Genomic DNA, 115,343 nt, shown 5'->3' on the forward strand with positions numbered 1-115,343 from the left:
CGTTACTACGATTAAGGGGCCGGTGCTTATAATAGCGGGAGCCGGTTCGGGGAAAACACGCGTTATCACTTTTAGAATTGCACACATGCTCGACAAGGGGATTCCCCAGTCTCAGATTTTGGCTCTTACCTTTACCAATAAGGCTGCCAAGGAAATGGAGGAAAGGATAAAAGAGCTTACCGGCAAAAAACTTCAAAACCTGACTGTCAGTACATTTCACGCCTTTGGAGTTAAGGTTCTGCGTTCCCATATCGACAAAATAGGCTGGAGAAGTAATTTCAGTATTTATGATGAAACCGACCGCAATCAGTTGATTAAAGAATGCGGAAGAGAACTTAAATTCTCGGCAGATGCCTTGGATGTTTATAAGGTAGGTATTCTTTTTTCCAATATCAAAATGGGAAGAAAGGATTGGACAAACGAGCATGATTCGTACAAGGCGCTTTATAAAGAATATCAGGATGGGCTTAAACTTTATAATGCAGTAGACTTTGACGACCTTATAATGCTTCCAATAAAAATTTTTAAAGAACACCCCGAAGTCTTGGCGGAGTACCGCGAAAGATACCGATATATAATGGTTGATGAATTTCAGGATACCAGCACACAGCAATATAATTTTATGAAGCTCATTGCCGACAAAAATATCTGCGTAGTAGGCGATGACGATCAATCTATTTATTCTTGGCGAGGTGCCAGTTTTGAAAATATCCGCAACTTTGAAAAAGACTTTCCCGAAATGATTGAAATAAAACTTGAACAAAACTATCGTTCAACAGGGACAATTTTGGCTGCCGCAAACGGCGTAATTTCTCATAATGTAAACCGCAAGGTAAAAGCTCTTTGGTCAGAAAAAGATTCAGGCCGCCCTATCGAAATTTTTATTCCCGAAAACGAGGCGGCGGAAGCCGATTTTATTTCGGACATGATTTTAAGCTTAAAGCAAAGAGAAGGTTTTAAGTATTCCGACTTCGGAGTTTTAATTCGTGCCAATAGTTTAAGCCGCCCCTTGGAAGAATCCTTTTTGGAAGTAAACATTCCATATAGAATGTCGGGGGGTACAAGTTTTTTTCAGCGCAAAGAAATAAAAGATCTTATAAGCTATCTGCGTGTTGTTGCAAACCCCGACGATGATGTAAACCTCTTGCGCATTATTAACACACCGAGGCGGGGCATAGGCAAAAAAACTCTTGAAACCCTTTCCGTTCTTGCAACGGAAAATTCTTGTTCAATGCGGACTTCAATCCGCCTTCTTCTTGAAAACCCGCCTGAAGATATGAGGGGAAAAAGCATCGAAGATTTAAAAGAATTTGCCGAGCTTATAAGCACACACCGCACCCAGCTTCTTTCGGGGAAGGGTCTTGCTCAAAAGGTTAGAAAACTTTTGGACGACATCGCCTATAACGAATACCTTATTACCGAATACCAAAAAAGCGAAAAGGCAGCTCAATTTAAAATGATGAATATCGAAAGTTTTTTGCACTCGATGGACGATTGGGAAAACAATCCCGACAACTTGGACGGAAGTCTCTACGATTATCTTAACCGCATTACTCTTTTAACCCGCGATGATACTGAAGAAGAAAAAGGCGAAGTAAATATTATGACCATTCATTCTTCAAAGGGCTTGGAGTTTCCTGTGGTCTTTATTGCGGGAGCGGAAGACGGCCTTATTCCCCATGCAAGGAGTGTCGAAGAAAATGACGGAGATGTCGAAGAAGAACGCCGCCTTTTCTATGTGGCCATTACCAGAGCCCAACAAAAACTTTTTATTACAAGCTGCAGGCAAAGACGGAAACAGGGCGGCATAACCGAATGTGCCCCATCTCCTTTTTTGGATGAGATTCCTGCGGACCTCGTCGAATACCACGAGCCCGATGCCCAAGCCGAAGAAGAACGCATCGCCGATATCTTCAGCCAGATGAAAAAAAAGTTTTCGATGTAGGGGAGAACAATCTACGCGGTTCTGGTCTGCGATATAATCACAACATATTTTTTTGGCAAGGTGGGAACATTTTTATAAGCAGAAACTTTTGTATAAGAAACGATGAAAATTCAAGCCAAAAGCCGTCAATCTTAGCCAATCTTTTAGCTGTTTTTAAGACAAAAATCTATCGCTGTTGTAAAATCTTCACACAAATAAGGGAAAGTTTTACTATATGCAAAAGATTAAAACCGCTGTTGATGTTAGAACGCTTCTTTTTTTAGACATAGTGATTATGGTTTTTATGCTGATTTCCGGAAAGGCGGAGGTAACGCTCTGCTCTTTTATCATTGCGGCGGCAGTGCCGGTCATAACGGAATTAAACCTGTTCGGAAACTTCAGTTTCAGAACAGGCTGCCTTAAAATGCGATGTTCTAAATCGTGCTATTTGCACGATTTAGAACTCGTCGACCTGTTCGATAATGCAAGTTATCGAACAGGTCTATTATACGGTGTCTTGTTGTGCTACACTGTTTTGTTTGCGGGACTTTTTTCCTATTATCAACTGATTTTGCATTTGAATGTTCCGATGTTTCAATCTGCGGTTTTTTCCGTCATCGGAATAGTCGCTTTTATCGTGCAGAGGATTATTCCCTTTATGCTGCTGGGAACGGTAATTCAAAAGCAAAAAAATATTTCGGAAATTACAATGGCGCTCGACCGTATGCGGCTGCCGCGAGGCGTTATCCTCAGCATAGCGGTAATGTTCCGTTATTTTCCTGCAATAAAAGATGATTTTCTGGTTATTATCGATGCGATGAAACTGAAAGGTCTATACACTTCAAAATGTGCGGCTATGCTCCATCCGATACGGACGATGGAATTTATAATCGTGCCGATGTTGTTTAAAAGCCTAAAGACTGCGGAAGAGCTTTCCTGTGCAGCCTTGGTTAAGGGAATTGAAAACACCGATAAAAAAACATCGTACTTTGATGTCAAACTTCGTCCGATAGATGCCGTGTTTTCGCTTGCTGCAATCATAGTGTTGACGGCAAGTATGTACGCAAAATTATTTTGAATGAGAGCCTCGCGTATGATCAATCTGAACGATGTAAGCTATAAGTATAACGGTGCGGCGGTGCAGGTAATTCAGAACTTATCCTTGTCTATCAAAAAAGGAGAACTGGTTGTTATTACCGGAAAAAGCGGCTGCGGAAAAACAACTGTCTTCCGCTGTATGAACGGACTGTGTCCCCGTTTTTATGAAGGAGAAATAAACGGAAGTCTTACATTAAACGGCAAAGTTCTTTCGTCGATGCGTATATGCGATATATCAAACATTGCAGCGTCCGTTTTTCAAAATCCTGAAAGCCAGTTTTTTACCACCGATGTGCTTTCCGACCTTGTATATCCGTGCGAAAATTACGGTATAGAAAAAGAAGAAATACAAGAGCGGCTGAACCGTGTTACAAAACTGTTATCGCTGGAACCGCTTTTAAACAGAAAGCTTTCGGAACTCTCCGGAGGTGAAAAACAAAAAATTGCAATCGCTTCGGTTTTAATGTTGGACACGCGTGTTGTGCTGATGGACGAGCCGTCTTCCAATCTCGATTATCAATCCGTCGAATTGCTTACACAAATACTTGCACAGCTAAAATCAAAAGGTTATACGATACTCATCATCGAACACCGGCTTCATTATTTAGCGGAGCTCTGCGACCGGCTCATCGTAATGGAAAACGGGTCCATAGTACGGGAATATGAAAAAGATTCGTTATGCACTATCGGTAATGATGAGTTCCACAAACAGGGACTTCGCGGCTTGCATTTATTTCAAAACACCATCGATATTCCGTACAGTCAAAAGCCTCAGAAGAAAAGCGAAGCGTTGGTTGTACTGCACGATATTCATTTTGCCTATCGGAAAAACACTGAGGTTTTAAAAGGAATACATCTTTCAATCTATCCCGGAGACAAGATCGCTTTAATCGGTAAAAACGGCTGCGGAAAAACAACGCTGGGGAAAATCCTGTGCGGATTAAAAAAGGAACAGAGCGGTACCGTTTTGTTGGACGGAAGAGCATTCCCTGCAAGGGTGCGCAGTAAGACCGCCGGATATGTGATGCAAAATGTAGACTTTCAGCTTTTTGGGTGCAGCGTCTATGATGATTTATTGCTCGGTAACGAAGCACTGCCCGACAAAGAAAACCGAATACAAACAGTGCTTGAAAAGCTCAGTCTTTCGGCCTTGCAAGAACAACACCCGACAACACTATCGATGGGACAAAAACAGCGCTTGGTAGTCGCCGCATCATTTTTGCAAAATAAGCGGCTCACTATTTTTGACGAACCGACAAGCGGTTTGGATTACGGCAGTATGCAAAATGTCTGTGCGTTAATCGATTCGATAACGGGCAAGACAAACGCCTCCGTTATTATCACGCATGATTATGAGTTCATTTTAAACACCTGCAATAGAGCGGTTCTTTTGGAAGACGGACGGATAGCCGAAGACTTAGCTTTGGTTGCTAAAATAGCGCAACCAAAGTTAAATGACGAGTTTGCTTATCGCAAACATCGCCTATTAAACGTATGCGCTGACGCGCATGAATGCAACGGCCTCAAAAATTCACATTTTGTTCAGCCGTTGCATTGTAAGGAAGATTTTAAATTTAACGGTTCGATGCAGTTGGAATATATTTTTAAAGAGAGGTTATAAAGGTATGGAAACAAAAACCAATCACTGGAAAATCAGTCACTTTGTTTTAATCGGTTTAATGGCAGCAATTTATGCAGCCGTTATTTATGGGGTCGGAATGTTGACAGCCGTTACTATCCCCGTTATGCATGTGTTTGCGCCCGGTATGACGGGACTTTTGATGGGGCCTATCGTTCTTTTTGTTGTAAAGACTGTGCGGAGATTCGGCGTGTTGACGCTGCTTGCAGGTTTAGGCGTTGCGCTTTTTACGCTGACCGGAATGGGAAGTATTAATTGTCTGATTTTTGTTGTCATTGCGGGTTTGATAGCCGATGTGATTATCGCAAAAACAGGATTCAAAACGCTTTCGGTCGGTATCGGTCACGGACTGACGCAGGCTGCATATTTTACCGGAGGCGTGTTCCCTTTCCTTTTCTTTTTGGAACGGGAATTGGCAAAGTGGCAGGAAATGGGAATGAGCCGGGAAGAGATACTTGAATATGTGAAATATTTTACCGGAACCTTCGCCGTTATCGGCATAGTATCCGCTATCGTTTTCGGTATTGCAGGCGTCTATATCGGAAAGCTCATCTTAAAACGCCATTTTAAGGAGCGGTAAAACCGTAGATGATTACGAGATAGTCGAGGCAGGTTTTGTAAAGCCGGTTATGAGCAAAAGTTTGTAAGAAACACCCGCACACAAAAAAACCGCCCCCGAAGCCGGAGCTTTGTCAGGCTTGTGGCGGTCAGGGTAGTTTAATTCCCGCACAGGATATGCGGTGGTTTCAATCGTGCCAGGGTTTGCAAAACTCGAGGTTTATCCCCGACACGGAAGCCGGGAATAAACCGAATTATAAATTAGCTAATCGATTCCACTTCTTCTTGAGTTAGGCCGGTCGCTTGCATTATCTTTTTTACGGAATCACCGAGCTGTTTTAATATCTTTGCCGTTTCAAGAGCTTTTTGACGGGAACCTTCAGCAATACCGAGCGATTTACCTTGTTGTATGCCTTCTTCCCGTGCGTCCATTTCAAAGCCCGACATAAAGCGGTATTCCTTGCGTGCCTGTTCGTTGTGTTTTACTGCCTGTATCATTGTTTCTATCCTCCCTGTATATTCCGTGTTGATTGTACCTGTCTTGAGGTATTCCAAAAAGCCTTTGAGTTCCGCATCTTCGGCTTTGCCGAATGCTTCCGCATTGATTATAACCTTTTTTGTTCCGTCTCGTAAGGGTGTTTGCCGGTCTTCAAGGCACATATTTTCAAATGTGTAGAGCGGCTTGCCTTTCCCGATAGCGTCGAAAAGACAAACGAAAATAATATAGCTTTCGTTCAAGGCTTTGTAGTGAGTACCCTTGTCTAAGAATGCGATGTCGATTGCTGCCTGATAATAACGCATACGCTTGGGGATATTATGTTCGTTCGCCACTTGCATTTCGATGTCGTAAGATTTGCCGGCTTCGTCCTTTACAAGCAGATCGAGGCGTACTGATTTGGATTCCGAGCCGGTAAAGACGGCATCTTGGGATGACAGATAGGTGATTTTCCCGATTTTATCTGCCAAGACCATTTCGAGAAACTCTTTACAAATACCTTCGTCCTGCATTACCTTGCAAAACATAAAATCGTCTGCAATGGTCAGTTCGTCAAAGCTTTTTTTCATCGGCACCCCCTCATTGATTGTATTATACCACAATTACCTCAATTTTGTAAGAGCTGTTTTTTTTAATTTAACCGCATTGATTTCCGTGGTTGTTTCCCTCTAGTCTTCATTTTCAGTCAAAATATATCGCTATCGGACAAACTTTTATCGGTTTTGCAGACAGCTTATTCAAAAAGATATATAAACAAACCATGCGATTTAAAGATTTTATTGTGCCGAATATTCCTGCGTATACGGTGTCCGTAAGTCTTGCGGTGCTGGGGGTCGGCTGCGGGATGGTGCCGTATATCACGGTGCACCGTCTTCTTATGCGTTTGGCAAAAGGCGGAACTTCCGTTGCCGAAGTGTCGGCTTATGTAGGCGTTATCATTGCAGCCTTTGCTTTTCAACTGGTGCTGCACAGCATATCGACGGCGATTTCGCACAAGACAGCCTTTTCCGTTTTGGAAAAAATAAGGCTTGCCCTTACCGAAAAGATGATAAAGATGCCGCTGGGTTTTACGCGGAACAAGGGTGCAGGCTATTTTCACGGAATGCTCATCGATAGTATTGAACGGCTTGAATTTCCGCTTGCCCACGCACTGCCTGAAACCACCTCAAATATCCTCATCCCTTTAAGCATTACCGCGATACTTTTTGCAGCGGATTGGCGGCTTGCCCTTGCCGTTTTGGTACCCGCTGCAGCAACCTTGATTTTTTATCTTCCGATGTATATCGGCATTATGAACGATTTTGCAAACACCTATTATGCCGCCCTCGAAAACATGAACGGCAGGGTTATCGAATATATCCGCGAGAATAAGGAAATCAAAATATTCGGCACCGAAGCAAAGGCCTATTCTCAGTTTGAAGATTCCATCGACAATTATGAAAGGTCAACCTTAAAGCTGTACAACAAAATGTATTTTGTAAGCGCTCCGGCCTTTGTACTCTTGTCGTCGATTACGGTGAGCGTGCTTTCAGTCGGCGGACTGCTTTTTACTTCCGGTTTGATTGAAGCACCGCTCTACCTTTTTGCCGTCATTATTGCAGAGGGCTTGGGAGTTTCGCTTTTAAAGTTCACCGAATTTATGGACAACTTTTATCACATAAGAAACAGTAAAAAGCTGATTGAAGAAGTGCTATCCGCTCCCGAATTGGAAGAAACTGCCGCAGCAGCTGCTCAGCATATTCCGAATAACGAAATTGTGTTTCACAATGTGTGCTTTTCATATGATGAAATTACGGCTGCCGATAAAACCGGAAATGCGGACAATGCTCCTGAGGGGAATGTGCTGCATGATGTATCGCTCACTTTTAAAGAGGGGAAAAAGACGGCGATTGTCGGGCACTCCGGTTCGGGTAAGTCAACAATAGCCAATTTGATTGCCCGCTTTTGGGATGTTTCAAAGGGTTCCATTACAATCGGCGGAATTAATTACAAAGATATGACTCTTGCTCAATTAATGGAACATGTCAACTATGTAACGCAGGACACTTTTTTATTCAATATGAGTATTTTGGAAAATATTCGAATGGGGAAGCCCGCCGCCTCAGATGAAGAGGTAAAAGAAGCAGCCCGTCTTGCACAGTGTTCGGATTTTATCAAACAGCTTGAAAAAGGCTGGAACACTTATGCGGGCAATGAAGGAACAAAACTGTCCGGCGGGCAGCGGCAGCGTATTATCATTGCCCGTGCAATTTTGCGGAATGCACCGGTGCTTATCTTAGATGAAGCGACTACTCACACCGATGCGGAAAACCGCCGGCAGCTTCAGCTTTCATTACAGGAACTGTGTAAAAATAAAACCGTCATCACGATAGACCACAACCTTTCCACCGTCAAAGAAAGCGATTCAATCATCGTTATGGAAAATGGACGGGTAGAGGCTCAAGGTACACATACGGAACTATTGGAGCAATCACCGCTGTATGCAAAGCTGTGGGGAAAAAGATAGACGGTTCAATCTTATATGAAGCGAAGGAATTTCTGATATGCATTGTATGAGCGATGATGACCTTGTAGAAGAACTCTTGAGCGAAAAATAGCTTTGTTTTTGGGATAGCTCTTATCAAAAAAACCGCCCCCGAAGCCGAAGTTTTCTCCAACTTGATAGCGGTCGATTTAATTGTTAATTGGTAATGTGTAATTTGTAATTCGGCCGGCGTAGGTTATGCTCTACGACTGACGTAGACTATGCACTACGACCGACGTAGGTTATGCTCTACGACTGACGTAGACTATGCTCTACGGCTGACGTAGACTATGCTCTACGGCTGACGTAGACGAGGGGCTTTGCCTGCCGTAGAGCCGTTGTTATGCGGCCGGAGTGAGCGGTTTATCAAATTTGCCCGTTTTAAGGGTTTTGCTTTTTTGCGATGAACCGATTATCTTCGTTCGTACCTCGATGTAATACGTTCCTGCCGCCAAATCTGCGGGAATGATGGCCATAAGGCGGGCAGGTTTGTTTTCGGCGATGACGGAGGCACGGACGGGGTTTCCCGTTTCCGGCACAAAGAAAATGCCTTGAGAGGCGTCTTTGGCGTCGAACTTGAGGCGGCTTCCGGTAATTTGTACAATGCCGCCTTTGGTCAGTACTTCGTTCGTTTTGCCGGAAACGATGTCGGTAACTTCGGTTATGTAGGGGTCGGTGCCGGCGGCTTCGGTCTTTTCGCATTTGACCTTGGTTACAGCGTCGCGAAGGAGCGTACCTGCGGTCATGTTCAAGTTGACCGTGTGCCGTTTTTTGTCGAAGGCGTCGTTTGCCCCGTTGAATACGCCCGCAATAGTCAAAGCGGTGTTGAATAAAGGCGTGTTGAGCGCCGAACCGTCTTTGATAAGGCTTGCGCAGACTTCGCCGTAGACTTGCAGCGTGGCGGCTACGTCTGCCCGCGTAATGGTGGTGCCCTTGTCCATCATAAGGTCGATAATCTCGTCAAGGGTGTACGAGCGCACGTCCTGCGCCTGCGCCATGTAGTCGTCCGGCGCAGGGGTGAGTAAGTTTTCGCGAAGCGAGTATTTCAGCATCTTTATCCTCCATGTTAGGGGGAGGGACAAACCCCCGTTCAGAGCAGGGGTTGTTTCCCTCCCCCTATGACCCCCTCCCTTTTCCTCGCGCTGTTTAGGGGCGCTGCCCCTAAAAACCCCGACGTGTTCAAGGCTTCGGGGGGTTATTCTGTTTTTTTGGATTGACGGGTCTCAATCCGTAAGACCTAATGTACGCCGCACAGGACGTGCGGTGGTTTAAGCGTACGATGTTTTAGGCGGTAAGCCTAAAACTCGCGGTTAGTAAATGTACAAGGACGTACATTTACTAACCTGACATCCTGTCCGCCGCGGCCTGTTCTCTTAAATGTCTTCCTCAAGATAGCCGGCCATTTTTTTCATCTTCCAGTGCTTTGCTTTTGCTCCGTCAAAGGCGGCTTTAAGGCTTTCGGGAGCGCTGAAGTTTTTGCAGTTACCTTCGCTTATCTCCGTAGCATAAAGCACAGCCGCTGCATCGTCGCTTACCTCATGGGTCGGCAAATCGTTAAAGATTTTTATGAACGCATCGGCATTAAGCTTATTTTGGTAGCATATCAGGCTTTTCAAAGCGGTGCAGCCTTTCACGTTAAGGGTGGTAAGCTGATTGTTTCGGCAGTAAAGCTTTTGCAATGCGGTTAAACCGTGCACGTCAAGGGTGCTAAGCTTATTGGTGTGGCAGATAAGCTCTTGCAAAGCAGTTAAGCCTAACACATCAAGGTCGGTAAGCTGATTGTTTCGGCAGTAAAGCTTTTGCAATGCGGTTAAGCCGTGCACGTCAAGGGTGCTAAGCTTATTGCCTGAGCAGTTAAGCTTTTGCAATTTGGTTAAGTTTTGCACGTTAAGCTCAGGTATCTTATTGTCGCTGCAGTTAAGCTCTTGCAATGCAGTGCATTTTGACACGTTAAGGGCGGTGAGCTGATTGTTTCGGCAGATAAGCTCTTGCAATACAGTGCAGCCTGACACGTTAAGGGCGGTAAGCCGATTGGCGTTGCAGTAAAGCTTTTGCAATGCGGTTAAGCCGTGCACGTCAAGGGCGATAAGCTGATTGCTGTTGCAGTAAAGCTCTTGCAAAGCATTTAAACCTTGTACGTCAAGCTCGGTAATATTATTGAACCGGCAGTCAAGCTTTTGCAAGGCGGTACAGCCTGAGGTGTCAAGGGCGATAAGCGGTCTATTGTTGCCTGACTCTTCACCCCTACAGTCAAGCTCGATGATGTCCCCTATGAGGGTAACCTTTGTACCTATTGCGGTGAGTGTGGTTTCCACATCGCTTGTAAGCTCAGTTACGGTGCAGCCTTCCACTTTCATTGCAGAGCCGTCTTTTGTCTTTGCCTTCACTTTAACGGTGTTCTTATCGGGGCTCAAGGTGAGTTTGACAGAGTAGGGCTCAAAGCTCACCGTAATGGCGGCCGGCTTTGTTACGTTGTGGGCGTAGGTGTTTGACTTGTGGCCTAAAATGGCGTTGCCGTCCAGTTTCCACTCTTTCACCCTGTAGCCATCGTCGGCTTTGGCAGTAAATATTACCCATTTGCCCTCTTCAACCTTGTCGCCTGAAGTGATTTCGCTTGTGCCGAGTATCGCTTTCAGCGTGCCGTTAGGCGGCGTGCCTTCTACGCTAAAAGTGACGGCGTGTTTGGGCGGTGCAGGCGGGGCTGGCGGCTCAGGCTTCTCGGCGCTCGCCGGCTGTTTACATGCGGTAAACATCAGTGCGATGAGCAGCATGAGAGCTGCTCCCAAAAAGGCAGGTGCCTTTATCTTTGAATTACATGTTTTCATAGTAATTCCTCCTATAAAATATTTGAAATATAGCCACCGCACAGGATGTGCGGTCACTGCCAACTGTATGCGAGTTTGCGGAGCAAACTCGGGTTGAAAATCGGACAGGATGTCCGATTTTCATACCGCCGCAGCTCTTTGGAAATCTTTGTTTGTATGCCTTTCTGTTTACGGATGGGGTTTCCAAAGGGGTATCCCCTTTGGCAGCGTTGAAAAGGAGATAGGGGGCCGTAGGGGGAAAGAGGGAAACTTGCGTCTGACAAGTGTCTCTCTTTCCCCCTACAAAAAGCTGGGGGTTTAAGGGGGACGCAGCCCCCTTTACTAAACCAAGGTTGTTTTGAGTAAAATTGTATGTGTTTGGGTGTAAATTTGTTTGGACGGAGTGATCCGTTATCATAAAAGTGCAGACCTAAAAACCCGAAAAATAAAGGAAGGGAAAATATGGTCAAGTACAGTAAAGAATTTAAAGAACAGGCACTGCTATTGTCGGAAGAGATAGGAGTGAAAAAGGCAGCCGAGCAGCTGGGAATCAGTTATCACACGATTGCAGACTGGAGAAAAGTGAGAAGCCGAAAGGCGAAGGAAGAAAGAATCGCATCGGACAAAAGTCCGTTGAACGAGCGGGAACTTGAGATGCAGCGGGAAATACAGGAGCTGAAAAAAGCGAATGAAATCCTCAAGGACGCTCTCGGTTTTTTCGTCGTAGACCGGAAGAAGTAAGCACGCAAGGGTTATTCAGCTACATTTTGGAAAACGCAAAGGAAAAAATGTGGTCAATTGTGAAGATGTGCAGTACCCTAAAGGTGAGCGAGACGGGCTTTTACAAGTGGAAACGGAACCGTAACAAAATAAAAAGCTGGCAACTTCTTCTGGTCGAAATACACAAGATTCTTTCAGAGGATCCTGAAAACGATAACTACGGGATAGAAAGGATACGATTGGCACTTGAGCAGCGAGGTATAAAAGTTTCTCGCTCGACTGTAATAAGAGCGATGAGGAAGGGAAACCTGCTGCATAAGAGCAGAAGAAGTCCCGATGGGCTTACCAAAGCCGACAGAAAGGCGCAACGGCCTGAAAATCTTCTGAAAGGAGACTTTAGTTCAGATGCGCCTAACAAGAAATGGCTGACCGACATAACGCAGGTTCCGTGCAAAGACGGAAAACTGTATATTGCACCGATAATGGACTGCTTTGCAGGAGAGATAATCACAGTTGCAATGGACGATAACATGAAAAAAGAGCTTTGTATAAGAGCTCTAAAGGAGGCATACGAATTAAGAAAGCCGGATGATGGGCTCATACATCACAGTGACGCAGGCTCTCAATACACGAGCGAGGCATATAAAAGCGAATTGGCTCGCCGTCATGCAATTCAAAGCATGAGCGGTGTGGGAAAGTGTTATGATAATGCGAGGATGGAATCCTTTTTTGCGACGCTGAAGAAGGAGAAACTATACCGCATAGATACAACAAAATTAAAAAGGGAAGAAGTAAAGAAAATCGTCTGGAGGTTTATTGTCTACTACAACCGACGAAGGATTACCACAATGAATCTGCAAGGTTATCCTCCTATGATTTATCGGGAACTGTTTGAAGCCGGCTTATTAAAACCGGCAGCTTAAACTACAACTTTAGGGGATTTAGGGTCTGCACTATTATTGACTTTTTCAGAGCGGGAGTTTATGCCGCTTGTCGCTTGTCGCTTGTCGCTTGTCGCTTGTCGCTTGTTGCTTGTTGCTTGTTGCTTGTTGCTTGTTGCTTGTTGCTTGTTGCTTGTTGCTTGTTGCTTGTTGCTTGTTGCTAAAAATTATGAGGTGCGTTTCGGCTTTGTCAAGTCCTTTTGCAAAACTTTTTGCACTTTTTTGCTGAGAATCTTTGTAGCTTCTGTCGGTGCTTTTCCAGCGTTTTTCTATCATCACTTATATTATAGCCCGTTTTTATGCGGATTTCAATGTTTTGGGAAAGTTTTTTTTAATTTAACCGCAAAGATACAAAGAGCGCAAAGGAATTTTGATGGTGTTTTGATGACATATTCTTTCATTTTCCTTGGCGTTCCTTGCGGGCTTGGCGGTTTTATTTTACATCTACTCCGGGTATTTGCAAAAAGGCTATTCAAAATTGCCTCAAGATAGCAGGTGTTTCAAATGTTTTCGACTTCTTCTTTGCTGAGACCGGTAGCTCTTACGATAGCTTCTATGGCAAACCCCATTTCAAGTAAATTCTTTGCCGTTTCAAGCTTTGTTTGGTATGAACCTTCAGAAAAGCCCTGTTCAATTCCTTGTTCAATACCTTCGGCAAAGGCGATTTCATGTTCTTCGGCTCGCTGTACTGCAATATCTGTTTCATAATCGTATTCGGCTACTAGCATGTTTATAATTTTTCTACTTCCGCTTGAGTAAGCCCGGTACCTTCAGCGATTTTTGCTATCGGTATACCCATTTTCTTAAAAGCCAAAGCTGTTTTTATTACTCCATCGGAAAAGCCTCGCTTAATACCCTGTTCAATACCCTCGGTAAAGGCTATTTCCCGTTCTTCTGCTCGTTGTACGGCTATATCCGTATCATAATCGTATTCGGCTACTAACATGTTTATTACCTCCCGTGATTTTCTCTGTAAATATTCTTTTAATATTCCTTTTTCTATGCATATCTTTACCGCATTGGTAAAACCGTTTTCGCTGTCGAGTTGGGTTTGCTTTCTCACTTCCTCTACAAAGCGGCTGTATTCTTCAAGCGGTTTGCAGGCTGTTAAGACTTTATTTGCTTTGTCCGTGTTGATGTTGAGCACTTGCACCGTCAACTCCAGCGGCACTTGTTCGGGCTTTGTTATAAAGGCATCGGAAAGTTTTAGAACCGTAGTTTCAGGGTAGTCTTCCGTACCGTTATAGAAAACGTAGAATTCCGGCGTGGGGATTTTAGACAGCTTTCTTAAATACCTATCAGTCGGTGCTTGCAGTTTTTCGTAGAGCCTTGCTATGTATTCTAAAAAGCGCAAAGGCATATTTTCGTTTATCGTCGATTGGTGCTCTGCAAGGACGATAATCTTATTGTCTACAAGGCAGGAAACATCGTTGATTATGTTCATATACATAACATTATCGAGCCTTATGTTTTCTACAGGACAAGACATTTGCAAATTCGTTCCATGCAAGGCATTATAGAGTGATAAAAAATTCTCTTTTGCCTTTTCATCTTCACTGAAAAGGTCGACAAACACCGAGTCCTTATATTTTCTGTTTGAAGTACTCATAGCCACCCCCTCATTGATTGTATTATACCACAATTACCTCAATTTTGTAAGAGCTGTTTTTTTTAATTTAACCGCATTGATTTCCGTGGTTGTTCTCCTCTAGCCTTCGTTTTCAGCCAAAATATATCGTCGGTAGACAATGTTTCGTTTATTGTATGGACGCCGGGCAGGAGAACAATTAAAATCGGAGTAACCTGTAGGAGGTCCTATGCTAAAAACGGTGCGGGCTTTTTTGGCCCTTATGCAAAATCAAAAAAAGGAAATTGTTTTTTCCGTTGTATTAAGTTTTATCGACGGCTTTTTTATTATGATACCTTTTATCATCGCCTTTAAAATCGTAAACGCCGTACCGTTTTTTAATCCCGCCGCTTCGGGAACGCTTGATGTCCGCACTATGTACCGGTACATCGGTATTATGGCGGCAGCGGTTTTTATCAGAATTGTACTGCGTTACTTTACGCTCTATTTCCGCGGCGGGGCAGGTTATAAGGCAATGTGCCGCGAGCGTAAAAACTTAGGGACACGATTACGCAAGGTATCGCTCGGCTTTCTCAATGAAAAAAACACGGGCGACTTGGTTTCGACCATTACCTCCGATGCGGCGTTTTTGGAAATTGAAGGCATGGTCGTTATCGAAAAAATCGCTGTGGGTATTCCTGTTTTTGCTATCGGACTTACTGTCTTGCTTGTCTTCGATTACCGCATCTTTTTGCTCACCGTTTTTTTGTTTATTCCGGTATGGTACATGTACAGAAAATTATCTACATTGCAAGACAAGTTAAAAATAAACCGGCAGGACTTTATCGGAAAAGTTACCGCCGATATTGTTGAATTTATCAACGGGATCCATGTGCTTAAAATATACAATATGGCGGAAAAGCGGTTTTCAAAAACGGCTGAAGCGGTAAAGAATTTACGGGATTTTTCCGTCCGCGCGGAACTCGCTCATATTCCTGTCGTCTCTCTTTTTCAGTTTTGCTTACGGCTTGTTACGGCGGGAATAGTTTTTTCTTCCGCCCTGCTTTTTTTACGGGGAACGCTTTCTTTTGCGCACATCTTTTTGTTGATGACCGCCTCTTTCGGTTTATTCAGCGGTATTGAAGCAATGGGGATTTTCAGTATCTTTTCTAAAATGACTCAGCAGTCAATCGACCGTATGAATGCCATCAAAGCAGTGCCGGAAATGCAAAACCTTTCAGGGAACCTGCTGCTCGATCCTCAAAAACCGCACGCCTTCGATATTCAATTTGAAGATGTTTCTTTTGCCTACGCCGAAAAAGAGGTGCTGCACAATATCAGCTTTTCAGTTCCCGAAAAAACGGTAACCGCTCTCGCAGGTCTTTCGGGAAGCGGTAAGACGACTATTGTGAATCTGCTTGCCCGTTTTTGGGATATACAGAAGGGGCGCATCAGTATCGGCGGTACCGATATTAAAGAACTCAATTACGAAAACCTTTTGCACAATATCAGCTTTGTGTTTCAGGATGTGTTTTTGTTTAACGACACGATATTGAATAATATCAAACTTGGCCGGGAAGACGCTTCTTTGGAGGAAGTGTATCAGGCGGCTGAGCGTGCGGGCTGCACCGATTTTATTCGTGCGGAGGGTTTCATACCTCGGCGCTTCTTGCGCCGTAACAAAGGGTATGAAACCCGACTGCAACCACCTTATAAGAACAACACCCCCCGACGCAGAGCATCGGGGGTGTTGATTATGCAAAGTGAAAAGGGCTACGATACGGTTATCGGAGAGGCGGGCTTGCGGCTTTCGGGCGGAGAAAAACAGCGCATTTCGATTGCCCGTGCCTTTCTTAAAAATGCTCCGATTGTGCTCTTGGACGAGGTAACCGCCAATGTCGATGCCGAAAACGAAGCCAAAATACAAGCAGCCTTACAGGAACTGCTCAAAGATAAAACCGTCATCATGATTGCCCACAAGCTGACAAGCCTCCGCAACGCCGACCAAATTCTGGTTCTCGAAAACGGGCACATTGTTCAGTGCGGCACACACGAGGAGCTGATAAAAGAAGAAGGCCTCTATAAAAAATTGTGGGAAGAATCCAAGAACTGACGGCCGTTCTTTGTTTGTAAGTAGGCCGGGAAACCTAACCTTTCACCTCTTTCTATATTCATTCGGAAGCATACCTGTGTGCTTTTCAAAGCAGGCGGAAAAATAGCTGGTGCTGCGGTAGCCGAGACTTTGGGCGATGTTTGCAACATACATATTAGTATTTAAAAGCAGGGAGCAGGCCTTTTCCATCTTCTTATTAACAAGATAATCGGTGAGCGGAAAGCCGGTAACGGCTTTAAAAACATATTTAAATTTTGAAGGGCTCATACACGACATTTTTGCAAGCGTTTCAAGCGGAAGTCTTTTGTGTAAGTTTTTATTTATGAACTCAATCGTTTGCATAATAGCTGCATGGTCGGCTGAAAAAACGGAGTGTTCCGCTTTTTGTATGTTTTCGGTTTTTCGTAAAAGAAGGGCTGCGATTTCGTCAACTTTGCTTTTAAAAAAAAGTTTTGCACTCGCTTCACTTCCCGAGAATTTCCGTATCTGATTCAATATAAAAGAAATTTCAGGAATATAGTTTTCTTTCGGCAAGAGAGAAATTTTTGTACAAAAATTTTCTTCAGTAATGCCGAAGGTGTTTTTTAAATATGCACCGTAATATTCGGGTTTTAATTGAAGCCCGATAATACATGCAGGGGTTTCCTTTTTTATAATATACTGAACCGTTTTAACATTAGTGTAATGCTGAATGTATTGCATTCCGGCATAAACCCTTCCTGCAGGATATTTTTTGTCAGAAGAAATAGAATCATATTGCTGAAGATAAATACCTTCATCCGATGGTACCGTGTATTTAAAATCATCATAGTAAAGATGATCGGCAATACAAATATGTGCATAAGAACCGACATCATAAATAGCCGAATATCCTCTTCCTATTTCGGACGAAAATGCATAGGTTTTAAAATGCGGATACGGATTATCTTTTTTTACAATATCCGAATTGGTATGATTTAAAAAAGCGTAATAACTTTTTTGCATAATTTAACACTCCAATCATTAGTATACAATAAAAATAAATTTTAAGCTATAGCTTACATTTTGCGTATTTTATATTTACCTTAGAATTCTCCAAGACATACACATTGTTCTATTTCTCCCTACTTTACACAAGCCCTTAAAAGTGCTAGGCTGTTCACCGTAAACTATAACATTTTTACAGGAGATATTATGGATTATCTTAAAAGATTTCAAAAATATATTTCGATGGACACTAAGTCCAACGAAGAAAATGAATGTTGTCCCAGTACTCCCGGACAGCTTGAACTGGGAAAATACCTTGTAAAAGAATTGACCGATATGGGCTTAAAGGCCGAGCAGGATGAGCACGGTTATGTTTATTCTGCCATTCCTGCAAACACCGATAAAAAGGTTCCCGCAATCGGTTTTATAGCCCACATGGACACGGCTCCCGATTTGGACGGCAAGTGCGTAAATCCGAAAGTTTTTGTGTACAAGGGCGGGGATATTAAACTCAACGATGAGTACACCATGACCGTCAAAGATTTTCCCTTCTTAAAAGAGCTTGAAGGTCAGGAGATTATTACAACTGATGGAACGACCCTTTTGGGTGCAGACGATAAGGCCGGTATTACAATTATCATGGGCGCTATAGAATATCTTTTGGCTCATCCCGAAATTAAACACGGCGAAATAAAAATCGGTTTTACTCCCGATGAAGAAATCGGAAGAGGAGCCGATCTTTTTGATGTAAAAAAATTCGGAGCGGACTTTGCCTACACCGTAGACGGCGGCCCCTTGGGTGAACTCGAATACGAAAACTTTAATGCCGCAAGCGTTAAAATAGAAATTCAAGGAAAGAATGTGCACCCGGGTTCTGCAAAGAATATGATGGTTAATTCTCTTTCTGCGGCAAGAGAATTGGAGAACATGCTTCCCGAAGAACAAAAGCCGGAATACACCGAAGGCTATGAAGGCTTTATTCATTTAACTTCCATTGAAGGAAGCGTTGATTTTACAAAGATGTCTTATATTATCCGAGATCACTTTATGGAAAGCTTCCTTCACAAAAAAGAACTTATGAAGGCTGCGGTCGATTTTTTAAATAAAAAATACGGCAACATAATCAAGATGGAAATAAAAGATTCCTATTACAATATGAAAGAAAAAATCGAACCGCACATGGAAATAATTGAGCTTGCAAAAAAATCTATGACTGATGTCGGTATTGAACCCCATATAGTTCCGGTCAGGGGAGGGACTGACGGAGCCCGCCTTTCTTTTATGGGGCTTCCCTGTCCGAACCTTTTTGCAGGCGGTTATAATTTTCACGGCCGCTTCGAGCTCATTCCCACAAAATCAATCGAAAAGGGAATTGAGCTTGTTGTAAAAATTGTCGAAAATAACGCCAAATAGTTCTTTTGCTTAAAAGTTTTAACGGAATGTTTAGCGTGGCAGGAGAAAAAAAACTCTTTTGATTCTTTCTGCCCCGTTAAATTTTAAAGCCTAATGTCTAATTCTGTTTCTTATCCTTGTCGAAGATATTTCCAAAATAATTGCCGTTCCGAAAATAAGATAGGATATAAAGCCGACTTCACTCATATTAAAGTTTAAGGAGCCTGCCATAAAAAGCTCGTAACCTATTCCGCCGGCTCCTGCCGCAGCTCCTACAGCAACCGCATTTCCGAAGTTAATTTCAAATCTGAAAAAGCTCCACGAGATTAGATTGTTTATCGAAGCTGGGAGAACTGCCTGACTTATAATTTCGATATAGCTTGCCCCGCAGGCTTTTAAGGCCTCAATCGTTTTTTTGTCTATGCCGTCAAAGCTTTCCGAAAAGCCTTTTACGAGATAGGCTGTGCTGTGGAAGCTCATACCGAGGACGGCGGCCTCTGCTCCTATGTTTGCAACTACCGAAAATATTAAAACCCAAATAATTGTCGGCACTGAGCGGATAAGGGACATTGCCGTTCTTATAATTTTTACAAGATACTTGTTTGAAAGATTTTCCGAGGCGGCTATCCCTAAAAAGAAAGCAAGCACTACTCCGAACACGGTAGTTAAAAGGGCAAGGCTTAAACTTACCAAAAGAGAAAAAAATATTTCCGCATAAGAATATTTTTGCGACAGCTTTGGGCAAAAAAATAAATCCTTTGAATATTCCGTAAATTGCAAAAAAGCCTTTTGAATTCCATAGTCGGGTTTTTCCATTTGAAATAAGCTTATAATTGTAAGGCCGGATAAAAAAATAAGAACAAATAAAATTAATACTCTTTGCTTTGAGAATCTTCTTATTTTTATTTTTTTAATTTTGTTTGCTTGCTCAATCATAAAAGAATCCGCCTTATTTTATTTGAAAGAATATCGATGAGTAAAACTATGATTACAAGGCATAAAATAATTAAGCCTGCACTATTATAACGGAAACTTTTAAAATAAAGGTTAAATAAAAAACCTATTCCGGTTCCTGTTAGAATTCCTATTAGAGCGGAGTCCCTTACATTTGTTTCAACCGTGTATAAGAGCCATGAAACAAGTCCGGGTGCTATGCTTGGGAATACGGCATTAAAGAGGGCCGGAAAATACGGAACACCCGCAGCCCGTAGCGCCGTAAAAGATTCTTCGCTTGTTTCTTCTATCATCTCCTTAAAAGCTCTTACCAGATGACCCAAGGTAATTATAAAGAGGGCTAAAAAACCGGTAAAATTATTTTGTTTAAACGAAAACAATAAAAGCATTGCCCAAGCTACCAGCGGAATGTTTCTTAAAAACGATGCTGTCATGGTAAGGATTATTTTAAAGGGCTTATTTATTCCTGTGGTTTGAGAGCCGAGGAGGGCTAATATAAGGGCAAAAAAGGCCGCAGAGGTAGTTGCCGATGCCGCTATTACACAGGTTTCGCCCAAGGTTTTTATTATAATAGGAATATGTTTTAAACTTTCGTTGTCGGGTATAAAGTTTTTTATAAGCCAAGCTATTGCAAGGGGAAATTTAAAAATTGCTTTAAGGTCTTTAAAGCCGGTTATATTTGATGCAAAATAATATATTAAAACAAGACTTAAAAGAATAATAATTGCCTTTAGTTTTTTCTTCGCAAAAAAGATTTGTCTTTTTTCCCAAGAGTATGAAGTTTCTTTTTTATGATAATGTCTTTTCTTTTTTTTGTCCTCAGAGTAAATTTTTAAATCGAACTTCATAGAACTTTTTCTCCGCTGTCCATAGAAACGCTTGCAAAAATTTCTTTGTGCAAGACTTCATCGTTTAAGGAATCGGGGATTCCGTCAAAAACTATTTTCCCGTTATTGAGAGCGATGATTCTATCGGCATATTTTTTTGCTGCTTCCATTTGGTGTAAACTTATAAGGCAGGCAATGTTTTTGTTTACTGCGAATTCTTTGATATAATTTAAAACCGTTTCTGCCGACTGCGGGTCAAGGGAGGCTATGGGCTCATCGCATAATAAAAGGCTGGGGTTTTGCATTAAGGCTCTTGCAATTCCTATTCTTTGTTTTTGACCGCCGCTTAATTCGCTGCATCTTTGAAAGGCAAATTCTTCCATGCTTACGGTTTGTAAAAGAGCAAAGGCTTTTTCTTTTTCTTCTTCGGTATAAAGGCCTAGGGCTCCGCGGTAAGAAGGAATTGAGCCGAGGCAGCCGTGCAAAACATTTTCGACGGCATTAAGACGCTCGACCAGATTATAATTTTGAAAAATCATTCCTATCTTTGAGCGGTATTGTCTTAATTTTTTTCCTTTAAGCTTGTTTATTTTTTCTCCTAAAAAAATAACTTCTCCTTCATCCGGCTCAACCAAGCGGTTTATACATCTAAGCATTGTAGATTTTCCGGCTCCCGACAGGCCTATTATTGCAAGGATTTCTCCTTCTTCTATTTTAAAAGAAATGCTTTGTAAGGCCCTTCGTCCCGAAGGATAAGTTTTTGAAATATTTTTAAGTTCAAGAATCACAAGGCTTCCCTCCAAAAAATTAAAGACTCTTCCTAAAATTTTTAGAAAGAGTCTCAGGTTAGCAAATATAAAAAAGATTAGCACATTGTGGCATACATAACAGCCTTGATTGTATGCATGCGGTTTTCGGCTTCATCAAAAACAACTGATTTATGAGATTCAAAAACCTCGTTTGTAACTTCCATTTCGGGAAGACCGAACTTTTTGTGAATCTCCTGACCCTTAGTTGTCTTTAGGTCATGGAAGGAGGGGAGGCAGTGCAAGAAGATTGCATCCTTGTCTGCATTGTCCATAGCGGCCTTGTTTACCTGATAGGGCTTTAAGAGCTTAATGCGTTCTTCCCATACGCTGTCGGGTTCTCCCATAGATACCCAAATGTCGGTATAAAGAACATGAGCGCCCTTTGTGCCTTCGTTTACATTTTCGGTAAGGGTTACGCTTCCGCCTGTTTGGGCTGCGATTTTCTTTGCTTCGGCTACCAAGTCTTCAGTGGGGAAGAGGTGCTTGGGCGAACATGCTGTAAAGTGCATTCCCATTTTTACGCAGGCTATCATGAGGGAGTTGGCTACATTGTTTCGGGCATCTCCCATGTATGTAAATTTAAGCCCCTTCAAATAGCCGAAGTTTTCTTCGATTGTAAGAAGGTCTGCGAGCATTTGAGTCGGGTGGAAAAGGTCGGTTAATCCGTTCCATACGGGAACACCGGAATATTCGGCCAATGTTTCTACAAGCTCTTGGCTGAAGCCTCTGTACTCGATACCGTCATACATTCTTCCTAAAACACGGGCTGTGTCTTCGATAGATTCTTTATGTCCCATTTGTGAAGAATTGGGATCAAGGTAGGTAACGCCCATTCCAAGGTCATAACCTGCAACTTCAAAAGAGCATCGTGTTCTTGTAGAGGTTTTTTCAAAAAGAAGAACGATGTTTTTTCCTTCGAGGTATCTGTGAGGAATTCCGGCCCTTTTCATGTCTTTAAAATTTTTTGAAAGGTTAAGTAAATAGCGGATTTCGTCTGTAGTAAAATCCAACAATTTTAGAAAGCTTCTTCCGCGCAAGTTTTTTGCGCTCTTTCCGCGAATTTCTTTAAGCATAGTTTTAACTCCTTAAGATGCTATTGATGAACGGGAACAATATATCAGCTTTTGCAAAAATAATCCAGTACCTTTTAAAATTGTAATTTTTTGTTTTAAGCTGATTTTATTCTCCTATCCTTCTCCAATGCCAGCCGAATACGGAGTGGGCGTTTGTTACTACCATAAAAGCTTCCGGGTCGTTTGCGGCAAGATAGCTTTTTAACTTTACAAAGTCCCTGCGGCTCATAACGGTTTGAATGACCGAGCGTTCGGCTCTTGTGTAAGCTCCGGTTGCCTTATATACGTTTGCAGAACGGCCTAGTTCCACCATAAATCGGCAAAGCTCATCGGGCTTATCCGTATTTATAACGCAGTATTTACTCATGTTAAGGCCGTCGATTGTGGAGTCGATTACAAGTCCGTTTATGATTACGCCCACCAACGAAAACAAGGCTATTTCCGGGCCGTAAGCAAAGCCTGCAAAAACTGTAATGGTAAAGTCCGTAATTAAGCAGCCCTTTCCCAAGTCAAGGCCGAAATATTTTTGCAGAATCATTGCAAAGATATCGCTTCCTCCGGTTGATGCATATTGATTTAAAACTATGCCTACGCCTCCCCCGTAAAGGATGACGGCAATTACCAGCTGTAAGAATTTGTCGTTTACAATCGGTCCCTGCAATGGAACAAAGATTTCCAAAAGCCATACGGCTCCTGAAAGCCCAAGGCTTGCACAAACCGTTTTAAGACCGAATTTGTTTCCGATGATTAAAAAGCCGAGAGCAAACAGAAAAATGTTTACTACAACAAGTAAGGCTCCTGTGGAAAGCGGAAGGTATTTTGATAATACCAATGCCATTCCGGTAGCCCCGCCCAAGGATAATTTTGAAGGCAGCAAGAAAAAATGAATACCTGATGCTATCATCAAAACTCCGCAAACAATGTAAAAAAAACTTAATAATTTTTCTTTCATTTTTTTTCCTTATAACAAAAATAGAATTTATTTGACTTAGAATCTTTTTAAAGAGATTTATTTACTTGTCATGTTTACAATATCGCTGTGTGTTGCCGCCGTTTCAGCATCTGCAAGAAGCATTTTCATTCTTTCAACATACATTTTTGAAGGCTCATCATCGGGAGAGACTTCCAAACACTTGTTAAAAAGATTAAGGGCTTTTTGATACTCTTTTTGGCGGTAAAAATCTATTGCGTTTTCAAATATGCCTACGAGTTGTACCATTTCCGCAGAGGCTTCGGATCTGACTGCCATAACATTGTAAAGCTGAACAGGGGTATTGATACCCACAACTCTTACGCGGTCGAGGCGGCGGCCGAGGAAGGCATCATTTGTTTCGCTCCATGTAGATTCGGAAGCTAAAATCCATGTGCCGTATTTTTTGTTTACGCCTTCAAGACGGGCTGCAAGGTTTACGTCATTTCCCATAATTGTGTAGTTCATTTTTTTTTCGGTGCCCATGTTTCCGACAACCATTTCGCCGGTATTTATTCCTATGCGTGTAAAGATGGGCATGGGAATGTCGCCCGCATCATAAAGCTGTTTATTGAGTTCGGCTTCAGCCTGTTTCATTCTGATGGCTGCAAGACATGCCCTGTAAGCATGGTCGGGCAAATCCGTCGGTGCTCCGAAAAAAGAAACGATGGCATCTCCTATGTATTTGTCAATCGTACCTTTTTCTTGTAGAATTAAATCGCTCATTTGTGTGAGGTATACGTTTAAAACCGAGACCAAGTGTTCGGGCGTAATTTTTTCCGAAAGGGTAGAAAAAGATTTTATATCGGTAAACAGAGCCGTAATTCTTTTTTGTTCTCCTCCGAGAGTCAGCTTGTCGGGGTCGGCAATAATTTCATTTACAACATCGTCCGAAAGATAAACACCGAAGGCCTTTCTTAAAAAGCCCTTTTCTTTTTCGCTGAAAATAAAGTTTAGTAAGAGGATAACTATAAAGCTTATGACGACTGTTATAACCGGAAGAAATAGCTGTAAGTATATTTTCCCGAATACGAATAAAAGAATTCCTATAGAAAGAGTTAAGCTCAATAAAACGATTCCAAGAAAAACCTTTATAAATCCTCTTTCTATCTTTTTCATCATAAAGGCTGTAAATATTGCTATTACAAAGGCAAGTATTATTGAAACCCATTTTGGAAGAGGTCTTATAAAGTCCTCATTCATAATCGTGTTATAAATATTGGCATGGGTACCTACATTGGGATAAGATTTCCAAAAAGGGTTTACACCTAAATCGGAGGTGCCTACGCCGCTGTATCCTATTATTGCAAAGGCGTTCTTGCAGAAGCCGTTTATATAGTTTATATGTTCCGAATAGTTTTTATATTCTTCTTTTGCATTTTTAAAAAGTTCGGTAACATAGGCATCTATATCGTCATATTGGTTTGAGCCGCTCTGTTCTTTTATTTTTTCAAACAGGCTGTGTATTTCTTTATCGAAGTTCCCGCTTAAAAATTTGCTGTAATTATCAAAAAAGGAACTACGTGCCGCAAAGTATTCTTTAAAATCCTGCTTGTCCTTATTCAGAAGTTCTCTCTTCCATTGGTCAAGCCTTGCGTATTCACTTTCTAAGGAGCTAACCGCATTGTGATAAGAAAGATAGCCATCTGCAGTTCTGATTTGCAAATCTTTTATGGCTTCTAAAAGTGAAATTAAATTCTTTTCCATTATGTCGGCGTAGGTGAGGGCATAAACCGATAAGCTTTTAAAGCTGCCGTTTTCGGGATTTTCCGTGTCGGCAAATCGTTTTTTTAGCCAGTTTATTAAAAGGTTTCCTTCTTCATCCAGAGGAATTGTAAGGTCCTTTCTTTTTTCCAAATCGGACGGATCTTTGGCATTTTTTAAAATCAGCTTCCTTTCCGACCGGATAATTTTTTCGGGTTCAAGGATGTGGAGAATGGGAGTAAAGACCAGCTGGCCTATGTACCTTCCTTCGTATTCGGTTAAAAGAGAAATGCGGCGGCGTACTCCGTCCTCGTCTATAACCACATTCGGAAAACCTGCTCCCCTTGCATACTGTAGTATGGGCATAATCGCCGGAGCCATTCCGTATTCTTCATTTGCGGCTTTGCGGTTTGCTAAGGTTTCCTTTTTAAAAAGACCTGTTTTATCTTCTACATTGGTAAACAAAAAATTATTATAGGCAAAGTCTTTTAGTTCCTTTGTTTCGCTGCCTATGTTTATATTTACTGCGTTTATAGTTAAAAAAGTATTTTCAAAAAAGCCTACCGCTTCTCCCATGTAGGCATCATTGTCACGGAACACATTTTGTTTAATTGAATCGGAAAGTTCATCAATCCGTGATTTAAAATACTCGGACATATCCTGTCCTATTGTTTTTACCTCCGAAAGCGGAATGTTTTTGCCGGCCACCGCATCCGAAAATTCTTTTATATATTCTCCGAATTCCTGCCTCACGGCTGCATATTCTTTCGGCAGATCATGTTCTACATAAGTATTATTTGCTCCCGCCCTTCCTGCAGACAGGTACTCAATATCGAAAACAGCCGCCTTACCGCCTGATTCCTTTAGGCGGATTAAAACATCGGCTAAAACATCCCTTGACCATGGCCAAGAGCCGATTTGTTCTATAGAAAAGTCATCGACATTTAAAAGAAGAATTTCGCTTTTTTCTTTGATCTCGGGTTTAAGTTTTAGCATGGCATCGTAGACTTGGTTTTCTATATTTCTTCCCAATTTAATAAAACTAAAGGCAGTAAAAATTAAAAATACGGCTATTGCTATTATAAAATTAAGATTTTTTTGTAAAAATCCTACAAATGCAGATTTATTTTTTTCTTTTTCGACCATAAATTTCTCCAGAGCTGTTTATCATATTTCCTTTGTTTACATAAAACCGTAAGTCCAATTATAATCTAAAAATTATTAAAAAACAAGCCTTTATATCGATAGACTTTTCTTATATTTTAGGGTATTATACCAAGTAAGATCACTTCACATTTTTAAGGAGATATATAATGAAGATATTGGTTATCAACTGCGGAAGCTCTTCTTTAAAGTATCAGCTAATTGATATGACTAACGAAGATGTTTTGGTAAAAGGCCTTGTCGAAAGAATCGGTATTGAAGGTTCTCGTATTAAACACGAAAAAAAAGGAATGGATGCCGTTTTAATTGAAGAAAAAATGAATGACCACAAAAAAGCCATTCAGCTTGTTTTGGAAGCCCTCATCGATAAAAATCACGGTGTTGTAAAATCCATGGATGAGATTACGGCTGTAGGTCACAGGGTAGTTCACGGCGGAGAAGAATTCAATAAGTCCGTTCTTTTGGATGACAGGGTAATGGCCGGTATCAAAGAATGTATCGACCTTGCTCCCTTACACAACCCCGCAAATATTATGGGAATCGAGGCTTGTAAGACTCTTATGCCGAAAACTCCGATGGTTGCGGTTTTTGATACGGCCTTCCATCAAACAATGCCGGCAGAAAACTATATCTATGCTCTTCCATACGAGTATTACGAAAAATATAAGATACGCCGCTACGGTTTCCACGGAACATCGCACCGCTTTGTTTCTGAAAAAGCCTCCGAAACCCTCAAAAATAATTCGGCCGATTTTAAGGTTATTACCTGCCACTTAGGAAACGGTTCCAGCTTGGCCGCTATCAAGGGCGGAAAATGTGTAGATACCTCGATGGGACTTACCCCCCTTGAAGGTTTAGTCATGGGAACCCGCTCAGGAGACCTAGACCCTGCAATTCTTCCCTTTATAATGAACAAGGAAAAACTTTCAGCCGATGATATGAGCAATGTTTTAAACAAAAAATCCGGCGTTTTTGGTATTTCCGGTGTAAGCAGCGACTTCCGTGATATTGAAACCGCTGCAAAAGAAGGAAATAAGAGGGCTCAGCTTGCCTTAGATGTATTCTGCAACAGGGTTAGAAAATACATAGCTTCCTATGCCGCACAGCTCGGCGGAGTGGATGCTCTGGTATTTACAGCCGGTATAGGTGAAAACTCTATCGAGCTTAGAGAAAAAATCTGTCACGGTTTGGAATTCCTCGGCGTTGAACTCGATTCCGAGAAAAACAAGGTAAGGGGAAAACTTACCGATGCAAGCAAGGCCTCATCAAAGGTCAAGGTTCTTATCATTCCTACAAATGAAGAGCTTATGATTGCTAAGGATACGATGGCATTGGTAAAATAAAGTTCTTTCAAACTAACTAAAGACAAAAAAAGGCGGGTCTTGTTTAAAGCCCCGCCTTTTTTAATGGGAACCTCGAAAAACTGAAGTTTTTCGAGGTCATCTAATCAGCTTTTATCTGTAAGATAAAAACGCTAAACCTTATTCTACAACAGCAACCAAATCATTTGACTTTAAAATCAAATGATCTACACCGTCGATTTGAATTTGAGTTCCGGCATATTTGTCGTGAATAACTTTTTGTCCGACTGAAACCTTAATCTTTTCTTTGTCGTCACCTACAGCTACAACAACACCTCTTTGTGTTTTTTCTTGAGCTGTGTCGGGAATGATGATTCCGCCGGCAGTTTTTGTTTCTACGGCATCCGGTTTTACTAAAACTCTGTCTCCTAAGGGTTTAACTTTCATCAAAAGACCTCCTGAAAAATTAAAAGAACACAAAAAGCAGTATTTGTGCCTTTTTGGCACTCTTTTTTGTGTTTTATTTCGGGTTGTGTCATTTCAATACATAAGTCCCGAATACCATAAAATATAAGAAAAAAGAACTAAAAAGGCAATAGGTTTTGCTCATTTTCGGTACAGGATGTTGAATTTTATAAGTCTATATTGAATATAGAGTTATATTTTCAAGCCTTCTTTTTTGACAGTTTAAAAATATTTTTTTTGAATATTCGACTTTTGGCATAGTTTTTGCTTGTATACACTGGAGGTCAAAAAGACTTCCCAATTTTATACAAGGAGTTAAGTTATGTATAACAGGACAAAAAATAATTATGATGCAGAAATGAACTCGTTGGCTACTTATTTAAAAGAAATCAATCAGATACCGCTTTTAACAGCTGAAGAAGAAATAAAATATGCTAAACTCGCCGAAAAGGGAGATGAAGATGCCAAAAATATGTTGGTAAATTCAAACCTCCGCTTTGTTGTAAATGTAGCAAAAAAATATCAAAACCAAGGGCTTCCCCTTATGGATCTCATCAGTGAAGGCAATATAGGCTTGATGAATGCCGCCGAAAGATTCGATGTTTCAAAGGGCTATAAATTTATTTCTTATGCTGTTTGGTGGATTAAACAATCTATCTTAAAAGCTATTTGCGAAAAATCAAGGATGATACGTCTTCCCTTAAACAGGGCAAACGAGCTTGTTCAAATAGAAAAGGCCAAAAAAGAAATCGACTTTTCGGGAAATGAAACTCAGGAACTCAATGAGATTGCAGGCATATTAAATATGGATAATTCTATGGTTCATACAATTATGAATGCTGCCAGAGAGCCTGTTTCCATAGATGCTCCCGTTTTTGATGAGCCCGGAAGCTCCAGTGTAAACGACTTTTTACAGGACGAAACTCATCAAATGCCTGAAGACTACGCAATGGATATGAGCCTTAGAGATGAGGTAAACGAGCTTCTTAAAAACCTTGACGATAGGGAAGCCGAGATAATACGTTATCGTTTCGGGCTTGACGGTTATGCGCCTCTTTCATTAAAAGAGGTAGGGCTTATCTTTAATCTTACAAAAGAAAGAATACGCCAAATTGAAAAAAAAGCCTTGCAGCAGCTTAAAAAGCCTGCCGAAAAACAAAAACTTGCCGTTTACGTTGCGTAAACGATTTATGTAGCATAAACGATTTACATTGCGTACACGCGCTTTATATAAAAATTAGTTCCATGCGATTAAATTAGGGCTGCTGAAAAGCAGCTCTTTTTTTGTAAGTTAAACCGGATTTTACTCCATAATGTACAAGACGGTTTCCATGTTGCCGCCGCGCAGGCTGTGTTTTTTTAAGACGGCATCCTTATTTTGCTTACAGAATATTTTTTCGAATTCTTTTTTGCTTGTGATAAAGCCGAGTTTCCAGTCCGGGAAGTGTTGAGGGATTTCGGCCATCCGCTTATAAAGCTCAAAGGCTTCTTCCTCGCTTCCGAGCCTTTCGCCGTAGGGCGGATTCGATAAAAGGATGCCGCTTTCGTATGGGGCTTCCAGTTCCGAAAAGTCCGATTGAATGAAGTCAGGCCTCTCGATGTGATGGGTAATGCCTGCTGCATGAAGTTCCCTTCCTGCGATGATGCAGGCCCTTTCGGCATTGGCCTTTGAAAGAGAGACTGCTTCTTCCGAAATATCCGAGCCCGTTATCCTTGCAAGGCAGTCGGTGCGAACCTCCGAAGCTGCTCTTTCTTTTTCTTCCTTTAAAACGGCTTCTATTTTTTCTTTTTCAAAACAAATGAAGTTTTCAAAGGCAAAGTGCCGGGCAATCCCGGGCGGAATATTATAGGCATACCAAGCGGCTTCAATCGGAATAGTCCCTGAGCCGCAAAAAGCATCGTGGAGGGGGATTTTTCTTTTCCACTGCATTAGCTGAATTAAGACGGCTGCCAAGGTTTCCCTCATGGGAGCGGCTCCTCCGCTTAAACGGTATCCCCTTCTATAAAGAGGTTCTCCCGATAAGTCCAGACAGACATAGACATTGTTGTTTTCGATATAAATACGGATCATAAAACGGGTGCCGGTTTCTGGCAGGGAATGCATATTCCATTTTTTGCACAGCTTGTCGCAGACAGCCTTGTGTACTATTGATTGAACGGCATGTTCCGAAGAAAGCTTGGATTTATAGGTACGTACCTTGTCGATTGTAATTCGGGCATCTCTCGGAAAATAGTTATGCCAGTCTATCGAAAAGACCGAATCAAAAAGGTCATCAAAATTTTCGGCCTTTGCGGTATTTATAAGCATAAAAACCCTGTCGGCTGTGCGTAAAAAATAGTTTGCCTTAAAAAAAGCTAAAAGAGGTTCGGCTTCGGCTGAAGTAAAAAAAACCCTTCCGGGCAACCTATTGTAAGGCTTAAAACCTAAAAGTTTTAGTTCCCTTGTAAGTACAGGTTCTGCACCTACGGCGCATAGTGCAATAAAATCATTCATAAGTGTTTTGCAGTATAGCATTTTTTAAAAATTTTTTATATACTGTAAATTATGAAATAATCGTTATAAAATGATCTAAATTAAATTGGAGAATATATGAAAAACCTTAAAAAAATCTTGACAGCCGCTTTGGCTTTTTTGCTTATTTTTTCTTTTTTAGTTTCTTGTAAAACAAAGAATTCAAATTCTCAGGCTGACGGCGAATCAAAAGCCGTTTTAATAAAACATCCTGAAAGGATGTTTTGGGAAATAAAAAAAGAAGATACTTCAATCTATATTTTGGGTACAATCCACGTTGCAGACAAGGATTTTTATCCTTTGGAAGATAAGATACTGGAAGCCTTTGATAAGGCTGATAGGCTGGTCAGTGAATTAGGCGGCAAAAAAGAAATAGAAACCTTGCAGGAAAAATTAGAAATTAGAATGCTTCAAAATTTTAATATTAGCCCCGAAAAAGATTTGTCTAATTTTTTGTCCGAAGATAAAATAAACGTTATTAAACAAGAATTGGGAGAAAACATTGCTGTTCCTCTATTAAAATTTAATCCATGGATTCTTACACTTGCTTTAAATCAAGTTCTGTATGCAAAAGCCGATCTTGACCCTCAAAACGGTATAGATATGCATCTTTTAAACCGTGCCGGTAAGAAAAACATTGAAGCCCTTGAAAGCATTGATGAACAGCTGGATCTTTTATCTTCAGGAACTTTTGAAGAACAGCTAAAGGCTCTTAAAGAAACTATAGATGAATTACAAAATGCCGATAAAACCATTGATTTGCTTACAAAGCTAAAAAAACTTTATTTGGAAAACAATACCGAGGAATTAAAAGATTTTATAGGTTCTCTTTTGGATATGACTGATGGTATATCTCAAGATGCTCTTTTAAAAGATCGAAATATTGTTTGGGCTGACAAATTTGAAGAATATCTTAATAAAGGCGGAACAACATTTGTATTTGCAGGGCTTGCTCACTTTTTAGGAGAGGACAGCGTATTTGAGCAAATGAAAATAAAAAGAATTTTAGAATAGTGAGGAATAAAATGAAAAAAGGACTTATCTTTGTGTGTTTTATGCTTTGCTTTTTCTCATGCAAGACAAAGCAAATTCAGCCTAAAATTGAAGGAGCTTATATACAGCTTACGGACAAGGCTCAAATATCTTTTAAAGACCTCCCCTGTACCGTCTTTTTTTCGGACGGCACTCAAGAAAAACATCTTACGAATGAAGACGGCAAGGTTATAGTTCAAGTTATTGAGGGCCGTATGATAACAAAGGTTGTCTATGATTTTTCGGATTATAAAAAAAGGCCCGAGGGAAAACTTTTGGCAAAGGAGGAGTTTTCAATAATAAGAAAACTTAAAATAAAACCCAAATCCTTGATACAGGAATTCAATATCGACCTTGAGCCCCGAAAGGGAATGCAGCTTATAATAATTTTGGATGTTTTTAATATCGAATTATAGGCCTTTATTTTTGAACCTTATTCGTTAAAAATATCTTCCGGATCCAAAATACGGCCGGCAAAACGGTATGTGTTTTCCCAATATTTTTCATCAAGAGAAGAAATTATTACACCGGTATGTTTACCCTGCGAAGCGGAATGGATGAATTCTCTGTTGCCTATGTAAATTCCTACGTGCGATACTTTGTTTCCCACGGTATAAAAAAATAAAAGATCGCCCGGTTGAACTTCTTCGTCCGAAATCCGTTTGGCAAAGTTTGCAAGCCCCTTTGTGCTTCTGGGAACGGTAATTTCAAGAGCGTCAAGAGCAGCTCTATATACAAAACCTGAACAATCCATTCCGGCCTTAGTGGTTCCTGCATATTTATATGGAGTTTTTAAGTATTTATATGCGGCATTTATAAAATCTAGCCGAGGAGATTCGGGAGGCTGTACTCCAAAAACCATGCATCCGTTTAAAAAAAAGCTAAAGACAATAAAAATAAATATTTTTTTCATAAATTATGCAACCTCCTATCTTTTATCGGGTCTAACTATAAGAGAATTTAGCTAAATTTATTTATAAAAGGAAGATCTTATGGCAAATCTTAATAAAAAGCCCTGGGCATTTTTAGATGAATGGAGAGGCTCAAAGTTTCAAGGCGAATGGCCGACCCTCCCCGAAATGTTTGAAATTACTGCTGAACGGTATCCTAACAGGAATTGTTTTACGGTCTTTGAACCGGATCGTATTACCCTTTCTTATTCGGAAAGTTTAAAGGTAATAAAAGACTTGGCTTATTGGATGACCGAAAACGGTGTTACGAAGGGAACCCATGTTGCCGTTTCCGGAAAAAACTCCCCTGAATGGGCTGTTGTATATTTGGCAACCCTTTTTGCAGGAGCTGTTACAATTCCAATAGACTACGGTCTTCATAATGAAGAAATTGAAACTCTTTTAAAAACGGCAAAGCCTAAAATGTTCTTTGTGGATGAGGAAAAGTTTGACTTTTTTGCAGAAAAAGCAAAAACCGAGAGTTATATAGGTTCTCTTTATTCTTTAAGTAAAAAACACCCTGAAATTTATGTTTATAATATAAAACCTTCCGGAAGTCCTGAGCTAGCAAAGGCCCAAGAAAACGATACGGCTGCAATTCTTTTTACCTCAGGTACGACAGGAAATCCCAAGGGGGTTATGCTCAGTCACAAAAACTTTGTTTCGGACTGCTATATAGCCCAGTCCAACCTTAACATTTACCATACAGACGTATTCTATGCTCTTTTACCGCTTCATCACTCTTATACGATGCTTGCAGTATTTATCGAAGCCCTATCGGTCGGTGCCGAATTGGTATTCGGTAAGACCCTTGCCGTATCAAAAATGCTTGCCGAGCTTAAAGCCGGAAAAATCACGATGCTTTTGGGCGTTCCGCTCTTGTTTAACAAGCTTCTTGCAGGTATTTTTAGGGGCATTAGGTCAAAGGGTATTGTAGTTTTCGGTATTATCAAGGCCTTGATGGGGATTTCTTACTTCTTTAAAAAGGTCTTTAAGGCTAACATTGGAAGCAAGCTCTTCCATGGCATCTTGGATAAGGCCAGTTTGGGAAATGTCCGTATCGCCATATGCGGAGGAGGCCCCCTTGCTCCCAATGTATGCAGGGCTTATAACGAATTCGGTATCGACTTTGTTCAAGGTTACGGTTTGACGGAGACTTCCCCAATTATTGCTCTTAATCCGAAAGAACACTTTAAAATCGCCAGTGTCGGACAGTACTTTATTTCTTATATGGAAATGAAGATTCTCGATCCCGATGAAAAGGGAATAGGGGAGGTTGCCGTAAAGGGACCGATGATTATGCAGGGCTATTACAATATGCCCGAAGAAACAGCCGAAGTTCTTTCTCCCGACGGCTGGTTGAAGACAGGAGACCTCGGCTGGCTTGATGATGAGGGTTATCTCTACCTTTGCGGAAGGGCTAAAAATCTCATAGTTACTGCCGGAGGAAAAAATGTCTTCCCCGAAGAAATCGAAAATATGTTCCAGCTTTATTATAACGAGATCGAACAGATTACCGCTGCAGGCTATCAGGCTGAAGAAGGCGAAGAAGTTGAAGCCCTTGTTTATCCCGCCGATGAACTTTACAAAAAGCTTAATATGACGCGCGGCACAAGCGAAGGCGATGCAGCCGTTCAAAAAGAAATCGATGCCATTATCGAAACAGTAAATAAGAAACTTTTACCTTATCAGCGGATTACAAAGACAACCTATCTGTCCGAACCGCTTGAAATGACTACTACCAAAAAGGTAAAGCGTTTTAAGAAGTAGGTTTTAATCAACAACCCCGACGCAAGCGTCGGGGTATTAAACCCTCCGCACGAATAAAAACATTCCCCATTATCAATTAAAAACATCATCCCTTACAAAACGGCAGCAGCTGTGGTATAATGTATATTAGGGAGGTGTGCTATGCAAAAACGGTTTGACGATTTAACAATTACCGACGATTATATGTTTTGCGCGGTGATGCAGGATAAGTCTATCTGTACAACGGTTTTGAATATGGTGCTTGCAGACTCTATCGGACCGATTAGCGATATAACTTATCAAAAAACATTCGACCAAGCAGGCTATGCAAAAGGCATACGTCTTGATGTGTGGGTTACCGACAGCAACGGCAGCGTTTATGATGTAGAAATGCAAACGACGAATAAACAAGACCTTGCTAAACGCTTACGCTACTATCAATCGGTTATCGACGTGAGCAGCCTTGAAAAGGGCGATCATTATACCGACTTACCGGATTCGTTCATCATCTTTTTTTGTCCGTTCGACTACCTGAACAGCGGCTTACCGGTATACACCTTCAAAACAATATGCAGCGAAGATAACACAATCACATTACAGGACGGCGTAACCAAAGTCATTATCAACAGCACTGCGGCAGATAAGGAGCCCGACCCTGAACTTAAAGCCTTCTTGGAATACATGAACGGCGTTGTCAGCGATAAACCTTTTATCCGCAAGATAGACAGGTATATCAAAGAACTAAAAGAAAATGAGGAGAGGAGGAAAGAGTACATGTTAATACAATCATTTGAAATGGATGCACGAAAAGACGGCATACAACAAGGTATTCGGCAAGGATTACAACAAGGTAAATCGCTCGGTCTTGCTGAAGGTTCCCGTCAAGCAAAGCTTGAAACGGCAAGGCTGATGAAAGGTATGAATTATCCGATTAGTGATATTTGCACAATATCGGGCCTTTCCGTTGAAGAGATTGAAAAACTGTAATTCGGTTAATTGGTAATGTGTAATTGTTAATGTAATTGATACGGTGACAAGCCCATTACCAATTAAACAACTTTATTCTAAAAGCCTTGCAATTTCGCCCCTAATCCTGTATACTATTGTTATGCTAAAGGAAAGGAACGGAAAAACCGATCGGCTTTACAAAAAAATTACAAAAAGTTTTGAAAAAGCTCTTGACATAAAGTACCGCATAAGGGCCGTAGTACGCTTTTATGCGTTTTTTATATTACACCGCAAGGAACGCAAAGCGTTGAGCTTTGCTCAAGTTCGCAGAGGATTATTAAGGAATGTCTTATAAAGACTCCATTAAAACCCTTTGTGTCCTTGGCGTGCTCGGCGGTTAAATTAAAAATTAACTTTGACAGGAGGAATTTATGACAAAGTTTAAAACAAATAATGAAAAAGTCAATAATAGTGCAGACCCTAAATCCCCTAAAGTTGTAGTTTAAGCTGCCGGTTTTAATAAGCCGGCTTCAAACAGTTCCCGATAAATCATAGGAGGATAACCTTGCAGATTCATTGTGGTAATCCTTCGTCGGTTGTAGTAGACAATAAACCTCCAGACGATTTTCTTTACTTCTTCCCTTTTTAATTTTGTTGTATCTATGCGGTATAGTTTCTCCTTCTTCAGCGTCGCAAAAAAGGATTCCATCCTCGCATTATCATAACACTTTCCCACACCGCTCATGCTTTGAATTGCATGACGGCGAGCCAATTCGCTTTTATATGCCTCGCTCGTGTATTGAGAGCCTGCGTCACTGTGATGTATGAGCCCATCATCCGGCTTTCTTAATTCGTATGCCTCCTTTAGAGCTCTTATACAAAGCTCTTTTTTCATGTTATCGTCCATTGCAACTGTGATTATCTCTCCTGCAAAGCAGTCCATTATCGGTGCAATATACAGTTTTCCGTCTTTGCACGGAACCTGCGTTATGTCGGTCAGCCATTTCTTGTTAGGCGCATCTGAACTAAAGTCTCCTTTCAGAAGATTTTCAGGCCGTTGCGCCTTTCTGTCGGCTTTGGTAAGCCCATCGGGACTTCTTCTGCTCTTATGCAGCAGGTTTCCCTTCCTCATCGCTCTTATTACAGTCGAGCGAGAAACTTTTATACCTCGCTGCTCAAGTGCCAATCGTATCCTTTCTATCCCGTAGTTATCGTTTTCAGGATCCTCTGAAAGAATCTTGTGTATTTCGACCAGAAGAAGTTGCCAGCTTTTTATTTTGTTACGGTTCCGTTTCCACTTGTAAAAGCCCGTCTCGCTCACCTTTAGGGTACTGCACATCTTCACAATTGACCACATTTTTTCCTTTGCGTTTTCCAAAATGTAGCTGAATAACCCTTGCGTGCTTACTTCTTCCGGTCTACGACGAAAAAACCGAGAGCGTCCTTGAGGATTTCATTCGCTTTTTTCAGCTCCTGTATTTCCCGCTGCATCTCAAGTTCCCGCTCGTTCAACGGACTTTTGTCCGATGCGATTCTTTCTTCCTTCGCCTTTCGGCTTCTCACTTTTCTCCAGTCTGCAATCGTGTGATAACTGATTCCCAGCTGCTCGGCTGCCTTTTTCACTCCTATCTCTTCCGACAATAGCAGTGCCTGTTCTTTAAATTCTTTACTGTACTTGACCATATTTTCCCTTCCTTTATTTTTCGGGTTTTTAGGTCTGCACTTTTATGATAACGGATCATAAGAAGAAAGCAAAAGCCTTCACAGTTAAGGGAGCCGCGGCACTCATCATAGCTGCAATATTGGCAGCCGCGCTGCTTTTTACCGGCTGTAACCAACCGTCAGGCAGCAGTTCGGGAGGAAACTCAGGTAACTCCGGCAATTCCGGCGGAGGAGGAAACTCAGGCGGAGGAGGCGCAACACCGCCCACGCCCACACCGCCGCCCACTCCGCCTGCCGGCGATGTAGGTTCTTTTGAAGACACAGGCGACGGCTTTATAAAAATAACCCCTCCTGCAAACGGCATTGCAGGCGTTGCCCCTGACTACGCCTTACCTGGAACTGACGCTTATTGGAAAGGCGTATTTATTAAAGACCGAAAGGTAAAATTAAGTTCCTACAAGCTAGGCAAAACAGAGGTAACGTACAAGTTATGGCACGAGGTACTGACATGGGCAGAAAGTAATGGCTACACCTTTGCAAAAAAGGGAAAAGAAGGAAGTCATGGAACCGTAGGAGCAGCTCCCACAGAAGCAGGAAAAGAAGAGCCTGTAACGACTATAAGCTGGAGGTGGTGTAATGCGTATACTCATAAAACGAACAATGCCGAGAGTGAATGCGTCTACCGCAAAAAGGACAATCATACGGTTGTATTAAAAGACGCAACGGATGGAGCTGCTTGCGATGCCGCTTATGCCGATATGGGTAAAAAAGGCTTTAGGCTGCCGACCGAAGCGGAGTGGGAATATGCTGCCCGTTGGCAGGGAAACAATACTGAAAATGCGGCACAATACGGAGAAGTATGGCTGACCAAATTAAACAGTGCAAGCGGAGCGAAAAAGCCCATAGGCTTTAGTGGTCTGACCTTACCTGAAGGAGAGACTTGGGAAAGTTTACGTGATGAAGTTACGAGGGTAGCGGTGTATGGAAAATGGTTTGACGGAAGTAATTGGGTAGACCAACCAACAGCGGTAACTAAGACGGCTGCAGTTAAAAGTAAAGATGCGAATGCACTCGGTTTACACGATATGAGCGGGAATGTCTGGGAATGGTGTTTTGATTGGAGCGGCGATATAGCGGCTAACACAGTTACCGATCCTCAGGGTGGTGCGTCGGGGTCTTTCCGTGTTAGGCGCGGCGGCAGCTGGGACGTCAGCGCGAACGGCTGCACTGTAGGCTTACGGGGCGGCAGCAGTCCTCGCTACGGGTTCAGCATTCTTGGTTTCCGCCTGGCTTGGCGCCCTTGAGTTCACGCATTTTGCCGGAGAGGTACTCAAAATCGGACATCCGTGTCCGATTTTGAGTTTCGAGTTTTGCCTCACGGCAAAACATCGTAATGCTGGAACCACCGCCGTCCGTGGCGGTAAAGCGGTGAAACCGAACAGGCAAAATGTGTTTTGTGGTGCAGAACGTATTGTAATAGAGTTTTATGCCGGTAATGCTGCCGGCCGAATGTCAATGGCTTTAAACAGTATCAAGTTTTTCAAATCAACAACTTCGAGGCAGAGTATTGGAGTTGTTGATTTGATTGTGCTCCCTTTACCAATCCACTATCATGTCAACCGGTTTCTGCTGTTCGCTGGCGGTATGCTGCAAGTTAAAATGCCGCATCTAAACAAAAAAACACCCCATCGTTTCCAATAGGGTGTTTTTTTGTTTAGGCTTTAGCCTATTCTTCTTGTTCTTCCATAAAGGCCTTGGCTTCGGCTATTATCTCATCGGCAATCTTGCCTGAAATCGGATCATAGTGGTCAAAGGACATTTCAAAAGAACCCGTACCGCTTGTCATCGAGCGGAGGTCTATTGCATAGCGTAAAAGCTCTTTGTGGGGAACCTGTGCCCTGATTTCTTCAATGCCGCTGGCGGGGGAGGACTGGCCTAGGATTCTGCCTCGGCGTGAAGAAAGGTCGCTCATTATATCTCCGAGATATGAGTTTTCGACAAAGACGGTCAGGTTCATAATGGGCTCAAGAAGGATCGGGCCTGCATTTCTCATTGCATCCTTAAAAGCATTTCGGGCTGCAATCTTAAAGGCCATTTCCGATGAGTCTACGGGGTGCTCTTTTCCGTCGAGAACGGTTACGGCAACATCTACTACGGGGTAGCCTGCAGAAACGCCCTTTTCCATAGCCTCAATAACGCCCTTTTCGACACCGGGTATGTAGCCCTTGGAGATAGCTCCTCCGAAAACCGCATTGGTAAACTTATATTTTTCGCCTCTGGGGAGGGGCTCGATTGCCAAAACAACCCTGCCGAATTGTCCGTGGCCGCCCGACTGCTTTTTATGCGTGTATTCGGCTTGGGATTTACGCTGAATCGTTTCTCTATAGGCAATTCGTGGAATGGATGTTTGAATTTCTATCTTGGACTGATTTTTAACCTTGTCCAAAACTATGCTTGTATGTAAATCGCCCATGCCCGATAGAACATTTTGCTTTGTTTCTGCATTGAAAGCAAAGGAGAGGGTCATGTCTTCTTCGCAGGCCTTAAACAGCTGCTCGCTGACCTTATCGTCATTCTTTTTGTCGATTGCCGAAACCGCCAACGAATAGATAGGTTCCGGAGTTCTAAGCCTTACAAAAGGAACGGCATCGGATAGAGCAGCCAATGTATCGTTCGTCTTTGTGCTCGTAAGTTTTACCAAAACACCTATATCACCTGCTGCAATTTCTTTTACTTCCGTAAGCTTTTTACCCAAGGTCTTATAAATTTTACCGACCCTTTCCTTTTTTTCTTCTCTAAGATTGTAGACCTCGGAATCGGCTGAGAGAGTTCCCGTAATAACTTTTACATAGGAAAGTCTGCCTGAGAATTGGTCGTTGGAGGTTTTTACTACAATGGCCGAAAGAGGGGCTGAAGGGTCCAGTTTAACGGAAATTTCTTCTCCTTCCTTTGTAACTCCTCTTTCCAGGGCTCCTTCCGGTGAAGGAAGAATTTCGCTTATAAAGCGTAAAAGAGAATTAAGACCCGAATTATTTATTGCCGAACCTGCAAAAAGAGGAACAATTCTATTGTCTGCCATGGCGAGGGTTAGACCCCGGCTTATTTCTTCAGGAGAAAGTTCTCCTTCATCTATAAATTTTACAAGTAATTCTTCATCGCCTTCGGCGGCAGCTCCTGCCAAAACCTCCAGAGCGTCCTTGTATTTATCTTGATATTCGGCAGGGATTTCTGTTTCTACTTCTTTTCCGCCCTCGATTTTATAGGCCTTGCCGTGAAGAACGTCTACAACGCCCTTAAAATTATCTCCAGTTCCCATGGGAAAGCTTACAGGGAAGACATCTACCTGAAACTGTTTTTTAACGTCGGCTATACAGTTATCGAAGTCGGCTCTGCCTTCGTCCATCTTGTTTGCAAAAACCAAGCGGGGCTTGTTTCTTCTGTCAAGGTCGCGCCAGTACTTGATTGTTTCGATTTGTACGCCCGATCTTCCGTCCAAAACTATGAGGGCTGCTTCGGATGAGCGGAAAGCAGCTATTACCTCACCGATAAAATCAGAAGCTCCGGGAGTGTCCCAAATATTTATGAGCTTATCGTCTTTTTGTAAATTAACTAAGGTTGAGTAAATAGATATTTTTCGATCGATTTCTTCCTGACTGTAGTCCGTCACGGTCTTTCCCGAGTCTACCGATTCTGCCTTAGCGATAAGGCCAGAAACATAGAGCAAGTGTTCCACAAGACTGGTTTTGCCCGATTGTCCGTGTCCGGCAACGGCGATGGTTCTGATTTTATCCGTTGTAAATCCCATAAAAACTCCTTTTATATAAAGCCTAAAAGCTTAAATTTGATCACAGAATAAGTTTGATCACAGAATAAGGATACACTATATTTTTAAAAATTGCAAGGTTAAGAATGTAAAATCAAATTAAGTTTTTGGTTTTTAATCTTTACCTCCTTTTTTTACTTCTTCTATCGAAGTCTGAATAGCCTTAGCGGTTAGGTCAATGTGATATGTTAAGATTTTTGTTGTGTACCTTCCCGTAAGGCTTATTTTTTTAAGTTTCTTTTTCTTCATAATTCTCCTTATACTTTAAATTTAGAAACTTCTTCTGCAAGGTTTTGAATGCTCTGTTTATTCTTTTGGCTTATTGTGTTTACTTCCTGCACTGCATTGCTAATCTGTACGGCACCGGAGGCCATCTCGTTCATGCTATCGGTTATGACGCGGGTAAGTCCGTCAAGTTTTTGCATTTCAGCGGCAACATTCTCTCCGCCGCGGAGCATTTCGGCCGAGCCGTCGTTTACTTGATTTGTTACCATATTAATGTCTCGGATTGCAGCCAAAACTTCCTTGCTTCCGTTTTCCTGTTCATGCATGGCGTCCATAAGGTTTTGGCTCATCGTTTTGACTTGTTCCGAAAGAGCAAAAATAGTATTGAACTTTTCTTCTGCCGTTTTTGAAGAGGTTGAAAGGGCTTCGATTTCTCCGGAGAGGACTTTGAGGGTAGAAGTGATGGTTTTGCCCTGAGTGCTGGATTCTTCTGCCAGCTTACGTATTTCATCTGCAACGACGGCAAAGCCCTTGCCTGCTTCACCTGCGTGCGCGGCTTCAATGGCTGCGTTCATTGCCAGGAGGTTAGTCTGGCTTGCAATGTGCTGAATAACATTACTGGCTTCTAAAAGGCCGCCCGATTCTTCAGCGATACGCTGGGTTGCACTGTTTGCTCCTGTGACGGTTTCCTTGCCGTCTGCTGTAGCTCCTGCCAATGTTTTAACGGTATCGTTAGTTTTGTCGAGTGTCTGTGTTATAGAAGCGATATTCGACACCATCTGCTCGATAGCCGAAGAAGACTCTGCAACGCTTGCCGCCTGATTTTCGATACTGCCGTTAAGCTGTTTTATGGTGCGGATAATCTCTTCGATGGTGGCCGCCGTTTCGGTAACACTTGCGGCCTGTGTTAATACCTGTTGCTTTACCCCGTCGATGTTGGCACTTATCTGGTGTACGGCACTGGCGGTTTCCGTCATATTTGACGCAAGCTCATTGCCGATACTTGTCATTTCATCACTGTTTTTACCTACAGTTTTAATCGACAAGCCTATTTTTGAAATAGTTTGATTAAAGTATTCAGAGAGATCTGTTACTTCGTCATTGCCATGTACGGGAAGGCGAACGGTAAGGTCTCCTTCGCCTTGTGCGATGTTTTTAAGTGCGGAAACGACGGTTTTAATTGGCTTTACCATCGCATGGGCAACAAAAAAGACAATGATCAAACTTGCGGCTAAAATACCGAACCCGATGAGAATCATTTCAAGCCGCAGTTCATTGACGGTTCCCATGAATTCGTTTACTGGGGCATTGATGATGATTGTCCAGCCGGTGGTATTCATTGTAGCATAAGAGGCAATAAAATTTTCTCCTTTGTATTCGTAATATCCGACGGATGGTTCGTCAATCTCTATTGCCATTTTTTCGAAAGCTGCACATGAGGCAAGTGCCGGATCCGTTTTAGCTTCTTCACAGGCATTTGAACGAGTCTTAACTAACTCGAAATCTTTGTCTGCAATGGTGGTTCCGGATTTATCCAGGATATAACATTCGCCTGTTTTGCCGACAACAATATCGTCAATATCATTTGAAAGAGCCGAAGCTTCAATGGTTGCAAGCAAAACGCAGACAACAGTATGGTTATCATCGTAGACGGGTACAGTAAAGACAAGAATAAAGTCTCCATCCAAACGGGAAACGACAGGTTCCGTTAGAAAATTCTTTCCTTTGGAAGCGGTAATGAAATACTCTCTATCGGATACATTGACCTGCTGTCCATTTTCAGCATACCGTATTCCCTTCATATCACATATATTCATTTTATGAATTTTACTGTTAAATGCCGCTTCTTTTGTCAAATATGCCGTTTTGTTTTGATATGAAATGGTAGGATCCCTCAATATCGGACTACGAGCAACTCCTTCAAAGAATTGAAATAGGGCTCTGATTCTGCCGTCGATAATATTTGCCGTATCGGTTGCCTTGTCGATAAGGTGTGTTTCAACCTTTTCAGTTACGGCTTTACGGGCAGTACGCACAGCTAACAGAGCTAGTATAAAACCGGCTGCAAGAATAAGCAGTCCGAATATAATCATCAATTTGTTACGCAGTGAAAAGCGTTTTTTCATATTAATCTCCTCTGTTAGGGGGAGGGACAAACCCCCGTTCAGAGCGGTGGTTGTTTCCCTCCCCCTATGACCCCCTCCCTTTTCCTCGCGCTGCCAAAGGGCTCTGCCCTTTGGAATCCCGGCTAGTTTAAGATTTGGGGATTCTATGTGTTTTTTTGGATTGACGAGTCCCAATCTGTAGGACATCTGCTGAAAAATGTACATCCTTGCACATTTTTCAGCTTAGAGTTTTGCATTAGCAAAACTCTTGCAAGCTTGGAACCACCGGCATCCGTGCCGGTTAATAAATATACATCCTTGTATGTTTATTAACTGCAAGTTTGTTGTTTTAATTTGTTGTACAAACTTGTTATTATTTAAAACCTCCTGCTCCTTGTCGGAAATTATTTTTGAGAATAGTTTTTCTGTTTGTTTTTGAAACAATCCTTTTTTGAAATAGGAGAGGCAGATTTACTGTTTGCCAAATGTAACCGGCCTTTGAGGAAAAATTTAATTTTTTTTCTAATAAAATACCGTGCTGAATCATGTTCAATATCATAAGTCAAAAAATCGGATCTGTCAAGAAGAAAAATAATAAATGTTTGGTAATGTTTTAGTTACCGGATTACGTTTTTTTTCGCCCTTGATTTTATTTTGGAATAAGAGTAGAATTAAATATCGGCTTATCTTAAGGAGGTTAATATGTCTGATATTATTTATATTGAAGGCCGCGAGATTTTGGATTCGCGGGGAAATCCTACTGTAGAGGTTGAGGTTCAGTTAAGCGATTTTAGCTACGGCCGGGCCTGTGTTCCTTCGGGTGCTTCTACGGGAGAATATGAAGCTTTGGAAATGAGGGACGGCGATAAGAGCCGCTATTTGGGAAAGGGTGTTTTAAAGGCTGTTGACCAAGTTAATACGGTTATTGCCGAAGAACTTGACGGGGCTGATGCTTTGGATCAGGCCGAAATAGATAATATGCTTATAAATCTTGACGGCACCGAAAATAAATCCAAGCTCGGAGCAAATGCTATGCTCGGTGTTTCGATGGCTGTAGCCCGTGCCGCTGCCGACAGTTTGGGTTTGCCGCTTTACCGCTATTTGGGAGGCGTTCATGCCATGCAGATGCCCGTTCCCATGGCTAATATCATAAATGGCGGCCGCCACTCCGACAACAAGATAGATTTTCAGGAGTATATGATTATGCCCGTCGGTGCTCCGTCAATCCGTGAAGGCATAAGAATGACTGCCGAGGTTTTCCATGCCTTAAAGGATATTCTAAAGAAAGAAGGTCATGTTACGGCTGTAGGCGATGAGGGCGGTTTTGCTCCCAATATCGAAAATGTTCAAGCCTTGGATTATATAATGAAGGCTATCGAAAAAGCCGGCTACAAACCCGGAAAGGATGTGGTGATAGCTTTGGACTGCGCTTCTTCCGAGCTCTTTGATGCAGGCGACAGAAAGGGCTACAAGTTCTGGAAGTCGGAACCTTCTAAAATTTTAAATGCCGATGAGATGGTTGACCTTTTTAAGGATTGGATAAGCAAATATCCGATTGTTTCTATTGAAGACCCGCTCGATCAAAACGATTGGGAAGGCTATGCAAAGATGACAAAGGAATTGGGAAATCAGATTCAGATTGTGGGTGACGATTTTTTTGTAACAAACACAAAACGGCTTGCCCGCGGTATTGAAGAAGGAGCCTGCAATTCTATTTTGATAAAGCTCAACCAAATCGGAACCGTTACCGAAACAATCGATGCCGTAAGAATGGCTCAAAAGGCCGGCTACACTGCGGTTATTTCGCACCGCTCAGGCGAGACCGAAGATGCCTTTATTGCAGACTTGGCCGTTGCCCTTGAAACCGGACAAATTAAAACCGGTTCAATGAGCCGAAGCGACCGCATCGCAAAATATAACCAGCTTATGAGGATTGAAGATGAGCTAGGCTACAACGCCCGCTATGCAGGTATGGCAACCTTTGCAAACCTGATAAAAAAATAAAAGGATACGGACTCTTAACCGGCATGGTTTATCAAAGCCTTGCCGGATTTTTATTATATGGGGATTGTATCGCCTTGAATTCTCCTCTTTTTTTTGCTATATTGTCAGCCATGAGAAAGATTATTAATTTTATTTTATTTGTTACTTTTCTTTTAGCTGTTTTTTCATGTGCAAAAACTGAAAATATGCAAAAAGAAAAAGAAATCGCTATTGCGGTTTTTGTTCCCGGTGTCAGGGCTGAAAGTCCTGTCTATGATATGTTGTCTTCCGGCGTAGAGGAAGCCGTTGCTTCTGCAATCGGAAACGGCAAAAAAGTAAGTTTAAAGATTTTAGAAGCCGGAACCAATCAGGCGGAATGGGGAACAAAACTTACTTCTCTGGCCGTGGACGGAAAATATGATTTGATTGTTTCTTCCAATCCCGCTATGCCCGGTATCGCAGCTCCTATTTCCAAGCAATTCCCCAATCAAAAATTTTTACTCTTGGATGCATACTCTGAAGGAAATCCTATGATTACTACCTTTAGATACAATCAAAGAGAGCAGGCTTATATAGCTGGACATATTTCTGCCTTGGTAAGTTTAAGCAAGATGGAATTTGCAAATCCCGAAAAGAAAATCGGACTCATAGCAGGACAAGAATACCCTGCAATGATGAATATAATTTTGCCTGCCTTTATTGAAGGGGCTAAGGTCGTCGATCCCGAATTTACAGTCGATTTTAAAATTGTAGGAAACTGGTATGATGCAGCAAAGGGAGCCGAGCTTGCCCGTGCAATGTATAAAAACGGAGCGGATGTAATTATGCCTATTTCGGGCGGTGCAAATCAAGGAGTTCTTGCGGCTGCCAAGGAGTTGGGTTTTTATGTTTCATGGTTTGACGATAACGGTTATGCAAAAGCGAAAGGCTATGTAATTTCAAGTTCCGAAATGAAACAAAAAAAACTTGCATACGAGCAAATTTTAAACTTCATCGACGGAAAATTACAGGAAGGAACTGCTTCTACCCTAGGTATCAAAGAAGGTTATGTAAATTTTGTTTCGGATGATGAGATTTATATTCAAACAGTTCCCGAAGAAATCAGAAAACAACAAGATGAAATGTTAAAGAAAATAGTTGACGGTTCTTTGGATTTGTCGGTAAAATAAATTTTAAAATCGGATTTTGTGAAGTGAAAAAGACTACGGCCGAGTTAAGCGGTATTTATAAGATCTATGAAACGGAAAATAATCAAACCGGAGAGGTCTATAAAAATGCCGCTTTAACTAATGTGAATATAGAATTTTACACTTCCGAAATTCATGCCCTTCTCGGAGAAAACGGAGCCGGAAAATCTACCTTGGTAAATATTTTTTCGGGGCTTCTTTCTCCGACAAAGGGTTCAATAAAGATAGCGAATAAGGTTTTTAATTTTAATTCCCCGAATGATGCTTTAAATGCCGGCGTTGCGATTGTTCATCAGCGTCCCCGCCTTGCCGCAAATGCAAGCGTTTTTGAAAACATAATGATAGGAACAAAACACGGAGGTTTCTTATCGCTTATAAATCTTCATTCCGAAAAACAAAAAATAGAAACTTTAAAATCCAAATGGAATTTAGATTTGGATTTAAATGCCAAGATAAAAAATCTATCTGCAGATAAAAGATTTTATACTGCAATGTTTTCGGCTCTTTATACTAATCCGCAATTTTTAATTTTAGATGAACCTGCTTCCGTTTTTACGGATAAAGAGCGGCAGACTTTTTTTTCGGTATTAAAAAAAACATGTGTGGAAGAAAAAATAGGCGTTATTTTAATTACTCATAAGGTCGAAGAAGCCTTAAACTTTGCAGATAGGATTTCGGTTTTAAAAAACGGAAAAATGCAAGGCTCCTTTTTAACTGAAGATTTGGGAACCGATGATGAAGCCGAGCTTTTTATAAAAAAACAAATATTTTCAGGCGATAAATTTTTAAAGAGCGAAAAAGAAAAGCCTCATGATAAAAATACGGAAGAAAAAAAATCGGATTCCGGTTGCGGTTTTGAATTTTGTATTTCTTTTAATTCGGGATTCGGTTCCGAGATAAAAAAATTTCAGGTTAAAGCCGAACACGGAAAGATTACCGGACTTGTAGGCTTTCCTAACAGCGGTATCGAATACTTGGAGGATATTCTTTCGGGAATGGCTATGGGTAAGAAGACCGGTATGAGTAATAGGTTCCATACCGGAAGTATAGCAATTGAAAATACTGGGACAGAAAAAAAAGTTTTTAGCTGCGAAAAAATTACTCCATCTTTTCTTTTAAAAAATAAAATAGGTTTTATTCCCTCGGATAGAAATTTACGCGGTGCTGATGTAAATCTTTCAATCGAAGAAGTTTTAAATTGTTACCGCTTTAAAAATAATTTTTTCGATAAAAAGAATTCCGATGAATTTATTTTATCGTTATTGAAGACTGAAAATATAGCTGCCGATAAAAACCGTTTGGCGGGTACGCTTTCAGGCGGACAGCTCCAGCGTCTGATATTGGCACGCTGTCTTGCTGAAAATCCTGAAATCATAATAGCAGCAGAACCTGCATGGGGCTTGGACCTTTTGAGCACGGAACTTCTTATGAATAAGTTTAGGGCTCTTGCCGAGCAGGGTAGAACCATTATAATATTAACAAAAGAATTTGATACGGTTTCTTATAAAAACGCTTTTGATGCCGTTTATTTTTTAGGAAAAGAAAATTGAGAAGGTATAAATTTTTAAGTTCGGGAGCTGCGTTTTTTCTCGGTACTCTGGTAATAATTATCTTTATTTCTCTGGGTTCTAAGAATCCTAAAGAAGCCTTATCCGAATTTTTTTTAAAACCTTTTTCTTCCGTTTGGTATTTTGGAAACATGCTTAACAAAACTTCTCTTTTGTTGTTTGCAGCTTCAGGTTCTTTATTTGCTTTTAAGTGCGGCTGCTTTAATTTGGGCGGGGAGGGACAAATATATTTTGCAGGGCTTTTGACCGGAATACTTTTACAAAATACTTGGACGGAGCCCGTAATACAACTTGTTCTTACAGGATTAATCGTTTTTTTTGCTTCCGGCTTAATCGGTCTTGTTTCAGGCTTTTTAAAAATTAAATTTAATGCCGATGAGCTTTTAACTTCTTTTTTAATTTCTGCAGCTATATTGCCTGTTGTAAACTATCTTATCGGCAATCCTCTGCGGGATACATCGGGGAATTTACTTGCCTTGCCTCCCATAGCAGAAACTTTTGAGCTTAAAAGTTTTTTACCTCCGTCATCATTAAATATTTCTTTTCTGTTTTCGATTGTTTTGGTTTTGTTTTTTATTCTTTTTTTTGCTAAAACAAAGCGGGGCTACCGCTTGCGGCTTTCGGGAACGGCTCCTGAGTTTTCCAAGTTTGCAGGCTTTTCGGTTTATGCTCCGCCTCTTGCAGGAATGGGTATTTCTGCAGGGCTTCACGGCTTAACCGGATTTTTTGCAATTACAGGAACTTGGTATATTTGTCATCTTTCTTTTTCTTCAGGAATGGGATGGTCGGCTCTTGCGATAGCCTTAATTGCAAAAAATAGTTTCTTTGCAATTATTCCTGCCGCCTTCTTATACTCATGGATACAAAGCGCTTCCGATGCCGCCGTAATGTCCGGCTCATTGGTTTTTGATACGGCTGTATTTTTACAGGCCGTAGTTTTTCTTTTTATTTCTGCAAACCTGTTGAGCCTACGCTTTACTTTAGGATTAAGTAAAAATATTTCACGGATAAAGACGATTCTTTTAAAAAGGAAGGGAATATGATTGAAGCCGCATTAGTCATCTTAAAAATGTCGGCTCCTCTTTTGTTCTTAGTTTTGGGAGCTCTCCTTACCGAATATTCAGGTTCCCTTGCCGTTTTTATGGAAGGCGCCGTTATCTTATCTGCATTTTTTTGTGCTCTTATAACCATAATAAGCGGCAATCCCGTTTTTGGTTTTATAGTTTCCGTGCTTTTAACTTCTCTTATTCTTTATTTGCTTGGATTGTTTACCGTTAAAACAAGGGCAAACTCTTTTTTAACAGGGCTTTCTTTAAACCTATTTGCAGCCGGCTTTGTACCTTGGGCATCGGAAATCTTTTTAAAAAAAGGCGGAGTGCTTTCCTTTGAAGACTTTGAAGCATCCTCCCATCTTGTTCCCGTAAATAACCTTAATCCGTTTTTTGCCGGCTTAATTTTGGCCATTGTAATCTTTGTGCTGTTAAAATACAGCTCCAAGGGAATCAGCTTAAAATATTCAGGTGAGGCACCCGACGTATTAATTGCTCACGGAATAAATCCCAATAATTATAAAATATTTTCATGGACCATCGCAGGTTTTTTTGCAGCCTGTGCAGGATCGACCCTTGTGTTCCGTCTTGCCGCCTATACTCCGAATATAAGTGCGGGAAGAGGATGGACTGCTTTAGCCGCAATTTTTTTAGGAAATAAAAATCCTCTTTTATGCACTCTCGCTGTCTTGCTTTTTTCTTCAGCTGAATACGCTGTAAATATCATGCAGGGTGAAGTTAAAATCCCATCAGGAATTTTATTGGCTGTTCCTTACATTACGGCTCTTATATTTTTTATTGCGGCACCTTCCGTTAGAAAAAAGTAAACTGAAAACTCAAGGGCTTGTTTTTTTATCCGTAATTTGTTAAATTAAATATAACTTATTTTAACATTTATGGAGGCGTTATGAGTAAGGGTTTAAAAATCGGATTAATTATTGTGGCTGTTGTCTTTGTTTTGGCTTTCAGCTTATATAATTTTTTTGTAGGAACATATAATTCTATTGTTAAAGCAGAAGAAGGTGTAAAGTCTGCATGGAGTCAGGTAGAAAATGTTTATCAAAGACGTTTTGATTTAATTCCTAATTTGGTAAATACTGTAAAAGGCTATGCAAGCCATGAATCTAAGGTATTTACGGATATCGCAGAAGCAAGGTCAAAGGCCGGCGGGGTTATGCAGGTTTCCGATGAGGTTTTAAATAATCCGGAATCCTTTGCAAAATTTCAACAGGCCCAAAGTGAACTTGGATCAGCCTTACAGCGTTTGTTGGTTATCACCGAAAACTACCCTGAATTGAAGGCAAATCAAAATTTTATGGATTTACAAACCCAGCTTGAAGGAACGGAAAACCGTATTGCCGTTGAACGCAAAAGATATAACGAAGCCGTTCAATCATACAATGTTTATATAAGACAATTCCCGCGTTCTATTATTGCAAACATGAACGGCTTTAGGGAAAAGGCTTATTTTAAGGCTGATGATCAAGCATCGACCGCTCCTAAAGTCAACTTTTAAAGAGTATGCAAGAAGATAAAATCTTAAAAAAGATAATTGTTTTATGTTTTTTTATCTTTTATAATTTTAATTCTTTCAGCTTAGCCGTTCCTTCGCTTTCCGGTCCTGTAGTTGACAAGGCTGGAATTCTTTCGAGGAATGAATTTAATAAAATAGAAAATTTTCTTTTGGATTTGAACAATAGGTCTCAAATTCAAATAGCAGTTCTGATAATTCCGTCTTTAGAGGGAGAGCCTATCGAAGATTATTCTATGCAGGTTGCCGAAAAATGGAAGTTGGGTGATAAAGAAAAAGACTCTGGAGCTCTTTTGCTAGTTGCAGTTAAGGATAAAAAGCTTCGTATTGAAGTAGGTTACGGTCTTGAAGAAAATCTAACCGATTCCAGAAGCGGTCAAATCATCCGAAACTTTATCGCTCCTCAATTCCGTTCCGGTAATTACGGTGAAGGAATCTATGACGGGATTAAAGCCATGGCGGCTTATGCCTCAGAAGATGAAAGCCTCCTAAAAGAAATCGCTGTCTCAGATGAAGATGATGAAGGCGGATTTCCTCAAGCCTTATTGTTTTTTCTTTTTGTCTATCTTATGATTTCAAAATTTTCTCCGGGCGGGCTTTTTTGGATATTCTACTTGCTTTCCCGAAGAGACAGAGCGGGGCGTTCTTTTAACGGAAGATCATCTTCAAGAGGCTCTTTTTTTGGCGGCTCGATAGGAAGATCATCAGGCGGCGGTTTTTCGGGCGGGGGATTTTCAGGAGGAGGCGGCAGCTTCGGCGGAGGCGGTGCCTCAGGAGGTTGGTAGCATGAGTAAGGTTCTTAATTTTGCCCACAGAGGTTTCAGAAGTAAGCACCCTGAAAACACGATGCTTGCTTTTTCTAAAGCAGTTGACTTAGGTGTTGACGGTATAGAGTTTGATGTTCATCTTTCTTCCGACGGTGTACCCGTTATTATTCATGATGAAGCATTGGATAGAACCTGTAATGCTTATGGTCTTGTAAAAGATTTTTCCTTTGCCGACTTAAAAAAAATAAATGCCGCAGCAAATTTTAAAAGTTCGGAAGCTGCAAGCGGAATAAAACATTTGGATGAAAAGATTCCTTCTCTTGAAGAGTATTTTGATTTTATAAAGAATAAGGATATTATTTCCAACATTGAATTAAAGACAGGTGTCTTTGAATATCCGGGAATAGAAGAAAGAGTATATGCTCTTTTAAAAAAATATAATCTGCAAGACAAATGTATAATTTCTTCTTTTAATCATGAAAGTGTTTTGAGGATGAAAAAGATAGATTCTTCTCTTGTATGCGGCTTTTTGGTTGACTCTTGGGATTTACATCCGTCCGCTTATTTAAAGAAGTATGATGTAGAATGTTATCATCCCCCTGCATATAGGCTTACAAAAGAATTCGTAGATGAGCTTCATGCAGAAAGTATAAAAGTTAATGCTTGGTTCGGTTCAATCCAGACAGATTATTCAAAAATTTTAAGCACAGGTTTGGATTCAATTATAACGGACTATCCCGATAAGATTTCTGCTTTATTATAAAGATTCCTCTAGTATAAATTTAAAAATATAGATATAATTATATTATGAAATGGGCATTGGTTTTATCGGGCGGAGGCGCAAAGGGTCTTGCCTACATAGGAATGTTTAAAGCTCTTGAAGAATTGAAATATCCGCTTCCTAATTGTATTGTCGGGTGTTCTATGGGCGCAATTATCGGCGGGCTCTATGCTTCAGGCATGACCGTAGATGAAATGATTTCTTTTTTTTCAAAAGATTTTAATCTGACCGATTACTTGGATGTGTCGCATTTGGGTTTTGGTCTGACTAAGCTGACAAAACTTTTACAAATAGGAGCAAGTTTAAACAATTTAATTTCTCATCAGGGGGCAGACTCAGGTGAAAGGAGTTTAACTCTTTTTAAAAAACTTTCCTGTTATCAAACCTTTGATCAGCTTAAGATTCCTTTCTATTGTAATGCAACCGATTTATGTGAAGGGAATGAAGTAGTTTTTGATAAGGGTTTTTTAGCTGAGGCGATGAGAGCTTCATACTCCTATCCCGGTTTTTTTGCTCCGTTTAATTATAACGGGAAACTTTTTGTAGACGGTTGTGTAAAAAACAATACGCCTGTTTGGATTGCCAAGGAGAAAGGTTTTAAAAATATTTTGGCTGTAACGCTTGGGACTTTTAAGACGATAAATAATGATGCTCTGGATTCTTCAATTTCAGTTTTAACAAGATGTTTGGAAGTGGCGGCGATAAGATCCGATTATAGTGTACGCAATACTCCAACCCATATTCTTGATATTGATACCTGCGTCGCTTCTTATGATTTTTCAGATCCGCTCTACCAAATTCAAATGGGATATTCCATAACTATGAATAATAAAAAAGAACTCCTTGAATTCTTCCAAAAAGGATTTTCCGGCTTTTTGAACCGGAGGCGTATGACAAAAAAAACTATTAAAAGGTTAAAGAATGAAAAAGTTTTTTAAAAGAATTAAAGTTTTTGATGTTATAATTCTTGCTATAATTATTTCATTTATAACTTTGACGGCTCTTTTTATATACTCTTCAGATAATTCGGCTCTCTATTTATCGGTGCGGACGCCGAAAGGAGATTGGATATATCCGATGAATACGGATATATCTTTTGTTGTTGAAGGTGAAACCGGGCCTGTAAGTATAAAAATCGAAAATAATGAAGCCTTTGTTGTCAGCTCAACTTGTTCGAATAAAACCTGTATAACGGCTCCGAAGTTAAAAAATCACGGCGACTGGAATGCCTGTCTTCCAAATAAGGTCTTTTTATCCGTCGAGAAAAAATAAAACTTTTTTAATATGCCGGTATTTTAATATGCCCGCTCCCTTGTTTTTTTTTAAGATTTGATGTAATATTTTCTATAATATGTGCACAAAATATGGAGCCTTTAAGCTCGGTTCGGAAATTTTTTCAGTAGAAAATCCTCTTACGATTGCCGAAATAGGAACAAGTCATAACGGGTCTATTGAAAGGGCCGTAAAATTGATAGATGCGGCTGCAGAAGCCGGAGCAAGGGCCGTAAAATTTCAAATTGTTTATGCCGATGAAATTCTTCATCCTAATACGGGCTATGTTGATTTGCCTACGGGAAAGATTCCTCTTTATGAGCGTTTTAAAAGTTTGGAACTTCCTATAAGTTTTTACAAAGAGCTTGCCGAATACAGCCGATCAAAAAAACTTTTGTTTTCGGCCAGCCCCTTCGGGCTTAGATCTGCTGAAGAACTTTCTTCATTAAAACCCGATTTTATAAAAATAGCTTCACCTGAACTTAATTATGTACAGCTTTTAAAATATTGTGCTAATTTTAACAGTCCTATGATTTTATCGAGCGGTGTTTCTCTTTTAAAAGATATTGAAAAGGCTGTCAGTTTTTTACGTTCTGAAAATAAAGATTTGCCTCTGGCTCTGCTTCACTGTATTACATCTTATCCCGCGCCCGAAAAAGAATACAATGTTTCGGTAATAAAAAACTTGAGCCGTATCTTCGGTATTGCATGCGGTGTTAGCGATCATTCTTTAGATCCGATTTTAGTTCCGTCCTTAACGCTTGCATCGGGAGGTTTTATAATAGAAAAGCATATCTGTCTTTCCCGTAAAGAAGAAGGTTTGGATGATCCTGTTGCCTTAGAGCCTGATATGTTTAAAAAAATGTGTTCCGCCGTAAATTCCTTTTCTAAAAAAACTTATGATGAAATTATAGATGACTTAACAAAATTAAACTATTCCCTTGAGCTTATAAACGAAGTTATCGGATCGGGAGAAAAAAAATTGAGTCCGGCTGAAAGTAAAAACTACGGACGCACAAATAGGTCTATTCATTATCTTCACGATTTAAAAAAAGGAGATGTAATAACCGATAAGGATATTGCCGTTTTAAGAACGGAAAAAATTTTATCTCCGGGAGAGGCTCCTGAGATGTTCGATAGTTTTATCGGAGCCGTTTTACAAAGAGCCGTTAAGTCCGGTGAAGGCCTATTGATACAAGATTTTCTTACAAGGAAATAAAATATGAGTAAAAACTATTATAATGACATGGGAAATATTTTACGGGATGCTCTTACTTCCGATGAAGATCCTTTTGAAGCGGCTGCTCAAAGGTCAAACGGACGCTACCGTACTATGGGAGGACGGATGGAGAGGCGGCCGCCGCCTAAAGTAGATAAAGAGGCTATAAGGGTTCCCGTTCCACCTGAGCTTGTAGAAGATTTTGCCGTTTTAAATGTTTTATCGGGAGTGCCTCTTGATGAATGTAAAAGATCATGGAAACGCTTAATAAAAAAATATCATCCCGATGTTCAAAGCTCGCCTGCAAAGCAGTCCGAAGCAAATGTGATAATAAGACGTATAAATAATTCTTATCGTAAAATAGAAACTTGGTTTAAGACAGGAAAGATTTTATCTGAAAAAGACTTAAACTCATAAGGGATTACAAATTGAAAAGGACTTTTTTTTTAATTTTATTATTTTTTTTCTTGCAGACTGCATATTCTGAAAATACAATTTATGAGCTGGGACCTAAAAGTGAAGACATAATTGTTTTTACTGCTGCAAGGAATCAAAATAACGAGTCAACCTTTTCTACGGAACTTTTAGAAAATTTTGCAAAAGAACTAAAGGAGTTTCCTCTCCAAATACGTGTTATAATTGCAATTACCGATAATGATTTTCCGGATCTGCCTGAAAGTATCAATATAATAGAATCTCAAAATACAAAAAAACTTATTTCAAAAATAAATGAAAGTAAATCAAATCTTGTGTTTGTTTTATCGGATGGCCCTTCCGATAGAGCCGTATTAAGTGCCGGAGCTGTAAAAAAAACTTCGCCTCCATGGATGTTAAAAGATTTACAGGAGATTTTACAAAAGCAAAATATTTCTGTCGATTTTAAATATAATAATATTATTCTGTATCGTCTTGGTATTATCAGTGATAATATGCTGGCAGAGTATTTAAAAGAAGATATTCCTGCGATAAGAATATGTTATGGAGCCGATATACGCCCGGTTCTACTCTCCTTAATAAATACTTACACCCAAGGAATTTCATCGGAATGGGATAAACACTATAATATAAGAAATTTTTTCGGTCTTAGAATTATAAGTGAAAAAACATTAGTGCTTTTAGTAATAGGGGTAACTTTATTAGGTCTTTTTTATATCTTTATATTCAGTTTTTTATTCGACAGAAGAAGAGAAAAGAATATAAGAGACCTTCTGCTTTTATGGCGGGTTCCTGTTTTCTTTTTTATAATTAATTTATTTGCCCTATACATGGGAGAATATCTTACAACTCTTTTATTTTCCATTAAATTCGGTTTTCAAGATTCAATTAAATTTCTGCCTGTTATGGCTATTTTATTAAAAATATTATTTTCCATTATAATAGTTTCTTTATTTGCGTATGTAAATAGATATTTAAAACTGCCCAATAATATTTTTATCTACGGATACTTGGCCAGTATAGTTTGTTTTTTTAATATATTTATTTTTTCGAGAGTAGATTTATCATTGGCTATTGTAGTATTGGAAATTTATGTTTTATCTTTTTTTTCTTATCACTTTAAAATAGCATTCGCTCAAATAATTTTTCTTATTTTAAATATCTTATTGTTGGTTTATTATTTTGGTAATGCGTTATTTATTAAAGATAATCTTATTGATATTTTATTTTATGCGAATAATACGTTAGCTGCAATGTTTATTCTTCCATATATATTAATGTTTATAAGATTATTTATGCAATTAAAAGAAGAACGTGTGGGAATAAAATATATACACTTGAAAATTATATGGGCGGTAACATTGCTTACCTGCATTTTTATTGTTTTGATTTTAATTTATCCGTCATTTTTACAACCGAAAAATAAAAAAGAATTTATTTTATATAATATTGAAAATGGGAATAAATATATCTCTGTTATTTCTGATATAAAAAATGAATCTGAAAAAATTGATGAAGATAAAGAGTTTTATCGATTATCAAATATTAAGGAAGATGATTTTATAAAAGTGCAGGCCGGAACTCAAAATTATCTTGAGCGTATTATAGGTGAAATAAATATCAATCCGCTTATTAAAGCTGCCGTTATACAGGTTATTATAAGCCGCAGTGATGGATTTCCTGTTTATGAAGCAAATATGGATTTTAAAAAATCAGATGAAGGGAAAAAAGCGGAATTTATTTCACCTATTAACTTAACGGAGCCTTTTTCTATAAAATTTTCGGGAGAAAAAAATGCCGTATTGCATGTAAGAATTCTTGCATGGTTTTATGACAACCCGTTAAATCCTGATTTTGAATTTTTAAACGATAATTTAAAGAATAAAAAAATCATTTTTCATGTTATAGAAGAATTTGATTTGATACCTAAAGCGGAGTCTTAAGATGATGGCGGAAAAAGTTTTTTTTCATGTTGATATAGATGCTTTTTTTGCTTCCGTTGAACAGCTTGATAATCCCGAGTATAAGGGTAAGCCTGTAATTGTCGGCGGTCAATCGGAAAGAGGTGTTGTTTCAACTTGTTCCTATGAAGCCCGAAAATTTGGCGTTCATTCCGCTATGCCGATTTTGCAGGCTAAAAAACTTTGTCCGAGCGGTATATTTTTAAGATGCCGCATGGATCGATATCATGAAAAATCAAAAGAAGTCATGGCTATTTTTAAAGATTTTACTCCCGAAATAAAACAAATTTCCGTGGATGAAGCATTTTTAAATATGGCGGGAATGGAAAAAATATTCGGTACTCCTAAAAATTCAGCACTTCTATTAAAAAAAACTATAAAGGAAAAAACGGGTTTAACGGTTTCGATCGGCTGTGCTCAAAATAAATATATTGCAAAGATAGCATCCGGCTGCTCAAAGCCTGACGGACTTTTTATTGTGCCTGCCGGTGAAGAAATTGATTTTATGAAAAGTCTTCCCTTAAAGGATGTATGGGGAGTAGGGGGAAAAACGCGAGAAAGACTTATTGCTGCAGGTTTGACTACCGTGCCTCAAATTTTTAATTCAAGCGAACATCTTTTACAAAGTATTTTAGGAAATGCATCCGGCAGCTTTTTATTTCAGGCTGTACGGGGAGAGCTTTATGATGTTTTTAGTGATGATGTTAAATCTCATTCGATAAGTACGGAACGCACTTTTGAGCATGATTTATTTTCTCATGCTGAGATAGATGATGTTATGTTTTATCTTGCATCTGAGCTTATGTATAGAATATTTGATGAGAAGATAAAAGGGAAAACCGTTTCGGTGAAAATACGCTATAATGATTTTACTACTGTTTCAGTTCAATCGACAGGAGCGGTTGTCAACGATACTCAGGATTTATTTGAGCGGGCTAAAGAACTTTTTTATAAAAAATTCGATAATAAAACTCCAATAAGACTGCTGGGCTTGTGCATTATGAATATTGAATCAGACATTCCCGAAGTGCAAACAGAATTATTTTACAGTGGAAAGAATGTAAAAAAAAGAAAGATTGAAGAAACTATGTATGCTCTCACAAAAAAAGAGGGAAAGAATATTTTAAAACCTGCGCGTCTTTTAAAAAAAGATAAGGATGACCGTGAATGAAAAAAATACTTTCAATTGTGTTCTGTATTTTTTTGTTAAGCTTTGCACATGGTTTTGAAAATGATGAAAACCCGAATGTAGATTTCGGTATTGATTTAATTAAGAATAGAACAGGAGAAAATAAGGCCGGTCAATATTTTAAAAATTTTGATAAAGATAATACCGTTCTTTTTTTAGACGGGTTTTGGGATATTGAATTTTTAGGCCTTTCAAGTTTTGAATTTTTTAACGGTTATGCAAAGGTAAATTCTTTTCAAGGCGTATTTAAACAAAAAGCTAATTTATCGTTATTGCTTTTATTGAATAATTCATTTTATTTTGAAACCCTTTATAGAGATGATTATAAGAAGAGTACTTTAGCCTTCGGCTATTTTGGAAAAGAAGATTCTCCTATAAAACATATTCGTGCAGCAAACAATAATATAAAATTTCCTCTCAACTATGGGTATATAAATACCGGAGGCGGTAAATTCATAAGTCCGGGTATCATGGGAACCTTTGCAGGGGATAAATGGAATGCCGATGTTATGCTCCGATATGAAAGCTCCGAGTACAATTCAAAAACATATTACGGTAATACGGAAATTATAGAAAATAAAATTTCTATTAATACATGGCAAAAAGCGAGACATTTCTATATACCTGTAGATAGCCTATATGGAAAACCTGTCGTAGTTTTTGTCAAAGATTTTGCAGGGGGGCAATGGCGTCCCTTAAGTCCTGATGAATTTTCAGTCGATCCACGGTTAAAAGTTTTATCCTTAAAAAAATCTTATCCCGAAGGGATTGCTGTAAATTATTTTGATTTAGAGTCTAATCCTACAACTGCAATTAGCACACATTTGGATAATGTTAAAAATTATTTTTCCGCATTACTGCCAATTCCTGCTGTTAATGAAATAGTTAATTTTATTAATACACATTCGACAATAGATTCTTATAAAAAAAATATTTTTGGAAAAGATTATTTGATTTTAAAAGAGAAAAATTTTTCACCTTTTGAAATTGCTTCACGGTATAATGCACTTCAAGTTAATGATGCTTCCTCTATATCGGTTGTTGATACAGATAATCAAAATGTGAATCCTAATTTTGCGGCGAATATAGAAACAACCGATAATTTTTTGAGCAATTTTCAAAAGTTACAATTTATTCAGGTTTTGAATTCAAGTAAAGATTATGATTTTAGTAATCCTGAGCAAATGTTTCCTTTCCGCAAAACGGATTATAAAATATATCTTCCTAATAATTATAATGATAGCAATTTAAGTTTACAAATATTATGCAAAAATTATGCTCCAACACCGGGATTTATTTTACCCGATACGGCCATTCCGGGAAGTATTCGTGTTTTTAAAAATAAAATAAGGATATTTAACTTTTCTTATAATGAATCTAATCATACTTTAACGATAAATGAACCTATTTTTTCAAACGATATTATAGAAATTCAATGGAAAGAAGGTTTGACTTATTCGGATTCTGGTATGGTAAGATTTGCAGGAGGTGCACATTGGAAGCCGATTGAAGGTTTGGATACTTTTTTTGCAGGTTCAGGTGATTGGGAAGTTACAAAGCAAAAAAATAATCCGATAGATGCCTATAAGCTTTCAACTGGACTGGATTATAAGAATAAAACTATAACAACCGGATCCGTTTTTGGTTTTGAAGCAAGTGCAGACCGCAAGCTAAAAGCAAAAGAACAATATTATGCTTTTGAAAATAAATCTTATTTTAATTACAGCTTTGACGGAGCTCTTTATTCAAAAAACTCGGTGCCTGTTTTTTCAAATCCGAAATTTTATTTTGAAGAAAATATAAAACTTGATAAGCATACAGGCTATGCTCATACCAAAACAAATGCATTTATAGATATATGGAAAATTAAATTCGGCGGTCTTTTGTCTTTAAAAAAGAATTTTTTCTCGAAAAATTTGAAGATTATTGAAAGTTATGGTCATTCCGTAATAATACCGATTTATTTTTTTAGTACCTCAGAAGATTTTTTTGTAAATATACATGATAATATATTAAGAAGAGAAGGTAAGATTAGTTTTGAAAAATATATAAATATTGATTATACAACATCAATTGACTACAATAAAGATTATACTTCCCAAAAAATATTTACATCAATTACACCTATTATTTCTCAGGCAAAATTCGGAACAATATATACTCAGATAAATTTTTCCGTGGGGCAAAAATATAAAACTATGTTTTATCCTTCGTCTTTATCTTATAATGAGGCATGGACAAAAAGTTTAATTGATATGTACTCACCGGGTAAAAAAAATGCAGAAAACAGAGCTGCAGATATAAAATTTTTATTTAATTATTTTGCAAATGAGGAAGATAAAAAAGATATTCAATTATCCGGAGTGAACTTTGATGCATTTTCAAAAACAAATTTTCAAAATAAAAAGCAAAAAGTATCTAGTGATGAAACGGGTTTTGAAATTTCCATACCCTTTAATACGGGAAAAATATTTTTTTCTCCAATTATAAAAAGAAAAATCACAAAAGAAAAGATAGGCGCCGAGGCTGAAAAGCAATATTCCTATGCTTCGGATTTAAAATCTGTATTTACAGGATTGGGCGATCAATATTGGATTTTTTCCAAACCGTTTTTTTATGATATGTTTGATCAAAAGATAAACAGTCAGATACAAACCGAAAATAAAAACTTATTTTACAGTTTTTTTAATTCTTACGGATTTAACTTTTCAAGGTTGATAAGCGGAACAATCAAAGATTTGTACACTCCCTTGGAATTCGGTACAGCTGTATCCAGATTGGTACAGTCCTCTCAATTAAATTCGGGGCAAAGCAATATATACGGACTTGATTTTTCCTTTAAGTATACGGCTTTAAATATTTCAGGTAAATACGGTTATTTCGATTGGTTTAAGTTTTATGAACAAGATGAATTAAACCGGCTTTATAAATTCGGTTTTTCGTTTGGAAAAAACTTTTTTAAATTTAACTTTAATTCAAATCATAGTCTTTATTTTTTCTTTGACTCAAATAATAAATTGAGTTTTGAAAACGAATTTTTATATACGGCTTCAAAAATAGGTATGCAAAAACTCTTAACGGATGAATGGAAAGAAAAATTCAGTGCGGCATTTTCTTATAGGGGAGGCAAATCTCTTCCCCGTTTGATGATAGAAACTTTTTCAAAAATACCTCTGTCGGACAGCAGAGAAGAAAAACTTTCTGTGGAGTTCTCACAAAATAAGAGTTTACCAAAACTTAACTATAAGGTTTCTTTTAAACATTCACAATCAACAAAGATAGGTTCTCATGGAGAGATAAAGATATTTGCAGAATTTGAAGGAGCATCTACAACGGCGAATTCTTTTTTGCTCAATATAAATGCAGGAATTTCAGGAAAGGTAGATTTTTAAAAGTTTAAGAAGTTGTTAGGTCTATGAACTGATTTGAATTCTTTTTACCGAAACGGCTTTTTTTGTTCCGGTGTCTATCTCCGCAACTAAACCGCAAAATATTGCAACTCCGTCTTCAAGCACTTCGACACGCTGAGGTACCTGACTCTTTGTTCTTGTAATAGCGGTAAAAGGACTTCCGCCTATTACGGAGTCCTTGGCGCCAATCATTCCAAGGTCGGTAATATAGGCTGTGCCGTTCGGCAAAATTCTTTCATCTGCCGTTTGAGTATGGGTATGAGTTCCTGCAAAAACAGAAACACGTCCGTCAACGTAGAAGGCTAGAGCTTCTTTTTCCATTGTGGATTCCGCATGAAAATCTATGATGTTAATCGACTCGGATAAATTATTTTCATTTTGCGAAGAGAAAAGAAAATCAATGGACTGGAATGGACAGTCGATAGCTCTCATGTTTTCTCTTCCTTGAAGATTTATTACGCTGTATTTGATTCCGTTTTTTTCGATAAGGGCAAGACCTGAACCTTGAGCAAATGGAAAATTGTGCGGACGCAAAACTCTTCTATCCTTCCCAAAGCTCATACGGATTTCAAACCTTTCCAGAGTATGATTTCCGCCGGTTATAATATCAACGCCTGCATTAAAAAAGGCTTCCGTTTGATCGTCTTTTATCCCTACACCGTGAGCCGTGTTTTCTCCGTTTACCACACAGAAATCTATTTTTTCTTTTTTTATTATCAAGGGCAAATGTTTTTGTAAGGTTTCAAGACCTAAGTTGCCGCAAACATCTCCGCCCATAAAAATTCTTATAAATTGTTTCATAAGGTTTATTTTAGAATAAGATTAAAAAAAAATCAATTGCCGTCAAAACGGATATTATATGCTTTTTTAAAATTTTCAAAGATTGAATCTTTTAATTCTTCCGCATAATTTTTATAAGTTTTTTCATCATAGTTTGAAAGTCCCTCGGATTGCGCCCTTAATTCTGCAAGAAGCGAAAACACTTTTTTTATATCTGTGGGAAGTGAAAAATTTTCTTCTTTCAGACTCATGTATGGGGCGTCGGTTTCGGTTAAGATTCTATCCTTTTCTAAAGTTGCCGCCGTTTCAAGCTGAGCTTTTTGCCCTCGGAGCAGGCCCTTGCCGATACAAAAATAGGCATTTACTCCTTTTTTTAGAAATGACCTTGCTTCCGTTACGGAGCCCGCCCATCCGTGAAAGATAACCGCATTTATTTTTTTTAGAGTTTTTACATCATCGAATATGAGGTGCATTCCTTTTCGGCAGTGTACAACTATGGGGAGATCCGATTTTTGGGCAAAACCCAGTTGGGTCTTCCATACTTTTTTTTGAGCTTCTAATGTGCTTTTATAATGTTCGTCAAAAAGGTCAAATCCGCATTCCCCAATGGCAGCTATTCTTTTTTCGATTAAAAGTTTTTCTAAATATGGTATTTCATCTTCTATCGGGCATTGAGGATGTATGCCGAAAGAAAGGATAAAATTCTTGGAATTTTCTCTGCATATTTTTTCTTGAATTTTAAAACGTCCGGCCTCATTTGCAGAAGCACAAAAAAATATCTCCTTATCAAAGGTTTTTAAAATCGGATTTTCTGTATTTTGAGAATTTAATTTTTCTATTGTATCTAAAATATGAACATGGGCATCGGTATACATGAAAGTTATTATATCCTAAAGGTATTATTTTGTATACCGAAAATAGTACTATACGGAGGGAAAGTATGAAATTATATTCGATAAAAACTACTCAAGGCGATGCCTCATATTGCACAATTTTGCAAGAAACCGATGCCGGATACATCCTGCGTATTTGTATGGATAAAGAGGGGTATCAAAAGGTAAGTGAAGATTTTATAGAAAAAGATCTTTTTGATATGTGCGTTCGCACAGGCTACATTCACGAGCTTTCGGAAGCAGCTTCCATAGTAGCTTAAGCTTCATTTAATAAGACGGTAATTAAGGCATGGCCCCGTAATTACCGTCCTTTTCTGTAAAGGTTAGTTATTAACTCTTTCTTGATATTCGTTAGTTTCGGTGTTTACGAGAATTTTTTCGCCCTGTTTAATAAATAGGGGAACACGAACTACAAGACCTGTTTCGGTAACTATGGGTTTTGTTGCTCCCGAAACGGTATCTCCCTTTATATAGTTTTCGCTTTGCTCTACAATAAAAATCATCTTTGTGGGAATCCTTACATCGATAGGTTCATTTTCCCAGATGAGAATATCGTATTCATCGCCTTCTCTTAAATAATGTTCTTTGTCGCCTATTGTTTCGGCAGGTACGGAAATGGATTCAAAACTTTCCGTATCCATGAACATAAACTGGTCGCCGTCCTTGTACTGATACTGACACTTGTGTGTATCTACTACCGCATCTTCAACGGTGTCTGCCGTTTTGATGGTCTGCATCAAAACAGAGCCGTCTCTCAGATTCTTCATTTTAACACGGGCAAAGGCCGCACCCTTTCCGGGGTTGACAAATTCCCTTTCAACAACTAAATAGGGAGTTCCCTTATTGAGCAAAACCGTGCCCTTAGCTATATCTCCGCCTCTAATCATTTTTCACCTCATTTAAAATTGTGCGGTATTTTAGCATTTTTGATGTTTTTATGCAAGCAGAGCCCGATTGAAAACTTTCAAAAAATCTGTTATAATCCGCCTATTATGGAAGATATTAAAACTACGTGGCAAAAAATTATTGCCGACACCTTAAACGGGATAGCTCCCGAAACATGCGATAAGATTTTACCTGAACAAATAAATATAGAAACTCCTCCTAATCCCGAAATGGGGGACGTGGCCTTTCCTCTTTTTACATTTGCAAAGAGCTTTAAATCCTCTCCTGCAAAGATTGCTTCCGATGTTTGTGCCCGTCTTTTAGAAAACGAGGATATAAAAAAATACGGAATGCCTAAGGCGATCGGGCCTTATTTAAATGTCTTTCTTGCCAAAGAGGATTTAGCCTCGAATGTTTTGGATAAGGTTCTAAAGGAAAAAGAAAACTACGGAAAAACTTCTTCTCTTTCCGGTAAAAGAATTATGATTGAGTTTTCAAGTCCGAATACCAATAAGCCACTCCACCTCGGCCATCTGCGTAATGATGCCTTGGGTGAAAGTATTTCGCGTATTTTAAAATTTTGCGGGGCCGATGTTTTTAAGGTAAACATTATAAACGATCGGGGCGTTCATATCTGTAAGTCCATGATAGCCTATCAAAAATTCGGCGAAGGAAAAACTCCTGAAAGCGAAAATATAAAGTCCGACCGCTTTGTCGGGGACATGTATGTTGCTTTCCATAAATACAGTCAGGAAAATCCGGAAAAGGCAGAGGCAGAAGCTAAGCAGATGCTTTTGGATTGGGAAGCCGGAGAAAACAAGGAACTAATCGGGCTTTGGAAGAAGATGAACGGTTGGGCGATAAACGGTATTAAGGAAACCTACAAAAGAACAGACATCTCTTTCGACAAACTTTATTTTGAAAGCGAAACCTATTTAAAAGGAAAGGATCAGATCTTAAAAGGTTTGGAGGCCGGAGTTTTTTATAAAGAAGAGGACGGTTCCGTTTGGGTTGATCTCGCTCCAATCAAGCTCGACAAAAAAGTATTGCTGCGAAGCGACGGTACTTCTCTTTATATGACTCAGGATATAGGCACGGCAATTTCCCGCCACAAGGATTGGCCCTTTAATCAGATGATCTATGTTGTAGGAAATGAACAGGAATATCACTTTAAGGTGCTTTTTTATGTTTTAAAACAGCTCGGCTTCGAATGGGCCGACGACCTCTATCATCTTTCTTACGGAATGGTAAACCTGCCTGAAGGAAAAATGAAAAGCCGTGAAGGTACGGTTGTGGATGCCGATGACCTTATCAATTCTCTTCAAGATGAAGCCTTAAAAAAGATTGAAGAAAACGGAAGAGAAAAGGAAGTGGGCGACGCCGCAGTTGCAGCCGAGAACATCGCCGTAGGAGCCCTGCATTATTTTCTTTTACAGGTAAGCCCCAAAAAAGATATGCTTTTTAATCCTAAAGAATCCCTTTCCTTTACCGGAAACACGGGCCCCTATCTTCAATACATGGGTGCTAGAATTTCTTCTATTTTGAGAAAGGCCGAAACAGCCGAAGGCAAAGAAAAGTTAAAGAACGGAAAACTCAATGCTTCCCTTTTGACAAATGAATCCGAATGGGAACTGTTAAAGACATTAGAAGACTTCCCCGAACAGGTTGAACGCTCTGCCTTGCGTAAAGACCCGAGTGCCCTTACGGCCTATCTTTATGAGCTCTCAAAAGCATTCAGCCGCTTCTACCGCGATTGCCCAATTCTTTCAGGCGATGATGCCGACCTTTGTTATACAAGAATGGAATTGGCAAGGGCTGCAAAGATAGTGCTTCAAAATGCAATGAACTTGGTACTCATTCCGTTTATGGAAATAATGTAAACTTTTTATAAATTATTTTTTTAAAAATTACTAAACGATTTATAAAATTATGATAATACTAATGAGGAGTATTATCATGATAAAAAGAATTAAACTAAGAGCTTTGACTTATCTGCGGAATATTTATGCCCGAATAATTTGTCCGCAAGTTTGTTTCTTTTGCGGGGAAGAAACGGGAACGGGTATTCCGTTGTGCAGCAAATGTTTACAAAAAGAAATTGCCGAGCCTGTTTTATTCCGGCTTAAAAATCCTGAAAAGTTTTGTTCATCCTGCGGAAAAATTTTGATTTCAGAAAAAGAGTTTTGCACGGACTGCAGGGCTAAATTAAGAGAAAAAGAAAATTTAAGAACAGAAGAAAGGGAAAAGAGCAAAAAGGAAGATTGTGCAAAACCGCTTTCCGTTCAATCCGATTTTCTCAAAAAGGTTTACACCATTTATCCTTACAAGGGCAGGGGAGGAGAGCTTTTACGCTTATGGAAAAATCAAAACATGAGGGGCTTTGCGGAAATTTATGCTTCTGCCATTGCTTCCTTTATCGAAGGGATGCCTGAACTTCAAAACGTTCCTATGGTGCCGGTTCCGCCCCGTCCTAAAAAGATTAAAACCAAGGGCTGGGATCAAATAGAAGATTTGTCCCTTTATTTGGAACAGATTTATAATCTTCCAATATTGCGTTGTTTAAAACGAATGGACGGGGCTTCACAAAAAAGTCTTTCCAAAGAAAAACGGGCAAGCAATCTAAAAGGAAAGATTTTTTTAAAAAGGCAAAAATCCTTTTCAAAATCGGAAGATTTAAAAACCGCCTTACCCGAAAAGCTCATAATCTTAGACGATGTTATGACTACGGGAGCAACCCTTAACTTTTGTGCGGCGGCATTAAAAGAGGGAGGCTGCAAAGAAGTGATCGGCCTCTGCCTCTTTTTTGATTAAGCCTCCTTTTAAATATCGAATCTTGTTCCGCTTTGTACAAAACTGAAAAAATTTCCGTTAGGTACCAAGATTATGTGATCCAAAAGCTTGACACCTAAAATTTTTCCGGCCTCGTAAATGCGTCTTGTCAATTCCATATCTTCGCTTGAGGGCTCCAGATTTCCCGAAGGATGATTATGGGCCGCAATTATTGCAGCAGCCCTGTCTTTTAAAGGGTCTGAATACACTTCACGAGGATGCACTATTGTTCTATTGATAGTGCCGACACTCACAACACGGGTTGCAATAATTTCGTTTGCCCCGTTTAAGGAAACGCAGATAAAATGCTCCCTGTCCCTGTCTGCATAGTGCTGCAAAAGCGGAACTACATCGGTGGGGTGCGAAATCGTCCGGTTCTTGTTGTCATAATACCTCCTTCCCAATTCCAAAGCAGCAAGAACCGTTGAAATCTTTGAATCTCCCATCCCGCGGATAGAACGCAGATACCCCTCAATTTTTTCGGGCCTTGCTCTATCGATGTGCAGAATAATATCATCGGCCAATTCTTTTACAGGCTTGTCCTTAATGCCTGTGCGTAAAAGAATGGCCACCAAATCAGAGTCGCTTAAATTCTGAGGCCCGTACTCTAAAAGCCTTTCCCTCATATCGGGTTTATCCGTATTGGACGAATTTTTATAACCTATCATCAATTATATTGTATGTATTATTTGAAATATTTACTACTTTTTATAAAATTATAATTTTTCAATTTCGGAAAGCCATGTTACCCCTTCTTAATTAAAGCCATATCCGGTTTTTCCATTTTCATACATTTGGCTGAAAACGAAGGCGGGGAAACAACCACGGAAATCAATGCGATTAAATAAAAAAACAGCTCTTACAAAATTGAGGTAATTGTGGTATAATACAATCAATGAGGGGATGGCTATGCAAAAACGCTTTGACGATTTAACGATTACCGACGATTATATGTTTTGCGCGGTGATGCAGGATAAGTCTATCTGTACAACGGTTTTGAATATGATACTTGCAGACTCGATCGGGCTGATTAGCGATATAAGCTATCAAAAAACATTCGACCAAGCAGGTTATGCAAAAAGCATACGCCTTGATGTGTGGGTTACCGGCAGCGATGGCAGCGTGTATGACGTTGAGATGCAAACTACAAATAAACAAGACCTTGCTAAACGCTTACGCTACTATCAATCGGTTATCGACGTGAGCAGCCTTGAAAAGGGCGGGCATTATACCGACTTACCCAATTCATTCATCATCTTTTTTTGCCCGTTCGACTATCCAAGCAAAGGTTTACCGGTATACACCTTTAAAACGATATGCAGTGAAAATAACGCAATCACATTACAAGACGGCATAACCAAGGTCATTATCAACAGCACTGCAGCAGATAAGACGCCTGACCCTGAACTAAAGGCTTTTTTGGAATACATGAACGGCATAACAAGTGACAGCCCCTTTATCCGCAAGATAGACCGGTATATCAAAGAACTAAAAGAAAATGAAGAGAGGAGGAAAGAATACATGTTAATACAATCATTTGAAATGGATGCACGAAGGGACGGCATACAACAAGGTATCCGGCAAGGAATTGAACAGGGCTTTTCCGAAGGTTCATACCAAACAAAGCTTGAAACGGCAAAGAATTTACTTGAAATGGGGTTTGCCATAGAAGCTATCGTAAGAGCTACCGGTCTCAGCAAAGAAGAAGTCGAAAGCGTTTGAAACCACCGCCATCCTGAGGCGGTTAATATAGTATGAGCACTTTTGCAAATAGGCGGAGTAGATGCAAGGAGATAGCCGAAAATAAAGCGGAGGCGTATCGAGTATACGTTGAGCATTTATTTTCGGCGTACGACGCAGCAGATGCCCGCATATTTGCAAAAGAGAGGTAATAAACATGTTAGTAGCAGAATACGATTATGATACAGACATCGCAGTACAGAGAGCTGAAGAAAGACAAATAGCTTTTGCCGAAGGAATTGAAAAAGGAATTGAACAGGGGATTGCCGATGGAGTATACCAAAAAGCCATTGAAACGGCACGGATTTTAAAACAGCTCGGCGATTCCGTAAAAAAGATAATGCAAGCGACCGGTCTAACCCAAGAAGAAGTGGAATCGATTAACTAATTGGTAATTCGGTTTATTCCCGGCTTTCGTGCCGGGGATAAACCTCGAGTTAACTCCTCATTATATTTATACGGATTATTTTAAAAAATGGTAAATATTAAAAAAATCGATAAAAGCCGTCTATAAATTTTCTAAAAGATGAGCCTTCTTTTATATCGTGCGGACAGATAAGAGGAATGGTTTTTAGCATAATATCTGAATCTTTAATTCTATATTCTATACGGCCGATTTGCTGTCCTGCAAAAAGAGGAGCCATTATTACATCAGGTAAAATTATAACTTGTTCTATATGCCTCTCATCATTTTTAAAAACCGTAAGATAGTCTTGCGAAAGGTCCTCATCGGCGAGGAGAGGTGTAAAGGCGGAAGTTTTTACATTTAGGTTTGAACCCAAGACGCTTACACTTCTTTTAATTTTGTTGTGCTCTCTTATGTCAAAACTTTTAAAATTATCGAATGCAAAATTTATAAGCTTGATGGAATTTTGCTCCCGCTTAAAAATTCCTTCGGTAAAACTTTTGCCATGACCGCCGAGGATGACCGCAATAAAACGCTCACCGTTTTTTTGAGCCGTAAGCGAAATATTAAAACCGGATTCGTAAATAAAACCTGTTTTTAAACCGTCACATCCTTCTATTTTTTTTAGGAGGGTATTGGTGGCAGGCTTAATTTGAAACTCCTTTAAACCGTCGGAACTTTTTTTGATAAGAATATTGTGTTTTTGAGGATAGCTTATCTCATTTACCGAATGAAACTTTTTTAAGTTTTCGGGATATTGTTTTAAATAATGGAGGGAAAATAAGGCAAAGTCCCTTGCCGTGGTTTGATTTTTTTCGCTTAAGCCCGAAGAATCCTCAAAGCGGGTGGATTTTAAGCCCATCGTTTTAACGACCTCGTTCATTTTAAGCGTAAACTTTTTAAGGCTTCCTTCCGTAAGCAGGGCAGCCGCAAGGGCTGCATCATTCCCCGAGCAAACCGCCATTCCCCTTATCAATTCTCCTATACTTAAACTTTGATTTTCTCCCAAGCCCATCCAAGCAGCTCCTTTGGGAAGAAAAATTGCCCAAGCCTCCTTAGGCGGAAAAACAATCTTTTCCAAATCTTTAAACTGAGGCTTTTGAAGCATGGTATAAATTGTTACCAGCTTTGTAAGGGAGGCCGGAGGGATTATTTTATCGGCATTGTATTCGGCTAAAATTGTACCGGTGTTTGCATGAATAAGAATGTAGGACTCGGCATCGATTTTAGGTAATTCTATTTTTTTTGCCGAGGGGTTAATCTTAGAAGACGATGATTTTACAGGCAAAAAATTTTCTATGGAATTAAGGGGCGGAAACTCTTTGTTAATCTTATATTGCCTGTAAAAGGTTTTAAGAGCTGCCGTTTTTTCTTCTTGTGAAACCTCAAGAGGTTGTGCTTTTTTTAATTCCGAAACATGGAAAAAAATAAAGCCTGCAAGGCTCAATACACAAAAAAGCACAGCCCCAAGGAGAACAAAAATAAATTTTACAATTCCGTTTGTGCTGTGCTTCATTTTTTTAAGGTCTTAAATTTTTTACTAAAAAATTAGAACTCGGCTAATTTCGGTGCTCTGGGGAAGGGGATTACATCCCTTATGTTTCCCATACCCGTAACATAGAGGAGAAGGCGCTCAAACCCGAGTCCGAAGCCCGAATGAGGAACCGTACCGTATCGGCGAAGGTCGAGGTACCACCAATAGTCTTCTTCCCTTAAACCCAATTCCTTAATTCGCCCTTGCAAAATATCGAGGTTTTCTTCTCTTTCCGAGCCCCCGATTATTTCGCCCAAGCCCGGTACAAGCACATCCATCGCCCGCACCGTTTTTCCGTCCTCATTTAATTTCATATAGAAGGACTTAATCTCCTTGGGATAGTTTGTAACTATTACCGGTCCCTTATAAACTTCTTCGGTTAAAAACCTTTCATGCTCGCTCTGGAGGTCACAGCCCCAATAGGGTTTAAACTCAAAGCGGTCAAGATGCTTTTCAAGTTCGGCTATAGCTTCCGTGTAAGTAAGGCGCGTAAATGGCGTGCTTACAACATTTGTGAGCATCTCGATAAGCCCTTTTTTGATTCTTGAATCAAAAAATTCCAAATCCTCCCTGCATTTTTCCAAGGCCCATTTTAAAAGATAGACGATAAAGTCTTCTGCCAGCTCCATGTTTTCTTTTATGGTAAAAAAGGACATTTCAGGCTCTACCATCCAAAATTCCGCGAGGTGGCGGCTTGTGTTCGAGTTTTCCGCTCTAAAGGTCGGACCGAATGTGTAAATGCGCGAAAGAGCCGTCGCATAGGTTTCTCCTTCAAGCTGTCCTGAAACGGTCAGGTTAGCCTGCTTGCCGAAAAAATCTTGCGAATAATCTATTTTAAAAGAATCGGGATCCTTTTTTTCTTTTAAAGCTTTTTTTACTGTTTCTTCTATATCGAAAGTCGTAACATGGAACATTTCGCCTGCACCTTCGCAGTCCGAGCCGGTAATAATCGGCGTATGCACATATTGAAAACCTCTTTCCTGAAAAAAGGTGTGGATTGCATAGGCCATCTGGCTTCTCATACGGGCAACAGCCCCGAAGGTATTGGTACGAGCCCTCAAGTGAGCTATGTCCCTTAAAAATTCCATGCTATGACGCTTTTTTTGTAAAGGATATTTTTCCTGATCAGCCTCACCGAAAATATGGATATTATTAGCCTGAAGCTCAACTCTTTGTCCTGCCGCAGGGGAGGGAACGAGATTGCCCGATACCTTTACCGAAACTCCGGTACCGGCCTTTTTTAAGAGCGCCTCAGTATTATTATCGAGACCGGTATCTCTGTCAAAGGTTGCCTGAATGGAGGCAAAACAGGAGCCGTCATTGATCTCGATAAAAACCAAATTCTTGGTTTCCCGCTTTGTACGAACCCAGCCGTAAACATCGATTGCTTGGCCTTTCGGTTCGGAGGTTAAAATATCTTTGATTAAATGTATCATAATAGGTATATTATATGTTAAATTCCGATTCTGTCAAGCAAGTCTTTTAAAGTGGCTTGACAAGATTTTATAAAATATCTTGACCCTATACTTGCTATGTGATAAAATCATAAAACTTTAATATTAATAAATAGGAGTTCATTTTATGAAAAAACTTTTTATCGGTATCGCTTTGTGCTCTTTTTTCTTTTTACCTTTGATTGCCCATGAAGAGGAACATAAAAACCTTTCTTCGGAACATCATAATAATAAGAAAGTAACCTATACTACAACTATAAATGCTATTGTTACATGGCCGCCTCAAGTCTTGGTAGGTGTAACTCAAAGTTTTAAAGTTCCGCTCATGCAGTTTGATAACCCTTTGATGAAGGATAACAATATTGATTTTAAAATAGGAGCAGAACTTACACCTATTACAACCGAAGGTAAATTCAATATTACTTGGACACCTATCGCCTTTTTAGAATTATATACGGAATCAAGGATAGGTTCAGGCTGGAAACTTTCAGAGGATTTACTCGGAATAGCCATTAATGAAAATAAGGGCGGAAAGACAAACAAGACTCCTATAAATTTTAGTAAAGCTGTATATTCATTTGCATTAGGAGGGGCTTTTCAGTTTGATCTTGGGGCTGTCATACCTCATGATTGGAGTCATGTTATTTTTAAAACGGATCATTACGCTCTCTATAAAGCAATGACAGGAGTAAATTCCGAAACTTCATGGCTTTATCAAGCCGATTACGGAGAAAACCGCAATGGTTGGAGATACATGAGCTCTTATGTAATAGGATATAAGATGCCTCTATTTTTAGATTTAATTGCAATGAAAATAGATGTAGAAAAAAAACTGTTTGCTTCTCCCAAAGGGCTCGATAATAAAGTATGGGGTGAAGACCTGTTCCTAACCACTTTCGGCCCCATCATTAATTTTAACATTAAAAAAGATTATAATATAATGCTTTTAGCCCAATGGTATACCTATCCGGTTTATAAAAATGAGGCTAAAGATGATTTTTACCAAACAAAGGTTCTTGATACCGATAAAAAAACTCAAGTTAAATTTTATCAAGTCGGTCTTATTTTTTATATGAATATCAATAGATAAGAAAATCGGCAGGGAATGGGAATGAGAAGTAAGGCGGAAATTATACAAAAAATTAAAAATGCAGGGATTGCAGCGAGGGAAGGAAGGGCTGAACCTGTTCTTGCAACCGTTTCGGGTGTTCTTTCTACAAAACCTAATTTGATAAGGTACTGTGCCGATGAGCTTGGCTTCGGCCTTGTAACCTCAAAGAGCTTTCAGGTACTGCCTAACCCGGGAAACCGTGAGCCCATCCTTTGCGAGCCCGAATTAGGCTGCTTCGGTAATTCCGTCGGGCTTCGTAACTGCGGAATGGAACAGGCCGTAAAGGAGCTTAAAGAGCTCCGTTCTTCATGGAAAACCGATTCTATTTTAAATATTTCCCTCTCAGCCTCAAACCCTGAAGATTTTATCAGCCTTTTGAAGGGCTTTGAAGAATTAGCCGACTGCTTCGAGCTTAACTTTTCATGTCCCCATGCCTCGACAGGCTTCGGTGCCTCCATAGGCTGCGACCCTGCGATTGCCTCGGAGTACGTAAAAACGATAAAAAAAGCCCTCCCTGATTGTACCGTGCCGATTTTTGTAAAACTTACTCCAAATGTGGAAAATATAGGAGCTATAGCTTCCGCCGTAATCGGAGCAGGCGCAGACGGCATAACGGCTATCAACACCGTAGGCCCCAAGGTTTACATTGAGCCCCATTCCGGAAAGCCCATCTTGCAAAATAAACTTGGCGGAAAGGGCGGCATGAGCGGTTCATGGGTATTCCCAAGGGCTTTGGAATGTATCGGGCAAATACGGAAGGCTGTAGGAGAAGAAATTCCTATAATCGGAATGGGAGGCGTTATGACTGGCTCTCAAGCTGCCGAACTCGTTAGGGCCGGGGCCGATATAATAGGCATAGGTTCTGCCTGCGGTATGCTTGAACAAGACGATTTAAAGCCTTTTTTTCAAAACCTTTCCTCGGATGCTCTAAACTGCATACGCGGCAAAGAAACCGATAAAACTTCCTCATTTTTGCGCAAAAAAAAGGCCTTGGAATACGAAGCAAAAACTATCGTCAAAATCGAAAAAGAAAGTGAAGATATCATTATAATTACCCTAAACGGAAAGTGTAAATTCGAAGCAGGGCAGTTTGTCTTCTTATGGATTCCCGGAGCCGGAGAAAAGCCATTCTCTCTTGCAGAAGCCGATCCTATAAGCCTTATCATAAAAAAACGCGGCCCCTTTACCGAAGCTCTTTTTGAGCTAAAAGAAGGGGATACAATCTACATGCGGGGACTTTACGGCAAAGGAATAAAGCCTCCTAAAACCGAAAATGCCCTTTTAATTGCCGGCGGAACGGGTATTGCAGTCCTTCCGGCCCTTGCAAAACGCCTAAAAAAGCAAGGAGCCTTAATTTCTACATACATAGGAACTTCCGAAGAAATTAAAAAGAAGGAGCCCAACGGCATCGAAAAAATTTTAATTGAATGCGGTGCCTATAAAAAGGTTGCCGACAAGGGCGTTATAGGCAGGGTACTGAACCAATTCCAAAAAGATAATATTGAAGGAAATACCGGCCTCCCGATTCAGGGAAAAGCCGAAAATATGGGTAAGCCGGACTTTTTTGCAGCCTATCTGGTGGGCCCCATGATTTTTATGCGCCGAGCTTCCGAAATTCTTTTAAAAATGGGTGTGCGTAAAAATCAGATTTTTATGTCATTGGAAATGAACACGATGTGCGGGGTTGGTATTTGCGGAGAATGTTCTTGCGGAAATATCTTGACCTGCAAAAAAGGAACCTTTGTCAGTCTTGATCAAATTGATGATTTTTATCAATAAATAATTAAAAATATAAATAAATCTTCTTGAACTTTATCCTTTTTTATGTTAATTATATAAAAAAATAAGATAATTCTTTATTAGGAGAAATTCTATGAAAACATTAAAAAGATTAACTATGTTAATTCTTTTGGTTTCGGTTGCTCTTGGTATCATCGCTTGCGGAGGTATGGGAGCTGACGGCGGAGCTGCTGCAAAGGGGCCCATCGCTAAGACTGAAGCAATTATGGCAGAAGAAACTGCAGCCGGTGTACCCGATTTTACCTCACCGTCTGTAGAGGATAAGAACATCAAGGTTTCAGGTATGCCTGAGGAAGTAGTTTGGATTACAAGTTATCCGAAAGACTTATCATCAAAAGATACAAAGAAGGGCGGGACATTGCATCTTTCTTTAGATGAATATCCTACAACATTTAGATATGTAGGACCTGAATCAAACTTGAGTACAACATATTTGATGAATCCTCATGCAACCTTTTTAGAAGTAAACCCTGAAACACAGGAATTTATGCCCTATGCTGCAACTCACTGGGCTTTCGGTGCAGACAATCAGACTGTTTACTATAAACTTAATGAACATATGAAGTGGTCTGACGGAGTTCCCTGTACGGCAGATGACTTTGTCTTTGCTTGGGAGTCTCTATGTTCTCGCGATCTTGATGATCCTTGGTGTAATAACTATTACGATAAATTTAAGGTTAAAAAAATTAATGACTACTGTGTTTCCGTTAAGTATTTGGAATCGAACAAACTGCCTAAGGCTTCTCTTATTAGTAAGGCAAACTTTAGTCCCAGACCTAAGCACTTTTATAACGGCGAAGTTAAAAACGGCTGGTACAACGAATACAACTGGAAGATTGAGCCTACAACGGGACCTTATGTTGTAAATGCCGATAAATGCGTTCAGGGCGACATGCTGGTTGTTGAAAAAGTTAAAAACTGGTGGGCTCATGAATATTCTAACTGGAAAAACCGCTGTAATATTGATACAGTCGAATACAAGGTTATCACCGGCGGACAGGACATAATTGAAAAGTATTTCTGGAACGGAGAACTCGATCTCTTTGATATGAATATTCCTGCAACATGGAGAAGATGTGCTGCAAACGAAAACATTACCAAAGGTTATGTAGACCGCTGGGTTGCTAACTATTTACCATTGAAAGGTATTCAGGGTATCTTCTTTAATACCAAGTTCCCTTTATTCAGCAACAAGAAAGTTAGGCAGGCTATGTATTATGCCATCGACATTCAGGGCATGATCGATCAGGCTCTTTATGGAGAATTTAAGAGAAGTCATAATATCGGTTTAGGCAATGTATGGGGCGGTATAGATTTTAACGACCATTCAATCCGAAAACCCGATTTTAATCCCGATACGGCAAGAAAAATGCTAGGAGAAGCCGGTTACACTGTTGTAGGTTCTGACGGAATCTTACAGAATTCGAAGGGTGAAAGGGTTTCTTTTGAACTTTTGTATTCAAGGCCTAGTCTCACAGAGCGCTTGTCGATTCTTAAAGAACAGGCTAAAAAAGCCGGTGTAGAAATTGAGCTCAAGATGATGGAAAGCGGAGCTTTTAATACCGTTCTTAATAAAAAACACCAGGCTTGGTGGGGCGGCTTGAGCACGGATTATGAGCCCTCATATTGGGAACTCTTCTCAAAGGCTAATGCCGAAATGGTAGATACAACCAACTTTTTCGGATGGTGGAGTGAAGAGATGGAAAAACTTCTTGCATTTGAAGAGTCAGGACCGCCCTTGGAAGAAAAGGCTGAAAACAACAAGAAGATTGAGCGCCTTGTTCATGAAGAAGCATTGATTGTACCTAACTACTACACTGATTTTGTGAGATGCGGTGCTTGGAAGTGGATAAGAATGCCTTCTTGGGGTAACAGAAGGCTAGATATTGATGCCGACTTTATGTATTATTGGGGCTATATGTGGATTGATGAAGATATCCGCCAAGAAGTTCTTAAGGCAAAAGCCGAAGGAAAAACCTTTGAACCCCGTGTTTGGACTCCTTCAGCCCGCTATATTGCGGAATAATTTATAAAAATCAATGAGGTTTGGAGGCTGGAAAGCAGGGCTAAAACCCCTGCTTAAAGTCTTCAAATCAACATTTTTATCAATAAATAATTGGAAATCCATGTTAAAATCCTGCCTGAAGTCTAGACTTTTTTTTTATATTATGATAACCTAGTAGCGACGAAGTATGCACATCCTTTCCTATTAAATAACGATAAAGCTGATATAATGCAGCGAGGTTGTATATATGTTCGTATATTGGTTTTATGGAGCTTTATGATGAATAACTATTTCGTACGAAGATTGCTTCTAATTATTCCTACTTTTATAGGTATAACATTGGTGGTCTTTGCAGTAACCCGCATAGTTCCCGGAGGTCCGATTGAAAGGGCTATTATGCAGAGAATGTTGGCCCAAGAAGGCAAAAGCGGAAGTTCAAGCAAGCAGGACTCTCAGCCCCTTAACGCTGAGGCTTTGGCTGAACTTGCTGCCTTTTACGGTTTTGACAAACCGTGGCCGATTGCCTATCTTGAATGGATGGGAAGCCTTTTAAGGGGTGATATGGGACGTTCTACAAAATATAACGATCCGGTATTTCAGATGATTGTAAGTAAATTCCCTATATCCTTAAGATTCGGTATTATTTCGGTTATTTTGATTTATTCCATATGTATTCCTTTGGGTATCAAAAAAGCCCTAAAACACCGAAGCCTTTTTGATAACGTTTCCTCGGTATTCATCTTTATAGGTTATGCTCTCCCGGGCTACATTGTTGCTATTATTTTATTGCAAATTTTTGCTTTTACACTTCCTTGGTTCCCCTCGGGCGGACTTTATTCACGAAATTACATGGATATGAATTTTTTTCAAAAAGTTGTAGACAATGTTTGGCACATGTTCTTGCCCATGATAGCCTATGTCATAGGTTCATTTGCCGTTACGACAATGGTTATGAAAAACAACCTCATGGAAAATATGGCTGCAGATTATATTAAAACCGCTGTTGCAAAGGGCCGAACCTTTAAGGATGCCATGTGGAAACATGCCTTTAGAAACAGTATTATTCCTATTGCTGCCGGATTGGGCGGTCTTATAACGATTTTCTTTTCAGGTGCCTTTCTTATCGAAAAAATATTCAATATAAACGGTATGGGCCTTCTTTCATTTAGGGCCATTGTTGACCGCGATTATCCGGTTGTATTAGGCTCCTTGGTAATGACCTCTCTTTTGAGTTTAATAGGTAATATTTTAAGCGATTTTATTCTTTCGGTGGTAGATCCCCGAATAAGGTTAGGTGAATAATATGAGTGATGATGTAAAATCAAAAACTTTTTTAGATACTGTAAAAGAATATTGGGGAGCATTTAGAAACAGGTTTAGGATAGACCCCCTTATGAAAAAGCGTTTTGAGCGCTTTGGAGAGATTAAAAAGGCTAAATATGCTCTTATTTTTATCAGCATTTTGTATGTTCTATCCCTTGTTGCCGAGTTGTTTATTTCAAACAGACCCATTATGATGTGGGTTGACGGTAAGCTTTATTTCCCTACCTATAGCAGGACTCTTCTGGCCGAAGATTTCGGTTTCAGAGTCGAAAATGAACTTGAATTAAATTACAGAGAGTTTAAAAAACATATTAAGGCCGAAAAAAGAGGCTGGGTTCTCCTTCCTCTGATTCCTTATAACCCCTATGAGGCAGATACTGCTGCCGCTCCTTTGGCTCTTACCTTTGACGGAACTCCCAGTATGGGTATTGCCGTTACATCTAAGGAAAAATTGCCTATGGATGACCCTGCAGACTATAAATGGATAGCGGTGGGTGTTATAAACGGAATAAAAATGGCAGAAAAAGACTATACTTGGATTAAATTTGCCGATTCGGCTGCATCCAAGCAGCCTTTATCCGATTTTCCTTCAGCTTCAAAGAATTGGGTAGGCATTTCTGTGGGACGTTCTCACCCGAATGAATCCGTAAATGCTTCAGACTATATTTGGCATAAAGTCGGTTCAAAGGATAACAGAATTGACCTTGGAAACGGAAAGATTTTAACTATACGTTTTGCAAAAGGCGATAAGGGACAGATGTTCCATCCCCTTGCTCCTTCTTTTAAGACACGCCATATTTTGGGCACCGACCGAATCGGGCGGGATATCTTTGCTCGTCTTATTTACGGTTACAGGATTGCTATGTCCTTTGCCTTGCTGGTAGCTGCAGCAACCTACTTTATCGGAACTATCATCGGTATTGCAATGGGGTACTTTGGAGGTACCTTCGATACGATTTCTCAAAGATTTATAGAAATATGGGAGCGCATACCCTACCTTTATATGGTTATGATTTTGGCTTCAATATTTAAGCCTACATTTACCATGTTTGTTTTAATAAATATAGCTTTCAGCTGGACGGGAAAAACCTGGGGTATGAGGGCTATGACTTATAGAGAAAGAGAAAGAGACTATATTTTGGCTGCAAAGTCCATGGGTGCCAGTGCTTGGAGAATAATTACCGTACACATTTTGCCCAACGTTATAGTTCTAATCGTTACATCATTACCCTTTGTTATATCGGGAAATATAGGAGCTTTAACCTCTCTTGACTATTTGGGTTACGGTTTACAGCCTCCTACACCGAGCTGGGGAGAACTTTTAAGTGTCGGAACGGCCACTTATTTGGAAGCTCCGTGGATTCTTTCTTCGGCTGTGGCAGGTTTTGTACTTGTTTTGGTTATGATTACCTTTATAGGTGAAGGCTTGCGGGATGCCTTTGACCCGCGCAGATTTACGGTATATAAATAGCCTTTTAGGTTAATTATATAAAAAAATAAGATGTAATTCTTTATTAGGAGGAATTCTATGAAAACATTAAAAAGATTAACCATGTTAATTCTTTTGGTTTCAGTTGCTCTCGGAATGATCGCTTGCGGCGGTACCGGAGTTGGCGGCGGAGCTGCAGGAAAAGGCCCCATCGCTAAGGCTGAAGCAATTATGGCAGAAGAAACTGCAGCCGGTGTACCCGACTTTACTTCACCGCCTGTAGAGGACAAGGACCTCAAGGTTCCAGGTATGCCTGAGGAAGTAGTTTGGATTACAAGTTATCCGAAAGACTTATCGTCAAAAGATACAAAGAAGGGCGGAACCTTACATCTTTCTTTAAGTGAGTATCCTACAACATTTAGATATGTAGGCCCCGAATCAAACTTAAGTACAAGACCTTTGATGAGGATTAATGCCGCCTTATTAGATGTAAACGCTGAAACACAGGAGTATATGCCTTATGCTGCAACTCACTGGGCTTTCGGTGCCGACAATCAGACTGTTTACTACAAACTTAACGAACATATGAAGTGGTCTGACGGTGTTCCCTGTACGGCAGATGACTTTATCTTCTGTTGGGAATCCTATTGTTCTCCCAACCTCGAAGATCCTTGGTACAATAACCAGTACAAAAAATATGAAGTTAAAAAAATTAATGACTACTGTATTTCAATTAAATACTTGGAATCGGACAAGCTGCCGAAAGTATCTCTTCTTAGTGAAACAGACTTTATCCCGAGGCCCAAGCACTTCCATAACGGCGAAGTTAAAAAGGGTTGGTACAACGAATATAACTGGAAGGTTGAGCCTACAACAGGACCTTATATCGTAAATGCCGATAAATGCGTTCAGGGTGAAATGCTGATTGTTGAAAAAGTTAAGGACTGGTGGGGACATGAATATCCTTACTGGAAAAACCGATGTAATATCGACACAGTTGAATACAAAGTTATTACCGGCGGACAGGATATGGTTGAAAACTATTTCTGGAACGGTGAGCTCGACTACTTTTATATGAATATCCCTGCAACATGGAGAAGATGTGCTACAAACGAAAACATTACCAAAGGTTATGTTGATCGATGGGTGGCTAACTATCTTCCTTTACAGGGTGTTCAGGGTATCTTCTTTAATACTCAGTTCCCATTGTTCAGCAACAAGAAAGTGCGACAGGCTATGTACTATGCCATCGACATTCAGGGCATGATCGATCAGGCCCTCTACGGCGAATATAAGCGAAATCACAATATCGGTTTAGGCCAGATTTGGGGCGGGATAGACTTTAATGACCACTCAATCCGAAAGCCCGATTTTAATCCCGATACGGCAAGAAAAATGCTCGGTGAAGCAGGCTACACTGTTGTAGGTTCTGACGGAATCTTACAGAATGCAAAAGGTGAAAGAGTTTCTTTCGAGCTTCTTTATGCTGCACCTAATCACACAGAACGCTTGTCGATTCTTAAAGAACAGGCTAAAAAAGCCGGTGTAGAAATTGAGCTTAAGATGATGGAAAGCGGTGCTTTCAATACCCTTCTTAATAAAAAACACCAGGCCTATTGGGGCGGTTATAACACATGGTATGAACCCTCATATTGGCAGTATTTCTCAAAGGCCAATGCCGAAAAGGTAAGTACAAACAACTCCTTCGGCTGGTGGAGTGAAGAGATGGAAAAACTCCTTGCATTTGAAGAATCCGGACCTCCCTTGGCAGAAAAGGCTGAAAACAACAAAAAGATTGAACGCCTTGTTCACGAAGAAGCTTTGGTTATCCCCCATTACTATCTCGATTTTGTGAGAAGCGGTGTTTGGAAGTGGATAAGAATGCCTTCTTGGGGTAACAGAAAGCTTGATTATGAAGAAGACTTCATGAATTACAAGAGTTATATGTGGATTGATGAAGATATCCGCCAAGAAGTTCTTAAGGCAAAAGCCGAAGGAAAAACCTTTGAACCTCGTGTTTGGACTCCTTCAGCCCGCTATATTTCAGAATAATTTATAAGTTTTATAACCTTAAGCAGTTTTTGCTTAAGGTTATAAAAATCAATGAGACTTGGATGCCGGAAAACAGGACTAAAACTTTGGTTTAAAGCTTCCAAATCAAGATTAATCTTAAGGTGCAGGGGATTGCCCCCTGCACCGAATTCGGAGTTGTATTTATGAGTGGAGAAAACCTTCTCACGATTGAGGACCTTTCCGTTGCTTTTAAAAGCGGTGCAGGGGATCCTGTAGAGGTAATAGACAGAGTATCGTTAAAATTGGAACGAGGAAGGACTCTATCCCTTGTAGGGGAGTCGGGCTGCGGAAAAAGCGTAACTGCTTCTTCGGTTATGCGTATTTTGCCTCAACCATACGGAATTGTTACCAATGGAAAAATTCTTTTTGAGGGTCAAAACATTTTGGATCTGCCAATCGATGAAATGTATAAAAAACGCGGTGCAGAGATTGCGATGATCTTCCAAGAACCTATGACGGCTTTAAACCCTGTGCACATTGTTGAAAAGCAAATTGGAGAAGTCTTTGAACTTCACCGTCCGGAAATAGCAAAGGACGAAAGACAAACACACGTTTTGAAGGTTTTAAAAGATGTAGAAATGCCGTCTGCCGAACAGCGTTTAAAAAACTATCCTTTCCAGCTTTCAGGCGGAATGAGACAGCGTGTTATGATTGCTATGGCCCTTGCAGGCCATCCTAAACTGCTTATTGCAGATGAACCGACGACGGCCTTGGACGTTACCGTTCAAGCCCAAATTTTGGCCCTTATAAAGGCCTTACAAGAAAAAAACAATATGAGCGTTCTGTATATCACACATGATATGGGTGTTGTTGCAGAAGTCAGCGATGATGTTGCGGTTATGTATGCGGGACAGATTGTTGAAACCGCCGATGTTAATACTATTTTTAAAAACCCGCGTCATCCTTACACAAGAGGATTAATTGCGTCCATGCCCAAGATGAACTCTGAGCCTAAGACGCATCTACCATATATTAAAGGTGCCGTACCCTCTCCAAGGGCTTATCCTGCCACCTGCCGCTTTGCAGAAAGATGTTCTTATGCAACCGATTATTGCCGGTCAAATACTCCCCAGCTTGAGGAATTTGAACCCGGACATTTTATCAGATGCTTTAGAGCAAAGGAGTTAGACTAATGGCCGAAAGACAACCTATTTTTGAAGCAGTTGATTTAGTTCAAGAATTTTCTCAAGGAAAATATACTAAAAATGTTGTTCATGCCTTAAATGGGGTAAATCTAAAAGTATACCCCGGCGAAACGCTTGGTCTTGTAGGTGAGACAGGCTGCGGCAAGAGCACTCTTTGCCGAGCTATGATGCGTCTTTATAAGCCCACTTCAGGAAAAGTTCTTTATAAGGGTAAGAGCATTGAAAGTTTGCCTGAAAGAAAACTAAGAGATGTACGCCGAAATGTTCAGATGATTTTCCAAGATCCTGCCGACTCTATGAATTCCAGAATGAATGTCGGTTACATCATCGAAGAACCCCTTCTTATCCAGACAAAAATGGCTCCGCACGAAAGAAAAGAAAAGGTTATGGGGCTTTTAAAATATGTAGGTCTTCCGGAAGATGCTTATTACCGATATCCCCACGAATTTTCAGGCGGACAGCGTCAGCGTATTGCTATAGCCAGAGCCCTTGTTTTGGACCCTGAAGTCGTTGTATGCGATGAGCCTGTAAGTGCTCTTGACGTTTCAGTTCAATCACAGGTATTAAACCTCCTATTGGATATGCAAAAAGAAAGGAATTTAACCCTTTTGTTTATTTCGCACGGCTTGAATGTTGTTAAGCACATGTCGGATAGGGTTGCAGTTATGTATTTGGGCTCTATTATGGAGATGGCTCCTTCGGTGGATATTTATAAAGACCCCTTACATCCTTATACTCAGGCCTTGATAGCGGCTATTCCCGATACCGATCCCGATAACAGACGCAGAAGGATTCCTTTTACAGGTGAAATACCTTCACCTATACATCTTCCTACGGGTTGTCCTTTCCATTTAAACTGCTCAAAGAAAATTGATAAGTGCGCGGTTGAAAAACCTGTACTTAGAGAAGTTGCAGATGGGCATATGTGTGCCTGCCATTTGATATAAATATTATAAGAGGTGCCGTTTTTACGGCACCTTTAATTTTTGGTAATAAAAATTGAAAATTAAGTTTTTGTTTGTTTGTGCTTTATGCACTCTTTTTTTTGTTTCATGCGGTTCTAAAACGGTATCTTATCTTGATCAGCCGGCTTCCGATGCTTACAATAAAATTTTAAAAGAAGAGATGGAAAATCTTCCTGATTTTTCCGCTCCGGCCGTCTTAGTTAAAGACCTCCAAATTGCCGGAACTCCCTCCGATTTGAAATGGTATACATCCTATCCTAAAGACCTTTCTTCTAAGGCCTTAAAAAAAGGCGGTATTTTTTACGGTTTTTTAGGCGATATACCGAATACCTTCCGCTATATGGGGCCGGGCGCCGATGAGCTTTGTGTAAGGCTTTTTAATACTCAAATGCCGCTTTTATGGACCTCATTTGAAACCTTTGAATTTATGCCCTGTTCCGCCGTATTCTGGGCTGTCGATATTTCTTCTAAAACGGTGTATTATAAGCTCAACGAAAATATTTTCTGGTCGGACGGCGAGCCTTGTACGGCTGATGATTGGATTTTTGCTGACGAATTTTGTAAATCCAAAAAAATTGTTGATCCTGCAAAAAACAGAAAACATAATAATCTTGAAGTAAAAAAGATTAATGACTTTTGTTTATCCGTACATGTTCTGGATAATCAAATTTATACTGAACAGGAACTTTTAGATATAAGTAATTTTAAGCCCATCGCAAGGCATTTTTATAAGGGGCAAATCCCTGATGACTGGGTTGCGAGGTATAACCGTACGGTTGAACCGACTACAGGGCCTTATATTCTTAAAAAGTATGACTATAATAACGGACTTCATTTTGCTAAAGTGGAAAATTGGTGGGCACAAACCTATCCTCATTTTAAGGCAATTGCTAATTTCGATGAGATTTTTTATAGGATAATTACCGGCGACAAAAGACCGGCTTTTACAAAATTTGCCCGCGGTCTATTTGATGTAATTCATATAGACGATCCGGGAGAATGGGCTAAAGCTGAGGCCTCTAAAGATGTCCAAAACGGTTTTATAAATCTTTGGCGGGGCCGCCATGTTCCGGTACAAGGGCCGGCAGGTTTATTTTTTAATACACAGGCACCTCCCCTCGATAATCCGTTTGTAAGAAAAGGACTTTATTATGCAGTTGATATCGATGGGATGATCAGCAGGGTCTATGCCGATAAAAGAGTCAAGCTTCACACAATCGGTTCAGGTCAAACATGGGGCAGTGCTGAATTTAATAATCCGGAGATAAAAAAACCGTCTTTTGATCCTAAAAAAGCCCGTGAGTTTTTTTTAAGGGCAGGGTATGATAGGGTAAATTCTTCAGGTATCTTGGTCAATTCCGAAGGGAAAGAATTGAGTTTTGTTATTCTATATGACGATCCTTCATTATATGAAGCTTTCGGGCTTCTATATGCTCAGGCTCTGCTTGCAGGCCTTAAGCTTGAATTTAGGCAGATGGGAGGCAAACTCTTTGATAAGCTTGAAAGCAGAGACTTCCAAGCTTGGTGGGGCAGTCTTAATTCTTACCGCCTACCCGATAATTACAGTCTTTTTCATTCTTCATTTGCTAAATCGAAAAGTTTTAATAATTTTTTCGGCTATTCAAATCCTGAAATGGATATTCTTTTAGAAAAATATGAAAAAGGCTCTTTAACCTATGTAGAAAAAGCTGCTGTAAACCGCCGGATTGAAAAAATTGTAGATGAGGACGCCCTTATGATTCCTTCATTTTACAAGGATACAATAGATGTTATGGCATGGAAGTGGATTTGCTTCCCCGCATGGCTTAATATGAAATATCAAAAATACCTTGATGACCCCATGTTCGGTTATATGTGGTTTGACGGCGATATTGAAAAAGAATGTTTAAAAGCAAAAAATGAAAATAAGATTCTTCAAATGAGGGCTTATTTTTTGAGTGAAAGGTACAAGTAAATTTCAATAGAAAAACGAGGTAAAAAAAATCGAGTCCGCTTTTCGGCAGACTCGAAATTAAATAAAAAGGAGTAAATTAAGAAAAAACTAAACTTTCTTTGTAACGTAATCGCTTTTTAAGCATCGAGAACACATTTTAATGGTTAGAGTTCTGCCGCCGATTTCTGTCTTTACATTTACCAAATTGGGCTTCCAAACTCTTCTTGTGTGAATTTTGGACTTACTTACAGAGTTACCTGACATTGTGCCTTTTCCGCAAATTTCACATACTCTTGACATATCGCACCTACCTTTAAAAAATCAGCTGACCTTGGAAAGGTCAGCCGTCATTAGAATAGCTCCCCCGCGCGGGTTCGAACCACGGACCCAGTGGTTAACAGCCACTTGCTCTGCCTACTGAGCTACAGGGGAATGTTTCCAATTAGGAAGTTTTAGGATATTACACTATTTCTTATAAAATGTCAATAGAAAATTTGTATTTTTTATGATTTTATCAAATTTTATTTTCCGGTGCTTGAGTTAAATTCATCCATGGCTTTTTTTGCAAAACGATATTCAAAAAAGGCAGGGTTTTCTATCGACATTACTTGAACGTAACATTTTTCGGCAAGAGCATATTTTTTGGTTAGATTGTAAAATTCTCCGAGATAAAAAAACAGTCTTCCTTTTTTTACCATGTCGCTTTCTGCTGTTGCCCTGTTTATCAGTTCGCTGTCTCCCGAAAAATCTACAAAAAGGCGGCATAAAAAGTATTCGTTTTCTTTTTCGGTACGATTGATTGATTTTAGATAGTTTTGCATAAATTTTTTTGCATCCGGTTTTTTATTTTGTTTATAGAGGCTTATGGTATACAAAAGTGCATATTGATAAGAGGCCGGAGCCTTGTTTAAGGCTTTTAAAAATGCGGTTCCTGCATTTAGCCAGTCTCCTTTTTCCCAAAACAAGATACCGGCTCCTTCCAGCGCAAAATAATAGGGCGGATAAAGGTTGCATACCTTTATGTAATCATTGAGGGCTTCTTCCTTATAGCCGAGCTCATCGTTTATGCCGGCACGGTAAATATAGGCTACATAAGAATCGGGTGTAAGTTCTATAACCTTGTCATAAGCTTTTTTTGCTTCTTCTTTTCTGCCTATTGTAAGATTGTAAGAGCCTATATCATTCCAATGGCTAGGGTTATTAGGTTCAAGTTTCGCTGCCTTATTTATATCCTGAAGGGCTTGATACATTCTATTTGTTTCGGATTTTATACGGGCAAGTTCTGCAAGGGCTGTGCTGTTATTAGGTTCATGTTCCAAAGCTGCCGTTAAATTCGATTCTGCTTGATCAAGTTTTCCGTCAAGATAGTTTATGCGTCCCAGTCCTATAAGAGCTTCAGTACATTTAGGATCTGCCTTATAGGCTTCTATAAATTTTTTTCTGGCATCATTATATCTTTTGGCAGAGTAAAAATCCAAACCCTGCTCGGTTAAGGCTCTTGAATCTTTGGGGTTTATGGCCAATATCTTTTTCAAATATTGATCTTTCTTTTGCAGATTGTTTTCAGCTTGGGCTAGCATAACCTGGGCATAAAGAATTTCGGTATTATTGGGATGCTCTTTGGAAAGTTCATTTGCAAAAGTTTCCGCTTCCTTTGTTTTTCTCATCGAAATGAGGATGGAAAGTTTTAGATATTGAACCTTAAAACCATTGGTCAGTTCAGGATCCGATTCATCTATTAATTTTAAAATGCCTTCCAAATCTCCCTTTTGAGAAAGTTGGGTAAGCTTATCGGTAAATTCCTCTCTTGGACTTTTTTTGGCGGTTTTTTCGATTGTTTTACACGAAAAAACTAGGGAGATGACCATCAAAAAACTAAAACATACTAAAATTTGCTTGTTTATTTTCATAATAACTCCTTATAAGTATTGCAATTATTCCTTAGTTTATATAAACTATAACATTATGAAGCACAAATCAAGTAGGATGATTGCATTAACTATATTGTATACACTAATTATTTTCGGCATTTTTGTCATTCAGTTTACCATAGGTAAGACTTTTTATTATACAATAGGAGCTATGACCGTTTCGGGACGGGATGAGGTTGATGAAAGCGGAAACAGGACTCCTCTTTTACCTCTCCATATAGTTGCAAACGGTTTGGATTTTTACACTACGGATCAGACTCCAATTACTGCAAAAACGAGCAATAACGAAGAGTTTAGCCTAAAGGTTTTGGAGTACAAAAAAAACGAAGATTCCTTTAGTGTTATCTGTTCTAACGATGTTTTGATAGACTTTACCTCATACATTTCGGAAACGGTTGAAACGGTGAGAATTTCCGTTTCTATGCCGCCAGAGATAGAAACCGTTTATTTTCCTTGGAAATTGACTCAATCGGCCCGTCTTGAAAGACAGGATGAGCAAATATTTTTAAGGTATGGAAAAGACCGGTTTATTTTTAGAGGCGGCTATGGCTTTGGAAATTCCGATGATTCATCGGAACTTCCCCATTTTATTCTTTCAAGTTCAAAAAAAACAGCCTTTTATGAAACTTATATTCAATCTGACAGTTTGGATTTCGATTCTATCCGCCGTATCCCGATTGCAAGTGAAGAAGAATACAATAAAACCAAGCAATTATTTAGAGAAAAGGCCTTGGATTATTTTTCAAGTGTGATCTCGGCAAGAAATTATAACGAAGAACTTTTGACGGCATATATGGCCGAAAAAGCCTTTAACGGCGAATATACAAAGTCCCTTGTATTTGCCCCCGCTTCTCTTTTGCCGAAAGAAAAACGCACCTATATATCGACTACATTTTATGGAAATCTTGTACAAAACGATAAAAGTCTTGCTGCTTACCAAAGAAAACTGTTATCCGGCATTGAATCGAGCATAGCAAGGGCTGAAATTTCCGTATTTGACAGGGAATCCCTTATTCCGTTTTTGATAAACAACTCAAGGGCAAATTTGATTTCCGCCTTGGAAAAAATGGTTTCTAATGCAAAGCAAGAGGACTTAAACTCTTTTTTTGCCGCCGGCTTGTTGGAAGCTGCAATGGATTATGCTTTTTATTTTCCCAATAAACAAAATCTTTTTATGGAAAATTCCGAAAAATATGAGACGGTTTTAAAAGATTCTTTGATTTCTATCGATGCGGGATTATATATTTCTTCCGATAAAAAGACCATTGATACCGAAAAAACTTTGAGAGCTGCTTCTATTTTAATCCGCTATGGAAGTTCATATCCCGATAAAGGTACTTGGAAGGCTGTAGGGCAGGCTTTGTATTCTTCTATCTTTTCTCTTGGCGGAAATTCTTCAAGTTTACCGGCATCTTTTGATATTCAAGGCGATAAGTCAAAGAAGTTAGGTCTTATGGCCAATGATGCCCTAATTCTCCATGCCGAAAAACTGTATGCTGCTGCTATTAAGGACAATCCATATTATCCGCATGAAGAGTCTTTGGCCTTAAAGGCAGAGCCCGGTATTTGGGCTTGGACATCTGCACGCGATATAAATGTGCTTAAAAATGATGCAAAAACATTCAGTTTTAGAGTTTCGGCTAAGACGGGGGATACCCATTACATGATTATAAGAGGAATCCGTCCATTTTACAGGATAAAAATCCATGAAATCGATTTTAGAACGGATCCCAGATTTGAGATGTATAATTCTTCAGGCTATGTTTATGATGAAAGAACCCGTACTCTTTTGTTAAAAATGAAGCATAAAAAGGATGATGAAGATATCGTTCTCTTTTTGGGCCGCCCGCCTGAACCTGTCCCCGTGGTGCCTGTTGTCCAAGAGGGTGCTGAAAGCGTAGTCAATACTGAAGATGGTACTTCAGCCGAAAATTCAGGCTCAGATGAGACAAAAGAAGAAGCTTCTGATGCCGGTAATTAATAAAACGAGAACCTTTTTTCAGATTCAAAACTTTTTTTATAAATATTGCTAAAAAACTACCCTTTTTTACAAAAATATGATATAATATATATTGTCTTTCAAAGAAAATAAGGAGTTAAGGTGAATAAAAGAGATTTTCCGCGTGTTCATTTTTACGATCAAGATTTCGTGGACATTTACGATAGAACATGGGCTTGGGTTCATGATTTTTGGCATTCGACAGGCGACGGCAAACAGGGTACCGAGGGCTTTTTTATTTATCCCGAAGCGGACGGCAATTTTTTAAATCAATATGAAACTATATTTTCTTCTTTTTTCTTTGTTTATTCCAATAAGAATTATACACCGAATTCCGCCCTTGATTTTTTTTATGACAGGCAGGAAGAAAACGGAGCTATACGCAATAGATATAATTTTGATACAAAGGAACCTGTTTTAAAACGGGATAATCCGGAAGGGCTGGGAATGCCCTTATTTGCATGGGCTGAGTACAATATTTATCATAAGACGGGAAACAAAAAGCGTGTAAAGGATATTATGCCTGTTTTGATTAAATACATGGACTGGATTGACAAAATGTTTAAGGCCGATAACGGTCTGTACAAAAGTCCTCTTGAAACGGTTAATATGCCTAATACGCCTCGAAAAGAATCCGTTTTTTTAACCGATTTTAATTCGGCCCTTGCGGTAAATGCCCTTTATATGTCTGCTTTAGGCGATATACTAAACGACAAAGAAATAGACTTTCAGTATAAGAGGTTGTATTTTACGATAAAAACCAGAATTAATTCTATGATGTGGAATGAAGAAGACGGTTTTTATTATGATCTCGATGCTGAGGGTAAGCAGATAAAGAAGAAGACTCTTGCCGGTTTTTGGCCTATGCTTGCCGAGATTCCCAATGAGGATAAGGCCGCCCTTCTGGTAGAACACCTATCCAATCCTAAAACTTTCGGTGTTGATCATCCTTTTCCAAGTCTTGCAGCCGATGAGCCTGAATATGACGAAAACGGAAACGGTGCATGCGGCAGCGTCTTCCCCATTTTGAACTTTGTTGTCGTAAAAGGCTTGGAAAAATATAACCGCTGGGAGATAGCAAGAGAGTGTGTTATAAGGCATCTTTACTATGTGCTTGAAACCCTTTCGCCTGCAGGCAATTCAAAAAAGCAGGGCTTTTTATGGGAGGCCTATTCTCCTGTCAAAGAAGGCCCTGCCCAATGGAAGGGAAAGCCTGCTTTTCCGCGTAAACAATACCTTTTGGGTGTAGGTCTTTCTACAATTAGCCTGATGATAGAAAACGTTATAGGGCTTTCAATAAGTCTTCCGCGCAAAACGGTAAATTGGACTGTGCCTAATCTTGAAGTAATGGGTATAGAAAACTTAAGCCTTAAACGGAACCTAATCACTATTCTTTCATCCAAGAGCCAGAGGGGCTGGGAAATTCACATGGAAAGCGAAAAGCTCTATTATTTTACCATAAATATCCTAAACGAAAAGAAGAAGACTTTGCCGATTCCCTCGGGTAAGTGTTCAATGCTGATAGACAAACTTTAAAATGGCGGTTTAGTTAATTCCCTTAACTTTTTGAGTTTCTACAAGTTCTTTTAAGGCCTTAATATAGGCTGCCTTTCTCATGCTGACCTTATAGGCCTCTTTTACGTCCCATACCAGCCTGAAGGCTTCAATCATCTTATCTTCAAGGCGCTTGTTGACTTCTTCTTCCGTCCAATAAAAACCTTGCAGGTTTTGCACCCATTCAAAGTATGAAACGATTACGCCTCCCGAGTTGGCAAGAACATCGGGCACAGTTATAATGTTATTTTTTTCGAGGATTTTATCGGCTTCAGGGGTGACGGGGCCGTTTGCTGCTTCGATGATTATAGAGGCCTTAATATTTGATGCGTTTTTTTCGGTAATTTGATTTTCGAGGGCGGCCGGAACCAAAATATCGGCTTTAAGTTCCAATAGTTCTTCATTGGTTATTCTTGTAAAATCGTCTTCAAAAGAATTCAGTTTTTTCCCTTCTTTTTTATGTTTGAGTATTTTAGGAATATTCAAACCCTTTTCATTGTATATTGCACTGCTTGTATCGCTTATTGCAATTATCCTGGCTCCGTCTTTATAAAAAAGATCTGCAGTAACGCCGCCGACATTTCCAAGACCTTGGATAACCACACTTTGGTCTTTTAAGTTTTTATTGAGTTTTTTTAAAATTTCCCTCGTTGCAAAAAGAACTCCGCGGCCTGTGGCTTCTACTCGTCCCTTAGAGCCGCTGAGAGGAAGAGGTTTTCCTGTAACAACTGCGGGGCTGAATTCTCCGGCATATTCACTGTAGCTGTCTGCTATCCAAGCCATCACCTTTGCATTTGTTCCGACATCCGGGGCAGGTATATCCGTTCTAGGGCCTATAAAAGAAGCAATCCGCCTTGTGTAGCCTCTTGTCAGCTTTTCAAGTTCCGTTTCTGAAAGATGTGAAGGATTTACGCAAATACCTCCTTTACCGCCCCCGTAGGGAATATCGGCAACGGCACATTTAAAGGTCATCCATGCAGAAAGGGAGCGTACCTCATCTATGTTTACATCTTGGTGAAATCTTATTCCTCCCTTTGCAGGGCCTCTTAATGTAGAATGTTGAACCCTGTAGCCGCTAAAAACCTTGATTTTTCCGTTGTCCATTTTTACGGGTATTGAAACATGCATCTCTCTTTCAGGGCTTAAAAGGGATATGTAATCGTCTTCTGGCAGATTAGCCGTATTTGCGGCTTCCGTTATTGTGATTAAAAGTTTTTCGTATGTACTCGCCATAAAATCCTTCTTAAAAATAATTTACGATGATTATACATTAAAAGCCGTATTTTTTAAAGTTATCAGGGGGAAAATTCGAATTTTGAGTTTAAAAAGAAAAACGATTTCGGTCCGCAAAGGGATTTAGGTTTCCTCAAAATGTACACCCAAGGGTATCAATCGGATGTACTCAGGGCCAAAATGAAGAAAACTTGACAAAATCTTCAAATAGCCCAAGGAGCAATAGAGGAAATAAATATGATTAACACGATAAATTTTGCTGCAGCTCATGAGTCCAAGCAGAGTGCGGCACGGGCAAAACTTGTATTCTACCCTTATAGTCATTGGCAGGTCTTACGGCTCGGAGGTCATCATTGATTTTCGCCTTCCCGGAATAAACCAGTGGCATTTTGAAAAACAACTCTCTCACTTACGTCAGCCGGACTGCTCAGGACTTTCACCTGATTCCCTTTTCACTCCTTGGTTAAAAGGAGCACCAAGACCGAAACCGTTATTTAAACACAATTCTATACTTTTATAAAAAATATGTCAATACTCCAATCGATCTTCAACATGCTGACAATTGAAAAATACTCTATTCTATGATATACTTGATTTGTAAAGAGGATTGAGAGTTAATTGGTAGTGATTAATTTGTAATTTCATTACCAATTAAAAAGAGGTGTGATATGAGTACTTCAAACAGAAAATACAAAGATTCGGTCTTTGTTGATTTGTTCAGTGAAGATGAAAAGGCAAAAGAGAATTTTTTGTCTCTTTATAATGCATTACACGGCACAAAACTTACGGCTACAGCACAGCTGAAAAATGTAAGACTTGATCAGGTCCTTTATATGACATTCTATAATGATGTGTCATATCTTATTGATAACAAAATCATAGTGCTGGTAGAGCATCAATCCACTATAAACCCAAATATGCCTTTACGCTGCCTTGAATACATAAGCCGCCTTTATGAAACTCTATTTGAATCAAAAGAAAAATACAGCCGTAAACTCTTAAACATTCCGACGCCCGAATTTTATGTATTTTATAATGGGGATGAAACCTATCCTTCCGATAAAACATTAAAACTATCAGATGCTTTTATAGAAAAGACGGTAAAACCTAATCTTGAGTTGACCGTTAAGATAATAAACATAAATCAGCAAAATCACCATCCCTTGCTTAAAAACTGCAAAACGATGTATGAGTACACAATATTTGTAGAAACGGTACGAAGATGGAAAAAAACAGATCCTCAAAACGGTTTTCAAAAAGCGATTGAAGAATGTATAGCAAATGATATATTGCGTGATTATTTAAAACGCAAGACTAAGGAGGTATTGAATATGTTACTAGCCGAATATGATTATGAAACAGATATAGCTGTGCAGCGTGCTGAAGAACGGGAAATAGCTTTTGCTGAGGGAATATCTCAGGGTGTTTACCAAAATAAACTGGAAACTGCTAAAAATTTAGCTGAAATGGGGTTTACTGTAGAAGCAATCGCAAAAGCTACAGGTTTAAGCTGTGAAGAAATCGAGAAACTATAAATTAATAATAAAATCTGCATAGCGGTATTAGGGAGGCGTGTATGTCTGAAAAAATGTATTGTGATCCGGCCGAGATTTTGGAAGTTACGGTGCAAAAGGGTATTGCAAAGGCTTCGACTCCTGTGTGGAAACTGGTTTGTTTAGGATTTTTGGCAGGGGTTTTTATTGCATTTGCTTCGGAAGGCTCCAATATGGCTGCCTGCGGGCTTTTTGCAAAGTCTGAAACTTACGGCCTTGGAAAATTTGTTGCAGGGCTTATCTTTCCTGTGGGGCTCATCTTGGTTCTCCTTGCCGGAGCCGAACTTTTTACGGGCAACAATCTGATAATTGCAGCCGTTTTAGAAAAAAAGGTGAGCTTTTCTGCAATGATTAAAAACTGGCTTGCCGTTTATATCGGAAATTTTATAGGTTCTGTTTTTATTGCTTTTTTAATTGTAAAAAGCGGACAGCTTTCAAGCGGTGCAAGTCTTTTGGGAGGGATTACGATAAAAATTGCTTACGGCAAGGTTTCGCTTTCTTTTGTGCAGGCTGTTTTTTTAGGAATTATGTGTAATTGGCTGGTCTGCCTTGCGGTCTGGCTCTGCTATGGCGCTAAGGATATGACCGGAAAAATGCTTGCCGCCTTTTTCCCGATTTGGCTTTTTATAACTTCCGGTTTTGAGCACAGTGTTGCGAACATGTATTATATCCCTGCGGGGATTTTCTCGAAAAGCGTTTCGGCCTATGCTGCCGCTTCCGGTCTTTCCGCCGAGGCTCTTTCAAATATAAATTGGGCTAATTTTTTTATAAAGAATTTAATGCCCGTTACCCTCGGAAACATAATAGGCGGAGCCTTTTTTGTCGGAATGTTTTATTGGATTTGTTATAAGAAAAAATAACTTTTTTCGGAAGCTGCCGCTTCCTGCAAAAGATTTTTATATAAGGAGAATTTAAATTATGAAGGTTGAAAATTGCGATGTGGGCTTTATAGGCCTTGGAGTTATGGGAAAAAGCATGGCTGAAAGATTAAGAGCGGCCGGGGCTAAGATGCACGTTTTTACGCGTACAAAAAAATCCGCCGAAGAGATTCTTTCAAAGGGGGCTATTTGGTATGATGACCCGTCAAGCCTTGCTCCCAATTGTAAAATCATTTTTACGATTGTCGGCTATCCGCAAGATGTTGAAGAAACATATTTCGGAGAAAAGGGTTTATTAAAAACCGCAAAGCCCGGAACGATTTTTGCCGATATGACGACCTCAAGTCCGATTTTGGCAAAAAAGATTTATGATGGGGCAAAGAAAAAAGAATGCTTTTCTGTAGACGCTCCCGTTTCAGGCGGAGATATAGGAGCTAAAAACGGAACCCTTTCGATTATGGCAGGCGGGGATGAAAAAGCCTTTAAAGAGCTTGAACCTTTTTTTGCCTGCATGGGAAAAACTTGGGCTCTGCAGGGCGGTGCAGGAGCAGGGCAGCACACTAAGATGGCAAACCAAATAGCCGTAGCCGCGAATCTTTTCGGTACTGTCGAAGCTGTCTGTTATGCCGAGGCCGCAGGCCTTGACCCTCAAAAAATGCTTTCGGCTATCGGGGGCGGTGCTGCAGGAAGTTGGCAGATTTTAAACAACGGGCCTAAAATGCTTCAAAAAGATTTTGCTCCGGGCTTCTATATTAAACACTTTTTAAAAGATTTAAACATAACCTTAACTGTTGCAAAAGAACTCAAACTGCACATTCCCGTTTTGGAGCTTGCACAAAATTTCTTTAATAAGATGAATGAAGAAGGCTATGCCGAAAAAGGAACTCAGGCCATATACGAGTACTATAAAACTATCTAAAGGGAAATTTTATGCACAAAGATGAAAAAAAAATAGCAGAGGTTCAAAAAAAATATGGGCCGCTTTTAGCTAAAACGGCTTTTGAGCTGGGAGCCTTAAAGCTTTCTCCCAATGAGCCATTTACTTGGGCATCAGGCTACCGTATGCCCATTTATAACGATAACCGCCGTTTTTTAGCCCTGCCTGAGATGCGCCGTTCTATAGCCGAAGCCTTCGCAGAGCTTTTAAAAGCTGTTGACTTTGACCCCGAATGGCTTGCAGGAACAGCAACGGCAGGAATTCCTCATTCCGTAAGTTTGGGCGACCTCTTGAAAAAAAGCGTTTCCTATGTACGCTCAGGCGGAAAAGATCACGGCTTAAAAAATCAAATTGAGGGTTTGGGTGCTAATGCGGATTATAAAGGTGCCGATGTGCTTGTTGTTGAAGATTTAATTTCGACAGGGGGAAGCTCCATCAAGGCTGTTGAGGCTGTGCGTAATGCAAACGGCAAGGTTCCTTTTTGTTTTGCTATCTTTTCCTACGGATTTGCAGAAGCTGAAAAAGCTTTTGCCGAATTAAAGCCTCCCTGTATTCCGGTTACTATTTTAAACTACGATATTATGTTGGATGAGGCCGTAAAGCAAAACTATATAAGCGAAGAAAATAAAAAGAGTCTGGCCGAATGGAGGCTCGATCCCTTCGGTTGGGGCGAAAAACACGGTTTTCCCAAGGTCTAAAAAATAAAAAAAAGCGGTTCTAAAAAGAACCGCTTTTCCGTCAAACTGTTTACAGCTTACCTTAACAAGGTCATGACACTCTGAGTTGCCTGATTTGCCTGTGCAAGCATTGCTGTACCGGACTGTGTGAGAATCTGGTTTTTGGTATAGTCTACCATCTCCTTAGCCATATCTACGTCACGGATTCGTGATTCGGAGGCTTGGAGGTTTTCTGCTGCGATATTGATACCTACAACAGTGAGTTCGAGTCTGTTCTGGTATGCACCAAGGTCGGCTCTTTGCTTGTTGATCTTCTTGATGGCTGCATCAAGGGTACCGATAGCGCGGTTAGCTTTTTCGGGTGTTTCGATAGTCATAATCGATTCATCTCCGATATTGCGAACGCCGAGAGCCTTAGCTGTCATTGTTCCAATGTAAGCTCTTGTTCTCTGATCCATGTTGGCACCGATGTGGAACCACATAGAAGCAGTTACGGTATTTTCTCCGGTTTCTTGAGCAAATCTTCCGGTAAGCATATTCATACCGTTGAACTGTGCGTGGCTTGCAATTCGGTCTACTTCAGCGATGAGCTGAGATACTTCAACCTGAATGTACAATCTGTCTTCTGCCGAGTAAATACCGTTGGAAGACTGAACACTGAGTTCGCGGATTCTCTGGATAACATCTGTAGTTTCTTGAAGGAAAGCTTCCGCAACTTGAATAAAAGAAATGCCGTTTTGTGCGTTGGCACTTGCTTGGTTCAAACCGCGGATTTGGCTTCTCATTTTTTCTGATACGGCCAAACCGGATGCATCATCGCCCGCTCGGTTAATACGTAAACCTGAAGAAAGTTTTTCTATGTTTTTTTGATTCATCAAATTGGTGTGACCCAATGTCCTCTGTGAAAACATAGCGCTCATGTTGTGATTAATGATCATATTCCTACTCCTTTGGTGATTTTCGGCAATTTTAAAATTCCCGCGGCATCCCTGCCGATATGTCATTTCCGGATCCTCTGTCATTCCGCAGAAGACGGAAGCACATTAAAATTTAAGCTGTGCTTAATTCATTTATCGGAGAACTAAAAAAAGACTTAAGAAAAAAGTTAAGATTTTTTTATTCGTGCGGAGGGTTGTTGATTAACGGAATCTTTCAAAAATTTTATATTCCTTTTTCTAAAAGAAAATTTTACAATGCCGAAGATTATATAAGAGCTATGATAAACAGTTCGGCAGAGATTCAGCCTCACTGTTTATCGGTATTATAAGAGGTGGTTATATGGTAAGAGGTTGGTATACTGCGGCGAGCGGAATGCTTGCTCAACAGCGTCAGTTGGATGTTATTTCAAACAATTTGGCTAACTTGGATACGACCAGTTTTAAAAGAGATGTTTCAGTTCAAAAGTCTTTTCCAGAATTACTTTTAAGAAGACTGAATGATGACGGCGTAATAAAAAATCCCTTCGGTTCATCGGATATAGCTCCTATTATAGGAAAATTAGGGCTTGGTGTTGAAACTAACGAGATTTTTACCGAGTTTGAACAAGGCTCTTTAAAACAGACAAGCTCTCCGGCCGATTTAGCTTTGGAAGGGCAGGGTTTTTTTGCCATCGAAACTCCTTATGGAGAAAAGTATACCCGAAACGGAAATTTTATGGTCGGAGTTGAAGGTTATCTTATGACTAAGGAAGGCTATCCCGTTATGGGAGAAAACGGCCGCATCTTTTTACAGGATATGGAATATAAGATTAACCAAGACGGACAAATCTATGTACGCCCGATTACCGAGCCGGAAAGCGATTCCGTTTATCTGGACCGTTTAAAAATAGTGGAATTTGAAAACGACAGATATTTAAGCAAAAACGGAACAAGCTTTTATTTGGATACACCTCTTTCAGGAAAAGCCATTGCCGCCGAGGGACCGTCCCGTCCCGTTGTAGTGCAGGGCTTTATCGAAGCTTCCAATGTAAATGTCGTAAACGAAATGGTTAGGATGATAGAAGTAAACAGGGCCTATGAAGCCAATCAAAAATCCATTCAGGCCGAAGATACAATGATGGCCAAACTATGGAACGAAGCAGTTAAAAAATAAGGTTAAAAGGTAGGAGTTAGGATAAACAGTTCGACAGAAATTCAGTCTCACTGTTTATCTGCGAGTTTTGTGCAAAGCACAAAACATCGCATTATTGTATGTAGTTTTGCAAAAGCAAAACTACTTGAAAAAATATTTTTAGGGATTTGAAAATCCCTGCAAAATATTTTTATAGGAGTTAAGTTATGGTTAGAAGTTTATGGACGGCCGCAACAGGTATGAATACTCAACAGGCAAACATCGACACGGTTGCAAACAACTTGGCAAACGTAAATACAAGCGGTTTTAAAAAACAGAGAGCGGAATTTGAAGACCTCATCTATCAGACGGTAAAAACTGCCGGTACGCCTGCTACAGAGGATACGATTACTCCGGTAGGAGTTCAGATGGGACACGGTGCAAGGCTTGCCGCTACCCAAAGAATATTTGAACAAGGCTCATTGCAAAATACGGGTGTAACAAGCGATATAGCCATTCAAGGTGAAGGTTTTTTTAGAGTTCTTCAATATGACGGAACCTATGCTTACACAAGGGACGGTTCTTTTAAGATTGATGCAGACCGCCAGCTTGTAACCTCAAACGGGTTACGCGTTTTGCCCGAAATAATCTTTCCCGAAGGCTATCGGGAGAATACTATTGCCGTCAGCAGAGACGGCCGTGTTACCGTTAAGGTCGGCGATATAGACGATCCGATAGAAGTAGGCCAGATAGAGCTTTACCGCTTCCAGAACAATGCAGGTCTTTCAGCCGAGGGTTCTAACCTTTTTAGGCAGACCCCTGCATCAGGTACGGCTATTCCGGGGCGGCCCGGGTTTACCGGCTTCGGAAGCACCGAGCACAAGTTTTTGGAAATGTCAAATGTTTCTACCGTAAGCGAAATGGTAAATATGATTGTGGCTCAAAGAGCTTACGAGTTTAATTCGAAGGCTATCCAGACAAGCGATAATATGCTTGGTACTGCGGTAAGTTTAAAGCGATAGTTTTCAGTTAATTCTTAAAGATAATTTTAGTTAAGGCTTGGGAAGGAAGAAATGAAAATAAACAAGATAGGAACAAATCAAGCGGGCAGGGAAGAGGTAAAAAGTTCTTTGATAAATAAAAATGAAATCCCTGCATCGGCAAAATCTCAGCAAAATTTTACTCAAATGCTTGAAACTCTGCGAGGTTCTGAAAGAGCGTCTTCCATTATTTCCAATATTCAGGGCGAAAGCTCTGCTTCCGTCTCAGGCTTAAAGACGGGCAATTCAGAAGCCTTCTTTGATACCCGCCTCCCTGGCGATATTTTAAAATCCATGAAGATAGAAAATCCCATTCCGGCCGACACCCACAGGGAGGTTCAGGGTATGGCCTCTTCCTTCGGAAAATCCGGCGAGACGGTACATTCAAAATATTCGATTGACAGAACGAGTAAGCTTTACGAACAAGCCCTTGAGTTTGAATCCTATTTTGTAAAAATAATGCTCGACTCTATGCGGAATACTTTGACAGGAAAGACTCTTGCAGGAGACGAGTCCTTTGCAGGTAAGATGTACCAAGACATGATGTATGATGAGCTAGGCCGCAGCATGACCAAAAACGCAGGCTTCGGCCTCGCCGATCAAATCTATCTGGAACTTTCAGGTGTAGGGGAGGAAAGACACTTTTTCGGATAAAAGATTTCTTTCCTCCCCTATAACCCCTCCTATCTTCAAAAGAACCGCTTAGGGCTCTGCCCTAAGAACCCGCATTGTTACATAATTTCTAGCTTACTTTTTAGTCGAGATGACAATAAAAGGTTTGGGTTAAATTTAAAAATTAAGCTAGTCAGAAGTAATGCGTTATTATGAAAGCATTAAAAAATTCTTTGTGTCCTTTGTGTTCCTTGCGGTTAAATTAGTTTTATACCTTAAATTTTCCTACCTCTGTAGATAGGCTGTCTATGTTACGCTTGTTCTTTTGGGTAATATCGCTTACATCCTGTACTGCATTGTTTATTTGAACTGCGCCCGCAGCCATTTCGTTCATGCTGTCCGTTATAACGCGTGTTAGAGTATCAAGCTTTTGCATTTCAATTGCAACATTTTCGCCGCCTTTTAGCATCTCGGCAGAGCCGTCATTTACTTGGTTTGTTACTATGTTTATGTTACGGATTGCGGTAAGTACTTCACGGTTTCCGTTTTCCTGCTCCCGCATGGCATTCATCAGATTTTGACTCATTGTTTTTACTTGTTCGGATAAGTTGAAGATAGTGTTAAACTTATCTTCTGTTGTCTTTGCAGCATTTGAAAGCATTTCAATTTCTCCCGAAACTATTTTAAGGGTTGAGGTGATGTTTTTTCCCTGAGTGCTCGATTCTTCTGCGAGCTTCCGTATTTCATCGGCTACGACGGCAAAGCCCTTTCCTGCCTCACCTGCATGGGCGGCTTCAATAGCTGCATTCATAGCCAATAGGTTTGTCTGACTTGCAATATGCTGAATAACATTGCTGGCTTCCAAAAGACCGCCCGATTCTTCAGCTATGCGTTGTGTTACAGTGTTTGCTCCGGCAACAGTTTCTTTTCCATCGGCAGTGGCTGCTGCAAGGGTTTTTATAACATCGTTTGTTTTATCCAGAGTTTGTGTAATTGAAGCGATATTGCTTACCATTTGTTCAATCGCTGAAGAAGACTCTGCAACGCTTGCTGCCTGATTTTCAATACTTCCGTTAAGATTTTTGATTGTCCGGATAATTTCTCCTACGGTAGCAGCCGTTTCACTGACACTGGCAGCCTGGGTAAGAGCCTGTTTTTTTACTCCATCGATATTTGCACTTATCTCATGTACGGCACTGGCAGTTTCCGTCATATTGCTTACAAGTTCCGAACCTGTGTTTGTCATTTCGTCGCTGTTTTTTCCGACTATTTTAATTGATGTTCCGATTTTTTCGATTGTCCGGTTAAAGTATTCGGATAAATCCGTTACCTCATCATTTCCAACCAAGGGCAGGCGTACCGTCAGATCACCTTCCCCTTGGGCAATATCCTTGAGTGCGGATACTACAACATTTATGGGCCTTATCATATTATAGGAAACAATAAAAAGTATAGCCAAACTTACTGCTAAAATACTAAGGCCTATAAACAGCATTTTGTTGCGCAGAATATTAATACTTCCTAAAAACTGTTTCATAGGTGCCCTTATAATGACAGTCCAATCCGTATTGCCCATTTTTGCATAAGATGCTATATAGGATTCTCCCTTATACTCATAAAAGCCTACTTCACTTTTTGTGCCGTTTAAAGCTTGTTGTGTAAATTTTGCTAACGAGGCAAACTCTTTGTTTGTTTTTGCATCATTTAAAACATTATTCTGCGAACTGACCATATCAAAATTTTTATGTGCTATTGTTGTTCCGGAACGGCTTAAAATATAGCAATCTCCTGTTTCTCCTACTATGATATCATCAATATCATTGGATAGATGTTCGGCTTTGATTGTACAGTTCAGTACGGCAACAACATTTTTATCTTTGTCATACACGGGAACTGCAAAAACAAAAACGAGTTTATGAAGCGAACGGGATAAAATGGGTTCGGATGCGAACCTTTTGCCTTTTGCAGCGGATTTAAACCAGGTACGATCCTTTATCGATATAAGCTGATCGTCATTTGCAGTACGTATTCCTGAAAGATCATACAGATTAAGTTGCTCCAATCTTTCATTAAAAGCAACTTCTTTGTCCAATATAGCTGCTTTTTCAGAATATGAAAGGTTTTCATCGGTTAAGATAGGCATACGGGCTATTCCTTCCAAAAATTGGAAAAAAGCCGTAACCCTTCCGTTAATAATTTCTGCCGTGTCGGTTGCCTTATCTTTAAGGTGAAGTACTACCTTTTCAGTTACGGCTTTTCGCGCTGTGCGTACTCCCAAAACCGCCAGCGTAAAGCCTGCCGTAAAAATCAAAGCGCCGACTATAATCAATAGCTTATTCCTCATTGAAAACCTTTTTTTCATGTAGGTTCCTCCCTCAAGTATAATAATTTTGAATGCGTGAATTTTAAAATATATATGAAATTTCCATATAAATAATTATATGGTTTTAATAGTTACACAGCACTTACTATAAATTTTTATAAATTCTAAGTATGTGATACTTATTCCCAAAATCTCTTTTTTTGTGTATAATATCCCCCTTATGAAAAAGCAAAATCAAGGCGGACACCTAAATAAACTCATCGTAAAGGGTGCCCGTGAACATAATTTAAAGAACATTGATGTGGAGCTTCCACGCGATAAGCTCATCGTTATATCCGGCCTTTCGGGATCGGGAAAAAGCTCCCTCGCCTTTGACACCATTTTTGCCGAGGGGCAGCGCCGTTATGTAGAGTCCCTTTCGGCCTATGCACGCCAGTTTTTAGGCAGAATGGATAAGCCCGATGTGGATTACATCGAGGGGCTTTCGCCTGCTATTTCTATAGAACAAAAAACTACACACCGCAACCCCCGTTCTACGGTCGGAACGGTAACCGAAATTTACGACTACTACCGCCTCCTTTTTGCCCGTACCGGCCATGCCCACTGTCCTTCTTGCGGAAAAGAGATTAAGGAGCAGACGGTTGACCAGATTATAGATACCATTATGAGCTGGCCGGAAGGAACCCGCGTTCAGATTCTCGCTCCCATTATAAAGGGAAAAAAGGGAGAACACCAAAAGATAGTGAGTGATGCTATCGCTGCCGGTTTTGTGCGTGCCCGCATAGACGGCCTTCTTGTAAACCTCGAAGACGGGGTAAAGCTCGATAAACAAAAAAAACACACAATCGAAATAATCGTAGACCGAATTCAGCTGTCGAAGGATGTGCGGAAACGCCTTTCGGAATCGGTGGAAACGGCCTTGGAAAGTTCCGGCGGAACCCTGCTTGCTACAAGGCAGGACGATAAGGATTCTCCCGTAACCGAGGTTTTCTTTTCGCAAAAAAATGCCTGTTCGGATTGCGGTATTTCGATGCCCGAATTGCAGCCCCGCCTTTTTTCTTTTAATAACCCGATAGGGGCCTGCCCCGAATGTACGGGACTCGGAATGACTCAGCACTTTGACCAAGACCTGATAGCCCCCGATAAGAGTCTTTCGTTTAATGAGGGCGTTTTCGTTCCGTATAATCCCGAATCCGATTGGAACAGGGTGCGGTTTGAGGCCCTCGCCGCCCAATTCGATTTTTCTCTTGATACGCCCTTGAATAAGCTCCCCAAAAAAATACAGACCATCATTTGGGAAGGTTCGGGCGATACGAAGATTCAGTTTTCTTATACGTCCAAAAGCGGAACGGGGAAATATTCTTATAACCGCCCATGGCCGGGGATAATAGCCGACATGAATCGGAAATATAACGAATCCTACTCGGCTTCTATCAGAGAATATTATGAAAAGTTTATGTCGATAAAGCCCTGCAAAACATGCGGAGGAATGAGGCTTAAGCCCGAAGTGCTGGCCGTAACGGTGGGCAATAAAAACATTCATGACCTTACCTGCCTTTCCGTTGGGGATTCTATCGAGTTTTTTGAAAAATTGAAGCTGACTGAAACGGAAGAACACATCGCCTTTCAGATTTTAAAAGAAATTAAGGCCCGCTTGGAATTTATGAAAAACGTCGGCCTTGACTATTTAACCTTAGAAAGAAAGGCTGCAACCCTTTCAGGCGGCGAGGCTCAACGCATCAGGCTTGCGACCCAGATAGGTTCAAGCTTGATAGGTGTTCTTTATATTTTGGACGAGCCTTCGATAGGGCTTCATCAAAGGGATAACCAAAGGCTGATTGATACTCTTTTGTACTTGCGTAATTTGGGGAATACCCTTATCGTTGTAGAGCATGACGAGCAAACCCTCCGCACGGCCGACTACATTGTAGACCTCGGTCCGGGTGCAGGCGTTCACGGGGGAAATATAACGGCCCAAGGTACGCCTGATGAAGTTTCAAAAGTAAAAAACAGTTTAACGGGGCAATATCTTGCAGGTACGCTTAAAATGGATATCCCTAAAGAAAGGCGGAAGGGGAACGGAAATGCCTTGGAGCTTTCAGGGGTGAGCGAGCATAATCTAAAAGATGTTTCTATAAAAATTCCTTTGGGAGCCTTTACCTGTATTACCGGAGTTTCGGGCTCCGGAAAATCTACCCTTTTAACCGATGTGCTGTATCCGGCAGTTTCAAATAAGATTATGCGCTCCTCTATTCCCGAAGGGGCCTATAAAAAACTGAGCGGCCTTGAGCACATAGACAAGGTTATCAATATTGATCAAAGCCCCATCGGGAGAACTCCCCGCTCAAACCCTGCAACCTATGTAGGCGTTTTTACGGGGATAAGAGATTTGTTTGCAAGCCTTCCAGAATCGAAGGCGAGAGGTTATAAGCCAGGCCGCTTTTCGTTTAATGTAAGGGGCGGAAGGTGCGAGCATTGTCAGGGCGACGGAACCCTCACAATCGAGATGAACTTTTTGCCCGATGTTTATATAGCCTGCGATGTTTGCCGAGGGAAACGGTTTAACAAAGAAACCCTCGATGTCCGCTATAAAGGAAAAAACATTGCCGATGTTTTGGATATGACCATCGAGGAAGCTTCGGAATTTTTTGCTCCCATTCCTCACATTGCCCGAAAACTTCAAACCCTCTTATCGGTCGGTTTGGGTTATATAAAGTTAGGCCAGTCGGCTCTTACCCTTTCGGGCGGAGAAGCCCAGCGGGTAAAACTTGCAAATGAACTTGCCAAACGTTCTACAGGCAAGACCCTCTACATTTTGGACGAGCCTACAACGGGCTTACACTTTGCAGATGTCAAGCAGCTTATGCAGGTTATTCACCGCCTCATAGATCAGGGAAACACCGTCATTATGATTGAACACAACCTTGACGTTATCTTACAGGCCGATAAGATTATCGACCTCGGCCCCGAAGGCGGAACCAACGGAGGGCAAATCATCGCCGAGGGAACACCTGAAGAAGTAGCAAAGATAAAAAAATCCTATACGGGATATTATATAAAGGAAATGCTTGAAAGAGTCAGGTAAGACGGAATAATGAAAAAAGCTTTGCAGGGTTTAATCTTTTTTGTATTTCTCTTTTCGGTAAATGTTTTACAGGCTGATGAAAAAACTGAAAAGAAAATAAAGGTTACTATTAACTCTGCAGAACTTACCGAGTATGTAAAGGTTCCGTCTGCTCCCATAACCGAACCTATTGATAAGGACTCTAAACCTAAAAGCGATGAATCTAAACCTGAAGACAATGAGGCAAAACCCGAAAAAGAAAAAAAAGATGAACTGATTATTTTTACCGGCTTTGTTTCGATTTCCGTTTCGGATGAAAATTCGGTTTCGACAATTACTGCCGATAAAATAATTCATAACAAGACCCGCGAAACATTGACAGCAATCGGAAACGTTGTTTATACACGCAAGATCGGATCCGATGAAGGCGAAAGTTTTAGAGGGGATTCTCTAATCTTTAATATAAAAAAACTTGAAGGTGTCTTTGTTGATGGAATTATATCGCAGGCTCCGGCAAAAAAAAATCAAGACCCTTTTAGAATTCACACAGGCCTTGCAGGAAGAAATGAAAGCGGTGCTATAACTTTTAAGGATGCCTTGCTTACGACGAGTAAAGAAGAATACCCCTTGTGGTCGATTCGGGCGAGCCGCCTTTGGATTTTACCCGGAAACGAAATGGCTTTTTTTAACGGTTTTTTGTCGGTCGGAGTTGTACCCATCATGTACTTTCCTTTTTTTTATTATCCGTCTGATGAGATGCTTTTTCACCCTGTCTTCGGGTTTAAAAACAGGGAAGGTGCTTTTGTACAAACTACTACTTATATTTTGGGGCGTAAGCCTGCACCTAAAAGCGATGAGGCGACTTCGTTTTCTAATTTTATGCAAAGCGATACGGTAAAAAAACAAAAGCTGGAAGGTTTGTTTTTTAAAAAATTGGATGAGCCGGCTTCCGATACCGGAGGTTCTTATCTAAAGCTTATAGCGGACGCTTATTCGGGACTCGGTTATTTGACGGGACTTGAAGGAAAATTTACTCCCGAAAAAGGATATGTAAAACAAATTGATTTTCACGGTCTTTTAGGCTTTTCTTATACCCTGTATCCTAGAACCGGTCTTTTGTTTAGTCAATATGGAGATCCCGGTAAAGAAAAAACTATAAATAAGGCAAACCTTTTCGGCAAGATAGTGCCTTTCAGATACAGTTTCAGCTTTAATATGAGTATGACAAAAAGTCCGTTCAATGTTTCGCTTCTATTTCCGTTTATTTCGGATCCTTTTTTTAAAAAAGATTTTATGGGCAGAAGCGAAGATATGAACTGGTTTAAATATTTTTTAAACAAGGATAGGCTGGCAGCTGCCGAAGATACTACATTGGAAAATTTTTATTCATGGAAGATAGACAGTTCGATCAATCCTAGCTTTTCCGTATTAAAACCTTGGATAAGTTATATGGCTCTTGAGGCTTTTTCAGGGAAGCTTAATTTTGAATCAAAGAAAAATGATGGCCTTAGCGGAAACGATGCTTTATATGCTCCAGACAGATTGTTTTATTACCCTAAAAATATTTTACCTGAATTAAGAGCCGGTCTTGGAGGTACTATTTTTTCAACATCTATGCTGTCTCAAAAAAAAGAAAAAAAACAAAAACAAGATATAGCCGGTATTAAAAATCCTTTTCAAGAAAATGAGGACGGTATTGATAAAAAAGATGAAGCAACGAATAAGGACGAGAAAAAAGATGAGTTTCCGGCTTTTTCCAATGAGCTTTTTCCTTCATATAAAATTGACGGTGTAAAAACCAATCGGTTTTCGAATTTAATAAACTATGATTTAACCTATAAACTAAACGGCTTTGCATCTCAAGATATAATTTTTAATCATAAAGATTGGAAAAAACCTTTTGATATTAACTGGTCTGATTTTTATTCAAACTATTATAAATTAAGCGGACAGGCTAAAATTGACAGCCGTCTTTCGTATAATCAAGGTTTTTTGAATCTATCAAATTCAATTGAATTAAACGGCAATAATCAAAAACATATATGGCATAAGGACAAGGCAGAGCTTGATAAGCTTCAGTTGAATAATTATAAATTAAATGTTTATAGCATAAATAATTCAAACAGCTTAAAACTTAGTCCGTTTATTTCCAACGATTTATTTAAACCAACCTTTGTTGAATGGTCTATTTCGGAAACTCTTTTTCAAAATAAATTTATCGGAACCGTTGATAATCCTGAATGGGAGACTGTTTCGGTAAAATGGGATAAGAAAGATATTAAGGCTCATGTTGCATCTGCAGGTTTTGGAATCAATTTAAAAAATTATACCCAATTGATTACCACATCCATGAATTTAAATCCGCTTTTGGAAGCCTATTCCTTTGCAGGAAACTTTGCTTTTCCTTACGGCAAACTTAATATTTCTACAAGATTATTTGAAAAAGAAAATAATGCAAAAAAAAGGTTTTGGGATCCGCTTAATATCGGTTTAAGTTTTTCGTTGCCTTATAATATTTCGTTAAGTCAATCCTATGTTTATAATATTGAAGAAAAAAGAAGTGAAAAGTATGCAGCTTCTTTTTCATGGAAATATATGTCGGCAGTTTATGCAATGAGTTATGATAATCCCTATGAATTAATTTCGGGTACGGGATGGAAAGCTTTACCTTATAAAAAATTTATTCCTCGCTCTTTGGATATAAATTTTTCCAACTCATCACAGCCCATTGAAATTTATGCTTGGAAAAACAGAATTAAATTAGAGTTTTCATTTAATTCGTCTCTTAATTTTAATTTGATAAGGGTAACGGATTCTTCATTTTCATTTTCTCCTAAGCTGGTTTTTAAAATACATGAATTTTTGGATATAAGTTTTAGTGCCGTTTCCCGCAATGATGTTATAGCAAGATATTTTCAAGACGCTCTTAATCTTCCGATTGTTATCCCCGGTGAAAAAAATATTTTTAAGGATCTGATTTCTTCTTTCTATTTTTGGGATGAAAAATCAAGATTACAGTCAGGGTTTAAATTAAAATCTCTTAGTCTTGATTTGACCCACTATTTAAAAGATTGGTTAATGAAATTTTCATATTCCGTAAAACCTGTGCTTCGTACGGGTGCGTCAAGAAAATATTATGAACTTGTGCCTACGATAACATTTTTTGTTCAGTGGAATCCGATAGGAGATATAAAGGTTCAGACAAAAAAAGAAGACAATGTTTTTTCGGTAACAAGCGGAGAAATAAAGTAAAAGGCTTAAATCCGATACCTGATTTTAAGCCCTTGATTTTCTTTTTTTTATGGTATATACTCATTTCATTATGGAATTTACAAATGAATTTATTGAAGGCCTCAGTGTAAACGAGGCCGATATTATGAAGAAGATTGCAGAAGAGCTGAATATAAAGGTTGCTCAAGTCTCTGCAGTTATAAGTTTGGTCAATGAGGGATGCACCATCCCCTTTATTTCCCGTTATCGAAAAGAAATGCACGGCTCTCTTGATGAAGTTCAAGTCAGAGATTCCGACCGCCTGTTTAAATCTTATACAAATTTGGAAACCCGCCGCCTCGAAATTGTGCGGGGTATTTTTGCTGCCGGAAAGTTGACCGACTCTCTTTATGAAAATATAATGAAGGCCGGTACTCTTACCGAGCTTGAAGATATTTGGCTTCCCTTTAAAAAGAAAAAGAAGACCCGCGGTATGCTTGCCGTTGAAAGAGGCTTGCAGGCTCTAGCCGATTTGATGAAAGAACTTGAAACCGCTCCTCTTGAAGAAAAGGCTAAAGAATTTATTGTAACCGATTCAGAAACGGAAGAGCTAAATGTTCCTACAGCCGAAGATGCCCTCCAAGGTGCGGCCGATATAATTGCCGAAGAAATTTCTCAAGATACCGAAAACCGCAAAGCCGTTCATGATTATTTTATAAAGACCGGAAAGTTTGAAGTTAAGGGGCTCGGCGATGAGGAGACTGCAAAGACTTCCGTTTATCAGATGTACTGGGACTATTCCGAAAACTTAAACGAAATAAAACCCCACCGCGTGCTTGCGATTAACCGCGGAGAAAGGGAAGGGGTTTTGGAAGTAAAAATAGATGTAAGCATAGAAGATGCTATTTCGCTTTTACAAAATAAGTACACCCTAAATAACGATTACCATAAGGAAGCAATAGCCGACGGGCTTGTGCGCTTGCTTGCTCCTGCCGTCTTGCGCGAAATCCGAAGCGACCTCGCAGACACGGCTGACGAGCACGGCATAAATATTTTCAGTGAAAACTTAAAGCATCTTTTGATGACCCAGCCCATCAAGGGTACAAGGGTTTTAGGAGTTGACCCCGGTATAAGGACGGGAACTAAATGTGCTGCTCTCGATGAAACGGGAAAATACCTGGGCTCCTTTGTGATTTATCAGCATAAGGCTGAAGAAGCAAAATTCTTGGTATTGGAAGCCGTTAAAAAATACAATGTTCAGCTAATTGCTGTCGGCAACGGCACAGGCTCCCACGAGGTGCAGGAAATAGTTTCCGCTGTTATCAAAGAATCTTGCCCCGATGTATTGTTTACGGTAGTGGATGAAGACGGAGCTTCCGTTTATTCTGCAGGCGATGTTGCCCGCGAAGAATTTCCAGATTTGGACTTAACCATAAGAGGGGCGATTTCTATCGGAAGAAGATTGCAGGATCCTCTTGCAGAGCTTGTAAAGATTGATCCTAAGTCCATAGGCGTCGGCTTATACCAACACGACTTAAACCAAAAAAAATTAAGCGAAGAGCTTGATGCTGTTGTAGGCTCCGTAGTAAATAATGTAGGTGTAAACTTAAATACCGCGAGTGTCTCTTTGTTAAAATATGTTTCGGGTGTAAGCTCCTCTCTTGCAAAAAAAATTGTTGCCCGCCGTGAAGCCGAAGGAATTTTTACCGACAGGGAACAATTAAAAAATGTGAGCGGAATGGGGCCTAAATCCTTTGAGCAGTGTGCCGGTTTTTTAAAAATCCCCGAAAGCTCGAACCCATTGGACAATTCTTGGGTACACCCCGAAAACTATGAAACCGGAAAAATCATATACGATGTAATTCATAAAAATGAAGAAGTTTCGGGCGAGCTCCGAAGCGAAATAAAGACCAAGTACAATATCGGAGATCAAACCATAAACGATATTATCGAAGAATTAAAAAAGCCTAACCGTGATCCGCGTGAAGATTGCCCTAAGCCCATAATGCAGCAAGGTGTTCTTCAATTTGAAGACTTAAAAGTCGGGATGACGGTAAAGGGAAAAATCAAAAACGTAGTCGACTTCGGCGCCTTTGTCGATTTGGGAATTAAGGAAACGGCTCTTTTACATATCTCGGAGATGAGCGATTCTTTTATTTCGGATCCGCTTGAGGCCGTAAAGGTCGGCGACATTGTAGAGTGTAAAATTATTTCACTTGACGAAGACCGCCGCCGAATTTCTTTAAGTCGAAAAACGGGGGAGGGTACATCCCGCCTTACCGCAAAGCAAAAGACTGAGGTAAAAAAACTTGTAGTCAAAACCAAGGACGGCAAAACACTTACGGTTAAAACCGCTGCAGGATCTCCGGCGGTACAGAGCGGCAAGGCTCTTTCCGAAAGAGGAGAAAGAAGTCCCGCTGCAAGGGGTGAAAGGTCTCCTGCACATCGAGGCGATAGAAAGGTAGGCGAACCCCGCTTCCGCAAAGATGATGACGGTACAAAGTACAATCCCTTTGCAATATTATTGCAGGGTAAAAAGTAAATCAAAAAAAATGCCTAAGCAAAATTTGCTTAGGCGGCTTTTTGATTTAACCGCAAAGGCTTCAAAGAAAGATTAAAACAGTTTATTTTTTATTTGCAAAGTAGAATCTTGCCCATTCTTTATCTGAAATTAAGATATGATTAAAAAGCCAATCCCTCAGAAATCTCACAAATGTATTTGGAACAAATTGTTTTCCGCTGCGATAATCATTGACGGATTGTAAAATTTTTTTTACAAAGTTCTCATGATGCTGTTTATGTTCTTTAATGTTCGGATAGTTGATTTCTTCCATTATCTTTTCTTCATCTTTAAAATGAATCATTACATATTCGACAAGTTCTTTCATCACCTGTTTAAATTTCTCTTCTAATTCCCCTTTTTCGCCGAGACATGCATGATACAGCTCGTTTATCAGCTCTACTAATCTTCTGTGCTGTTTATCTACATATTCTATTCCTAAATCATAACTGGTATCCCAGACAACAAAATCATTCATAAAAAACCACCTCAAACATTATTATCGGCATTATACTTTTATAAGTAAAATTTAAATTACTTTATTGTACGGCTTGCTCTTAAATTTAGCCATTTTTCAAAGGCTTTTATTGTGTTAACTCTGTCTTGCCTTCCCAAATCACGATCTGATTCCAATAAAAGACTTGCAAAAATATCGTTTCCTCTTATATCGCCGAAACCGGTTAAACTTTCCTTTGATTGAATAAAAAAACATATCGGGAAAAGAGCAAGATTTTCCGAAAACTTTAAATCTTTTTCGTTTAAAACAGTGTATGTTCCTTCCTTTAAGCCGTCAGGAAGAGGAGAGCCTTCGGAAATTATAAAAAAAGCACCCGAAAAGGCATTCGGATTTTTGTTATAGTAGTCTAGAAGGTCTTGAACTGGGTGCCCTTCTCCTATTAAAAAGAGTTCCGTATTCCCAAAAAATCGAATAAGAGAGGATAGACTTGTACCTAAGTTTTCATTGCCGGCGTTTTTTGATACCTCTGCTGTCTTTGTGTTAAACACGGAATCAAAAACGGAAAAAAAGATTTCGGAATTTTTTAGCTTGTATTTATATCCCGTCTTTTTAGGAAGGGATAGGCTTGCAATCTTGTACCCTTCGTTTAAAAGATAGCGGTCAAAGGTTCCGGCATATTCTCCATTTGCTAAGGGCGGAACTATTACGATTGCTTCTTTTTCGTTCCGGCAAGGTTCCGGTTTATAGTAAACTCCGGCCATTTTTTCTTTTTCATCGGCAATAAAGGAAATTCTTTCTTTTTCGGTAATAGATGTAAAAACGGGATATTCCCTTTCCGGCGAAAAATAAAAAGTTGCATAAAAAGCTCCGCTCAGCAGAATCAGGACGAAAATTCTTAATAAAATTGAAGGAATTGTGTAAAAATTATTAGGAACTTGCCTTAAAAACATTACAAATCTTGCGAATTCTGTTATAATACAGATTATGACTATAAGTGCTGTGGGAATTAGCGAGAAGATTAAACCTTGTCCCATAATTGTAAAGACTAAAATTATAAAAGAGACCAAGGGTAAAAGCGGGATTGCGCCGGCTGTTTTAAGAGCTTTTGAGAACGGGCGAATCAAAGGTAAAACAAGTAAAATTAAAACAAGTATTTCGCTGACAAATAAATCAGACATAATATCCTCACAAGTACAATTTAAGGAGCTTACATGATGAACGGTTCTGCAGAAAAATTAAACCTTGATGAACTGGAATTTTCTTTTCCCGAATCTAAGATAAGGGAATTAAAAAATAACGGAGCCGACTCAACCATAGTAGGTCAAGACCGTGCTCTTAAGGCTATTGAACTGGGCCTCGGTATCGAGGGTGAAGGCTATAACATTTTTGTTATGGGTGCACCTGGAACAGGCCGAAGAACCGTTATATCATCTCTCTTGCAAAATTATAAACCAAATTTTGCAAAAATTCAAGATATAGCCTATGCTTACAACTTTAGCCGCCCGATTGAGCCCATCGCTCTTTTTTTTCCTGCCGGAGAAGGAAGACTTTTCCGCAAAACGATAAAAAAAGCCGTAGGGCATATTCATACGCAGACTCTGGCCCTTTTAAAATCAGAGGGCTTCTTAGCCGAGCAGAAAAAAATCGTTACTAAAACCGATAATGAAGAAAATATTCTTTTGATGGAATTTGAGTCCAAGATGCTGCATGCAGGGTTTAAGGTATTGCAGATAAAAGATGAAAACAACCAATCATTGGATTTAATTCCTATAATAAAGGGAAAAGAAATATCCTTTAGCGAGCTTCAATCCAAGGCTGCCCGAAAAAAATTCAGCGAACAAGAACTCGCTGCCTTACGAGAAAAATACTATGCTTCTCTCGATGAAATGTCCGAGCTTTTTTCTATTTTGCGGGATAAAAGAATTGAAATGGACGAAAAGCTGATAAAGCATCAAAAAGATTCCGTTATGCCGATAATTAAAGAAGCCCTCGATCCTTTAAGAAAGCTGGTAGATTCCTATACAACAAAATCCGATAACCCGAAACAAATTGAAGATAATAAAAAGATTCTTCTATTCTTAAAAAAGGCCGAAGAAGATCTAATCAGCAGAATGAATATCTACAGCTCGGAATTTAAATCTTCGAGAATAAAGAAAAACTTTTTCGGACGTTATCTTATCAATCTTATTTGCGAAAACAATAAAGATAAAAATTATGTAATAAATGAGAACCTGCCGAGTTTTACAAATTTGTTCGGCACGATCGAATCTCATTCCGATTCGGATGCTCCCGAAATTAACGGACACCTACGTATAAGAGAGGGCGCCGTCCATAGAGCCTTCGGCGGTTATCTTATTGTGCGTTTACACGATTTACTTGAAGAGGACGATTCGTGGTCTTATTTAAAAAGAGTTTTGCAGTCGGGAAAAATCGAAGTGCAGATACCTCCTTCCGGGAACCATAGTCCGAGCGTTTTTAAACCCGAAGCTCTGCCTGCAAATTTTAAGATAATCATAATCGGAGGAGAATACACCTACGATATTCTTTATCAAGAAGATCCCGACTTTTATAAACTCTTTAAAGTTTGTGCGGAGTTCGATTCGGTGATGCAAAAAAACGATAAAAATATAGCTTCCCTAATTCATTTGACCGAGTATCTTTGTAAAGAAAAAAAAGCTCTTAACTTCGATGATTCGGGATACAGCCGCTTAATTTCCTATGCTTCGGAGCTTGCAGGTTCCCGCCATTTACTTACAGCTCAATTTACTAAAATTTCCGACCTTATAATTGAAGCTGATTTTAATGCAAAGCAGCAAAAAAAGGAGGCTATTTGTGCAGGCGTTTTAAACGACACAATCGAAAAGCGGCATTATCTTCATGCTCTGCCCGAAGAAAAATTTGCTGAGATGGTTCAGCTGGGGGAAATTCTAATAGATGTTTCCGGCAGAAAACTTGCAACAATAAACGGCCTCGCCGTAGAGGAACGGGGTTATCATTCATTCGGCGTGCCCGTTTCGGTTACAGCTCAAGCTTCGCCCGGTACAGGCGGAATTATAAATATAGAAAGAGAAGCCGGCCTTTCGGGAGAAATCTACGATAAGGCTCATCTTATAATAACCTCTCTTTTACGGGAAAAATTTTCAAAGGATATTCCTCTTTCAATTTCTGCAAGTATTTGTTTTGAGCAGTCCTACAGCTACATTGACGGCGACTCCGCTTCCTGTGCAGAATTTTTGGCTCTTATTTCTGCGATAGGCGGTTTTGAGATGAGGCAGGATATAGCCGTTACGGGAAGTTTAAACCAGCACGGCATGGTTCAGCCCGTAGGAGGCATAACCGAAAAGATAGAAGGCTTTTTTAATACGTGCAAAATACTGGGCTTTACGGGAACTCAGGGCGTTATGATTCCGGTCAGCAATAAAAACAATTTGTTTTTATCTAAGGAGGTTAAGGAAGCCGTAAAAGAAGGTAAGTTTAATATTTGGACAATAAAGACTATAGGTGAGGGTATAAAACTTTTATCGGGTCTTCAAGAAGAAGTTTACACATGGATGATTTCTCAAAGACTTGAAGAGTTTTACAAAAAGGTTAACG

The 115,343-nt window shown here is 39.9% G+C and carries 93 protein-coding genes, 1 tRNA gene, 2 pseudogenes and 1 riboswitch (2 of these 97 only partly in view); of the genes and pseudogenes, 61 read left to right on the top strand and 35 right to left on the bottom strand.

The genetic code is table 11. From position 1 onward, the window contains the following. The 4 genes and pseudogenes from E4N80_RS01515 to E4N80_RS01530 form a co-directional block, all read left to right on the top strand. Nucleotides 1-1,945, top strand: the 3' portion of a protein-coding gene (locus E4N80_RS01515; RefSeq protein WP_253699870.1) for an ATP-dependent helicase. Its footprint begins 44 nt before the window's first position; 1,945 of the gene's 1,989 nt are visible here — the last part of the coding sequence; the start codon falls outside the window, past its left edge; the stop codon is at nt 1,943-1,945. Nucleotides 1,946-2,159: 214 nt separating this feature from the next. Next, nucleotides 2,160-3,002: an energy-coupling factor transporter transmembrane component T gene (locus E4N80_RS01520; protein WP_253699872.1), complete on the top strand. Its 843-nt coding sequence runs from the start codon at nt 2,160-2,162 to the stop codon at nt 3,000-3,002. A 15-nt stretch (nt 3,003-3,017) separates the two neighbouring features. Then, nucleotides 3,018-4,439 (top strand): annotated as a pseudogene (locus E4N80_RS01525) (ABC transporter ATP-binding protein); the annotation flags it as partial. Nucleotides 4,440-4,647: 208 nt separating this feature from the next. Next, nucleotides 4,648-5,241 (top strand): MptD family putative ECF transporter S component, encoded by a 594-nt coding sequence (locus E4N80_RS01530; RefSeq protein WP_253699874.1) that lies wholly within the window; start codon nt 4,648-4,650, stop codon nt 5,239-5,241. Between the two features lie 239 nt (nt 5,242-5,480). Here the strand turns inward: E4N80_RS01530 and E4N80_RS01535 are convergent, their stop codons facing one another. Further along, nucleotides 5,481-6,284: an Rpn family recombination-promoting nuclease/putative transposase gene (locus E4N80_RS01535; protein ID WP_253699876.1), complete on the bottom strand. Its 804-nt coding sequence runs from the start codon at nt 6,282-6,284 to the stop codon at nt 5,481-5,483. Between the two features lie 191 nt (nt 6,285-6,475). On the opposite strand from E4N80_RS01535, the gene E4N80_RS01540 reads away from it, so the two are divergent. Beyond that, nucleotides 6,476-8,221, top strand: a complete 1,746-nt coding sequence (locus E4N80_RS01540) for an ABC transporter ATP-binding protein (protein WP_253699878.1) — start codon at nt 6,476-6,478, stop codon at nt 8,219-8,221. 359 nt (nt 8,222-8,580) lie between these two features. On the opposite strand, the gene E4N80_RS01545 is transcribed toward E4N80_RS01540, so the two are convergent. After that, nucleotides 8,581-9,291 (bottom strand): DNA-binding domain-containing protein, encoded by a 711-nt coding sequence (locus E4N80_RS01545; RefSeq protein ID WP_002677312.1) that lies wholly within the window; start codon nt 9,289-9,291, stop codon nt 8,581-8,583. A 321-nt stretch (nt 9,292-9,612) separates the two neighbouring features. Beyond that, nucleotides 9,613-11,064: a leucine-rich repeat domain-containing protein gene (locus tag E4N80_RS01550; RefSeq protein ID WP_253699879.1), complete on the bottom strand. Its 1,452-nt coding sequence runs from the start codon at nt 11,062-11,064 to the stop codon at nt 9,613-9,615. Nucleotides 11,065-11,505: 441 nt separating this feature from the next. Here E4N80_RS01550 and E4N80_RS01555 point away from each other — a divergent pair, with 441 nt between their 5' ends. Beyond that, complete coding sequence (locus E4N80_RS01555) at nt 11,506-11,784, top strand: transposase (RefSeq protein WP_253698525.1); 279 nt, start codon at nt 11,506-11,508, stop codon at nt 11,782-11,784. A 47-nt stretch (nt 11,785-11,831) separates the two neighbouring features. Continuing rightward, entirely contained in the window at nt 11,832-12,686 is an 855-nt protein-coding gene (locus E4N80_RS01560; RefSeq protein WP_253698524.1) for an IS3 family transposase, read from the top strand. A 45-nt stretch (nt 12,687-12,731) separates the two neighbouring features. Here the strand turns inward: E4N80_RS01560 and E4N80_RS01565 are convergent, their stop codons facing one another. The 3 genes from E4N80_RS01565 to E4N80_RS01575 form a co-directional block, all read right to left on the bottom strand. After that, nucleotides 12,732-12,980 carry a hypothetical protein gene (locus tag E4N80_RS01565; RefSeq protein ID WP_253699881.1) on the bottom strand — a complete coding sequence of 83 codons (249 nt, stop codon included), beginning with the start codon at nt 12,978-12,980 and terminating at the stop codon, nt 12,732-12,734. A gap of 224 nt (nt 12,981-13,204) precedes the next feature. After that, complete coding sequence (locus E4N80_RS01570) at nt 13,205-13,432, bottom strand: Rpn/YhgA-type helix-turn-helix domain-containing protein (protein ID WP_253699883.1); 228 nt, start codon at nt 13,430-13,432, stop codon at nt 13,205-13,207. Between the two features lie 2 nt (nt 13,433-13,434). Beyond that, nucleotides 13,435-14,313, bottom strand: a complete 879-nt coding sequence (locus tag E4N80_RS01575) for an Rpn family recombination-promoting nuclease/putative transposase (protein WP_253699885.1) — start codon at nt 14,311-14,313, stop codon at nt 13,435-13,437. Between the two features lie 208 nt (nt 14,314-14,521). Here E4N80_RS01575 and E4N80_RS01580 point away from each other — a divergent pair, with 208 nt between their 5' ends. Next, nucleotides 14,522-16,384: an ABC transporter ATP-binding protein gene (locus E4N80_RS01580; RefSeq protein ID WP_253699887.1), complete on the top strand. Its 1,863-nt coding sequence runs from the start codon at nt 14,522-14,524 to the stop codon at nt 16,382-16,384. 42 nt (nt 16,385-16,426) lie between these two features. Here E4N80_RS01580 and E4N80_RS01585 read toward each other — a convergent pair whose 3' ends face one another. Next, complete coding sequence (locus E4N80_RS01585) at nt 16,427-17,368, bottom strand: helix-turn-helix domain-containing protein (protein WP_253699889.1); 942 nt, start codon at nt 17,366-17,368, stop codon at nt 16,427-16,429. Between the two features lie 189 nt (nt 17,369-17,557). Here E4N80_RS01585 and pepT point away from each other — a divergent pair, with 189 nt between their 5' ends. Then, nucleotides 17,558-18,763, top strand: a complete 1,206-nt coding sequence (gene pepT, locus E4N80_RS01590) for a peptidase T (RefSeq protein ID WP_253699891.1) — start codon at nt 17,558-17,560, stop codon at nt 18,761-18,763. A 90-nt stretch (nt 18,764-18,853) separates the two neighbouring features. On the opposite strand, the gene E4N80_RS01595 is transcribed toward pepT, so the two are convergent. From E4N80_RS01595 to E4N80_RS01620, 6 genes are all read right to left on the bottom strand, one after another. Beyond that, a complete protein-coding gene (locus E4N80_RS01595; RefSeq protein ID WP_253699893.1) occupies nt 18,854-19,678 on the bottom strand; it encodes a PhnE/PtxC family ABC transporter permease in 825 nt (274 codons plus the stop codon). Further along, entirely contained in the window at nt 19,675-20,544 is an 870-nt protein-coding gene (locus E4N80_RS01600; RefSeq protein WP_253699895.1) for an ABC transporter permease subunit, read from the bottom strand. Before E4N80_RS01600 ends, E4N80_RS01595 begins: the two co-directional genes overlap by 4 nt. Next, nucleotides 20,541-21,311: a phosphonate ABC transporter ATP-binding protein gene (gene phnC, locus E4N80_RS01605; RefSeq protein WP_253699897.1), complete on the bottom strand. Its 771-nt coding sequence runs from the start codon at nt 21,309-21,311 to the stop codon at nt 20,541-20,543. Before phnC ends, E4N80_RS01600 begins: the two co-directional genes overlap by 4 nt. Nucleotides 21,312-21,388: 77 nt before the next feature. Then, nucleotides 21,389-22,405 carry an ornithine carbamoyltransferase gene (gene argF, locus E4N80_RS01610; protein ID WP_253699899.1) on the bottom strand — a complete coding sequence of 339 codons (1,017 nt, stop codon included), beginning with the start codon at nt 22,403-22,405 and terminating at the stop codon, nt 21,389-21,391. A gap of 106 nt (nt 22,406-22,511) precedes the next feature. After that, a complete protein-coding gene (locus E4N80_RS01615) occupies nt 22,512-23,357 on the bottom strand; it encodes a YitT family protein (RefSeq protein WP_253680545.1) in 846 nt (281 codons plus the stop codon). 57 nt (nt 23,358-23,414) lie between these two features. Then, nucleotides 23,415-26,225: a CHASE2 domain-containing protein gene (locus tag E4N80_RS01620; protein ID WP_253699900.1), complete on the bottom strand. Its 2,811-nt coding sequence runs from the start codon at nt 26,223-26,225 to the stop codon at nt 23,415-23,417. A gap of 167 nt (nt 26,226-26,392) precedes the next feature. Between E4N80_RS01620 and E4N80_RS01625 the strand changes: the two genes are divergently transcribed. Then, the gene (locus E4N80_RS01625; RefSeq protein ID WP_253699902.1) at nt 26,393-27,586 is read left to right on the top strand and encodes an acetate/propionate family kinase; all 1,194 of its coding nucleotides are present in this window, start codon (nt 26,393-26,395) and stop codon (nt 27,584-27,586) included. 138 nt (nt 27,587-27,724) lie between these two features. On the opposite strand, the gene E4N80_RS01630 is transcribed toward E4N80_RS01625, so the two are convergent. Continuing rightward, nucleotides 27,725-27,991 (bottom strand): co-chaperone GroES, encoded by a 267-nt coding sequence (locus E4N80_RS01630; RefSeq protein WP_002670325.1) that lies wholly within the window; start codon nt 27,989-27,991, stop codon nt 27,725-27,727. Nucleotides 27,992-28,331: 340 nt separating this feature from the next. Here E4N80_RS01630 and E4N80_RS01635 point away from each other — a divergent pair, with 340 nt between their 5' ends. Next, nucleotides 28,332-29,192 (top strand): sigma-70 family RNA polymerase sigma factor, encoded by an 861-nt coding sequence (locus tag E4N80_RS01635; protein WP_253699904.1) that lies wholly within the window; start codon nt 28,332-28,334, stop codon nt 29,190-29,192. A gap of 120 nt (nt 29,193-29,312) precedes the next feature. Here E4N80_RS01635 and E4N80_RS01640 read toward each other — a convergent pair whose 3' ends face one another. Continuing rightward, nucleotides 29,313-30,503, bottom strand: a complete 1,191-nt coding sequence (locus tag E4N80_RS01640; RefSeq protein WP_253699906.1) for a THUMP domain-containing class I SAM-dependent RNA methyltransferase — start codon at nt 30,501-30,503, stop codon at nt 29,313-29,315. Nucleotides 30,504-30,599: 96 nt separating this feature from the next. Here E4N80_RS01640 and E4N80_RS01645 point away from each other — a divergent pair, with 96 nt between their 5' ends. Then, nucleotides 30,600-31,535, top strand: a complete 936-nt coding sequence (locus E4N80_RS01645) for a TraB/GumN family protein (RefSeq protein WP_253699907.1) — start codon at nt 30,600-30,602, stop codon at nt 31,533-31,535. Nucleotides 31,536-31,546: 11 nt separating this feature from the next. Then, nucleotides 31,547-31,969, top strand: coding sequence for a hypothetical protein (locus tag E4N80_RS01650; protein ID WP_253699909.1), 423 nt, complete (start codon nt 31,547-31,549; stop codon nt 31,967-31,969). 17 nt (nt 31,970-31,986) lie between these two features. Here the strand turns inward: E4N80_RS01650 and E4N80_RS01655 are convergent, their stop codons facing one another. Continuing rightward, the gene (locus E4N80_RS01655; protein ID WP_253699911.1) at nt 31,987-32,466 is read right to left on the bottom strand and encodes a C40 family peptidase; all 480 of its coding nucleotides are present in this window, start codon (nt 32,464-32,466) and stop codon (nt 31,987-31,989) included. Nucleotides 32,467-32,545: 79 nt separating this feature from the next. Between E4N80_RS01655 and E4N80_RS01660 the strand changes: the two genes are divergently transcribed. The 3 genes from E4N80_RS01660 (at nt 32,546) to E4N80_RS01670 (ending at nt 35,555) form a co-directional block, all read left to right on the top strand. Further along, nucleotides 32,546-34,273: an AMP-dependent synthetase/ligase gene (locus tag E4N80_RS01660; RefSeq protein ID WP_253699913.1), complete on the top strand. Its 1,728-nt coding sequence runs from the start codon at nt 32,546-32,548 to the stop codon at nt 34,271-34,273. A 141-nt stretch (nt 34,274-34,414) separates the two neighbouring features. Further along, nucleotides 34,415-35,239, top strand: a complete 825-nt coding sequence (locus E4N80_RS01665) for an Rpn family recombination-promoting nuclease/putative transposase (RefSeq protein WP_253699914.1) — start codon at nt 34,415-34,417, stop codon at nt 35,237-35,239. Nucleotides 35,240-35,360: 121 nt separating this feature from the next. Then, nucleotides 35,361-35,555: a hypothetical protein gene (locus tag E4N80_RS01670; protein ID WP_253699916.1), complete on the top strand. Its 195-nt coding sequence runs from the start codon at nt 35,361-35,363 to the stop codon at nt 35,553-35,555. 147 nt (nt 35,556-35,702) lie between these two features. On the opposite strand, the gene E4N80_RS01675 is transcribed toward E4N80_RS01670, so the two are convergent. Beyond that, nucleotides 35,703-36,557 (bottom strand): IS3 family transposase, encoded by an 855-nt coding sequence (locus E4N80_RS01675; protein ID WP_253698524.1) that lies wholly within the window; start codon nt 36,555-36,557, stop codon nt 35,703-35,705. 47 nt (nt 36,558-36,604) lie between these two features. After that, nucleotides 36,605-36,883: a transposase gene (locus E4N80_RS01680; RefSeq protein WP_253698525.1), complete on the bottom strand. Its 279-nt coding sequence runs from the start codon at nt 36,881-36,883 to the stop codon at nt 36,605-36,607. Between the two features lie 44 nt (nt 36,884-36,927). Between E4N80_RS01680 and E4N80_RS01685 the strand changes: the two genes are divergently transcribed. Together E4N80_RS01685 and E4N80_RS01690 are read left to right on the top strand one after the other, a co-directional pair. Continuing rightward, entirely contained in the window at nt 36,928-38,166 is a 1,239-nt protein-coding gene (locus E4N80_RS01685) for a formylglycine-generating enzyme family protein (RefSeq protein ID WP_253699918.1), read from the top strand. Then, nucleotides 38,138-38,563: a hypothetical protein gene (locus E4N80_RS01690; protein ID WP_253699920.1), complete on the top strand. Its 426-nt coding sequence runs from the start codon at nt 38,138-38,140 to the stop codon at nt 38,561-38,563. The genes E4N80_RS01685 and E4N80_RS01690 overlap by 29 nt, the downstream gene beginning before the upstream one ends. A gap of 25 nt (nt 38,564-38,588) precedes the next feature. Here the strand turns inward: E4N80_RS01690 and fusA are convergent, their stop codons facing one another. The 3 genes from fusA to E4N80_RS01700 all read right to left on the bottom strand — a co-directional run bounded on the left by fusA (nt 38,589) and on the right by E4N80_RS01700 (nt 43,036). After that, entirely contained in the window at nt 38,589-40,667 is a 2,079-nt protein-coding gene (gene fusA, locus E4N80_RS01695; protein ID WP_253699921.1) for an elongation factor G, read from the bottom strand. A gap of 132 nt (nt 40,668-40,799) precedes the next feature. Then, nucleotides 40,800-40,934 (bottom strand): hypothetical protein, encoded by a 135-nt coding sequence (locus E4N80_RS12910; RefSeq protein WP_301338668.1) that lies wholly within the window; start codon nt 40,932-40,934, stop codon nt 40,800-40,802. A gap of 8 nt (nt 40,935-40,942) precedes the next feature. Beyond that, nucleotides 40,943-43,036 (bottom strand): methyl-accepting chemotaxis protein, encoded by a 2,094-nt coding sequence (locus E4N80_RS01700; RefSeq protein WP_253699923.1) that lies wholly within the window; start codon nt 43,034-43,036, stop codon nt 40,943-40,945. A 681-nt stretch (nt 43,037-43,717) separates the two neighbouring features. On the opposite strand from E4N80_RS01700, the gene eno reads away from it, so the two are divergent. From eno to E4N80_RS01775, 15 genes are all read left to right on the top strand, one after another. Continuing rightward, on the top strand, nt 43,718-45,019 hold the full coding sequence (eno, locus tag E4N80_RS01705; RefSeq protein WP_002689690.1) for a phosphopyruvate hydratase: 1,302 nt from the start codon (nt 43,718-43,720) through the stop codon (nt 45,017-45,019). Between the two features lie 110 nt (nt 45,020-45,129). Further along, nucleotides 45,130-46,167, top strand: a complete 1,038-nt coding sequence (locus E4N80_RS01710) for a BMP family ABC transporter substrate-binding protein (protein ID WP_253699925.1) — start codon at nt 45,130-45,132, stop codon at nt 46,165-46,167. Nucleotides 46,168-46,190: 23 nt separating this feature from the next. After that, nucleotides 46,191-47,735, top strand: a complete 1,545-nt coding sequence (locus tag E4N80_RS01715; protein WP_253699927.1) for an ATP-binding cassette domain-containing protein — start codon at nt 46,191-46,193, stop codon at nt 47,733-47,735. Next, nucleotides 47,732-48,796, top strand: a complete 1,065-nt coding sequence (locus E4N80_RS01720; protein WP_253699929.1) for an ABC transporter permease — start codon at nt 47,732-47,734, stop codon at nt 48,794-48,796. The genes E4N80_RS01715 and E4N80_RS01720 overlap by 4 nt, the downstream gene beginning before the upstream one ends. After that, nucleotides 48,793-49,629: an ABC transporter permease gene (locus E4N80_RS01725; RefSeq protein WP_253699931.1), complete on the top strand. Its 837-nt coding sequence runs from the start codon at nt 48,793-48,795 to the stop codon at nt 49,627-49,629. Before E4N80_RS01720 ends, E4N80_RS01725 begins: the two co-directional genes overlap by 4 nt. 80 nt (nt 49,630-49,709) lie before the next feature. Beyond that, complete coding sequence (locus tag E4N80_RS01730; RefSeq protein ID WP_253699933.1) at nt 49,710-50,318, top strand: LemA family protein; 609 nt, start codon at nt 49,710-49,712, stop codon at nt 50,316-50,318. A 5-nt stretch (nt 50,319-50,323) separates the two neighbouring features. Next, the gene (locus E4N80_RS01735; protein ID WP_253699935.1) at nt 50,324-51,118 is read left to right on the top strand and encodes a TPM domain-containing protein; all 795 of its coding nucleotides are present in this window, start codon (nt 50,324-50,326) and stop codon (nt 51,116-51,118) included. A gap of 1 nt (nt 51,119) precedes the next feature. Next, nucleotides 51,120-51,863, top strand: coding sequence for a glycerophosphodiester phosphodiesterase (locus tag E4N80_RS01740; protein WP_253699937.1), 744 nt, complete (start codon nt 51,120-51,122; stop codon nt 51,861-51,863). A gap of 44 nt (nt 51,864-51,907) precedes the next feature. Further along, a complete protein-coding gene (locus E4N80_RS01745) occupies nt 51,908-52,819 on the top strand; it encodes a patatin-like phospholipase family protein (RefSeq protein WP_253699939.1) in 912 nt (303 codons plus the stop codon). Further along, entirely contained in the window at nt 52,803-53,153 is a 351-nt protein-coding gene (locus E4N80_RS01750; protein ID WP_253699941.1) for a NusG domain II-containing protein, read from the top strand. Before E4N80_RS01745 ends, E4N80_RS01750 begins: the two co-directional genes overlap by 17 nt. Before the next feature lie 79 nt (nt 53,154-53,232). Continuing rightward, nucleotides 53,233-54,372 (top strand): N-acetylneuraminate synthase family protein, encoded by a 1,140-nt coding sequence (locus E4N80_RS01755; protein WP_253699943.1) that lies wholly within the window; start codon nt 53,233-53,235, stop codon nt 54,370-54,372. A 3-nt stretch (nt 54,373-54,375) separates the two neighbouring features. Beyond that, on the top strand, nt 54,376-54,789 hold the full coding sequence (locus tag E4N80_RS01760; protein ID WP_253699944.1) for a J domain-containing protein: 414 nt from the start codon (nt 54,376-54,378) through the stop codon (nt 54,787-54,789). A gap of 11 nt (nt 54,790-54,800) precedes the next feature. After that, on the top strand, nt 54,801-56,750 hold the full coding sequence (locus E4N80_RS01765; protein ID WP_253699946.1) for a hypothetical protein: 1,950 nt from the start codon (nt 54,801-54,803) through the stop codon (nt 56,748-56,750). A 1-nt stretch (nt 56,751) separates the two neighbouring features. After that, on the top strand, nt 56,752-57,939 hold the full coding sequence (gene dinB, locus E4N80_RS01770) for a DNA polymerase IV (RefSeq protein WP_253699948.1): 1,188 nt from the start codon (nt 56,752-56,754) through the stop codon (nt 57,937-57,939). Continuing rightward, nucleotides 57,936-61,349 carry a hypothetical protein gene (locus tag E4N80_RS01775; RefSeq protein ID WP_253699949.1) on the top strand — a complete coding sequence of 1,138 codons (3,414 nt, stop codon included), beginning with the start codon at nt 57,936-57,938 and terminating at the stop codon, nt 61,347-61,349. Before dinB ends, E4N80_RS01775 begins: the two co-directional genes overlap by 4 nt. Before the next feature lie 21 nt (nt 61,350-61,370). On the opposite strand, the gene E4N80_RS01780 is transcribed toward E4N80_RS01775, so the two are convergent. Both E4N80_RS01780 and E4N80_RS01785 read right to left on the bottom strand, forming a co-directional pair. Further along, complete coding sequence (locus tag E4N80_RS01780; RefSeq protein ID WP_253699951.1) at nt 61,371-62,168, bottom strand: TIGR00282 family metallophosphoesterase; 798 nt, start codon at nt 62,166-62,168, stop codon at nt 61,371-61,373. 32 nt (nt 62,169-62,200) lie between these two features. After that, complete coding sequence (locus E4N80_RS01785; RefSeq protein WP_253699952.1) at nt 62,201-63,022, bottom strand: TatD family hydrolase; 822 nt, start codon at nt 63,020-63,022, stop codon at nt 62,201-62,203. Between the two features lie 29 nt (nt 63,023-63,051). Here E4N80_RS01785 and E4N80_RS01790 point away from each other — a divergent pair, with 29 nt between their 5' ends. Beyond that, nucleotides 63,052-63,300: a hypothetical protein gene (locus tag E4N80_RS01790; RefSeq protein ID WP_495574014.1), complete on the top strand. Its 249-nt coding sequence runs from the start codon at nt 63,052-63,054 to the stop codon at nt 63,298-63,300. A 63-nt stretch (nt 63,301-63,363) separates the two neighbouring features. Here E4N80_RS01790 and efp read toward each other — a convergent pair whose 3' ends face one another. Beyond that, nucleotides 63,364-63,927 carry an elongation factor P gene (gene efp / locus E4N80_RS01795; RefSeq protein ID WP_253699956.1) on the bottom strand — a complete coding sequence of 188 codons (564 nt, stop codon included), beginning with the start codon at nt 63,925-63,927 and terminating at the stop codon, nt 63,364-63,366. 105 nt (nt 63,928-64,032) lie between these two features. Here efp and argS point away from each other — a divergent pair, with 105 nt between their 5' ends. Then, the gene (gene argS / locus E4N80_RS01800; RefSeq protein ID WP_253699958.1) at nt 64,033-65,805 is read left to right on the top strand and encodes an arginine--tRNA ligase; all 1,773 of its coding nucleotides are present in this window, start codon (nt 64,033-64,035) and stop codon (nt 65,803-65,805) included. 76 nt (nt 65,806-65,881) lie between these two features. Beyond that, nucleotides 65,882-66,736, top strand: a complete 855-nt coding sequence (locus E4N80_RS01805; protein ID WP_253699960.1) for a ComFC family protein — start codon at nt 65,882-65,884, stop codon at nt 66,734-66,736. 8 nt (nt 66,737-66,744) lie between these two features. Here E4N80_RS01805 and radC read toward each other — a convergent pair whose 3' ends face one another. Next, nucleotides 66,745-67,422 (bottom strand): RadC family protein, encoded by a 678-nt coding sequence (gene radC / locus E4N80_RS01810; RefSeq protein ID WP_002670401.1) that lies wholly within the window; start codon nt 67,420-67,422, stop codon nt 66,745-66,747. A gap of 241 nt (nt 67,423-67,663) precedes the next feature. Here radC and E4N80_RS01815 point away from each other — a divergent pair, with 241 nt between their 5' ends. Continuing rightward, nucleotides 67,664-68,476 (top strand): Rpn family recombination-promoting nuclease/putative transposase, encoded by an 813-nt coding sequence (locus E4N80_RS01815; RefSeq protein WP_253699961.1) that lies wholly within the window; start codon nt 67,664-67,666, stop codon nt 68,474-68,476. A 160-nt stretch (nt 68,477-68,636) separates the two neighbouring features. After that, a pseudogene (locus tag E4N80_RS01820) lies at nt 68,637-68,882 on the top strand (hypothetical protein); the annotation flags it as partial. Nucleotides 68,883-68,979: 97 nt separating this feature from the next. Here E4N80_RS01820 and E4N80_RS01825 read toward each other — a convergent pair. Beyond that, nucleotides 68,980-70,416: a D-alanyl-D-alanine carboxypeptidase family protein gene (locus E4N80_RS01825; RefSeq protein ID WP_253699963.1), complete on the bottom strand. Its 1,437-nt coding sequence runs from the start codon at nt 70,414-70,416 to the stop codon at nt 68,980-68,982. A 32-nt stretch (nt 70,417-70,448) separates the two neighbouring features. Then, nucleotides 70,449-71,870: an asparagine--tRNA ligase gene (gene asnS / locus E4N80_RS01830; RefSeq protein ID WP_253699965.1), complete on the bottom strand. Its 1,422-nt coding sequence runs from the start codon at nt 71,868-71,870 to the stop codon at nt 70,449-70,451. Between the two features lie 145 nt (nt 71,871-72,015). Between asnS and E4N80_RS01835 the strand changes: the two genes are divergently transcribed. From E4N80_RS01835 to E4N80_RS01875, 9 genes are all read left to right on the top strand, one after another. After that, on the top strand, nt 72,016-72,978 hold the full coding sequence (locus E4N80_RS01835) for a hypothetical protein (RefSeq protein ID WP_253699967.1): 963 nt from the start codon (nt 72,016-72,018) through the stop codon (nt 72,976-72,978). A 21-nt stretch (nt 72,979-72,999) separates the two neighbouring features. Next, a complete protein-coding gene (locus E4N80_RS01840; protein ID WP_253699969.1) occupies nt 73,000-74,778 on the top strand; it encodes a dihydroorotate dehydrogenase in 1,779 nt (592 codons plus the stop codon). A gap of 94 nt (nt 74,779-74,872) precedes the next feature. Beyond that, complete coding sequence (locus E4N80_RS01845) at nt 74,873-76,825, top strand: ABC transporter substrate-binding protein (RefSeq protein WP_253699970.1); 1,953 nt, start codon at nt 74,873-74,875, stop codon at nt 76,823-76,825. A 258-nt stretch (nt 76,826-77,083) separates the two neighbouring features. After that, entirely contained in the window at nt 77,084-78,106 is a 1,023-nt protein-coding gene (locus tag E4N80_RS01850; RefSeq protein ID WP_002670414.1) for an ABC transporter permease subunit, read from the top strand. A 1-nt stretch (nt 78,107) separates the two neighbouring features. Further along, on the top strand, nt 78,108-79,598 hold the full coding sequence (locus E4N80_RS01855) for an ABC transporter permease subunit (RefSeq protein ID WP_253699972.1): 1,491 nt from the start codon (nt 78,108-78,110) through the stop codon (nt 79,596-79,598). 57 nt (nt 79,599-79,655) lie between these two features. After that, a complete protein-coding gene (locus tag E4N80_RS01860; protein WP_253699974.1) occupies nt 79,656-81,608 on the top strand; it encodes an ABC transporter substrate-binding protein in 1,953 nt (650 codons plus the stop codon). 164 nt (nt 81,609-81,772) lie between these two features. Beyond that, complete coding sequence (locus tag E4N80_RS01865; RefSeq protein WP_002677444.1) at nt 81,773-82,762, top strand: ABC transporter ATP-binding protein; 990 nt, start codon at nt 81,773-81,775, stop codon at nt 82,760-82,762. After that, on the top strand, nt 82,762-83,721 hold the full coding sequence (locus E4N80_RS01870) for an ABC transporter ATP-binding protein (RefSeq protein WP_002670424.1): 960 nt from the start codon (nt 82,762-82,764) through the stop codon (nt 83,719-83,721). Before E4N80_RS01865 ends, E4N80_RS01870 begins: the two co-directional genes overlap by 1 nt. 52 nt (nt 83,722-83,773) lie before the next feature. Then, the gene (locus E4N80_RS01875) at nt 83,774-85,693 is read left to right on the top strand and encodes an ABC transporter substrate-binding protein (RefSeq protein ID WP_253699976.1); all 1,920 of its coding nucleotides are present in this window, start codon (nt 83,774-83,776) and stop codon (nt 85,691-85,693) included. 87 nt (nt 85,694-85,780) lie between these two features. Here the strand turns inward: E4N80_RS01875 and rpmB are convergent, their stop codons facing one another. The 3 genes from rpmB to E4N80_RS01890 all read right to left on the bottom strand — a co-directional run bounded on the left by rpmB (nt 85,781) and on the right by E4N80_RS01890 (nt 87,582). Continuing rightward, on the bottom strand, nt 85,781-85,972 hold the full coding sequence (rpmB, locus tag E4N80_RS01880; RefSeq protein ID WP_253699978.1) for a 50S ribosomal protein L28: 192 nt from the start codon (nt 85,970-85,972) through the stop codon (nt 85,781-85,783). A 59-nt stretch (nt 85,973-86,031) separates the two neighbouring features. After that, nucleotides 86,032-86,104, bottom strand: a tRNA-Asn gene (locus tag E4N80_RS01885). Between the two features lie 89 nt (nt 86,105-86,193). Further along, nucleotides 86,194-87,582 carry a tetratricopeptide repeat protein gene (locus tag E4N80_RS01890; RefSeq protein WP_253699979.1) on the bottom strand — a complete coding sequence of 463 codons (1,389 nt, stop codon included), beginning with the start codon at nt 87,580-87,582 and terminating at the stop codon, nt 86,194-86,196. Between the two features lie 55 nt (nt 87,583-87,637). Here E4N80_RS01890 and E4N80_RS01895 point away from each other — a divergent pair, with 55 nt between their 5' ends. Next, nucleotides 87,638-89,584, top strand: a complete 1,947-nt coding sequence (locus E4N80_RS01895; RefSeq protein WP_253699981.1) for a hypothetical protein — start codon at nt 87,638-87,640, stop codon at nt 89,582-89,584. 120 nt (nt 89,585-89,704) lie between these two features. Beyond that, nucleotides 89,705-91,138, top strand: coding sequence for an MGH1-like glycoside hydrolase domain-containing protein (locus E4N80_RS01900; RefSeq protein ID WP_253699983.1), 1,434 nt, complete (start codon nt 89,705-89,707; stop codon nt 91,136-91,138). Between the two features lie 9 nt (nt 91,139-91,147). Here E4N80_RS01900 and E4N80_RS01905 read toward each other — a convergent pair whose 3' ends face one another. Continuing rightward, nucleotides 91,148-92,389, bottom strand: coding sequence for a Glu/Leu/Phe/Val family dehydrogenase (locus E4N80_RS01905; RefSeq protein ID WP_253700003.1), 1,242 nt, complete (start codon nt 92,387-92,389; stop codon nt 91,148-91,150). Nucleotides 92,390-92,697: 308 nt separating this feature from the next. Then, nucleotides 92,698-92,884, bottom strand: a riboswitch (cobalamin riboswitch). Nucleotides 92,885-93,057: 173 nt separating this feature from the next. Between E4N80_RS01905 and E4N80_RS01910 the strand changes: the two genes are divergently transcribed. The 4 genes from E4N80_RS01910 to E4N80_RS01925 are packed head-to-tail and all read left to right on the top strand — an operon-like array spanning nt 93,058 to nt 96,455. Further along, nucleotides 93,058-93,924, top strand: coding sequence for an Rpn family recombination-promoting nuclease/putative transposase (locus E4N80_RS01910; RefSeq protein WP_253700005.1), 867 nt, complete (start codon nt 93,058-93,060; stop codon nt 93,922-93,924). A 41-nt stretch (nt 93,925-93,965) separates the two neighbouring features. Further along, a complete protein-coding gene (locus tag E4N80_RS01915; RefSeq protein ID WP_253700007.1) occupies nt 93,966-94,802 on the top strand; it encodes a formate/nitrite transporter family protein in 837 nt (278 codons plus the stop codon). Between the two features lie 58 nt (nt 94,803-94,860). Next, nucleotides 94,861-95,739 carry an NAD(P)-dependent oxidoreductase gene (locus tag E4N80_RS01920; RefSeq protein WP_253700009.1) on the top strand — a complete coding sequence of 293 codons (879 nt, stop codon included), beginning with the start codon at nt 94,861-94,863 and terminating at the stop codon, nt 95,737-95,739. An 11-nt stretch (nt 95,740-95,750) separates the two neighbouring features. Further along, nucleotides 95,751-96,455, top strand: a complete 705-nt coding sequence (locus E4N80_RS01925; RefSeq protein ID WP_253700011.1) for an orotate phosphoribosyltransferase — start codon at nt 95,751-95,753, stop codon at nt 96,453-96,455. 56 nt (nt 96,456-96,511) lie between these two features. On the opposite strand, the gene E4N80_RS01930 is transcribed toward E4N80_RS01925, so the two are convergent. Beyond that, nucleotides 96,512-97,372 (bottom strand): flagellin N-terminal helical domain-containing protein, encoded by an 861-nt coding sequence (locus E4N80_RS01930; protein WP_253700013.1) that lies wholly within the window; start codon nt 97,370-97,372, stop codon nt 96,512-96,514. Nucleotides 97,373-97,491: 119 nt separating this feature from the next. Here E4N80_RS01930 and E4N80_RS01935 point away from each other — a divergent pair, with 119 nt between their 5' ends. The 4 genes from E4N80_RS01935 (at nt 97,492) to E4N80_RS01950 (ending at nt 100,177) form a co-directional block, all read left to right on the top strand. Beyond that, nucleotides 97,492-97,701: a hypothetical protein gene (locus tag E4N80_RS01935; protein ID WP_253700015.1), complete on the top strand. Its 210-nt coding sequence runs from the start codon at nt 97,492-97,494 to the stop codon at nt 97,699-97,701. Between the two features lie 11 nt (nt 97,702-97,712). Further along, entirely contained in the window at nt 97,713-98,525 is an 813-nt protein-coding gene (gene flgF / locus E4N80_RS01940; protein ID WP_253700017.1) for a flagellar basal-body rod protein FlgF, read from the top strand. A 185-nt stretch (nt 98,526-98,710) separates the two neighbouring features. Beyond that, nucleotides 98,711-99,505, top strand: coding sequence for a flagellar basal-body rod protein FlgG (flgG, locus tag E4N80_RS01945; protein WP_253700018.1), 795 nt, complete (start codon nt 98,711-98,713; stop codon nt 99,503-99,505). Between the two features lie 51 nt (nt 99,506-99,556). Further along, nucleotides 99,557-100,177, top strand: a complete 621-nt coding sequence (locus E4N80_RS01950; RefSeq protein WP_253700020.1) for a rod-binding protein — start codon at nt 99,557-99,559, stop codon at nt 100,175-100,177. Between the two features lie 226 nt (nt 100,178-100,403). Here the strand turns inward: E4N80_RS01950 and E4N80_RS01955 are convergent, their stop codons facing one another. Further along, entirely contained in the window at nt 100,404-102,497 is a 2,094-nt protein-coding gene (locus tag E4N80_RS01955) for a methyl-accepting chemotaxis protein (protein WP_253700022.1), read from the bottom strand. A gap of 181 nt (nt 102,498-102,678) precedes the next feature. Between E4N80_RS01955 and uvrA the strand changes: the two genes are divergently transcribed. Genes uvrA through E4N80_RS01970 form a run of 3 tightly spaced genes read left to right on the top strand, consistent with a single transcriptional unit; the run spans nt 102,679 to nt 111,274 of the window. Further along, nucleotides 102,679-105,543 carry an excinuclease ABC subunit UvrA gene (gene uvrA, locus E4N80_RS01960; protein WP_253700024.1) on the top strand — a complete coding sequence of 955 codons (2,865 nt, stop codon included), beginning with the start codon at nt 102,679-102,681 and terminating at the stop codon, nt 105,541-105,543. A gap of 9 nt (nt 105,544-105,552) precedes the next feature. Beyond that, nucleotides 105,553-108,774 (top strand): LPS-assembly protein LptD, encoded by a 3,222-nt coding sequence (locus tag E4N80_RS01965; protein WP_253700026.1) that lies wholly within the window; start codon nt 105,553-105,555, stop codon nt 108,772-108,774. Between the two features lie 49 nt (nt 108,775-108,823). Next, nucleotides 108,824-111,274 (top strand): helix-hairpin-helix domain-containing protein, encoded by a 2,451-nt coding sequence (locus E4N80_RS01970; RefSeq protein ID WP_253700028.1) that lies wholly within the window; start codon nt 108,824-108,826, stop codon nt 111,272-111,274. 82 nt (nt 111,275-111,356) lie between these two features. On the opposite strand, the gene E4N80_RS01975 is transcribed toward E4N80_RS01970, so the two are convergent. Further along, a complete protein-coding gene (locus E4N80_RS01975) occupies nt 111,357-111,770 on the bottom strand; it encodes a bacteriohemerythrin (RefSeq protein WP_010696464.1) in 414 nt (137 codons plus the stop codon). A gap of 56 nt (nt 111,771-111,826) precedes the next feature. Further along, nucleotides 111,827-112,927 carry a hypothetical protein gene (locus E4N80_RS01980; protein WP_253700030.1) on the bottom strand — a complete coding sequence of 367 codons (1,101 nt, stop codon included), beginning with the start codon at nt 112,925-112,927 and terminating at the stop codon, nt 111,827-111,829. 33 nt (nt 112,928-112,960) lie between these two features. On the opposite strand from E4N80_RS01980, the gene E4N80_RS01985 reads away from it, so the two are divergent. Next, on the top strand, nt 112,961-115,343 hold the 5' portion of the coding sequence (locus E4N80_RS01985) for a Lon protease family protein (RefSeq protein WP_253700032.1). 23 nt of this gene lie beyond the right edge of the window; the window shows 2,383 of its 2,406 coding nt (coding positions 1-2,383); the start codon lies at nt 112,961-112,963; its stop codon lies beyond the right edge, outside the window.

It is taken from the genome of Treponema denticola (assembly GCF_024181605.1).
GTDB classification, from domain to species: domain Bacteria; phylum Spirochaetota; class Spirochaetia; order Treponematales; family Treponemataceae; genus Treponema_B; species Treponema_B denticola_B.

Bases quoted from the DNA above. Each gene is read 5' to 3' on its own strand.
- E4N80_RS01585 (WP_253699889.1), bottom strand. From the start codon at position 17,368: ATGCAAAAAAGTTATTACGCTTTTTTAAATCATACCAATTCGGATATT.
- E4N80_RS01910 (WP_253700005.1), top strand. From the start codon at position 93,058: ATGAGTACTTCAAACAGAAAATACAAAGATTCGGTCTTTGTTGATTTG.
- E4N80_RS01665 (WP_253699914.1), top strand. From the start codon at position 34,415: ATGCAAAAACGGTTTGACGATTTAACAATTACCGACGATTATATGTTT.
- E4N80_RS01905 (WP_253700003.1), bottom strand. From the start codon at position 92,389: ATGGCGAGTACATACGAAAAACTTTTAATCACAATAACGGAAGCCGCA.
- E4N80_RS01745 (WP_253699939.1), top strand. From the start codon at position 51,908: ATGAAATGGGCATTGGTTTTATCGGGCGGAGGCGCAAAGGGTCTTGCC.
- E4N80_RS01680 (WP_253698525.1), bottom strand. From the start codon at position 36,883: ATGGTCAAGTACAGTAAAGAATTTAAAGAACAGGCACTGCTATTGTCG.
- E4N80_RS01825 (WP_253699963.1), bottom strand. From the start codon at position 70,416: ATGAAGCACAGCACAAACGGAATTGTAAAATTTATTTTTGTTCTCCTT.
- E4N80_RS01735 (WP_253699935.1), top strand. From the start codon at position 50,324: ATGCAAGAAGATAAAATCTTAAAAAAGATAATTGTTTTATGTTTTTTT.
- pepT (WP_253699891.1), top strand. From the start codon at position 17,558: ATGGATTATCTTAAAAGATTTCAAAAATATATTTCGATGGACACTAAG.
- uvrA (WP_253700024.1), top strand. From the start codon at position 102,679: ATGAAAAAGCAAAATCAAGGCGGACACCTAAATAAACTCATCGTAAAG.
- E4N80_RS01865 (WP_002677444.1), top strand. From the start codon at position 81,773: ATGAGTGGAGAAAACCTTCTCACGATTGAGGACCTTTCCGTTGCTTTT.
- dinB (WP_253699948.1), top strand. From the start codon at position 56,752: ATGATGGCGGAAAAAGTTTTTTTTCATGTTGATATAGATGCTTTTTTT.
- E4N80_RS01950 (WP_253700020.1), top strand. From the start codon at position 99,557: ATGAAAATAAACAAGATAGGAACAAATCAAGCGGGCAGGGAAGAGGTA.
- E4N80_RS01760 (WP_253699944.1), top strand. From the start codon at position 54,376: ATGAGTAAAAACTATTATAATGACATGGGAAATATTTTACGGGATGCT.
- E4N80_RS01855 (WP_253699972.1), top strand. From the start codon at position 78,108: ATGAGTGATGATGTAAAATCAAAAACTTTTTTAGATACTGTAAAAGAA.
- E4N80_RS01890 (WP_253699979.1), bottom strand. From the start codon at position 87,582: ATGAAAATAAACAAGCAAATTTTAGTATGTTTTAGTTTTTTGATGGTC.
- E4N80_RS01700 (WP_253699923.1), bottom strand. From the start codon at position 43,036: ATGAAAAAACGCTTTTCACTGCGTAACAAATTGATGATTATATTCGGA.
- E4N80_RS01535 (WP_253699876.1), bottom strand. From the start codon at position 6,284: ATGAAAAAAAGCTTTGACGAACTGACCATTGCAGACGATTTTATGTTT.
- E4N80_RS01550 (WP_253699879.1), bottom strand. From the start codon at position 11,064: ATGAAAACATGTAATTCAAAGATAAAGGCACCTGCCTTTTTGGGAGCA.
- eno (WP_002689690.1), top strand. From the start codon at position 43,718: ATGTCTGATATTATTTATATTGAAGGCCGCGAGATTTTGGATTCGCGG.
- E4N80_RS01915 (WP_253700007.1), top strand. From the start codon at position 93,966: ATGTCTGAAAAAATGTATTGTGATCCGGCCGAGATTTTGGAAGTTACG.
- E4N80_RS01850 (WP_002670414.1), top strand. From the start codon at position 77,084: ATGAATAACTATTTCGTACGAAGATTGCTTCTAATTATTCCTACTTTT.
- E4N80_RS01840 (WP_253699969.1), top strand. From the start codon at position 73,000: ATGAGAAGTAAGGCGGAAATTATACAAAAAATTAAAAATGCAGGGATT.
- E4N80_RS01575 (WP_253699885.1), bottom strand. From the start codon at position 14,313: ATGAGTACTTCAAACAGAAAATATAAGGACTCGGTGTTTGTCGACCTT.
- argS (WP_253699958.1), top strand. From the start codon at position 64,033: ATGGAAGATATTAAAACTACGTGGCAAAAAATTATTGCCGACACCTTA.
- E4N80_RS01730 (WP_253699933.1), top strand. From the start codon at position 49,710: ATGAGTAAGGGTTTAAAAATCGGATTAATTATTGTGGCTGTTGTCTTT.
- E4N80_RS01740 (WP_253699937.1), top strand. From the start codon at position 51,120: ATGAGTAAGGTTCTTAATTTTGCCCACAGAGGTTTCAGAAGTAAGCAC.
- E4N80_RS01870 (WP_002670424.1), top strand. From the start codon at position 82,762: ATGGCCGAAAGACAACCTATTTTTGAAGCAGTTGATTTAGTTCAAGAA.
- E4N80_RS01530 (WP_253699874.1), top strand. From the start codon at position 4,648: ATGGAAACAAAAACCAATCACTGGAAAATCAGTCACTTTGTTTTAATC.
- E4N80_RS01675 (WP_253698524.1), bottom strand. From the start codon at position 36,557: ATGTGGTCAATTGTGAAGATGTGCAGTACCCTAAAGGTGAGCGAGACG.
- E4N80_RS01930 (WP_253700013.1), bottom strand. From the start codon at position 97,372: ATGATCATTAATCACAACATGAGCGCTATGTTTTCACAGAGGACATTG.
- radC (WP_002670401.1), bottom strand. From the start codon at position 67,422: ATGATAGGTTATAAAAATTCGTCCAATACGGATAAACCCGATATGAGG.
- E4N80_RS01920 (WP_253700009.1), top strand. From the start codon at position 94,861: ATGAAGGTTGAAAATTGCGATGTGGGCTTTATAGGCCTTGGAGTTATG.
- E4N80_RS01650 (WP_253699909.1), top strand. From the start codon at position 31,547: ATGAAAAAAGGACTTATCTTTGTGTGTTTTATGCTTTGCTTTTTCTCA.
- E4N80_RS01710 (WP_253699925.1), top strand. From the start codon at position 45,130: ATGAGAAAGATTATTAATTTTATTTTATTTGTTACTTTTCTTTTAGCT.
- E4N80_RS01685 (WP_253699918.1), top strand. From the start codon at position 36,928: ATGATAACGGATCATAAGAAGAAAGCAAAAGCCTTCACAGTTAAGGGA.
- E4N80_RS01895 (WP_253699981.1), top strand. From the start codon at position 87,638: ATGAAGCACAAATCAAGTAGGATGATTGCATTAACTATATTGTATACA.
- E4N80_RS01555 (WP_253698525.1), top strand. From the start codon at position 11,506: ATGGTCAAGTACAGTAAAGAATTTAAAGAACAGGCACTGCTATTGTCG.
- E4N80_RS01620 (WP_253699900.1), bottom strand. From the start codon at position 26,225: ATGGTCGAAAAAGAAAAAAATAAATCTGCATTTGTAGGATTTTTACAA.
- E4N80_RS01780 (WP_253699951.1), bottom strand. From the start codon at position 62,168: ATGAAACAATTTATAAGAATTTTTATGGGCGGAGATGTTTGCGGCAAC.
- E4N80_RS01815 (WP_253699961.1), top strand. From the start codon at position 67,664: ATGCAAAAACGCTTTGACGATTTAACGATTACCGACGATTATATGTTT.
- E4N80_RS01845 (WP_253699970.1), top strand. From the start codon at position 74,873: ATGAAAACATTAAAAAGATTAACTATGTTAATTCTTTTGGTTTCGGTT.
- E4N80_RS01925 (WP_253700011.1), top strand. From the start codon at position 95,751: ATGCACAAAGATGAAAAAAAAATAGCAGAGGTTCAAAAAAAATATGGG.
- E4N80_RS01540 (WP_253699878.1), top strand. From the start codon at position 6,476: ATGCGATTTAAAGATTTTATTGTGCCGAATATTCCTGCGTATACGGTG.
- E4N80_RS01635 (WP_253699904.1), top strand. From the start codon at position 28,332: ATGTATAACAGGACAAAAAATAATTATGATGCAGAAATGAACTCGTTG.
- E4N80_RS01725 (WP_253699931.1), top strand. From the start codon at position 48,793: ATGATTGAAGCCGCATTAGTCATCTTAAAAATGTCGGCTCCTCTTTTG.
- E4N80_RS01805 (WP_253699960.1), top strand. From the start codon at position 65,882: ATGATAAAAAGAATTAAACTAAGAGCTTTGACTTATCTGCGGAATATT.
- E4N80_RS01750 (WP_253699941.1), top strand. From the start codon at position 52,803: ATGAAAAAGTTTTTTAAAAGAATTAAAGTTTTTGATGTTATAATTCTT.
- E4N80_RS01565 (WP_253699881.1), bottom strand. From the start codon at position 12,980: ATGATAGAAAAACGCTGGAAAAGCACCGACAGAAGCTACAAAGATTCT.
- E4N80_RS01860 (WP_253699974.1), top strand. From the start codon at position 79,656: ATGAAAACATTAAAAAGATTAACCATGTTAATTCTTTTGGTTTCAGTT.
- E4N80_RS01595 (WP_253699893.1), bottom strand. From the start codon at position 19,678: ATGATTGAGCAAGCAAACAAAATTAAAAAAATAAAAATAAGAAGATTC.
- E4N80_RS01655 (WP_253699911.1), bottom strand. From the start codon at position 32,466: ATGAAAAAAATATTTATTTTTATTGTCTTTAGCTTTTTTTTAAACGGA.
- E4N80_RS01975 (WP_010696464.1), bottom strand. From the start codon at position 111,770: ATGAATGATTTTGTTGTCTGGGATACCAGTTATGATTTAGGAATAGAA.
- E4N80_RS01785 (WP_253699952.1), bottom strand. From the start codon at position 63,022: ATGTATACCGATGCCCATGTTCATATTTTAGATACAATAGAAAAATTA.
- E4N80_RS01670 (WP_253699916.1), top strand. From the start codon at position 35,361: ATGCTAAAGGAAAGGAACGGAAAAACCGATCGGCTTTACAAAAAAATT.
- argF (WP_253699899.1), bottom strand. From the start codon at position 22,405: ATGCTTAAAGAAATTCGCGGAAAGAGCGCAAAAAACTTGCGCGGAAGA.
- E4N80_RS01630 (WP_002670325.1), bottom strand. From the start codon at position 27,991: ATGAAAGTTAAACCCTTAGGAGACAGAGTTTTAGTAAAACCGGATGCC.
- fusA (WP_253699921.1), bottom strand. From the start codon at position 40,667: ATGGGATTTACAACGGATAAAATCAGAACCATCGCCGTTGCCGGACAC.
- E4N80_RS12910 (WP_301338668.1), bottom strand. From the start codon at position 40,934: ATGAAGAAAAAGAAACTTAAAAAAATAAGCCTTACGGGAAGGTACACA.
- E4N80_RS01645 (WP_253699907.1), top strand. From the start codon at position 30,600: ATGAAAAACCTTAAAAAAATCTTGACAGCCGCTTTGGCTTTTTTGCTT.
- E4N80_RS01625 (WP_253699902.1), top strand. From the start codon at position 26,393: ATGAAGATATTGGTTATCAACTGCGGAAGCTCTTCTTTAAAGTATCAG.
- E4N80_RS01545 (WP_002677312.1), bottom strand. From the start codon at position 9,291: ATGCTGAAATACTCGCTTCGCGAAAACTTACTCACCCCTGCGCCGGAC.
- flgF (WP_253700017.1), top strand. From the start codon at position 97,713: ATGGTAAGAGGTTGGTATACTGCGGCGAGCGGAATGCTTGCTCAACAG.
- E4N80_RS01980 (WP_253700030.1), bottom strand. From the start codon at position 112,927: ATGTCTGATTTATTTGTCAGCGAAATACTTGTTTTAATTTTACTTGTT.
- E4N80_RS01640 (WP_253699906.1), bottom strand. From the start codon at position 30,503: ATGAATGATTTTATTGCACTATGCGCCGTAGGTGCAGAACCTGTACTT.
- E4N80_RS01965 (WP_253700026.1), top strand. From the start codon at position 105,553: ATGAAAAAAGCTTTGCAGGGTTTAATCTTTTTTGTATTTCTCTTTTCG.
- E4N80_RS01970 (WP_253700028.1), top strand. From the start codon at position 108,824: ATGGTATATACTCATTTCATTATGGAATTTACAAATGAATTTATTGAA.
- E4N80_RS01580 (WP_253699887.1), top strand. From the start codon at position 14,522: ATGCTAAAAACGGTGCGGGCTTTTTTGGCCCTTATGCAAAATCAAAAA.
- efp (WP_253699956.1), bottom strand. From the start codon at position 63,927: ATGATTAGAGGCGGAGATATAGCTAAGGGCACGGTTTTGCTCAATAAG.
- E4N80_RS01560 (WP_253698524.1), top strand. From the start codon at position 11,832: ATGTGGTCAATTGTGAAGATGTGCAGTACCCTAAAGGTGAGCGAGACG.
- E4N80_RS01600 (WP_253699895.1), bottom strand. From the start codon at position 20,544: ATGAAGTTCGATTTAAAAATTTACTCTGAGGACAAAAAAAAGAAAAGA.
- E4N80_RS01835 (WP_253699967.1), top strand. From the start codon at position 72,016: ATGAAAAAACTTTTTATCGGTATCGCTTTGTGCTCTTTTTTCTTTTTA.
- E4N80_RS01615 (WP_253680545.1), bottom strand. From the start codon at position 23,357: ATGAAAGAAAAATTATTAAGTTTTTTTTACATTGTTTGCGGAGTTTTG.
- E4N80_RS01570 (WP_253699883.1), bottom strand. From the start codon at position 13,432: ATGCTAGTAGCCGAATACGATTATGAAACAGATATTGCAGTACAGCGA.
- E4N80_RS01955 (WP_253700022.1), bottom strand. From the start codon at position 102,497: ATGAAAAAAAGGTTTTCAATGAGGAATAAGCTATTGATTATAGTCGGC.
- E4N80_RS01755 (WP_253699943.1), top strand. From the start codon at position 53,233: ATGTGCACAAAATATGGAGCCTTTAAGCTCGGTTCGGAAATTTTTTCA.
- rpmB (WP_253699978.1), bottom strand. From the start codon at position 85,972: ATGTCAAGAGTATGTGAAATTTGCGGAAAAGGCACAATGTCAGGTAAC.
- asnS (WP_253699965.1), bottom strand. From the start codon at position 71,870: ATGATACATTTAATCAAAGATATTTTAACCTCCGAACCGAAAGGCCAA.
- E4N80_RS01660 (WP_253699913.1), top strand. From the start codon at position 32,546: ATGGCAAATCTTAATAAAAAGCCCTGGGCATTTTTAGATGAATGGAGA.
- E4N80_RS01520 (WP_253699872.1), top strand. From the start codon at position 2,160: ATGCAAAAGATTAAAACCGCTGTTGATGTTAGAACGCTTCTTTTTTTA.
- flgG (WP_253700018.1), top strand. From the start codon at position 98,711: ATGGTTAGAAGTTTATGGACGGCCGCAACAGGTATGAATACTCAACAG.
- E4N80_RS01775 (WP_253699949.1), top strand. From the start codon at position 57,936: ATGAAAAAAATACTTTCAATTGTGTTCTGTATTTTTTTGTTAAGCTTT.